Below are 95,950 nucleotides of genomic sequence, written 5' to 3' on the forward strand. Positions count from 1 at the left end.
TGCGGGTTTTGAGAAAACCCTAAACTTGGCTCAGCAATCGCAAATAAACTCATGAATTCACGAGACTACTTGTGACGCTGATAATCTTGCGACCATCAGTCTTATCTCACAAGCACCCACACGAATTGCTTGATTCAACTTGTTAAAGAGCGTTTCGATCAAGTCTTTCGTCTCAACCGAGGCCGCGAATTCTACAGCAGCCTTGCAACCTGTCAAGCGTTTTTCGAAATTTTCTTTTCTACTCAACCACTTGCGTAACTCTTCCGCTGAGACAACCCGGGGGCCGCTGCAGCGAGGAGGCGAATAATACAGCCTGGAAAAATGCTGTCAACACCTCTTTGCAGCATTTTCCAAGTAGCTTAGCTCTCCCCCTCGAACCACGCCAGCTTCTCGCGGAGCCGCACCACCTCCCCCACGATCACCAACGTCGGCGCATGCACCTCATGTCGCGCCACCAACTGCGGCAGATCGGCCAGGGTGCCAGTAAACACGCGCTGGTGGCGCGTGGTGCCCTGCTGCACCAAGGCAGCGGGAGTCTCTGCGGCGCGACCGTGACTGATCAGTTGCTCGCAGATCAGCGGCAAGCCAACCAGGCCCATGTAGAACACCAGCGTCTGTCCCGGCGCAACCAAGTCACCCCATGGCAGGTCGCAGCTGTGGTCCTTCAGATGCCCGGTGACAAAGCGCACCGACTGCGCGTAATCGCGGTGGGTCAGCGGAATACCCGCATAGGCAGAGCAACCGGATGCGGCCGTAATACCCGGCACTACCTGGAAGGGAATGCCCTCGGCGGCCAACTCCTCGATCTCCTCGCCACCGCGACCGAAGATGAACGGATCGCCCCCCTTCAGGCGCAGCACGCGCTTGCCCTGCCTGGCCAGCGCCACCAACTGGCGATTAATCTGCTCTTGCGGCAGCGCGTGCTCGCTGCGACGCTTGCCAACATAGATGCGCTCTGCATCGCGCCGACACATATCGACGATCGCTGGGGCAACCAGGCGATCATAAAGCACCACATCAGCCTGCTGCATCAGACGCAGGGCACGGAAGGTCAACAGGTCCGGATCACCGGGACCAGCGCCAACCAGATACACCTCGCCCAGCTCGCGTTCGGCGCTGCCGGCCAGCTTGTCAACCAGCAGGCGCTCGGCCTCCGCCTCGCGGCCAGCCAGGACCTGCTCAGCGATCGAGCCCTGGAATACCTCCTCCCAGAACACCCGACGCTGCTGCACATCGATGAAACGCTGCTTCACCACACCGCGAAACTTCTGTGCCAGCCCGGCGAGACGACCGTAGGCGGCCGGGATCAGCGTCTCCAGGCGGGCACGCATCAGCCGGGTGAGTACCGGGGCGTCACCGCCACTGGAAACTGCCACCATGAGCGGCGAGCGATCGACGATGGCCGGGAAGATCACGCTGCACAGCGCCGGCGCATCGACCACGTTGACCGGCAGGCTGCGCGCGCCGGCTTCGCGGGACACCCGGGCATTGAGCGGCTCGTCGTCGGTGGCGGCGATAACCAGCACGCAGCCATCGAGGTCGCGCTCCTGGTAACCACGCTCGCACAGCTCACCAGCACCCTGCTCGACCAAAGCGCGCAGGGCATCCTCGATCAGCGGCGCGACCACTCGCAAGCGGGCTCCGGCCCCAGCCAGCAGACGCGCCTTGCGCAGGGCGATCTCGCCACCACCGACCACCAATACCTGGCGGCCGCGCAGATTGTGAAACAGAGGAAGAAAGTCCATGGACAGCCTCGCGGCAGATGCCGGCCTAATGGAGAAAGCCGGTGACGGGAGTCACCGGCCAGTCTTGCGTCCGCCCTGAATCGCTGCGGACTAATCAGGAGCTTGCGGGAAGCGCCTGAAGGCTTTCAGGAAGTGATCAGCCAATCACCTCAAGACCACCCATATACGGCTTGAGCACTTCCGGTACGCGGACAGAGCCGTCAGCCTGTTGGTAGTTCTCCAGCACGGCGACCAGGGTGCGGCCGACGGCCAGACCGGAACCGTTGAGGGTGTGCACCAACTCGGGCTTGCCGGTTTCCGGATTGCGCCAGCGCGCTTGCATGCGGCGCGCCTGGAAGTCACCACAGTTGGAACAGGAGGAAATTTCCCGGTACTTGCCCTGGCTGGGCACCCAGACCTCAAGGTCATAGGTCTTGGTGGCACCGAACCCCATGTCGCCGGTGCACAGCGCCAGCTTGCGATAGGGCAGCTCCAGCAACTGCAGAACCTTCTCGGCATGGCCGGTCAACGCCTCAAGCGCCTCGAAAGACTTGGCTGGTTCGACTACCTGAACCAACTCGACCTTGTCGAACTGATGCTGGCGGATCATGCCACGGGTGTCACGGCCGGAGGCACCGGCCTCACTGCGAAAGCATGGGGTGTGAGCGACCAACTTCAGCGGCAGCTGCTTGGCGTCGAGGATTTCACCGGAAACGATGTTGGTCAGCGACACCTCGGCGGTTGGGATCAGGTAGAGGTCGGCCTCGCCTTCACGAGTGATTTTGAACAGGTCCTCCTCGAACTTCGGCAGCTGGCCAGTCCCCTGCAGGGCCGGAGCCTGGACAAGGTAGGGAGTGTAGGCCTCTTCGTAGCCGTGCTCGCCGGTGTGCAAGTTGAGCATGAACTGCGCCAGCGCACGGTGCAGCCGCGCAATCGGCCCGCGCATCAGTGCGAAACGCGCGCCGGAGAGCTTGGCTGCGGCCTCGAAGTCGAGCCAGCCATGTTGCTCGCCGAGAGCGACGTGATCCTTGACCTCGAAACCGAACTCGCTCGGGGCACCCCAGCGACTCACCTCGACGTTATCCTCCTCGCTGGCACCGACCGGAACCGACTCGTGCGGCAGGTTGGGGATGGTCAGCAACAGCGCATCCAGCTCGGCCTGAATCGCGTCCAGCTCCTGCTTGGCGGCTGCCAGCTCGCCCCCCATGCGCTCGACGTCGGCCATCAGCGGGACAATGTCCTCGCCGCGTTGCTTGGCCTGGCCGATACCCTTGGAGCGGGCGTTGCGCTCGGCCTGCAGCTGTTCGGTGCGGGTCTGGGTTTCCTTGCGCCGGCTTTCCAGCGCCTCGAGGCGCGCCACATCCAGTTGAAAGCCGCGGGTCGCCAGACGCTGGGCCACTTCCTGCGGTTGGCCACGAACCAGTTTGGAGTCGAGCATGCAGAGTTCTCTTCAGTCGAGACAGTAGAAATAAGGGTTGCCGGACAACAGCCTGCGCCAGCCGCAAGTGCCCGGGGCATCCCGTCGCGCTGCCTGTCGTGACGGGACACACATGATCAGGGGCAAGAGTTTACCCGGAGCCACGTCGAAACGGGCAGTCGCCCGCCGTTTTTGCCGCGCCTGAGTCACACCCGAGCCAGGACTAGCCCCACCCATGTCGCCAGCAGACCAGCGCATACGCTCAGCCCGGCATAGCCCAGCGCCGTAACTGGCTGGCCGCTTTCCAGGAGACGAAGGGTGTCCAGGGAAAAGGACGAGAAGGTCGTCAGCCCACCGAGGAAACCGACGACCAGGCCCGCGCGCAGAGCCAACGACACCTCGGGGCGCAGCAGGAACACCCCATAGAGATAGCCGATCAGCAGGCAGCCGGCGAGATTCACCGCCAAGGTGGCCCAGTAGAAATGCTGCGGCCAGTGAGCACCGACCCAGTTGGCGACGGCAAAGCGCAGCAGGCTACCGGCAGCACCACCGGCAGCCACGGCAAGAATCACGCCGATCACGGTTTTTTCCGTCGCCGCGGACTGTTGCGATCCAGCTCGGCCAGATGCGCCAGCTTCTCGCGGATCTTCAACTCCAGGCCACGCGGCACCGGCTGGTAGTAGGACTGAGGTTGCAGGGACTCCGGGAAGTAATCCTCGCCTGCGGCGTAGGCTTCCGGTTCGTCATGGGCATAGCGGTACTCGTCGCCGTAGCCGAGACTCTTCATCAGCTTGGTCGGCGCGTTGCGAAGGTGCAGCGGCACCTCCAGCGAACCGTAGGCCGCCGCATCACGCATCGCTGCCTTGAAGCCCATATACACCGCATTGCTCTTCGGCGCGCAGGCCAGATAGACGATGGCCTGCGCGATGGCCAGTTCGCCCTCCGGGCTGCCAAGGCGCTCTTGCACCTCCCAGGCGGCCAGACACAGGTTGAGTGCGCGCGGGTCGGCATTGCCGATGTCCTCGCTGGCCATGCGCACCACCCGGCGCGCCAGATACAGTGGATCGCAGCCGCCATCGAGCATGCGCGCAAACCAGTACAGCGCGGCATCCGGATTGGAGCCGCGCACCGATTTGTGCAGCGCGCTGATCTGGTCGTAGAAGGCCTCGCCGCCCTTGTCGAAGCGCCGGCGGCTGTCGCCCAGCAGGTTCTCCAGCAGCTCGGTGCCGATTTCCTCGCCATCCTCGACCAGGTCAGCCGCGTTCTCCAGAAAATTGAGCAGGCGCCGGCCATCGCCATCAGCCGCCGCCAGCAGCAGGCTGGTTGCCTCCTCACTGATGCGCAGCTGCCGCTTGCCCAAGCCACGCTCCTCGCTCAGCGCCCGCGCCAGCAGTTGGCGCAGGGCTGCCTCGTCAAGGCTTTTCAGCACGTAGACCCGCGCCCGCGACAGCAGCGCGTTGTTCAACTCGAAGGAAGGATTCTCGGTGGTAGCCCCGATGAAGATCAGCGTGCCGTCCTCGACATAGGGCAGGAAGGCATCCTGCTGCGCCTTGTTGAAGCGGTGCACCTCATCGACGAACAGGATGGTGCGCCGCCCGTACTGTGCGGCCTGCTGCTTGGCCACCTCGACGGCCTGCCTGATCTCCTTGACCCCCGCCAGCACTGCGGAAATGGTCTCGAAGTGGGCATCGCCAATCTCAGCCAGCAGCCGCGCCAGCGTGGTCTTGCCCACCCCCGGCGGCCCCCAGAAGATCATCGAATGCAGGGCTCCCTGTTCCAGCGCCTCACGTAGGGGCTTGCCGTGTCCGAGCACATGCTCCTGGCCGACATAATCATCCAGCCGGGTCGGTCGCAGGCGTGCGGCCAGCGGCTGAGCAACGGGAGCGCGGTCGAACAGGTCCATGAGCGGGGCTTACTGCTCTTCGATCACGTCGACGCCTGCCGGCGCCTTGAAGGTGAACTGGCTGCTGTCCAGCGGCTGATTCATCTTCACCCCGAGAAACAGGATATTGGTGCGCTGACCGATGCTGTCGATCAGCTGCATGTCATTGATGACGCCATTGCGGAAGGACAGACGCAGGGTGTCGAACAGCGTGTCCTTGGCCTTCGGCTTGAGGATGAAGTCCACCACACTGCCGCCTTCCTTGTGGGTGATGGTGAAGTTCTCGCGAATCTTCGACACGTCACCGGACAGCAGCAGCGCCGGGGTGTGACTCATGCGCTGGTCCAACGCCTGAATGGTCACCTGCTCGAGGTCAGGGTCGTACAGCCAGACCTTCTCGCCATTGGATACCAGCAGTTGCTCCATGGGCGCATCGGTGTGCCAGCGCAGCAGCCCCGGACGCTTGAGCGCCATCTCGCCGCTGGCCTCCTGCAACTGGGTGCCGGAGCCATCCAGGGTCAGCTGCGAGAATCGCCCGCTCAGGGTCTGCGCCTGGCCCAGCAGCTCGGTCAGGCGCTGCACGGACCGCTCATCCCCGGCGGCATGGGCAGTCAGCCCGGTCACGGCCAGAGCAGCCAGCAACAACACACGAATCAGACGCATAGAACCTCGCTCAGTCTCGAACCGGCGTCGGCGCGATCACTTCGCGCGAGCCATTGGTATTCATGGGGGTGACGACGCCAGCCATTTCCATGGCCTCGATCATCCGCGCAGCGCGGTTGTAACCAATCTTCAGCTTGCGCTGCACCGCGGAAATCGATGCCCGGCGGCTTTCGGTGACGAAGCGCACCGCCTCGTCGTACAGCGGATCTTCCTCGCTACCTTCACCACTGTCGCCACCGGTCGAATCATAGGATGCCCCGCCGCCCTCTTCGGCTCCCGCGAGGATGTCCTCGATGTAATCCGGCGCGCCGCGCTGCTTCCAGGCATCCACCGTACGATGCACCTCGTCGTCGGAAACGAAGGCACCGTGCACCCGGATCGGCAGGCCGGTGCCCGGCGGCATGTAGAGCATGTCGCCGTGGCCGAGCAGCTGCTCGGCACCGCCCTGGTCGAGGATGGTCCGCGAGTCGATCTTGCTCGACACCTGGAAAGCGATCCGCGTCGGGATATTCGCCTTGATCAGGCCGGTAATCACATCCACCGACGGGCGCTGGGTGGCGAGAATCAGGTGGATGCCGGCGGCCCGCGCCTTCTGCGCAATCCGCGCGATCAGCTCCTCGACCTTCTTGCCGACGATCATCATCATGTCGGCGAACTCGTCGACCACCACCACGATGGTCGGCAGGCTCTTCAGCAGCGGCACCACGTCGTCCGGGCTCTCGCGGCGGAACAGCGGATCGGTCAGCGGCGTGCCAGCCTCCTCGGCATCCTTGATCTTGCGATTGAAGCCCGCCAGGTTGCGCACCCCCATGGCCGCCATCAGGCGGTAGCGGCGATCCATCTCGGCCACGCTCCAGCGCAGAGCGTTGGCGGCCTCCTTCATGTCGGTGACCACCGGACAGAGCAGGTGCGGAATGCCCTCGTAGATCGACAGCTCGAGCATCTTCGGGTCGATCATGATCAGGCGCACCTGCTCGGGCGTCGACTTGTACAGCAGCGACAGCAGCATGGCGTTGACCCCAACCGACTTGCCCGAGCCGGTGGTGCCAGCCACCAGCAGGTGCGGCATCTTCGCCAGATCGGCGGTCACCGGCCGGCCGCCGATGTCGTGACCGAGGGCGATGGTCACCGGCGACTTCGCCTCCTCGTACTCCGGCGTCGACAGCACCTCGGAGAAACGCACGATCTGCCGATCCTCGTTGGGCACCTCGATGCCCACGGTGGTCTTGCCCGGAATCACTTCGACCACCCGCACGCTGATCACCGCCAGCGAACGCGCCAGATCCTTGGCCAGGTTGGTGATACGACTGACCTTGATGCCGGCCGCCGGCTGGATCTCGAAGCGGGTGATCACCGGACCGGGATGGGCCGCGACCACCTGCACCTCGACCCCGAACTCCTTGAGCTTGATCTCCAGCAGGCGCGACATGGACTCCAGCGACTCTGGCGAGAAGCTGTTGGGCCTCTTCTGCGCCGGATCGAGCAGCGACAGCGGCGGCAGAGTGCCCGCCACCGCATCATCGACATAGTGCACCACCGGCTTCGCTGGCTCGAGCGGACGGCGAACTTCCGCAGGCCGCGACGCGCTGACCTGGACTTCGGCAATCCTCGGCTCGGCCGCCTTCGGCTCTTGAGCATCTCGACCCGCCCGTAGCGCCGCCGCAGCCCCCAGGACGTCGGTCACGGCACTGGCAAGACTCGCCATCACCGGCGTGGCCGGCCGGTCAGCCACGGGCTTGGCTGGCGACTGCAGATCCAGCTCCATGTCGAACTCGTCGTCGACTGCCGTCAAGCCCAGAACAGGCTCGATGCGCTCACCCGGACTCGAACCGGTGACCGCGCGTACCGGCGGCGCTGCCACTACCGGTACGGGCTTGGCGGGAGAGGCAACCGGCGGACTGCTTGCCGGCCGGGCAGGCGGGACTGGCTGCGCGGCGGATTCGCGGTCGCCATCGGCCTCGCGCAACTTCAGCCGCAGCTGACGATCCGCCCGGCGGGCATTCCACCAGCGACTGCCCGCCGTCTGGATCAGCTCGCACAGGTCGAGGGTGATCTTGCCGGTCAGGTCCATGACCCGGAACCACGACAGATCGGTGAACACCGTGAGACCAAAGAGAAACAGCGCGATGAACAGCAACGTGCTGCCCTGAACATTCAGCGCATCCTCGCCCCACTCGCCCAGACTCTTGCCGAAAACCCCACCGGCAGGCTCTCCGGTGCTATCGCCCATGACCCCGAACTGGATTTGCGCCAGCGCTGCCGTTGACACCAGCAACAGGGAAAAGCCGATAAGCCGGGAGGAGAACAGCCAACCATTCCACTGCAGCGGCTGATGACGCGCAAGGAACAGGTCAAGCACCTTGATGGCAGCCAGAACCGGCAGCAGATAGGCGGCATAGCCCAGGCCGAAACGGAAAAAGCTGGCGATCCAGGCGCCCACTCGGCCGGCCGCATTCTGCACCTGCATCGAGCCGGTCGATACATTGACCCCAGGATCCAGGGGGGAATAGGTCAGCAGGGCCATGAAGAAGAAGACGCACAACACAATCAGCCCAATCATTGCCGCCTCTTTCAGGCGATAGTGCAACTGCTGGCGCCACGCACCTGAAGAGGCGTCGCCCCTTGCAGTGCTGGCGCCTCTGGCCCTGACTTTGGTGGTATTTGCGGAACTCTTCAAAACGTGTTTCTTCCTGCACACAGCCAGCGTTCGAAATCGGTAGACAGTCAAGACACTGCCTATTGTAAGACTTTACCTGGAGGATGCCATTCAGGCCGCCCCAACCACACGGGCAAAAGCGCCGCCCGCCGACATCCAGCTGAGACACCCGGATTTTGCCGACCCCACCTGCCCGGTGTAGCATGCTTGGCATCAGTTTCAAGGCGGCTCAATTGGAGCACGCATTATCTTTTGTGACAAAGACTTATGGGGTGTTTTATGAGTGAAGCCAAACATTCGCGCCTGGTCATCCTCGGCTCCGGCCCCGCCGGCTACACGGCCGCCGTGTATGCCGCCCGCGCCAACCTCAAGCCGCTGCTGATCACCGGCCTGCAGGCCGGCGGCCAGCTGACCACCACCACCGAAGTCGACAACTGGCCTGGCGATGTCGAAGGCCTGACCGGTCCGGCCCTGATGGAGCGCATGCAGAAACACGCCGAGCGCTTTGCCACCGAGATCGTCTATGACCACATCCACACCGCCGAGTTGCAGCAGCGCCCGTTCGTCCTCAAGGGCGACAGCGGCACCTATACCTGCGACGCGCTGATCATCGCCACCGGCGCCTCCGCCCAGTACCTCGGCCTGCCTTCCGAGGAAGCCTTCATGGGCAAGGGCGTATCCGCCTGCGCCACTTGCGACGGCTTCTTCTATCGCAACCAGGTGGTCTGCGTGATCGGTGGGGGCAACACCGCCGTCGAAGAGGCACTGTACCTGTCCAACATCGCCAAGGAAGTCCACCTGATCCATCGCCGCGACAAGCTGCGCGCCGAGAAGATCCTCCAGGACAAGCTGCTGGAGAAGGCCGCGAACGGCAACATCCGCCTGCACTGGAACCAGACCCTGGATGAGGTACTGGGCGATGCCAGCGGCGTGACCGGGGTGCGCATCAAGGACATGCACAGCGGCGCCACTGCCGAACTGTCACTGACCGGCGTGTTCATCGCCATCGGCCACAAGCCCAACACCGACCTGTTCGAAGGTCAGCTGGCCATGCGTGACGGCTACCTGCAGGTCAAGGGCGGCAGCGAAGGCAATGCCACTGCCACCAGCATCGACGGCGTGTTCGCCGCCGGTGACGTGGCCGACCACGTCTACCGTCAGGCGATCACCTCGGCCGGGGCGGGCTGCATGGCCGCGCTCGACGCCGAACGCCATCTCGACCAGTAAGGTAACGCGGGCTCTCGGGCCCGCGCCTCTCCATCACCATGGTCGACTGGCTGCCAGCTCACTCACTGGACTTTCCCCCTCTGGCGCGCGCCCTGCGCGAACCGGACGGCCTGCTTGCGGCCGGCGGCGACCTCAGCCCGGAACGACTGGTCAGCGCCTACCGGCACGGTTGCTTCCCCTGGTTCCAGGCCGGACAACCGATCCTGTGGTGGTCACCCGACCCGCGCATGGTGCTCTTCCCGAGCGAGTTGCACGTCTCGCGCAGCCTGCGCAAGGTCATCCGCCAGGGGCGCTTCGAGGTCACTTTCGATCACGACTTTGCCGCCGTGATCCACGCCTGCGCCGAGCCGCGCGCCTACGCCGTCGGCACCTGGATCACCCCGGCGATGCAGGCTTCCTATCTCCAGCTGCATCGCCGCGGCATCGCCCATTCGGTAGAAGTCTGGCTGGACGGCCAACTGGTCGGCGGCCTCTACGGCCTGGCCATCGGCCGCCTGTTCTTCGGCGAGTCGATGTTCAGTCGCGCCACCGATGCCTCGAAGATCGGCTTTGTCACCTTGGTCGAGCACCTGCGCGACTGCGGCTTCGTGCTGATCGACTGCCAGATGCACACCAGCCACCTGGCCAGCTTCGGCGCAAGACCGATCCCCCGCAGCGAGTTCGCCGCCTATCTGGCCCGCCATCTCGACCAGCCAGGCCCGACACCCTGGGCGAAGAACGAGCCGTGACATACACTGGTGGTGAACTTCTCGCACAGCCCGCTTCGGCGAGGATTGCGCCATGACCGAATTTGCCGAACTGAAGTTCTATGCCACCCAGGCACACGACTGCAGCTACCTGCCGACCCGCAAGGCAACCACCCTGTTCCTCGACCCGCAACAGGCGATCGATGCGCAGACCTATGCCGACTTGTCGGAAATGGGCTTTCGCCGCAGCGGCGAGCACCTGTATCGACCGCACTGCCAACACTGCCAGGCCTGCATTCCGGCACGCATCCCGACGGCCCGCTTCCGCGCCAATCGCCAGCAGAAGCGCATCCTCAAGCGCAACCTCGACCTTCGGGTACGCGCCGTACGTCCGGTGGCCAGCGAGGAATACTACGACCTCTACGCGCGCTACATCACGCACCGCCATGCCGATGGCGACATGTATCCGCCCAGCCGCGAGCAGTTCGCCAGCTTCCTGCTGCGTGACCTGCCGTTCTGCGTATTCTTCGAGTTCCGCCTCGGTGAGCGGCTGCTGGCCGTCGCGGTGACCGACGTCCTACCCAACGGTCTGTCGGCGGTCTATACCTTCTTCGATCCGCTCGAGGACAAGCGCAGCCTCGGTCGCCTGGCGATTCTCTGGCAGATAGCGGAAGCGGCGCGACGCGGACTTCCAGCCGTCTACCTTGGCTACTGGATCCGCGACTGCCGCAAGATGCGCTACAAGAGCGAGTACCGCCCCCTGGAGCTCTACGTGAACCAGCACTGGGTGACGCTCGAGTGAGGCCACTTGGCGCCAGAGGGGATTTTCGGGCACAATGCCTGCCGCTTTTGCCCGACCACGTCAACCGGGCCATCCTAAGGTAATTGAGGGTTTTACTGCATGTCGAAAGAAGACAGCTTCGAAATGGAAGGCACTGTCGTCGACACCCTGCCCAACACCATGTTCCGTGTGGAGTTGGAAAACGGGCACGTCGTCACCGCGCACATCTCCGGCAAGATGCGCAAGAACTACATCCGTATCCTGACCGGCGACAAGGTGCGTGTCGAACTGACGCCCTACGACCTGAGCAAGGGTCGCATCACCTACCGCGCCCGTTGATCGGCGCCAGGTCATGAACGAAAACGCCCGGCTTGGCCGGGCGTTTTCGTTTGTGCGCCAGCAACACCTCAGGCCGGCAAGGCCAGCGTTTCGTATTCGAAGACCAGCTCGCCATCGCGCGCATCTATGTGCACGGTGCCGCCATGCTCGGCCAACTCGCCAAACAGGATCTGCTCGGCCAGTGGCCGCTTGACCTTCTCCTGAATCAACCGCGCCATCGGTCGCGCGCCCATCTGCGCATCGTAGCCGCGCTCGGCCAGCCAGCCACGCGCCGCCTCGCTGACATCCAGCAGCACCCGCTTGTCTTCCAGTTGCGCCTGCAGCTCGGTGAGGAACTTGTCGACCACGCTCTTGATGATCGCGTGATCGAGACGGCCGAACTGGATGATGGTGTCCAGGCGGTTGCGGAACTCCGGAGTGAAGCTCTTGCGGATCACTTCCATCGCATCGCTGGAGTGGTCCTGCTGAGTGAAGCCGATCGATGCGCGCGCGGCGGTTTCCGCCCCCGCATTGGTGGTCATGATCACGATCACGTTGCGGAAATCCGCCTTGCGACCGTTGTTGTCGGTCAGGGTGCCGTGATCCATCACCTGCAGCAGCAGGTTGAACACCTCCGGATGCGCCTTCTCGATCTCGTCGAGCAACAGCACGCAATGCGGGGTCTTGGTAATCGCCTCGGTCAGCAAACCACCCTGATCGAAACCGACATAGCCGGGCGGAGCACCGATCAGGCGCGACACGGTGTGCCGCTCCATGTACTCGGACATGTCGAAGCGCACCAACTCCACCCCCATGGCCTTCGCCAACTGGCGTGCCACCTCGGTCTTACCCACCCCGGTTGGACCGGCGAAGAGGAACGAGCCGACCGGCTTGTCCGGCGCCTTGAGACCGGCGCGCGACAGCTTGATGGCGGTCGACAGCGCATCGATCGCGGCGTCCTGACCGAACACCGTCAGCTTCAGGTCCCGCTCGAGGTTGCGCAACAACTCCTTGTCCGAACTGGTGACGTGCTTGGGCGGAATCCGCGCGATCTTCGCCACCACATCCTCGACCTGAGCCACATCGATGCACGACGCACGGCGCTCCTCGGGCAGCAGGCGCTGGTAGGCCCCCGCCTCGTCGATCACGTCGATGGCCTTGTCCGGCATATGCCGGTCGTTAATGTAGCGCGCCGCCAACTCCGCCGCCGCACGTAGCGCCTCGTCGGTGTAGCTGATCTTGTGGTGCTGCTCGAAACGGCTCTTCAGCCCCTTGAGAATACCGATGGTGTCATCCACCGAAGGCTCGAGCACGTCGACCTTCTGGAAGCGCCGCGCCAGCGCACGGTCCTTCTCGAAGATGCCGCGAAACTCCTGGAAGGTGGTCGAGCCGATGCAGCGCATCTCGCCCGAGGACAGCAACGGCTTGAGCAGGTTGGAGGCATCCATCACCCCGCCGGACGCCGCACCGGCACCGATGATGGTGTGTATCTCGTCGATGAACAGGATCGCGTGCGGCCGTCGGCGCAGCTCGTTGAGCAGCGCCTTGAAGCGCTTCTCGAAGTCGCCGCGGTATTTGGTACCCGCCAGCAGGGCACCCAGATCGAGCGAGTAGACCACGCTGTTCGCCAGCAGGTCAGGCACCTGACCATCGACGATGCGCTTGGCCAGACCCTCGGCAATCGCCGTCTTGCCCACCCCGGCCTCACCGACCAGCAGCGGGTTGTTCTTGCGCCGACGGGCAAGAATCTGCGCGACGCGCTCGACCTCATGCTCGCGACCGACCAGCGGATCGATGCGCCCCTGGCGCGCCAGCTCGTTGAGGTTGCTGGCGTAGGCATCCAGCGGATTGCCGGACACCGGGTTCTCGCCGCCTTCCTCGTCCTGGGATTCCTGCTCCTGCTCGTGCGACTCGCTCTCGCCGGGCACCTTGGAGATGCCGTGGGCGATGTAGTTGACCACATCGATGCGCGCGACGCTCTGCTGCTTGAGCAGGAATACCGCCTGGCTTTCCTGCTCGCTGAAGATCGCCACCAGCACGTTGGCGCCGGTCACTTCGCGCTTGCCGGAGCTCTGCACATGAAAGACCGCGCGCTGCAGGACGCGCTGGAAACCGAGGGTCGGCTGGGTTTCGCGCTCTTCCTCATGCACCGGAATCAGCGGCGTGGTCGAGTCGATGAATTCACGCAGATCATGCCGCAGCTTGTCCATGTTGGCCCCGCAGGCACGCAGGACGGTAGCAGCGGCACCGTTGTCCAGAAGGGCCAGCAAGAGGTGCTCGACAGTCATGAATTCATGACGTTTGACCCGAGCATCCTTGAAGGCGAGATTGAGGGTGACTTCAAGTTCGCGGTTCAACATACTTCACCTCACTTCACCTCATGCCCAAGGGCTCACGATCAGTCGTCTTTCTCGATCTCGCAGAGCAGCGGGTGTTGACACTCCCGCGCGTACTGGTTGACCTGCATCGCCTTGGTCTCGGCGATATCGCGGGTAAACACCCCGCATACCGCCTGTCCTTCGGTATGTACCGCCAGCATGACCCTGGTGGCCGTCTCCCGGTCCATACTGAAGAACCCCTCCAGCACCTCCACCACGAAATCCATCGGCGTGTAATCGTCGTTGAGCAGGATCACCTTGTACATCGCCGGCGGCTTGAGTGCCGGCTTGGCCTCCTGGACCGCGACACCCGCATCTTCATCCGCGAACGGATCGGGCGAGTCCTGATTGAATGTTAGTCGAATCTGGCGGCTTGCATGCATGCTGGAATGGACAACACTGGCAGTAGGGATGGGATGGCAAGGTCGAGTTTGAACTGTTCGGCAACCGAATGCCGCCTTGCCTTGACTATCGGAAAAACGATGTTACAAACACAACACCATACCCGCATAAGGTAGATGGGCATCACGGCGCGGATCAGGCTCTGCGCCCCAAGATCTTCAATGGATGATACTCCAGCAATGGAGTCCTTTGCAGAGGGAAGTCAGCATGCTGAGCGGCAAGGTCAAATGGTTCAACAACGCCAAAGGTTACGGCTTCATCGTCGCCGACGACCAGGCTGAAGACCTGTTCGTGCACTACTCGGCCATCCAGGGCGATGGCTACAAGACACTCAAGGCTGGCCAGGCGGTCAACTTCGAAATACTGCAGGGTCCCAAGGGGCTGCATGCCATCAACATCCGGCCGTTCAGCAGTCCGCAGCACCAGCGCATGCCCGACGACTGACGCCGCCACCCGGCAGCGACCACAAACGAAAAGGCCGACCCATGGGGCCGGCCTTTTCTGCATGACGCCCGCGGCTTACATGTGGGAAATCATCGCATCGCCGAACTGCGAGCAGGACAGCAGCTTGGCATCGTCCATCAGCCGCTCGAAGTCATAGGTCACGGTCTTGGCGGCGATCGCACCGTCCATGCCCTTGATGATCAGGTCGGCGGCCTCGCTCCAGCCCATGTGGCGCAGCATCATCTCGGCGGAGAGGATGACCGAGCCCGGATTGACCTTGTCCTGGCCCGCGTACTTCGGCGCGGTGCCGTGGGTCGCCTCGAACATGGCCACGGTATCGGACAGGTTGGCACCCGGCGCGATGCCGATCCCCCCCACTTCGGCCGCCAGGGCGTCGGACAGGTAGTCGCCATTGAGGTTCAGGGTGGCGATCACGTCGTACTCGGCCGGACGCAGCAGGATCTGCTGCAGCATGGCATCGGCGATGGCGTCCTTGACCACGACATTCTTGCCGGTACGCGGGTTCTTGAACTGCATCCACGGCCCGCCGTCGAGCAGCTCGGCGCCGAACTCGTCACGGGCGATCTCGTAGCCCCAGTCCTTGAAGGCACCCTCGGTGAACTTCATGATGTTGCCCTTGTGCACGATGGTCAGCGACTCGCGGTCGTTGTCCACCACGTACTGCAGGGCCTTGCGGACCAGGCGCTGGGTACCCTCCTTGGATACCGGCTTGATGCCGATGCCGCAGTTTTCGGTGAAGCGGATCTTGGTGACGCCCATTTCCTCGGTGAGGAACTTGATGACCTTGTCCGCTTCCGGAGTACCTGCCTTCCACTCGACGCCGGCATAGATGTCCTCCGAGTTCTCACGGAAGATCACCATGTCCACGTCCTGCGGCCGCTTCACCGGGCTCGGCACGCCTTCGAACCAGCGCACCGGGCGCAGGCAGACGTACAGGTCCAGCTGCTGGCGCAGAGCCACGTTCAGCGAGCGGATACCGCCACCGACCGGCGTGGTCAGCGGCCCCTTGATGGACACGACGTAGTCACGCACGGCGTCCAGGGTTTCCTGGGGCAGCCAGGTATCCTGGTCGTACACCTGGGTAGCCTTTTCGCCGGCGTAGACCTCCATCCAGGCGATCTTGCGCTCGCCGCCGTAGGCCTTCCGAACGGCGGCATCGACCACCTTGATCATCACCGGACTGACATCGACACCGATGCCGTCGCCTTCGATGAACGGGATGACCGGGTTGTTCGGCACGTTCAGGGACATGTCGGCATTGACAGTGATCTTGTCACCGCCCGCAGGCACCTGGATCTTCTGATATCCCATGCTGGACTCCGTTGCTTTTGTGGACTGGCATCTTGCTGACACCTGAGCTTAGCCAACGGGCCACGGACTGGAAAGGCGCGGCATTTCTGCCGTCTGCGCGCCCTGAGGGGCCGCCCGAGCCCGTGAAATCAGGGCTCGCGACGACCTCAGCCGCGGCATCACATTCGCGCCACGCCACCAAGGTACAAGGCAGGCGATGCTAAAGAAGGAAGCGGATCATGCTATAGTCCGCCCCCGACAGCGGGGGCATAGCAACTGAGCCAGTCTGCAGTGCGATTCCTGTCCCAATGTACCGCCCCCGCGCAATGGCCACCTACCGGCCAAGCGTCCGATGCGCTCGGAGTCGCCTCAAAAAGCATCCTCTGCGCACATCACGACTTTGTGTAACCACAGCCACACAGAGGGTTAGATTAAAATATGTCCACACGCTCAAAGATCATTTACACCTTCACCGACGAAGCACCTGCGCTGGCAACCTACTCCCTGCTTCCGATCATCAAAGCCTTTACTGCCTCCTCCGGCATCGCTGTGGAAACACGGGACATCTCCCTCGCAGGCCGCATCCTGGCAAGCTTCCCCGAGTACTTGAGCGAGGACCAGAAGATCGGCGACCACCTCGCCGAGCTGGGCAAACTGGCCACCACGCCAGAAGCCAACATCATCAAGCTGCCCAACATCAGCGCCTCGGTTCCGCAGCTCAAGGCCGCGATCAAGGAACTGCAGCAGCAGGGCTACAAGCTGCCGGACTACCCCGAAGCTCCCGCCAGCGACACCGAAAAAGACGTCCGCAGCCGCTACGACAAGATCAAGGGCAGCGCCGTGAACCCGGTCCTGCGTGAAGGCAACTCCGATCGTCGCGCCCCGCTGTCCGTCAAGAACTACGCCCGCAAGCACCCCCACAAGATGGGTGCCTGGAGTGCCGACTCCAAGTCGCACGTTGCCCACATGGACAACGGCGACTTCTACGGCAGCGAAAAAGGTGCCCTGATCAATGCCGCCGGCAGCGTGAAGATCGAGCTGATCGCCGCTGACGGCAGCAGCAAGGTCCTCAAGGAAAAGACCACCGTTCTCGCCGGTGAAATCATCGACGCCTCGGTGATGAGCCAGAAGGCCCTGCGCAGCTTCGTTGCCGCCCAGATCGAGGACGCCAAGCAGCAGGGCGTGCTGCTGTCGGCCCACCTGAAAGCCACCATGATGAAGGTTTCCGACCCGATCATGTTCGGCTACATCGTCGCCGAGTACTACAAGGACGCCCTCGAGAAGCATGCCGACGTCCTCAAGGAAGTCGGCTTCAACCTCAACAACGGCATCGGCGACCTGTACGCGCGCATCAAGTCCCTGCCCGCCGAGAAGCAGGCCGAGATCGAGGCCGACATCCAGGCGGTCTATGCCCAGCGTCCGCCGCTGGCCATGGTGAACTCCGACAAGGGCATCACCAACCTGCACGTGCCGAGCGACGTCATCGTCGACGCCTCCATGCCGGCCATGATCCGCGACTCCGGCAAGATGTGGGGCGCCGACGGCCAGCTGCACGACACCAAGGCGCTGATCCCCGACCGCTGCTACGCCGGCGTCTACCAGGTCGTCATCGACGACTGCAAGAAGCACGGTGCCTTCAACCCGGTGACCATGGGCAGCGTGCCGAACGTCGGCCTGATGGCCCAGCAGGCCGAAGAGTACGGCTCGCACGACAAGACCTTCCAGATCCCGACTGACGGCGTGGTTCGCGTGACTGACGACAAGGGCCAGGTTCTGCTCGAGCATGCCGTCGAAACCGGCGACATCTGGCGCATGTGCCAGGTCAAGGACGCCCCGATCCAGGACTGGGTCAAACTGGCCGTCAACCGTGCCCGCGCCAGCAACACCCCCGCCGTGTTCTGGCTGGACCCGGCGCGCGCCCACGACGCCCTGGTGATCGAAAAGGTCCAGCAGTACCTGCAGGATCATGACACCAGCGGCCTGGACATCCAGATCATGTCGCCGGTCGAAGCCACCCAGTTCTCCATCGACCGCATCCGCGCCGGCCTGGACACCATCTCGGTGACCGGCAACGTGCTGCGCGACTACCTGACCGACCTGTTCCCGATCATGGAGCTGGGCACCAGCGCCAAGATGCTGTCGATCGTCCCGCTGATGAACGGTGGCGGCCTGTTCGAGACCGGCGCCGGCGGTTCGGCTCCCAAGCACGTCCAGCAGTTCCTGGAAGAAGGCCACCTGCGCTGGGACTCGCTCGGCGAGTTCCTCGCCCTGGCTGCCTCCCTCGAGCACCTGGGCAACACCTACGACAACGCCAAGGCGAAGGTGCTGGCCAAGACCCTGGACCAGGCCAACGGCCAGTTCCTCGACAGCAACAAGTCGCCGTCGCGCAAGGTCGGCCAGCTCGACAACCGCGGCAGTCACTTCTACCTGGCGCTGTACTGGGCCCAGGCCCTGGCCGCACAGAGCGAGGACCTGGAGCTGCAGGCCCAGTTCACCAACCTGGCCAAGGTGCTGGCCGACAACGAGGAAAAGATCGTTGCCGAGCTGAACGGCGCCCAGGGCAAGCCGGTGGACATCGGCGGCTACTACCATGCCGATCCGGAGCTGACCAGCCAGGCCATGCGTCCGAGCGCCACGCTCAACGCCGCTCTGGCGGCACTGGCGTAAGCGCCACGACGCCGTGACAGGCGACCCCGTCGCCTTTAGCCTTACAAGAGCCCCGGCCCCGCGCCGGGGTTTTTGTATCCGCAAGACCGAAACCGGAGCCCCTGCATGAAACGCTTCATTCCGCACGTCACCGTGGCCACCGTGGTCGAGGATCAGGGCCGCTTCCTCCTCGTCGAGGAACACGCCGAAGGCCGCGTAGTGCTCAACCAGCCCGCCGGCCACCTGGAAGCCGACGAAAGCCTGCTCCAGGCCGCCCTGCGCGAAACCCTCGAGGAAACCGGCTGGGAGGTCGAACTGACCGGTGTTACCGGCATCTACCTATACACCGCGCCGGCCAACGGCGTGACCTACCAGCGCGTGTGCTTTGCCGCCCGCCCGCTGCGCCACCACCCCGAACTGGCGCTCGACCACGGCATCATCGGCCCGCGCTGGCTGACCCGCGACGAGCTCGAGACCCGTTCGGCCCAGTGGCGCAGCGTGCTGGTGGCCCGCTGCATCGACGACTACCTGGCCGGCCCTCCGTACCCGCTGGAGCTGATCCGCGAACCGACCTGGCTGACCTGAGCACGCCGCGGCAGTTTTCTCAGCGACAGCACAGCCTGATAGAATCTGCCCTTTGCACACCTGCAACGGTTTTCCCGGATGACTATGCGTGACCCAGCCAATACCCGCGTGATCGTCGGCATGTCCGGCGGCGTGGACTCCTCCGTCTCGGCCCTGCTCCTAATGCAGCAGGGCTACCAGGTCGAAGGCCTGTTCATGAAGAACTGGGAGGAGGACGACGGCACCGAGTACTGCACCGCCAGGGAAGACCTGGCCGACGCCCAGGCCGTGTGCGACAAGCTGGGCATCCAGCTGCACACCGCCAACTTCGCCGCCGAGTACTGGGACAACGTGTTCGAGCACTTCCTCGCCGAATACAAGGCCGGGCGCACGCCCAATCCGGACATCCTGTGCAACCGGGAAATCAAGTTCAAGGCGTTCCTCGACTACGCCCTGATGCTCGGCGCCGACCTGATCGCCACCGGTCACTACGTGCGCCGCCGCGACGTCGACGGGCGCAGCGAGCTGCTCAAGGGCCTCGATCCGAACAAGGACCAGAGCTACTTCCTGCACGCCGTCGGCGGCGAGCAGATCGGCAGGACCCTGTTCCCGGTCGGCGAGCTGGAGAAGCCGGCGGTACGCGCCATCGCCGAGCAGTACGGCCTGGCCACCGCGAAGAAGAAGGACTCCACCGGCATCTGCTTCATCGGCGAGCGGCGCTTCAGCGACTTCCTCAAGCAGTACCTGCCGGCCCAGCCGGGTGACATCGAGACCACCGACGGCCAGGTGATCGGCCGCCACCACGGACTGATGTACCACACCATCGGCCAGCGCCAGGGCCTCGGCATCGGCGGCATGAAGGATGCCGGCGACGACGCCTGGTACGTGCTGGCCAAGGACATGGCGCGCAACGTGCTGGTGGTCGGCCAGGGCAACGAGCACCCCTGGCTGTTCTCGCGCAGCCTGGAAGCCTCGCAGATCTTCTGGGTCAATCCTATCGACCTCGACCGGCCGCGCCAGCTCACCGCCAAGGTGCGCTACCGGCAGCAGGACCAGGCCTGCACCCTGGAGCGCACCGCCAGCGGCTACCGCGCGGTCTTCGACCAGCCGCAGCGCGCCGTGACCCCGGGCCAGTCGGTGGTGTTCTACGACGGCGAAATCTGCCTGGGCGGCGGCGTGATCGAGACCGCCACCCCCTGGGATGCGGAGATCCAGCGCCCATGACCCGCGAACAGGAACGCCTGATCGCCCTGGCCGGCGTCTTCGAAGCCGCCGCGCTGGTCGATCGCCTGGCCAAGACCGGCCAGGTCCAGGAGGGCCCGCTCGCCTGCCTGCTCGGCAGCCTGCTGGTGCGCGACCCCAAGGACACCCTCGAGGTCTACGGCGGCGACCACCTCAACCTGCGCGACGGCCTGCGCGCCCTGGCCGGGGCGCTGGAGCGCAACCCGGGCACCCTGCCGCGCGAATCGCTGCGCTACGCCCTGGCCCTGCTCACCCTGCAGCGCCAGCTGGACAAGCGCAGCGACATGCTCCAGGTGATCGGCAACCGCCTGCAACAGATCGACAGCCAGAGCCAGATGTTCGGCGTCACCCACGACAACGTGATCTCCGCCTGCGCCGCGCTGTATCAGGACACCCTCAGCACCTTCCGCCAGCGCATCCAGGTGCACGGCGAGATGCAGCATCTGCAGAACAGCCGCAACGCCGAGAAGATCCGCGCCCTGCTGCTCGCCGGCATCCGCAGCGCCATGCTCTGGCGCCAGCTCGGCGGCCATCGCTGGCAGCTGTTGTTCAGCCGCCGCAAGCTGCTCGACCAGCTGTATCCGCTGCTGCGCGGCTGAGCACACGATGCCCTCTTCACCGGCCCCGTCCCGGCATTCCCTGCCGGGACGGGGCGCCGCGCTGCTGGCGCTGTCGGCGCTGTTCTTCGCCCTGATGGGCGTGTTCATCCGCGAGGCCACCCTCAGCAACGTCAACAACGAGATGGTGGTGTTCTTCCGCAATGCCGTGGGCGTGCTGTTCTTTCTGCCCCTGGCGCTGACCCGCGGTCTGGCGCCGCTGCGCACCGCCCGCCCCTTGGCCCACCTCAAGCGCACCTTGTGCGGCCTGGCGGCGATGTACTGCTACTTCTACGCCCTCGCCCACTTGCCGCTCACCGACGCCATGCTGTTCAGCTACGCCGCGCCGGTGTTCACCCCGCTGATCGCCTGGCGCTGGCTGCAGGAGCCGCTGACCCGGCGCATGCTGCTGGCCACCGCCATCGGCTTTGCCGGCGTGCTGCTGGTCGCCAAGCCCAGCGGCGCCCTGGTTTCCGGCATTTCGCTGGTCGGCATCCTCGCCAGTGTGATGGCCGCCTGCGCCTTCGTGTCGATCCGCGAGATGAGCAACACCGAGCCGGCCTACCGCATCGTCTTCTACTTCGCCCTGTTCAGTGCGCTGATCTCGGCCGTGCCGCTGCTCTGGGCCTGGCAGCCACTGGAGCGCGACCAGCTGCTCTTACTGCTCGCCGCCGGGCTGATGGCCAGCCTCGGCCAGCTGAGCATGTCGCAGGCCTACGCCTGCGCCCCGCCCGGCCTGATCGGCCCGGTCGCCTACCTGGCCATCGTGTTTGGCGGGATCATCGCCTGGCTGCGCTGGGACGAGCTGCCCAGCAGCGCCTCGCTGCTCGGCGCCGGGCTGATCTTCGCCGCCAGCCTGACCCCGCTGCTGCGCCGCTCGCCCTGAGCGCCGACCGAGCGCCTTCTTTCCGTGTATAATTCCGCCCCTTTCCAGTAGCCCGACTGTCCGAGAACGTCCCCATGCAGCTCTCCTCGCTCACTGCGGTATCCCCCGTTGATGGCCGCTACGCCAGCAAAACCAGCGCCCTGCGCCCGATCTTCAGCGAATTCGGCCTGATCCGTTGCCGCGTGCAGGTGGAAGTGCGCTGGCTGCAGCGCCTGGCCGCTCATACCGGCATCCCGGAAGTGGCACCGTTCTCCGCCGAAGCCAACGCCCTGCTCAACGAGCTGGCGGAAAACTTCCAGCTCGAGCACGCCCAGCGCATCAAGGAGATCGAGCGCACCACCAACCACGACGTCAAGGCCGTGGAGTACCTGCTCAAGGAGCAGGCCGCCAAGCTGCCGGAGCTGGCCAAGGTCAGCGAGTTCATCCACTTCGCCTGCACCAGCGAGGACATCAACAACCTGTCCCACGCGCTGATGCTGCGCGAAGGCCGCGACGACGTGCTGCTGCCGCTGATGCGTCAGGTGGCCGAGGCCATCCGCGCGCTGGCCGTGCAGTTCGCTGACGTGCCGATGCTGTCGCGCACCCACGGTCAGCCGGCGTCGCCGACCACCATGGGCAAGGAACTGGCCAACGTGGTCTACCGCCTCGAGCGGCAGATCGCCCAGGTCGCCGCCGTGCCGCTGCTCGGCAAGATCAACGGCGCCGTGGGCAACTACAACGCCCACCTGTCGGCCTACCCGGAGATCGACTGGGAAGCCAACGCCCGCGAATTCATCGAAGGCGACCTCGGCCTGGCGTTCAACCCCTACACCACCCAGATCGAGCCGCACGACTACATCGCCGAGCTGTTCGACGCCATCGCGCGCTTCAACACCATCCTCATCGACTTCGATCGCGACATCTGGGGCTACATCTCCCTCGGCTACTTCAAGCAGAAGACCGTGGCCGGCGAGATCGGCTCCTCGACCATGCCGCACAAGGTCAACCCGATCGACTTCGAGAACTCCGAAGGCAACCTCGGCATCGCCAACGCCCTGCTCCAGCACCTGGCCAGCAAGCTGCCGGTGTCCCGCTGGCAGCGCGACCTGACCGACTCCACCGTGCTGCGCAACCTCGGCGTCGGCCTGGCCCACAGCCTGATCGCCTACGAGGCCAGCCTCAAGGGCATCGGCAAGCTGGAGCTGAACGCCCAGCGCCTGGCCGCCGACCTCGACGCCTGCTGGGAAGTGCTCGCCGAGCCGGTACAGACCGTGATGCGCCGCTACGCCGTGGAGAACGCCTACGAGAAGCTCAAGGAGCTGACCCGCGGCAAGGGCATCAGCGCCGAGGCGCTGCGCGAGTTCATCGACGGCCTGGCGATCCCCGAGCAGGCCAAGGCCGAACTGCGCACCATGACTCCCGCCAGCTACATCGGCAACGCGGTGGCCCAGGCCAAACGCATCTGATCCCAGCCTGAACGGCCCTTCGCCCGACCGTCCAGACTGGCAGCCACCAAGCCGGTCTCGAGGTCGGGCGTTTTCATTGTTGAAGAGTTGGATATGGCACCCGATACCCCGCTGCAACTGCTGGGCGGCCTTACGCCCCGCGAATTTCTCCGCGACTACTGGCAGCAGAAGCCGCTGCTGATCCGTCAGGCCATCCCCGGCTACCAGAGCCCGATCTCCCCGGACGAGCTGGCCGGCCTGTCGCTGGAGGAGGAAGTCGAGTCGCGCATCGTCCTCGAGCACGGCAACAGCCCCTGGGAGCTGCGCCGCGGCCCGTTCGCCGAGGACGCCTACCAGAGCCTGCCGGAGCGCGACTGGACCCTGCTGGTGCAGGCCGTCGACCAGTTCGTCCCGGAAACCCGCGAGCTGATGGAGCAGTTCCTGTTCCTGCCCAGCTGGCGCATCGACGACCTGATGATCAGCTATGCAGCACCGGGCGGCGGCGTCGGCCCGCACTACGACAACTACGACGTGTTCCTGCTGCAGGCCCACGGCCGGCGGCGCTGGAAGCTCGGCCAGCTGTGCGACAGCGACAGCCCGCTGCTCGAGCATCCCGACCTGCGCATCCTCGCCGACTTCGCGCAGACCGACGAGTGGGTACTCGAGCCCGGCGACATGCTCTACCTGCCGCCGCGCCTGGCCCACTACGGCATCGCCGAGGACGAGTGCATGACCTTCTCGGTCGGCTTCCGCGCCCCCAGCGCCAGCGAAGTGCTGACCCACTTCACCGATTTTCTCGGCCAGTTCCTCCCCGACGAGGAGCGCTACAGCGATGCCGGCTGCACGCCGGCCGACGACCCGCACCAGATCCAGCGCGACGCCCTCGAGCGCCTGCGTGGCCTGATCGACCGCCACATGAGCGACGAGAAGCTGCTGCTGACCTGGTTCGGCCAGTTCATGACCGAGCCGCGCTACCCGGAACTGGTGGCCGGCGACGATATCGCCGAGGCCGAGTTCTTCGCCGCCCTCGGCGACGGCGCGCTGCTGGTGCGCAATCCCAGCGCGCGCATGGCCTGGAGCGAAGTCGGCGACTACCTGGTGCTGTTCGCCAGCGGCCACAGCCGGCGCCTCGACGCCTCGCTGCGCGAGCTGCTCAAGCTGGTGTGCAGCGCCGACGCCCTGCACCTGGAAAACCTCGAGCCCTGGCTGGAAAGCGACGAGGCGCTGACCCTGATCCACGAACTTGTGAAGCAGGGCAGCCTGGAGTTTGCCGGCGATGAATAAGATCAGCGTACGAATTGCCGACTGGCACGCCGACAATGCCGACCTGCGCCGCATCCGCGAAGCGGTGTTCATCGTCGAACAGGGTGTACCGCCGGAACTGGAATGGGACGCCGACGACACCGATGCCGTGCACTTCCTCGCCTTCGAAGGCGACTTCGCCGTCGGTGCCAGCCGCCTGCTGCCGGACGGCCAGATCGGCCGGGTCTCGGTGCTCAAGGACTGGCGCGGCCTGCACATCGGTGAACTGCTGATGCAGGCGACCATCGCCGAGGCCGAGCGCCGCGATCTCAAGCAGCAGCGGCTCACCGCCCAGGCCCACGCCATACGCTTCTACGAGCGGCTAGGCTTTCGGGTGGCCAGCGAGGAATTCCTCGAAGCCGGCATCCCCCACGTCGACATGGTGCGCGACAGCGCCTGAGAGGCTTCCCATGAGCAACGCCCCGGAGCATTGCAACGACAACGGCAATGACTTGCCCGCCCTCGACTTCCACTCTCCGGGGCGTTTTGCCATCCACAATCCGCCCACCGAGGGCGGCGAGCCGGCCGTCCGCCCGGAGCCGGCGCCCTTCATCCTCGGCCAGCATGAGCCCATGGAGGCGGCCAGCGCCCCCGAGCTGCTGCGCAGCCATGCCCTCGCCCTGATCGGCCAGGCCCGTCGCAGCCTGTGCCTGTACACCCCGGATCTGGAAGCCTGGCTGTACGACCAGCGCGCCGTCGGCGACGCCTGCAGCCGCTTTCTGCGCGCGCATCCGCGCAACCACCTGCGCATCCTGCTGCGCGACAGCAGCCTGGCGGTACGCAACGGTCACCGCCTGCTCCGCCTGGCCCACCAGCTGCCGAGCAACTGCCAGATCCGCAAACTGCACCCGGACTACCCCGCCGACGACCTCGCCTATCTGCTGGTGGACGACTGCGGCCTGCTGCTGCGCCCGGCACCCCTGCTGCCCGCAGCGCAGATCCACTACCAAAACCGCGCCCGCGTGCGCCAGTTGCAGCGCCAGTTCGACCAGGCCTGGAACACCAGTCTGAGCGATCCCAACCTGCGGAGCTTCCTGCTGTGAACATGCGCCTGTTGCCGGTGATCCTTGGCCTTCTCTGCACTGTTGCCGCCCAGGCTGCGCCGCGTACCGAGGTCCTGCCGCTGCACTACCGCAGCGCCGACGAGCTGCTGCCCCTGGTCCAGACGGCGCTCGGCGCCGAGGGTCGCGTCAGCGCCTACGGCAACCAACTAATCGTCAATGCCGAGCCGGACAAGCTGGCCGAACTGCAGGAACTCCTGCAGCAGCTCGACACCCGCCCGCGCCGCCTGCTGATCAGCGTGGACAGCCAGCAGGAGCACAGCGCCAGCCGCCAGGGCTACCGGGTCGATGGCAGCATCGACGCCGGCAACGTCGAGATCATCGGCGGCCGCGGCGAGCGCCATGGGCGCGACGAGGTACGCATCATCAACCGCAGCAGCCGCGGCACCGACAGCTCGCTGCAGCAGGTCCAGGCCACCGAGGGCTATCCGGCGCAGATCATGGTCGGCCAGAGCGTGCCGCTGACCAGCTACGGCCGCGACGCCTACGGCTACCCACGCGAATACACCGAGTACCGCGACGTCAACCGCGGCTTCGAGGTGGTCGCCAGCGTGCAGGGCGACAGCGTCCAGCTGAGCATCCGCAGCCAGCAGGATCGCCTCGGCAACCACGCCGGGGTGATCGACACGCAGGGCACCGATACCCGCGTCAGTGGTCGCCTCGGCGAATGGATCGACCTCGGCGCGATCCGCGAAAGCGCCAGCGACCGCCGCTCCGCCATCCTCGCCCGGCAAGCCGGCGGGTCCCTGCAAAGCCAGGCGCTGCGGCTCAAAGTCGAGCTTCTCGAGTGATCTAGAACTTTTGTAGTAGCTCTTAAAAAAAACTACAAAACCGATTGACGCCCCGTCTCTCTCCTAGCATGATGGCCTCGCTCCCGCTGACCAGAGGCCCGAAACGGCCCCCGGATCGCAGTCCAGAACACCCCTGGAATCGGTTCGTGTCAGTACCACCCACACGGCGGTGCGACAAGGTTGCGACTGGAACGAAGTTGTCCTGAGGGACGGGGAAGCACTGTTGCAACCGGCACGACAGACACGGCCCACCCAGCTGTTGTAGTCACCCCACCGGTCGTCACTACATCCCCTCCTCCGGCCTCCTGCCGAACCAGTCAGTACCTCGACGCTCTGCGGTGAGCTCTTGCAACAATACCTTCAGCACTCAGGTGTTGAATGGGAATGTCGGCGCTCAACGAACACATACATTGAAGGATTGACCATGTCCGCTTACCAAAACGACATCAAGGCCATTGCCGCCCTGAAAGAACAATTCGGCAGCAGCTGGAGCGCTATCAACCCTGAGTCCGTCGCTCGCATGCGCGCTCAGAACCGCTTCAAGACCGGTCTGGAAATCGCCCAGTACACCGCCGACATCATGCGCAAGGACATGGCCGAGTACGACGCCGACTCGTCCGTCTACACCCAGTCGCTGGGCTGCTGGCACGGCTTCATCGGTCAGCAGAAGCTGATCTCGATCAAGAAGCACCTGAAGACCACCAACAAGAAGTACCTGTACCTGTCCGGCTGGATGGTTGCCGCCCTGCGCTCCGACTTCGGCCCGCTGCCGGACCAGTCGATGCACGAGAAGACCGCAGTCTCCGACCTGATCGAAGAGCTGTACACCTTCCTGCGTCAGGCCGACTCCCGCGAACTGGACCTGCTGTTCACCGCCCTGGACGCCGCCCGCGAAGCTGGCGACACCGCCAAGGCCGCTGACATCCAGAACCAGATCGACAACTACGAAACCCACATCGTACCGATCATCGCCGACATCGACGCTGGCTTCGGTAACCCGGAAGCCACCTACCTGCTGGCCAAGCGCATGATCGAAGCAGGCGCTTGCTGCATCCAGATCGAGAACCAGGTTTCCGACGAGAAGCAGTGCGGTCACCAGGATGGCAAGGTCACCGTTCCGCACGTTGACTTCCTCGCCAAGATCGCTGCCGTTCGCTACGCCTTCCTCGAGCTGGGCATCGACAACGGCGTGATCGTTGCACGTACCGACTCCCTGGGTGCCGGACTGACCAAGCAGATCGCTGTGACCCACCAGCCGGGCGACCTGGGCGACCAGTACAACTCCTTCCTGGATTGCGAAGAAATCTCCGAAGCCGACCTGGGCAACGGCGACGTCGTGATCAAGCGCGAAGGCAAGCTGCTGCGTCCGAAGCGCCTGCCGAGCAACCTGTTCCAGTTCCGCAAGGGCACCGGCGAAGCGCGCTGCGTCCTGGACAGCATCACCTCGCTGCAGAACGGCGCCGACCTGCTGTGGATCGAGACCGAGAAGCCGCACGTTGGCCAGATCGCCGAGATGATGGACGAAGTCCGCAAGGTCATCCCGAACGCCAAGCTGGTGTACAACAACAGCCCGTCGTTCAACTGGACCCTGAACTTCCGTCAGCAGGCCTTCGACGCCATGGTTGCCGAAGGCAAGGACGTCTCCGCCTACGACCGCGCCAAGCTGATGAGCGCCGAGTACGACGAGACCGAACTGGCTCAGGTTGCCGACGAGATGATCCGCACCTTCCAGCGTGACGGCTCCGCCCGCGCCGGCATCTTCCACCACCTGATCACCCTGCCGACCTACCACACCGCCGCGCTGTCCACCGACAACCTGGCCAAGGGCTACTTCGCCGACCAGGGCATGCTGGCCTACGTGAAGGGCGTGCAGCGTCAGGAAATCCGTCAGGGCATCGCCTGCGTCAAGCACCAGAACATGGCTGGCTCCGACATCGGCGACAACCACAAGGAATACTTCGCTGGTGAAGCGGCCCTGAAGGCCGGCGGTAAAGACAACACCATGAACCAGTTCTAAGGAACCGGCTCACTCGACCGGCCCCCAGGCCAGGTCGAGGCAGCAACAAAAAACCCCAGTCGCAAGACTGGGGTTTTTCTATTTGCGTCCCGGCAAGACCCGCGCCGACCTCACCACTGGGCCAGGGCATCCTTCGCCGCCTGATTCTGCGGCTCGGCCAGCAAGCCGGTACTGGTCAGGCGCACCGCGTATTGCGCACCATCGGCCAGCGGCAGGAAGGTCACCCGTGTTCCCCGGGCATCGAACAGGAACAGGTCATGCTGCCCCTCGCGCAACCAGCGCCACAGGTCGATGCCATAGGGACTGCTCGCCAGCACCACGCGACTCGGCTCGGCCCTGGCCTGCTGCTCTGCAGCGAGATAGCGTCCGCTCAACAGCTCCAGGCGATAGCCTGGCTGCAGGCCGATCAGCGTAGCCAGCTGCTGCCAGCCGAACACCCGGGCATCCAGCTGCCACAGGTCGCCATTGAGGATCACATTGCGCTCGCGCGCGCCCTCGCGCAGGGTCACGCGATAACGTTGATCGCCTTCGGCCTTGAAGCTCAGGGTCAGCAACGTTTCGCCCGAGGGCGGCAGTGGCGCATAACTGCGCAGATCGTAGGCCACGACTGCGACCAGCACCGCCAGGGCAAGAATCGCCAGGCCGCCGCTGCCGCGCAGCCAGCCCAGCAACCAGCTGCGATCAAGCAGTATGCGCCCGGCGATCACCAGTACCAGAAGCGCCAGCAAGGCGGCCGCCCAGGCCAGTCCGTTGTATTGCATGGTGGGAATTCCCTGTTGCAGAAAATGCCGGCATTATGCGGACGCTCCTGCTCCAGCGGCCAGCGCGAGCGCCGCACAACCTCTATCAGATCAAGGTTTGCATGCCTTTCGAATTCGCCCTGGACCCTGCCACCCTGCTGATCCTCGCCGGCGTGGCCTTCATCGCCGGCTTCATCGATGCGATTGCCGGCGGCGGCGGCCTGCTGACCATTCCCGCCCTGCTCACCGCCGGCCTGCCGCCCCATCTGGTGCTGGGCACCAACAAGCTGTGTGCCACCTTCGGCTCGGCGACCGCCGCCTGGACCTTCTACCGGCGCCAACTGTTCCACCCCGGACAATGGCGCAGAGCGCTGCTCGCCACCGCCGGCGGCGCCCTGCTCGGCGCCTGGGGCGCGCACCTGCTGCCAGCCAGCTGGCTGAACCAGATGCTGCCGGGCGTGGTATTCGCCTGCGGCCTCTACCTGCTGTTCAACCCGACGCCGGCGGCGAACCGTGCGCCGACACCGCTCGCCCGGCACCGACAGTGGCCGCAAGGCTTCGCGCTGGGCTTCTACGACGGAATTGCCGGACCGGGTACCGGGGCCTTCTGGACGGTCTCCACGCTGCTGCTCTACCCGCTCGACCTGCTGCGCGCCAGCGGCGTGGCGCGCAGCATGAACTTCATCAGCAACGGCATGGCGCTGGCGGTATTCGTGGTTGCGGGCCAGGTCGCCTGGGTACTGGGCATCTGCATGGGCCTGGCCCTGATGCTCGGCGCCTTCTTCGGCGCGCGCACCGCCATCAGCGGCGGCTCGCGCCTGATCCGCCCGGTGTTCATCCTGATGGTGCTGGCGTTGACGGCGCGGTTAGCCTGGCAGCACTGGTTCGGCGGCGCCTGAACGACGCGCCAGATAGAGTTCGATCAGATAACGGGCAATCGAGCCGTGCGCCGGCAGCGGCGGCAGCTGGTCGGGGGTGAACCAGCGCGCATCCTCGATTTCCTCCGGCTGCGGCACGATCTCGCCAGCCAGGTAGTCGGCATGGAAGCCGAGCATCAGCGAATGGGGAAACGGCCAGCTCTGGCTGGCGATGTAGCGCAGATTGCCGACCTCCAGGGCGACCTCTTCGCGCACCTCGCGGCGCACGCACTCCTCGATCGACTCGCCCGGCTCGACGAAGCCGGCCAGGGTGCTGTACACCCCGGCGGCAAAGCGCGGCGAACGCGCCAGCAGCAGCTGGTCGCCACGGCTGATCAGCACGATGATGCTTGGCGACAGGCGCGGGTAGTGGTGGAGTTCGCAGCGCGGGCAGGCCATCGCCCGTTCGCTGGACAGCGCTTGCAGCGGCCCGCCGCAGCTGCCGCAGAAGCGGTGCTGGCGTGCCCAGGTCGCGACCTGGGCGGCGTAGCCGAGCATGCGGAAGGTCGTCAGATCGCCTTCATGCATGAACTGGCGCAAGCCCTTCCAGAAACCACCGGGCAGCAGAGCCTCGGCGTGATCCGCCAGCTCGAGCACGAAGACCGGCTGGCCATTGAAATGGCCGACGCCGTGCTCGGCCAGCACCTGGGGCTGGGGCAGCTGCGCCTTCAGCCAGGCGCGGGGGAAAAGGACACCACGTGCGTCACACAGGAATTGTTGCCGGCAGTGCGCCAGCGCCCAACCCCCGGCCTGGCCGGCGTCGATGACGGCCGGCTGCCAGAGGTTGCTGTCGGCCATCAGGCAGCGACCTGCATACCCAGCGCACGTACGCTGTCGGCGGCGAGATCGAGCACGTCCTGGCGCCCTTCCGGTCGCAGGCTGGCGCCGCCTTCCAGGAAGAACTCAAGGCTGGTCAGCGCATCGGCCAGGGTCTCGAGCATCTGCTCGGAGGGGATCTGGGCATTCTCGATCATGTGCGTCTGGATGTAGGCGGCGCAGGCGCCCACCAGCTCGGCCGCGCGCTCCAGACCGAGGAACCACAGACCGCCACGCACGGCCTGCAGGCTGGTCGGCACATTGGCCAGATTCAGCTTGTCGCCGCTGGATTCGAGATAGGCGGTGATCGCACGCTTGGCCAGGGCCAGACCGGCCTGCGCCTCGTCGATGACCACGATGCGCGCCTCGTCCAGCTGGTGCGTGGCGTAGGACTCGCCCTCGCCCCGCCCGCCCGCCTGGGAACTGGCGGCCCGCTGGCGCGGCTCGCTCTGCTCGAGCGTCGCCACCATGCTTTCCACATACAGCAGGGCATCGGCCAGACGCAGCAGCTCGTCCGCCGGCGGATTGTCGCTGCGCTCGCTCCAGGTGCCGACCATCGCCACCAGGTTCTGCAGGGCGTTGCCGGCCGAGCTCAAGCCGATCATGTCGAGCGTCTTGGCCAGCTTGCCGATCTGGGCATGCAGGGCCTGCTTGCCCTCGACCTGCGCCGTACCCCGCTCGATCAGGTCGAGCATGTCCTTGACGCCGACCAGTTCGTCGCGGATCGCCAGCGACAGCGAGCGCATGACCTCCTGCCCCGGGCCGCCCAGACGTCGCGACTCCTCTTCCAGCAGGTGATCGGTGAACGGCAGCGACGCCAGGCCGAACACCCGGCGCATCTCGCTGGCGCGCTCGCCCTGGGTGCCGGCCAGCGCGACCAGATAGAGCATTTCCTTGAGCAGGCTGCGCGGCGCCTCGAACTGCGGGTTGGCCAGCAGCTGGCGCAGGTCGCGGTCGATGCGCGCCAGCAGCTGCTTGCGGGCCTTGCTCGGGCGCATGCGCGCCTCGGCCATGGCCTCCAGTGCCGCGGCACCGATCCAGCACAGACGCGAACGATCACGACCGCCCAGCAGATCGTCCAGCCGTCCCAGCGCCCGCGACATCAGCTTGAGGGCTGCGCTCTGATTCTGCTCGCGCAGCACGTTCATCAAGCCCAGCTGGTACATCTGCCGCAGACGGGCACCGTCGCGGTTCGCCGCACCGGGCTGGATCTCCACGTTGCGCCGCTGCGGACGCGGCTGATCCAGGCGGACACTGAAGAAGTAGCTTTCCGGCAGGCTCGGCTGGCCCGTGGACTGGCGCAGCTCGTTGATGATCGGCAGCAGCAGCTCGGGAATTTCCTGGCGATGGACGTCGATGCCTTCCAGGTAGCGGCGCAGCACGAACAGCGCCTTGCCCAGCGCGGCCAATTGACCGTCGCGCTCCTGCCCGGCACCGGCCGGGATATCGGTGGCCAGCAGGAGAATCTCCTGGGCCAGCAGTTCGGCACCGGCCAGCTCGATCAGCTTGAGGATGCCGCGGATCTGCTGCAGGTATTCGACCGCCTGCTGCAGCAGACTGACATTGAGTCGATCGGCGATGAACTGTTCAAGGCTCTGCTCGGCCTGTTCGATGGTCGCGAACAGTTCGCTGCGCACCAAACCAAGGGATGTGGCTCCGGTCACCATGCGCTTAGTCCGCCTCCAACGCGGTACGAATCCAGCACCCAGACTACGTCCTGTGGCCTCGCGCTGTACAAGCGGTAATCGTCCTGAATACTGCTGTGAACTCTCGTCTCAAGCCATCGCGACACGGGGGCGCCTCCTGGCTGTTATTCGACTGAGCGCAGCTGACCGCTGCCCTCTTTTGGTCGGGCACTATAGCAAGCCTCAGCGCAAAGGCGTATCCGACCTAAGTGACCCAGGTCACGACACCCCTCACTTCACGGGCAGACGCAATCCACGCGGTAGTGCTGCACGGCAGCGTCGGGGCCATGCTGCAGCCCGTGCACCCCGGACTCGAAGCCGGGAAACGCCTGTTCGAAATGCCGAGTGAACTTCAGGTAGTCGATGATCGGCCGGCTGGCCGCGCTGAAGCGCTCGCCGGGCATGATCAGGGGAATGCCCGGCGGATAGGGCACCAGCATCACCGCCGCGACACGCCCCTCCAGCGCATCCAGCGGCACCGCCTCGACCGCGCCGCGGACCAGCCGATCGTAGGCTTCGGCCGGCTTCAGCGCCAGCTCCGGCAGCTGCCGGTACATCCGGCTCAACGCCCGCGGCACCTGGTTGTCGCGGTAGCAGGCGTGCAACTGTACGCACAGATCGCGCAGGCCCATGCCGGCATAGCGCGCGGCATCGGCCCGCGCCACCGATGGCAACGCCTCGAGCAGCGGCGTATTGGCATCATGCAGGCGCTTGAACTCCAGCAACTCGGTGACCAGCGTGCTCCACTTGCCCTTGGTGATGCTCATCGAGAACAGCACCAGCAGCGAATACAGGCCGGTCTTCTCCACCACCACCCCGCGCTCCCAGAGGAACTTGCCGACCACCGCCGCCGGGATGCCCTGCTCCTCCAGGCTGCCGCCGGCACTCAGGCCGGGCATCACCAGGGTGACCTTGAGCGGGTCGAGCAGCACATAGTCCTCGGCCACCTCACCGAAACCATGCCAGGGCGCCTGCGGTGCCAATAGCCACTCGGCAGTCTGCACCTGCAGCGCCGACTCGACGCCTTCGGGTTGCCAGATCGCGAACCACCAGTCGCCGTCCGGCAGGTGATGGCGCAGGTTGGCCATGGCGCGGCGAAAGGCCAGTGCCTCATCGAAGCTCTCCTGGATCAGCGAGCGCCCGGCGCTACCCTCCATCATCGCCGAGGCCACGTCCAGCGAGGCGAGGATGCCGTACTGGGGCGAGGTCGAGGTGTGCATCATGAAGGCTTCGTTGAAGCGCGCCACGTCCAGCCGCCGCTGGCCGCCATCCTGCACATGGATCATCGAGGCCTGGCTGAAGGCGGCCAGCAGTTTGTGGGTGGAGTGGGTGCTGAACACCAGCGGCCCGCGCCCGCCATCGCCGCGCGAGGTGCCCATGGCGTAGCGCCCGAGATAGAACTCGTGGAAGGCGGCATAGGCATACCAGGCCTCGTCGAAGTGCAGCACCTCGACGCTGTCGCCCAGTGCCCGCTTGATCAGTTCGGCGTTGTAGCACAGGCCGTCGTAGGTCGAGTTGGTCACCACGGCCAGCTTGACCCGCGGCTCACGTCCCTGCGCCAGCGGACAGGCGGCGATCTTCGCGGCGATCGACTCGCGACTGAACTCCTCGAGGGGGATCGGCCCGATGATACCCAGCTCGTTGCGTGCCGGATTGAGGTACAGCGGGATGGCGCCGGTCATGATCAGCGCGTGCACCACCGACTTGTGGCAGTTGCGATCCACCAGCACCAGATCGTCGCGACCGACCATCGCCTGCCAGACGATCTTGTTCGCCGTCGAGGTGCCATTGATCACGAAGAAGGTGTGGTCGGCGCCGAAGTTGCGCGCGGCGCGCTGCTCGGCCTCGGCCAGCGGGCCGGTGTGATCGAGCAGCGAGCCGAGCTCGGGCACCGATACCGACAGATCGGAGCGCAGGGTGTTCTCGCCGAAGAACTGGTGGAACGCCTGCCCCACCGGGCTCTTGCGGTGCGCCACGCCACCGCCGTGCCCCGGGGTATGCCAGGAGTAGTGGGAATCGGCGGTGTGCTGCACCAGCGCCCGGAAGAACGGCGGCAGCAGGGCATCGAGATAGCTGCGCGCCGCCCGCGCCACCTGGCGGGCGAGAAAGGGCACGGTGTCCTCGAACAGGTAGAGGATGCCGCGCAACTGGTTGAGTTCGGCCATCGCCTCGGCGGGCGCGTTCTCGATGGTGACCTGCTCGCCGAGGGCGAAGATCGGCAGCTGCGGGGCGCGCACCCGCGCCGCGCGGATCAGCTCGACCATGTCCTGCAGCAGACGCGGATTCTCGCCGGCGCCTTCGGCGGCGACCAGAATGCAGGCCAGCCCGTGCTGCGAGGAGGCGACGATGCGTCCCTCGCGGGCGCTGGCGGTGACCAGGAGCGGGAAGCCGTCCTGCTCCAGTTCGGCCATGATGCCGCGCACCCGCTCGCCGGCCACGCTGTCGGCCTTGACGTCGCGGTGGACGATGAGTACCGGAAACTTCAGATCCTTGTACATGCTCCAGCCCCCGCAGCAGGCAGGCGCCGCCTGCCGATGCCTTCAGGGTAGTAGCTGCAGCAGGCCGGCGAAACCCGGCGCCAGCGGCACTCAGTGCAGGATCGGCGCCTCGCCTTCGTCGGCCTGCTCGAGTTGCTGCCAGAGCGCCGGCGCGCCGCTGGACTTGGCCACCGCGGCCAGACGTGCCGCGTGCAGCTCCAGCTCGGCCTGGCTGGCGCGGATCACCGGGGTACGCGGACGACTGGCCGGCAGGCGGCGGATCTCCGAGACCTGCGGGCCGTTGCCGCCCTCGCCGTCGCTGTTCTGCCCGGCCAGGGACAGGCTGGTCTGCCCACCGGTCATCGCCAGGTAGACGTCGGCGAGAATCTCGGCATCGAGCAGCGCGCCGTGCAGGTCGCGCCCGGAGTTGTCGACCCCGTAGCGCTTGCACAGGGCGTCGAGGTTGTTGCGCTGGCCCGGATGGCGCTCGCGCGCCATCAGCAGGGTATCCAGCACGCTGCAGTGGTCGAGCACCTCGCCCAGCTGCGGACGGTCCTTCAGGCGGGCGAACTCGTGATTGATGAAGCCGATGTCGAACGCCGCGTTGTGGATGATCAGCTCGGCGCCCTTGATGAACTCGAAGAACTCGTCGACCACCTCGCGAAAGCGCGGCTTGTCGGCGAGGAACTCGTTGCTGATGCCGTGCACCGCCATCGCCCCCTCGTCGACCTCGCGCTCGGGGTTGATGTAGACGTGGAAATGCCGCCCGGTCAGACGCCGGCCGATCAGCTCGACGCAGCCGATCTCGATGATGCGGTGCCCTTCGCGGACCTCAAGGCCGGTAGTCTCGGTGTCGAGGACGACGTATCTCATGGGGAATGACCTGCTTGCCGATGGAGGGTTGAAGAAGGGGCGCGGCCATCACGCGCCCTGGCGGGCGCCGTTGACCTCGAGCACGCCGCGATTGGCCAGCTGGTCAGCCCGCTCGTTGCCCGGGTGGCCGTTATGCCCGCGTACCCAGTGCCAGTGCACCTCGTGGCGGCTGACCTGGTTGTCCAGCTCCTGCCAGAGGTCGGCGTTCTTCACCGGCTGACGGCTGGCGGTCTTCCAGCCACGCTTCTTCCAGTTCGGTAGCCACTCCTTGATGCCCTTCATGACATATTCGGAGTCGGTGGTCAGCTGCACCCGGCAATGCCGGTTGAGGGTTGCCAGGGCGCGGATGGCCGCGGTCAGCTCCATGCGATTGTTGGTGGTCGGCGACTCGCCGCCCCACAGCTCGCGCTCGACGCCCTTGTAGATCAGCAGCGCGCCCCAGCCGCCGGGGCCGGGATTGCCCTTGCAGGCACCATCGGTATAGATCTCGACACTGTCAGTCATGACTCTTTCTTGCCTGGATGACGGCCGACCTTGGCCACGGAAACCGGACGCAGCGGCGCGACTGTGGCACGCCGGGATTGCGGCAGCGGGCGCAGGCCAGCCATCAGCTTGCGGGCGGCCAGCAGGTAGACGCCGCCGCCGGGCAGCTGCAGGCTCTCGGCCCACGACTCGACGCCGCGCAAGCGCGCCTGCCAGCGCGCTGAAGAAAGCGGCGGACAATAGCATCCGAACCGGCGTTTCTCCAGCGCAAAGCCGAGCAGGTGCAGCCAGTCGGCCAGACGGTTCGGCGCAATGCAGCGCGCGCCGGCCAGGGCATCGCCGGGCAGCAACTGGCGCAGCCCCCACAGACTCCACGGGTGGATGCCCACCACCAGCAGATGCCCGCCGGGGCGCACGCAGCGGGCCGCCTCGCGCAGCAGCTGGTGCGGCGAGACGGCGAAGTCCAGGGCATGCTGCAGCACCACCACGTCCGCGGCATGCTCGAGCACCGGCCAGGCGCCCTCCTCGCAGACGATCTCCACGCCCGGCAGCGGCGGACCGAGACGGATGTAGTGGGTGATCTGGCGCTGCGGCGGCAGCTCACCGGCCGAAAAGCCGTAGTGCAGCAGAAAGCTGCCGAAGTGGCTGCCGAGCTGTTGCTCGAGCAGGGACTGCTGGCTGTCCAGCAGCAATCTGCCCAGCGGGCCGGCGAACCATGCCTCGGCCTCTCGCTGCAGGGTCAGCCAGTCGCTGGCGACGGTAGCGCAGGGCGGCTCGTTCATGCTTCCTCCCGTCTGGCGCCAGACCCACCTGGCGACCTAAGATGCCGGATCGACTCAGCATAACGGCTTGCCTGCTCATGATACAGATCACCGCCCTGCCCGCCTTCTCCGACAATTATATCTGGCTGCTGCAGGATGCCACGCATCGACGCTGCGCGGTGGTCGATCCCGGCGACAGCGCTCCGGTACTGGCCTGGCTGGCCGCGCACCCCGACTGGCAGCTCACCGACATCCTGGTCACCCACCACCACAACGACCATACCGGCGGCGTCCTCGCCCTCAAGGCGCACAGCGGCGCGCGGGTGCTCGGCCCGGCGCTGGAGGCGATTGCCGGACGCGATGTCGCCCTCGAGGATGGCCAGCGGGTGCGCATCCTCGACCTCGACTGGCAGGTGCTGCACGTTCCCGGCCACACCGCCGGGCATATCGCCCTGTTCGCCGCCGACGGCGAGCAGCCGCTGCTGTTCTGCGGCGACACCCTGTTCTCCGCCGGCTGCGGCCGCCTGTTCGAGGGCACCGCCGCGCAGCTGCACGCCTCGCTGCAACGGCTGGCCAGCCTGCCCGCAGCGACCCGCGTCTACTGCACCCACGAATATACCCAGAGCAACCTGCGCTTCGCCCTGGCCGTGGAGCCGGACAATCCGGCCCTGCAACGGCGCGCTGTCGAAGTGGCGGCGCTGCGTGAACGGCAGTTGCCGACCCTGCCCTCGACCCTCGCGCTGGAGCTGGCGACCAACCCCTTCCTGCGCGTGACCGAGCCCACAGTCCGGGCAAAAAGTGACGCCCATGCGCAACGCCATCTGGCCTCGCCAAGCGAGGTGTTTGCTGTGCTGCGCGACTGGAAGGACAATTTCCGGTAACAATCGACCACTGGCGAAAACTTGACCACCTCCGGGGCGGTTCCTAGAATCGCCCGACTTTTTATCTGGGAAAGTCCCTCGCCGATGCCACCGCCAACGCTTCCGAGCCACGTTCCAGATGTTCTGACCCGCGCCTTGCGCCTGGTGCTGGTCAGCCTCCTGCTGATCGTGGCCGGCTGCCAGAGCCGGGGCGACAAGGCGCTCGACAGCGACACCGAGCGCGCCGTCAGCGTCGGCAAGCAGATCGAGTGGAGCAAGGATCTGCGCCAGGCCGAGGAAGAGGAGCAGCACGAGGACATCTGGGAGCGCATCCGTGCCGGCTACCAGCTGCAGGACCAGATCGGCACCAACCCGCGCATCGAGCGCCAGCGCTTCGGCTTCGCCAGCCGACCGGCCTCGATCCAGCAGATCGCCGAGCGCAGTGGTCCGTACATCCACTACATCGTCGAGCGCCTCGAAGAAAACAACATGCCCCTGGAGCTGGCCCTGCTGCCGATGATCGAAAGCTCCTACAACCCGCTGGCCTACTCCCACGCCAACGCCGCCGGCCTCTGGCAGTTCATTCCCTCCACCGGCCGCCACTTCAACCTGCGCCAGACCAACTGGTACGACGGTCGCCGCGACATCATGGCTTCGACCGGCGCGGCGATCAGCTACCTCAAGCGCCTGCACGACATGTTCAACGGCGACTGGCTGCTCGCCCTGGCCTCCTACAATGCCGGCGAGGGCACCGTCAGCCGGGCCATCGAACGCAACCAGCGCCAGGGCCTGCCGACCGACTACTGGAACCTGCCGCTGCCCAAGGAAACCCAGGACTACGTGCCCAAGCTGCTGGCCGTGTCGCAGATCATCCTCACCCCCGCCAGCTACGGCGTGAGTCTGGCGCCGATCGCCAACGAGCCCTATTTCGAGAAGGTCGCCATCCGCCACCAGCTCGACCTGGCGCGAGTCGCCGCCCTCAGCGATGTCGACGAGGACGAGCTGTACCAGCTCAACCCGGCCTTCAAGCGCGGCATCACCCTCGATGGCCCGCGCCATCTGCTGGTGCCGGCGGACAAGGCCGAGGGGCTGAGCGCAAGCCTTGCCCGCCTGGCGCCGGACAGCCTGGTGCAATGGCAGCGCTACCAGGTGCGCAGCGGCGACAGCCTGCACGGCATCGCCAACCGCCACCACGTCACGGTCAACACCCTGCGCGACATCAACCGCATGTCCGGCAATCGCGTGCGCGTCGGGCAGACCCTGCTGATCCCGCAGACGCCGGGCGGCGTCACGCCGCCGGGACCGCTGTATGAGCGCAGCCAACCGGTAGTGGCCGCCAAGGCCAGCCCCCCCGCAGCGAAAACGCGCAGCTACCGGGTGCGCAGCGGTGACACCCTGTGGGCGATCGCCAAGCGCCACGACGTCACCCTCGCCGACCTGCAACGCTGGAACGGCCTCAAGGGCAAGTCGCTGCGGGCCGGACAGGTGCTGACCCTGCGCAGCGCCGGCAGCTCCCAGGCCCAGACGAAGGCCGGCCAGCGCTCGTCGGTCACCTACTACAAGGTGCGCCGTGGCGACTCGCTGTCCGCCATTGCCCAGCGCTTTGCGGTGCGCACCCAGCACCTGAAGCAGTGGAACCCTTCCCTTGGCCGCACGCTCAAGACCGGCCAGACGCTGACCCTCTACCTCCCGCGCCGCTGAGGGCTCGCCGGGGCGGCCCGGAGCCACCCTTTTTCCAGCCGATACAAGCTGTTACTGTAGCTTTCTCAACCTACAACACTGCCACGGACCGGACCCTCGCCTGATGAGTCGTCTCCTCGCCCTGCTGCTCGGTCTGGCTGCCTGCCTGCCCGCTGGCGCCGCCATCACGGAACGCCACGGTTACGCCCAGTTCGGTTCGCTCAAGTACCCGGCCAACTTCAGCCATTTCGACTGGGTGAACCCCGACGCGCCCAAGGGCGGCAGTGTCCGGCTGATGGCCTCCGGCACCTTCGACACCCTCAACCCCTATACCCTCAAGGGCACCAGCCCGGCCGGCACCGCCAACTTCCTGCAGTACGGCGTCTCCGAGCTGAATGCCCCGCTGATGGCCGGCACCGGCGCCTACGATCCGTCGGGCGACGAGCCGACCTCCAGCTACGGCCTGATCGCCTCCTCGGTGGAGTACAGCAAGGACCGCAGCTGGGTGGTGTTCAACCTGCGTCCCGAGGCGCGCTTCCACGACGACAAGCCGATCACCGCCTACGACGTGGCGTTCTCCTACCGGCTGCTCAGCCGCAACGGCCATCCGCACTACCGTACCGCCCTGCAGGAAGTGCAGCGAGTCGACATCCTCAACCGCCACCGGGTGCGCTTCGTGTTCAAGCGCAGCGGCAATCCGTTGCTGATCCTGCGCCTCGGCGAGCTGCCGGTGCTGCCGCAGCACTACTGGAGCAAGCGCGACTTCAAGGCCACCAGCTACGAGCCGCCGCTGGGCAGCGGCCCCTACCGCATCACCCAGGTGGTGCCGGGCCGGCGCGTGGTGTTCGAACGGGTGAAGAACTGGTGGGGCAAGGACCTGCCAGTCAACCGCGGCAAGTACAACTTCAACCGTGTCGAAGTGGAGTTCTACCGCGACAACCATGTCGCCTTCGAGGCGTTCAAGGCCGGCGAATTCGACTTCTACATCGAGAACCAGGCGAAGAACTGGGCCAACGGCTACAACATCCCGGCCGTGGAGCGCGGCGACATCGTCAAGGCGGAGATCCCCCATCAGATCCCGACCCAGACCCAGGCGCTGTTCATGAACAGCCGCCGCACCCACTTCGCCGATGCCCGGGTGCGCGAGGCCATGGGCCTGCTGTTCGATTTCGAATGGAGCAACCGCACGCTGTTCAACAATGCCTACAGCCGGGCGACCAGCTACTACCCCAACAGCGAGTTCTCCGCCCGCGGCATCCCGCAGGGCGAGGAGTGGCTGCTGCTCTCGCCCTTCCGCGAGCAGCTGCCGAGCGAACTGTTCAGCCAAGCGCCGCAGATGCCGCAGACCGACGGCAGCGGCCTGCCGCGCGAAACGCTGCGCCGCGCCCTCGACCTGCTGACCCAGGCCGGCTGGAAATCCTCCGGCGCTCGTCTGCTCAACAGCCGCGGCCAGCCGCTGCGCTTCGAGATCCTGCTGGTCAACCCGAGCCTGGAGCGCATCCTCCAGCCCTACCGCGACAACCTCGCGCGCATTGGCGTCGAGGCCAGCCTGCGTACCGTCGATCGCGCCCAGTACAAGCAGCGCATCGACGGCTTCGACTACGACATGGTGCTGATGACCTTGCCGCAGACGCTCAGCCCCGGCCTTGAGCAGTGGCAATACTTCCACTCCAGCCAGGTCCACGTGCGCGGCAGCAAGAACTACGCCGGGATCAACCACCCGGTGGTCGACGCGCTGCTCGACAAGCTACTCGCCGCGCAGACCCGCAACCAGCAGGTGGCCGCCACCCGCGCCCTCGATCGCGTACTGCTGTCGCAGCACTACAGCATCCCCAACTGGTACAGCGACCACCACCGGGTCGCCTGGCGCAACCGTTTCGACCACCTCAGCACGCCGCCCTACACCCTCGGCCTGCGCGCCTGGTGGCTCAAGACCCCGGAGGCATCCCGATGACCGTCTTCCTGCGCCGCACCCGCCTGCTCGCCGGCTGCGCCCTGCTGTTCGGGGTGGCCCTGAATGCCGCCGCAGCCGCCAGACATGCGCTGACCCTGTACGACGAGGCGCCGAAATACCCGGCCAACTTCCAGCACTTCGCCTACGTCAATCCGGATGCCCCCAAGGGCGGCACCCTGCGCCAGGCCGGTTTCGGCGGCTTCGACAGCCTCAATCCGTTCATCAACAAGGGCGTCGCCGCCGACGAGATCGGCCTGATCTACGACACCCTGACCCGACGCAGTCTCGACGAACCGTTCACCGAGTACGGCCTGCTGGCCGAGAAGATCGAGAAGGCCCCGGACAACCGCTGGGTGCGCTTCACCCTGCGCCGCGAAGCACGCTTCCACGACGGCCAGCCGGTCACCGCCGCCGACGTGGTATTCACCTTCGATACCCTGATGAAGGATGGCGCGCCGCAGTACCGCGCCTACTACGCCGACGTCGAGAAGGCGGTGGCCGAAGGCGAACGCCAGGTGCGCTTCGACTTCCGCCAGGCGGGCAACCGCGAGCTGCCGCTGATCGTCGGCCAGCTGCCGGTATTGCCCAGGCACGCCTGGGAGGGCCGCGAGTTCGCCCGCACCAGCCTGGAGCCGCCGCTGGGCAGCGGCCCCTACCGGGTCGCCGAAGTGCAGGCCGGCCGCAGCATCCGCTATGCGCGGGTCGCGGACTGGTGGGGCAAGGACCTGCCGGTCAACCGCGGCCAGTACAACTTCGACAGCCTGGTGATCGACTACTACCGCGACAACACCGTGGCGCTGGAGGCGCTCAAGGCCGGGCAGTTCGACTTCTGGGTGGAAAGCAGCGCGAAGAACTGGGCCACCGCCTACGACTCCCCGGCGGTACACGAGGGGCGTCTGATCAAGGAGGAGATCGCCAACCACAATCCGGCCGGCATGCAGGGCTTCATCTTCAACCTGCGCCGCCCGCAGTTCCAGGATGCCCGGGTGCGCGAGGCGCTGGGCCTGCTGTTCGACTTCGAGTGGACCAACCGCCAGCTGTTCCACGGTGCCTACGTGCGCACCGGCAGCTACTTCGAGAACTCCGAGCTGGCCGCCAGCGGCCTGCCCTCGCCCGCCGAACTGAAACTGCTCGAACCCTGGCGCGCGCAGCTGCCACCACAGGTGTTCAGCGAGCAATACCGGCCGCCACAGAGCGACGGCAGCGGGGTGATCCGCGAGCAGCGTCGGCGTGCCTTCGAGCTGCTGCAGCAGGCTGGCTGGCGCCTGGAGCAGGACCGCATGCTGGATGCCGAAGGCAAGCCGGTGGTGATCGAGTTCCTGCTCGCGCAGATCGAGTTCGAGCGCGTGCTGCTGCCGTTCAAGCGCAACCTGGCCAGTCTCGGCATCGAGCTGCAGATCCGCCGCGCCGACGTCTCGCAGTACATCAACCGCCTGCGCTCGCGCGACTTCGACCTGATCGTCGGCGGCTTCAGCCAGTCCAGCTCGCCCGGCAACGAGCAGCGCGAGTACTGGCACTCCAGCAGCGCCGACAATCCCGGCAGCCGCAACCTGATCGGCCTCAAGGATCCGGTCATCGACGCCCTGGTCGAAGGCCTGATCAAGGCCGACAGCCGGCAGAGCCTGATCGCCCATACCCGCGCGCTGGATCGCGTGCTGCTGTGGGGTCACTACGTGATCCCCAACTGGCACATCAAGACCTGGCGGGTCGCGCGCTGGGACCGCTTCGAGCACCCGCCGGTGGCGCCGCTGTACGACATCGGCCTGTACACCTGGTGGGCCAAGCCGGATGCCGGCGCGCCGGTCAGCGCCGGGGAGTCACGCTGAATGCTGGCCTACATCTTCCGTCGCCTGCTGCTGATCGTGCCGACCCTGTTCGGCATCCTGCTGATCAACTTCATCATCATCCAGGCCGCCCCCGGCGGCCCGGTGGAACAGATGATCGCCAAGCTCGAGGGCTTCGACGCCGCCGCCGGCGGCGCCACCGGGCGCATCGCCGGCGGCGGGGCCGAGGTCGCCGCGGCCGGCAATGCCTATCGCGGCGCCCAGGGTCTGGATCCCGAACTGGTCAAGGAGATCGAGCGCATGTACGGCTTCGACAAGCCGGCCAGCGAGCGCTTCTGGATCATGATCAAGAACTACCTGCACTTCGACTTCGGGCAGAGCTTCTTCCGCGACGCCACGGTCACCGAGCTGATCATCGAGAAGATGCCGGTATCGATCTCGCTGGGGCTGTGGAGCACCCTGATCATGTACCTGGTATCGATCCCGCTGGGCATCGCCAAGGCCATGCGTCACGGCAGCACCTTCGACGTGTGGACTAGCACGGCGATCATCGTCGGCTACGCCATCCCGGCGTTCCTGTTCGCCATCCTGCTGATCGTGCTGTTCGCCGGCGGCAGCTACTTCGACTGGTTCCCGCTGCGCGGCCTGACCTCGAACAACTTCGACGAGCTGAGCCTGTGGGGCAAGATCGCCGACTACTTCTGGCACCTGGCGCTGCCGGTGACCGCCCTGGTGATCGGCAACTTCGCCACCCTGACCCTGCTGACCAAGAACAGCTTCCTCGACGAGATCGGCAAGCAATACGTGGTCACCGCGCGAGCCAAGGGCCTGTCGGAAAACCGCGTGCTCTACGGCCACGTGTTCCGCAACGCCATGCTGATCATCATCGCCGGCTTCCCCTCGGCGTTCATCGGCCTGTTCTTCACCGGCTCCCTGCTGATCGAGGTGATCTTCTCCCTCGACGGCCTCGGCCTGATGAGCTTCGAGTCGGCGATCAACCGCGACTATCCGGTGGTGTTCGGCACCCTGTTCATCTTCACCCTGCTGGGACTGATCGTGAAACTGATCGGCGATCTCACCTACACCCTGGTCGATCCACGCATCGACTTTGAAAGCCGGGAGGGTTGAACATGGCCCTCTCGCCCATCAACCAGCGGCGCTTCGCGCTGTTCAAGGCGCACAAGCGCGGCTGGTACGCGCTGTGGCTGTTTCTCGGCCTGTTCGTGCTCAGCCTCGGCGCCGAGCTGATCGCCAACGACAAGCCGCTGCTGGTCAGTTTCGACGGCCAGTGGTACGTGCCGGTGGTCAAGCGCTATCCGGAAACCGCCTTCGGCGGCGAATTCCCCCTGGAGGCCGACTACAAGAGCCCGTACATGCGCGAGCTGATCGACTCGAAGGGCGGCTGGATGCTCTGGCCGCCGATCCCCTACAGCTACGACAGCATCAACTACGAACTCAAGGTGCCGGCCCCCGCGCCGCCCTCGGCGGACAACTGGCTGGGTACCGACGACCAGGGCCGCGACGTGCTGGCGCGGGTGATCTACGGCTTTCGCATCTCGGTGCTGTTCGCCCTGACCCTGACCCTGCTCAGCTCGATCATCGGCGTCGCCGCCGGCGCCCTGCAGGGCTTCTACGGCGGCTGGGTCGACCTGGTCGGCCAGCGCTTCCTGGAGATCTGGTCGGGTCTACCGGTGCTCTATCTGCTGATCATCCTCGCCAGCTTCGTCGAGCCGAATTTCTGGTGGCTGCTGGGCATCATGCTGCTGTTCTCCTGGATGAGTCTGGTCGACGTGGTGCGTGCCGAATTCCTGCGCGGGCGCAACCTCGAGTACGTGCGCGCCGCCCGCGCCCTGGGCATGGGCAACGGCGCGATCATGTACCGGCACATCCTGCCCAACGCCATGGTCTCGACCATGACCTTCCTGCCCTTCATCCTCACCGGCGCCATCGGCACCCTGACCGCGCTGGACTTCCTCGGCTTCGGCCTGCCGCCCGGCTCGCCGTCGCTGGGCGAACTGGTCGCCCAGGGCAAGTCCAACCTGCAGGCGCCGTGGCTGGGCATCAGCGCCTTCGCCGTGCTGGCGCTGATGCTGACCCTGCTGGTGTTCATCGGCGAGGCCGCGCGCGATGCCTTCGACCCGAGGAAGTGAGGCCATGAGCAAACCCCTGATCGAGATCCGCGACCTGCAGGTAGCCTTCAGCCATGGCGGCGCGCCGCAGACCGTGGTGCATGGTGTCAGCTTCGACATCCATCCGGGCGAAACCCTGGCGCTGGTCGGCGAGAGCGGCTCGGGCAAGTCGGTGACCGCCCACTCCATCCTGCGCCTGCTGCCCTACCCGCAGGCCAGCCACCCGCAGGGCAGCATCCATTACGGCGGCGAGGACCTGCTCAAGCTGCCGGAGCGGCGCCTGCGCGGCATCCGCGGCAACCGCATCGCCATGGTCTTCCAGGAGCCGATGACCTCGCTCAACCCGCTGCATCCGGTGGAGAAGCAGATCGCCGAGGTGCTGGCCCTGCACAAGGGCCTGACCGGCGCCGCGGCGCGGGCCCGGGTGCTGGAGCTGCTCGAGCTGGTCGGCATCCCCGAGCCGGCCAAGCGTCTGAAGGCCTATCCCCACGAGCTGTCCGGCGGCCAGCGCCAGCGGGTGATGATCGCCATGGCCCTGGCCAACGAGCCGGAAATCCTCATCGCCGACGAGCCGACCACCGCACTGGACGTCACCGTGCAGCTGAAGATCCTCGAGCTACTCAAGGAGCTGCAGGCGCGCCTGGGCATGGCCCTGCTGCTGATCACCCACGACCTCAACCTGGTGCGGCGCATCGCCCATCGCGTGTGTGTCATGCAGCGCGGCCGTATCGTCGAACAGGCCGAGTGCGCAAAGCTGTTCGCGGCCCCCCAGCATCCCTATACCCAGGAACTGCTCAGCGCCGACCCCAGCGGCGGTCCGGCGGACAATCCGCCCGGCAAGCCGCTGCTCGAGGTCGACGACCTGCGCGTGTGGTTCCCGATCAAGAAGGGCCTGCTGCGCCGTACCGTCGATCACGTCAAGGCGGTCGACGGGGTCAACTTCCGCCTGGCGCAGGGACAGACCCTGGGCATCGTCGGCGAGAGCGGCTCAGGCAAGTCCACCCTGGGCCTGGCGATCCTGCGTCTGATCGGCAGTCGCGGCGGGATCCGTTTCGACGGCCAGGGCCTCGACGGCCTCGACCAGCAGGCGGTGCGCCCGCTGCGCCGGCAGATGCAGGTGGTATTCCAGGACCCGTTCGGCAGCCTGAGCCCACGCATGTCGGTGAGCCAGATCATCGGCGAGGGCCTGGAAATCCATGCCATCGGTACGCCTGCCGAGCGCGAACGGGCCATTATTGACGTGTTGGGTGAGGTAGGCCTGGATCCAGACACCCGCCACCGCTACCCTCACGAGTTTTCCGGCGGCCAGCGTCAGCGCATCGCCATCGCCCGCGCCCTGGTACTGCGCCCGCAGCTGATCCTGCTCGACGAGCCGACCTCGGCCCTCGACCGCACGGTACAGCGCCAGGTGGTGGAGCTGCTGCGCAGCCTGCAGCACAAGTACAATCTGACCTATCTGTTCATCAGCCATGACCTGGCGGTGGTCCGCGCCCTGAGTCACCAGTTGATGGTGATCAGGCACGGCAAGGTGGTCGAACAGGGTGAGGCTCGCACGGTTTTCCACGCGCCGCAGCACCCCTATACCCAGCAGCTGCTCGAAGCCGCCTTCATGGCTCCGGGCGCTGCCGATTAACCAGAAAGAGGAAGTACACAATGGGTTTTCTCACCGGTAAGCGCGTGCTGATCGTCGGCGTCGCCAGCAAGCTGTCCATCGCCTCCGGCATCGCCGCCGCGATGCACCGCGAGGGTGCGGAACTGGCCTTCACCTACCAGAACGACAAGCTCAAGGGCCGCGTCGAAGAGTTCGCCGCAGGCTGGGGCTCCAGCGCCGACCTGTGCTTCCCCTGCGACGTGGCCAGCGATGACGACATCGCCCGCGTGTTCGAGGAACTGGGCAAGAAGTGGGATGGCCTGGACTGCATCGTCCACTCGGTCGGCTTCGCCCCGGGCGACCAGCTGAACGGCGACTTCACCGAAGTCACCACCCGCGAAGGCTTCAAGATCGCCCACGACATCAGCGCCTACAGCTTCATTGCCCTGGCCAAGGCCGGTCGCGAAATGATGAAGGGCCGCAATGGCAGCCTGCTGACCCTGTCCTACCTGGGTGCCGAGCGCACCATGCCCAACTACAACGTGATGGGCATGGCCAAGGCCAGCCTGGAAGCCGGCGTGCGCTACCTGGCCGGCAGCCTCGGCCCGGAAGGCACCCGCGTCAACTGCATCTCCGCCGGCCCGATCCGCACCCTGGCAGCAAGCGGCATCGCCAGCTTCCGCAAGATGCTGGCAGCCAACGAGCGCCAGACTCCGCTGCGCCGCAACGTGACCATCGACGAAGTCGGCAATGCCGGCGCCTTCCTGTGCTCCGACCTAGCTTCGGGCATCAGTGGTGAAATCATGTACGTCGACGGTGGCTTCAACACCACCGCCATGGGCTCGCTGGAAGACTAAGCGATCCACACCGACCCGCCTGCGTGCGGGTCGGCCTTCTCCCGGCCATCCGGCCACGCCCGCGCTTCACCCCTCCCCCCTCTTCTCTCGCCGTAGCGCACCTGCGCCAACCGCGCCGTAAAGCTACGCGCCGCAAAGCACAACGCCCCCTTGCGGAGGCGTTGGCGGTGTCACTGCGGACCAGGTGCGTGCGGATCAGAACCGCTCGATCTTCGCCTCGGTCTGCAGCTGGCGCTGGAAGGCCAGGAAGTCCTGCTGGCCGCTGCGCGAGGCCAGGAAGCGGCGGTACATCACCAGCTCTTCCGCCGACAACTCGGCCTCGCTGCTGCTCACGCCGTTCAGACGCAGGACCAGGTAGTCGCCATTGCCCAGCGACAGCCCGGCGAAGCCCGGCTTGTCGGCAGCGGCCGGCCGCGGCATGCGGAACAGCGCCTGCAGCACCTGCGGATCGACATTTTCCTGGCTGCGCGAGGCCGCCTCGGTCACCTGCCAGGCTTCACCCGACTCGGCCTGGATCACTGGGGTCTTGCCCGCACGCAGGTCAGCCAGCAGGGCCTCGCCACGCGCCTTCGCCGCCGCGGCGGCCTGCTCCTGGCGGATACGCTCACGCAGGCGATCGCGCAACGACTCCAGCGCCATCTGCTCGGGCTTGCGATGCTCCTTGACGCGCAAGACCACCACGGTATCCGGATCCAGCTCGAGGATGCTGCTGTTGGCACCTTCGGTCAGCACTTCGGGACTGAAGGCGGCCTGCAGCACCTGACGATTGGCGGCGATGCCTTCGCCGCCCTCGCGGCCGAACGGCGCGGCCTGCTTGACCTCGAGACCGAGCTCCTGGGCCGGTTGGGCCAGGTCGGCGGACTCGAAGGCGGCATCCTCAAGCTGCTTGCTCACTTCGACGAAGCGCTGTTCGACCTGCTGGGCCTTGAGGTCGTGCTCGAGCTGCGGCCGCAGGCTCGCCAGCGTCGGCACTTCGGCTGCCTGCACGTCGTCTAGGCGGATCAGGTGCCAGCCGAACTCGCTCTTCACCGGAGCCGACAGCTCGCCGACCTTGAGGGCGAACAGAGCCGCCTCGAACGCCGGGTCGTAGACGCCCGCCGCGGCGAAACCGAGGTCGCCGCCATTTGCGGACGAGCCCAGGTCGCTGGAGAACTCCTTGGCCAGGGCGGCGAAGTCCTCGCCCTGCTCGATGCGCTGGCGCAGCTCTTCGAGCTTGGCCTTCGCCTGCTCGTCGCTTAGCTTGTCGCTGGTTTCCAGGAGGATGTGCGAGGCGCGACGCTGCTCGCCGAGATTGGCAATTTCCTTCTCGTACTCGGCCTGGATCGCCTCGTCGGAGACTTCGACCTGATCGAAGAAGGCCTCCTTCTTCAGCTCGATGTACTCGATCAGCACCTGCTCGGAGGTCATGAACTCGCCGGCATGCTCGTCGTAGTAGGCCTTGACCTGCTGGTCGGAGACCTCGACCTGCTCCGGTCGCGCCTTGATCGCCAGGGTAGCGAAATCGCGGGTCTGCCGTTCGAGGGCGGCAAAGCTGCGGACTTCCTGGTCGGTGACAAAACCGCTGCCTGCCATACCGGCACGTAGCTGGCCGATGAGCATTTCCTGCGCCAGCAGGGTGCGGAACTGCTGGCGGCTGTAACCCATCTGCCGGATCACCTGGTCGAAGCGGTCGGGATCGAACTTGCCATCCATCTGGAATTCGGGGGTGAGCAGGATCAGCTGGTCGAGCGCCTGCTGGGAAAAGCCGAAACCGGCCTCGCCGGCGCTCTGCAGCAGCAGTTTGCGATCGATCAGCGCCTTCAGCGCACTTTCGCGCAGCAGCTTGTCGTCCAGCAGCGACGCATCGAACTGGCTGCCCAGTTGCTGGGCCAGCTGGCGGCGCTGCATGTCCACGGCGCGGCTCAACTCATCCTTGCTGACGCTCTCGCCGTTGACTTCGGCGGCATCCTGGTTGTTGTTCGCGGCGCTCATGATCGCATCGAAGCCGGTCAACGCCATGAGCACGATGATCACGCCAATGATGGTCTTGGCGATCCAGCCCTGCGAGTTGTCCCTGATATTTTGAAGCATGCAGCCCCCAAACGCGGCCGGCACCCTGCCCAGGCAAGCATCCGGCGTGGGTTATGGCAGTGAAGATAAAAGAAAGGCGCATCCGAGGATGCGCCTTCTCGATAACTGGCGGAGCGGACGGGACTCGAACCCGCGACCCCCGGCGTGACAGGCCGGTATTCTAACCGACTGAACTACCGCTCCGCTGCCGGGCTACCCATGGCAGCCCGGGGAAACTTGCCAGAAAGACGCTTAGTTGACGGCATCCTTGAGGGCTTTACCAGCCTTGAAGCCGGGGATCTTGGCCGCTTCGATCTCGATCGGCTTGCCAGTCTGCGGGTTGCGACCGGTACGGGCAGCACGCTCTTTGACGGCGAAGGTGCCAAAACCAACCAGCACGACCGAGTCGCCATCTTTCAGGGCACCGGTGATGGAGTCGATTACAGCATCCAGCGCTCGGCCGGCAACAGCTTTCGGGATATCAGCAGATGCGGCGATGGCATCGATCAGTTCCGACTTGTTCACTCTAAGTCCCCTTTATTCCTGTTGAGTTCGATTTTCGTATCTGGATTTGGTGCAGCAAATATCAGGTCTGCTGTTGGGCTTGCCGACATGCGAGGAGGCGCTTTATATCAAGCGCCCGAAAAGAGTGTCAAGGAAGCCCTCTGGCTAGTGCGTGCTGATTCGCTCGTTGGCTTCGGCATCGCGCTTGTCATCTGCCCCTGCGCGCTCGGGAGCCGCGTCAGGCAAGGGCTCAGGCTTGTATTGCAACGCAATCTGCAGGACCTCGTCAATCCATTTGACCGGTTTGATCTGCAGATCTTGTTTGATGTTCTCCGGAATTTCCTTGAGATCCCGCACATTTTCCTCGGGAATGATCACGGTGGTAATACCGCCGCGGTGAGCCGCCAACAGTTTCTCCTTGAGACCACCGATGGCCAGCACCTGCCCGCGCAGGGTGATTTCCCCGGTCATCGCCACATCGGCCCGCACCGGAATGCCGGTCACTGCGGAAACCAGCGCGGTGCACATGCCGATGCCAGCGCTCGGACCGTCCTTGGGCGTGGCGCCTTCCGGCACGTGGATGTGGATGTCGCGCTTTTCGTGGAAGTCCGGCGCAATTCCCAGACTCTTGGCCCGGCTGCGCACCACGGTCAGCGCCGCAGTGATCGACTCGCCCATCACGTCGCCGAGCGAGCCGGTCTTGATCAGCAGGCCCTTGCCGGGCACCACCGCGGCCTCGATGGTCAGCAGTTCGCCGCCTACCTGGGTCCACGCCAAGCCGGTCACCTGGCCGACCTGATCCTGCTGCTCGGCCTGGCCGTAGCGGAACTTCTTCACGCCCAGGTAATGCTCGAGGCTGTCGCTGGTGACGGTGATCTGGATGCGCTTCGCAGCGGCGCCGTCCTTGACCGCCTTGCGGCAGACCTTGGCGATCTGTCGCTCCAGGTTACGCACCCCGGCCTCGCGGGTGTAGAAACGGATGATGTCGCGCAGGGCCTCTTCCTCGAAGCTCAGCTCGCCCTTCTTCAGGCCGTTCGCCTCGGCCTGCTTGGTCACCAGGTATTTGGTGGCGATGTTGATCTTTTCCGCCTCGGTGTAGCCCGGCAGACGGATGACCTCCATGCGGTCGAGCAGCGGCGCCGGGATGTTCATCGAGTTGGCCGTGCACAGGAACATCACGTTGGACAGATCGTAATCCACTTCCAGATAGTGATCGTTGAAGTTGTGGTTCTGCTCCGGATCGAGCACCTCGAGCAGCGCCGAGGCGGGATCGCCACGCATGTCGCTGCCCAGCTTGTCGATCTCGTCGAGCAGGAACAGCGGGTTGCGCACGCCGACCTTGGTCATCTTCTGGATCAGGCGACCGGGCATGGAGCCGATGTAGGTACGGCGGTGACCGCGAATCTCGGCTTCGTCACGCACACCACCGAGCGCCATGCGCACGTACTTGCGATTGGTCGCACGGGCGATCGACTCGGCCAGCGAGGTCTTGCCCACCCCCGGCGGACCAACCAGGCACAGCACCGGCCCCTTGAGCTTCTTCACGCGCTTCTGCACGGCGAGGAACTCGAGGATCCGCTCCTTGACCTCTTCCAGACCGTAGTGGTCAGCGTCGAGGATCTCTTCGGCACGCTTGAGGTCGAGACGCACCTTGCTCTCGGCCTGCCACGGCACGTTGGTCAGCCACTCGATGTAGGAGCGCACCACGGTGGCCTCGGCCGACATCGGCGACATCTGCTTGAGCTTGTTCAGCTCGGCATTGGCCTTCTGCAGGGCTTCCTTGCTCATGCCGGCGTTGTCGATGCGCTTCTTCAGCTCGTCGACCTCGCTGTGGCCTTCCTCGCCCTCGCCGAGTTCTTTCTGAATGGCCTTCATCTGCTCGTTCAGGTAGTACTCGCGCTGGCTGCGCTCCATCTGCTTCTTGACCCGACCGCGGATGCGCTTCTCGACCTGCAACAGGTCGATCTCGGCATCCAGCAGACCGAGCACATGCTCGATACGGCTGGTCAGGTCGGTAATCTCGAGGATTTCCTGCTTCTGCTCGATACGCAGCGCCATGTGCGCCGCCATGGTATCGACCAGGCGCGCCGGATCGTCGATACCGCTCAGCGAGCTCAGCACCTCGGCGGGCACCTTCTTGCCCAGCTGCACGTACTGCTCGAACTGACTCAGCAGGCTGCGGCAGAAGACCTCCGACTCACGCTCGGCAATCTCGCCTTCCTCGACCAGGCGCACCTCTGCGCGCGCATGGGTGTCGCCATCGACGAAGCGCTCGACCGCACCACGCTGGCCGCCCTCGACCAGCACCTTGACCGTACCATCCGGCAGTTTCAGCAACTGCAGCACGCTGGCCACGGTGCCTACCTGGTACAGCGCTTCCGGGGCTGGGTCATCATCCGCCGGATTCTTCTGGGCCAGCAGCAGAATCTGCTTGTCTGCGCTCATCGCCGCCTCAAGCGCCTCGATGGACTTTTCACGCCCGACGAACAGCGGGATGACCATGTGCGGATAAACCACCACATCACGCAGCGGCAGAAGGGGCAACTCGATGATTGCGTTCATGCTTTCAACTCTTGGTAGGCCCGACAACAGAGACACACGGGCGTTGGACATGGATCCAAGATGGGGGGCTAGTGCGGAAAAAACAAGCTTTTGCACTGCACAGGAACAACAAAGGGGCCCGCAGGCCCCTTTGGATGGTCACGCCTCTGGCGCGGCCTTGGCAGGCTGCTCGCTGCTCTCGTAGATCAGCAGCGGCTTGGAGGTGCCTTCGATCACGCTCTCGTCGATCACCACCTTGCTGACCTCGGTGGCCGAGGGGATCTCGTACATGGTGTCGAGCAGGATCCCTTCGAGGATCGAACGCAGACCACGGGCACCGGTCTTGCGCTCCAGGGCCTTGCGCGCCACGGCATGCAGGGCATCGGTGCGGAACTCCAGCTCGACGCCCTCCATCTCGAACAGGCGCGCGTACTGCTTGGTCAGCGCGTTCTTCGGCTCGGTGAGGATCTCCATCAGGGCCTTTTCGTCCAGCTCCTCGAGCGTGGCGATGACCGGCAGGCGACCGACGAACTCGGGAATCAGGCCGAACTTGACCAGATCATCCGGCTCCACCTCGCGCAGCGCTTCACCGACCTTCTTGCCGGTATCCTTGCTGCGCACCTCGGCGTTGAAACCGATGCCACCCTTGGTCGAACGACTCTGGATGACCTTCTCGAGCCCGGCAAAGGCGCCGCCGCAGATGAACAGGATGTTGCGCGTGTCGACCTGCAGGAACTCCTGCTGGGGATGCTTGCGTCCGCCCTGCGGCGGCACCGAGGCAACGGTGCCCTCGATCAGCTTGAGCAGAGCCTGCTGCACACCCTCACCCGAGACGTCGCGGGTGATCGAGGGGTTGTCCGACTTGCGCGAGATCTTGTCGATCTCGTCGATGTAGACGATACCCATCTGGGCCTTCTCGACATCGTAGTCGCACTTCTGCAGCAGCTTCTGGATGATGTTCTCCACGTCCTCGCCGACATAGCCGGCTTCGGTCAGCGTGGTCGCATCGGCAATGGTAAAGGGCACATTGAGCAGCCGCGCGAGAGTCTCGGCGAGCAGGGTCTTGCCCGAACCGGTCGGCCCGATCAGCAGGATGTTGCTCTTGCCCAGCTCGACATCGTCCTTCTTCTCTTTCTGGCTGAGACGCTTGTAGTGGTTGTACACCGCAACCGCCAGAACCTTCTTCGCACGCTCCTGACCGATCACATACTGATCGAGGATGCTGCTGATTTCCTTGGGCGCAGGCAACTTGTTGGCGCTGCTCTCAGCCTGGGCCTCCTGCACCTCCTCGCGGATGATGTCGTTGCACAGGTCGACGCACTCGTCGCAGATAAAGACCGAGGGACCAGCGATCAGCTTGCGTACTTCGTGCTGGCTCTTGCCGCAGAAGGAACAGTAAAGCAGTTTGCCGGTGTCCTCGCCGTTGCGGGTGTCTGTCATTCGATCAATCCAATCCGGTAGGCATGAACACAAGATGGAGACAATCGCAGGCTTTTTCAAGCCCGCGAAACGGCCGGTAACATCCCGGCCAGGGGCATGCAGAGGTTGTCAGACGGGCAGCTGGCGCTTGTTCAGCACCTGATCGATCAAGCCGTACTTGACCGCCTCTTCGCCACTCATGAAGTTGTCGCGATCGGTATCGCGGGCAATAACGTCCAGCGGCTGACCGGTGTGCGTCGACAGGATGCGATTCAGTCGATCACGAATGGTGAGAATCTCGCGCGCATGGATCTCGATATCCGAGGCCTGGCCCTGGAAACCACCCAGCGGCTGGTGGATCATCACTCGCGAGTGCGGCAGGCAGTAGCGCTTGCCGGCGGCACCCGCCGTCAGCAGCAGGGAGCCCATGCTGCAGGCCTGGCCGACGCAGATGGTCGACACATCGGGCTTGATGAACTGCATGGTGTCGTAGATCGACATGCCCGCAGTCACCGAGCCGCCCGGCGAGTTGATATAGAGGTGGATATCCTTGTCCGGATTCTCTGCCTCGAGGAACAGCAGCTGGGCCACCACCAGGTTGGCCATGTAGTCCTCGACCGGGCCGACCAGAAAGATCACCCGCTCCTTGAGCAGGCGCGAGTAGATGTCGTAGGCACGCTCGCCGCGCGCCGACTGCTCGATCACCATGGGTACCAGGCCGCCGGCGGCCTGCACATCGAACTGCGACTCAAAAGAATTGCGGAACATTCTGGCTCACTCCCTATATCAATCATGTCCTAGAGACGCATAAGCCAGCACTGAGGCTGGCTTATGGAGGACTCTAACAAGTGCCGTGGGCTTTACTCGGCTTTCGGAGCTTCCGCCGGCTTGACCGCATCCTCGTAGGAGACCTGCTTGTCGGTGACATTGGCCTTTTGCAGGACAGTATCCACGACTTGTTCTTCCAGAACAACCGAGCGAACCTCGTCCAGCTGCTGGGCGTTCTTGTAGTACCAGGCGATGACCTGCTCCGGCTCCTGGTAGGCGGAAGCCATTTCCTCGATCAGCTCGCGCACGCGAGCTTCGTCCGGTTTGATCTCGAACTGCTTGACCACTTCGGCGACAATCAGGCCCAGCACCACGCGACGCTTGGCCTGCTCTTCGAACAGCTCGGCCGGCAGTTGCTCGGGGTTGATGTTGCCACCGAACTGCTGGACGGCCTGCACGCGCAGACGGTTGACTTCGTTGCCGATCAGCGCCTTCGGCACCTCGACCGCGTTGGCCGCCAGCAGGCCTTCCATCACCTGGTTCTTGACCTTGGACTTGATGGCCTGGCGCAGCTCGCGCTCCATGTTCTTGCGCACTTCGGCACGGAAGCCGTCGACGCCGCCTTCCTTGACACCGAACTGGGCGAAGAACTCCTCGTTCAGCTCCGGCAGTTTCGGCTCGGCAACCGCATTGACGGTCACGGCGAACTCGGCGGCCTTGCCGGCCAGATCCAGGTTCTGGTAGTCCTCGGGGAAGGTCACGTTCAGCACGCGCTCCTCACCGGCCTTGGCACCGACCAGACCTGCTTCAAAGCCCGGGATCATGCGGCCGGAACCCAGCACCAACAGGGTGCCCTGGGCGCTGCCGCCGGCGAAGGCCTCGCCGTCGATCTTGCCAACGAAGTCGAGGTTCAGCTGATCGCCATCCTGCGCGGCGCGCTCGACAGCCTCGAAACGAGTGTTCTGCTTGCGCAGGATCTCGAGCATGTTGTCGACGTCGGCATCGGTCACGTCAGCCTGCAGACGCTCGACAGCGATGGACTCGAAACCGGCAACCTGGAATTCGGGAAACACCTCGAAGGTGGCGACATACTCGAGCGCCTGACCTTTCTCGAAGGCCTTCGGCTCGACGGACGGCGCACCGGCCGGGTTCAGCTTCTCCTGCACCACGGCTTCATAGAAGGTGGCCTGGATCAGGTCGCCCAGAGCCTCCTGGCGAGCGGAGTCCTCGTAGCGCTGGCGGATGATGCTCATCGGCACCTTGCCGGGACGGAAACCTGCGATCTTGGCACGACGGGCGGTCTGCTGCAGACGCTTGTTGACTTCGGTCTCGATGCGCTCGACGGGCACGCCAACGGTCATGCGACGCTCGAGAGCGGAGGTGGCTTCAACAGAAACTTGCATGGATGATCCTCGTTGCACAGACAAAGCCGGCCCTGCCGGCCCCATAAATAGGGCATGCATTCTAGTAGGTGATTTCGCAGAAGTCACCCGGCGGGCAACAGAAAAGGCACAGGCCAGGGAACGACTGAGAGGCGACATCCCGAGGGCGCTACGCAGGAACCCCGACGATGCTGGCCCAGACACCCGAACACGGATGCAGCGACCGAATGATGGTGCGGACGGAGAGACTCGAACTCTCACACCTTGCGGCACTGGAACCTAAATCCAGCGTGTCTACCAATTCCACCACGTCCGCGCGAGTGAAGCAGAAACGAAAACGCCAGGCTAGGCCTGGCGTTTCGGAATATGGGGTGGACGATGGGAATCGAACCCACGACACCAGGAGCCACAATCCTGTGCTCTACCAACTGAGCTACGCCCACCATATTGCATTGCTTGTGCCAAGCAGCCTCATTGGCGCGCCCGGCAGGACTCGAACCTGCGACCATCCGCTTAGAAGGCGGATGCTCTATCCAGCTGAGCTACGGGCGCGTTTGTGGCTGCAACCCACTAGCCGGATTCAAGGAGCCTTATCTCTCCTCGAGGTGGCTAATCACCGAGCCAGCCTTTGCTTTCGTTTGGGGCTTTGCTCGTCAAGCGGGGCACATGTTATCCATGAGCACTTCCCTCGTCAACGATTTTTTTGAAAATTTTCAAGCACATAGCAAGCACGCAGGTAGAGCCGCCGGATTTGCGCGCGAGCTGCCTTTGCCCCACCGCCGCCCCGTGCGAGAATGCCCTACCTTTTTAACTGACTCTCACGGTTCTCCAAGCGTCATGACCGCACAACTGATCGACGGCAAAGCCATCGCCGCCCGCCTCCGCCAACAGATCGCCCAGCGCGTAGCCGAGCGCCGCCAGCAAGGCCTGCGCACCCCCGGGCTGGCCGTCATTCTGGTCGGCAGCGATCCAGCCTCCCAGGTTTACGTTGCCCACAAGCGCAAGGACTGCGAAGAAGTCGGCTTCATCTCCCAGGCCCACGACCTCGACAGCAACACCTCGCAGGAAGAACTGCTCAGCCTGATCGACCGCCTCAACGCCGACCCGGCCATTGACGGCATCCTGGTGCAACTGCCGCTGCCCGCCCACCTGGACGCCTCGCAACTGCTCGAGCGCATCCAGCCGGACAAGGATGTCGACGGCTTCCACCCGTTCAACATCGGCCGCCTGGCCCAGCGCATGCCGGTACTGCAGCCCTGCACGCCGAAGGGCATCATGACCCTGCTGCACAGCACCGGGGTCGACCTGCACGGCCTGCATGCCGTGGTCGTCGGCGCCTCCAACATCGTCGGCCGCCCGATGGCGCTCGAACTGCTGCTGGCCGGCTGCACCACCACCGTAACCCACCGCTTCACCCGCGATCTGCCCAACCACCTGAGCCAGGCCGACATCGTGGTGGTGGCCGTTGGCAAGCCCGGACTGGTCAAGGGCGAATGGATCAAGGAAGGCGCCATTGTCATTGACGTCGGCATCAACCGCCAGGCCGATGGCCGCCTGGTCGGCGACGTCGAATTTACCCCCGCCGCCGAGCGCGCCAGCTGGATCACCCCGGTACCGGGCGGCGTCGGCCCGATGACCCGCGCCTGCCTGCTGGAAAACACCCTGTACGCCGCAGAGCAGCTGCACGACTGACATCTCTACGCTCGGCCGGCGTCCGCGCAACGGAGCGCCAGCCAGAGCAGAAATAAAAAAACCCGGCCGAAGCCGGGTTTTTTTATTCGAAGCCAATCAAGCCGATTATTGCTGGACCTGAGCTTCCACTTCCGCTTCCACGCGACGGTTCACAGCGCGACCAGCTTCGGTAGCGTTGTCAGCCACCGGACGGGACTCACCGTAACCCACCGAGCTGACACGAGCATCGGCAACACCATACTGGTTGACCAGCACGTCACGCACGGCCGCAGCGCGACGCTCGGACAGCTTCTGGTTGTAGGCATCGGTGCCGACGGAGTCGGTGTGCCCCTCAACAGTGGTGGAGGTCTGCGGGTACTGGTTCATGAAGTCCGCCAGGCTCTGGATGTCGGCGAAGCTTTCCGACTTCACCTGGGCCTTGTCGAAATCAAACTTCACATCCAGCTCGACGCGCACGACTTCCGGTACCGGCTCGGCAACCGGAGCCGGCTCTTCGACCGGAGCAGCAGCGACCACCGGAGCCGGGGCCGGAGCCTGGCCACCGCCGAAGTTCAGACCAACACCCACGCCGGCCATCCACTCGGAATCGCCCTGATCGATGTTGTGCATGCCATCGACACCGGCCTTGGCGAAGACATTCTCGGTGAAGTAGTACTTCACACCAGCGCCAAGGTTGGCGAAGGTGCTGTTGTTGCGACCGCTGCGATCAGGCTGACCGATGCTCTGGTGAGCAGCACCAGCGGAAAGGTAGGGACGCAAGCCCACACCCGGAGTGCCGAAATGATAGACCGCATCGAGGGAGGTCAGGCTGCCCTTGATGTCCTTGTGGCCACCACCAGCAAGCGGATCATCGGAGGTCACGTCGCTGTAGACACCATGCGACAGATTGAGGGAAACGTCATCGGTCAGGAAGTAACCGATACCGGCGCCGTAGAGCTCGCCTTCGTCTTCGAAGCCGCGCTGGCTATCGCTCAGATAGTGCTTGCCGAAAGCCTCCACCTCAACTGCGCCTTGGCCTTGGGCCAACGCACCAATGGAAGAAGCGGCAACCAGAGAGCCAATGACTACACTCAAGGTGTTTTTCAGTTTCATCCGTTAAATCCCCAGCAAGAAAATTTGTTAGCTGCACTGTTATGACACGCAGCTAGGCCATAAGTTTAACACGCACGCGCCAAACCATAGAATTTTCTCCGCGACTCACTCCACACTTGCGTCTGCAAACTTCTCACGCAGCCGATCGAGGGCACGCTTGTAGCGCATCTTGGTGGCGCTCAAACCCATGTGCATGATATCGGCGATCTCCTGGAATTCGAGCTCAGCCACAAAGCGCAACACCAGGATCTCCCGGTCAATCGGATTGACATGCACCAGCCAGCGATCAAGACCGCCGCGCTCCTCCGGCTTCGGCGTCTTCTCTTCCGAGGCTTCCTCCTGGGGATCGAGACTGAGCGCGTCCAGCAGGCGCCGCTTGCGCCGCTCCTTGCGGTACTGGGTGATGCATTCGTTGTAGGTGATGCTGTACAGCCAGGTCTTGAACTTCGACTTGCCCTCAAAGTTCTTCAGCCCATAGAGAACCTTGAGCATGACTTCCTGACACACGTCATCGGCATCCCGGTCATTGCCGAGATAGCGCGCACACACATTGAACAATGTGCGCTGGTAACGGCGCATGAGTTCTTCGTAGGCGCGAGTAACATGAAACAGCTCCACGCGCGCATGCTGCACGAGCTCCTCATCGGTGAGTTCGCGGGCATCGTAGCGCTGATACTGGGAGTGGGGCTTGTTCAAGCGAGGCAGACCGGCTGCGGATCGGATAGGGACAACCTGCGCCTGGCGCAGGTGCCGGGATGACCGCTTAATTTAGCAGAAAAGGATGGCAAAAGCCCCGTTTCAGCGACTGACGACCCGTCGCGCCAGCAGCAGGCGATTGCACAGCGTGACCAGCTCGCCATCGTCGGTCAGCAGGATGGTCTTGACCGTACCGATCTCCTCGATCACCCCCTCGACGTCGCCAACACGGATCTGCTGGCCGACCTCGTACAGTTCGCGCAGGTAGATGCCGGCAATGATCTGCCCGACCACCTCGCGACTGCCCAGCCCCAGCGCCAGAGCCAGCGCCAGGCCGACCGAAGCCAGCACGATGGCGATCACGATATTGAGCAGGTCGGTCTTCACCTCCAGCTGGCCGATGGCGACCGAGATGCTGATGATGATCACCAGCCCCTGGGCGATCCGCCCGAGACTGCTGCCGTACTCCAATCCAACCCCATCCGCCGCGCCGCGCACCAGCCGACCAGCCAGTTGCGCCAACAGCACGCCCGCCAGCAGGACCAGCGCAGCACCGAACACCTTGGGCAGATAGAGCGCAAACAGGTCGAGGGTCGCCGAAACCCGCTGCAAACCGAGCGACTCGGCGGCCGACACCAGAAATACCAGCAGCACGAACCAATAGATGATCTTGCCGACCAGCGTGGACACGGGCGCATGGACCCCTGCACGCTCGAGCAGCTTGGTCAGCCCCGCCCCGGCCATCAGCCGGTCCAGGCCGATCTTGGCCAGCAGCTTGGAAAACAGCGCGTCGAGCAGCTTGGCGACGATGAAGCCGAGCAGCGCCACCACCAGCGCGCCGAGCAGGTTGGGGATGAAACCGGCCAGCTTGCTCCACAGGGTGCTCATGGCGCTCAGCAGGCTTTGCGTCCAGATATCGAATTCCATTCTTCATTCAGCCTTATGCGCGTGCCGCGCAGCGGGATGCAGTCGACGGGTGGCCGGCAGCTTGCGTGCAGTGCCGCTATCAAGGCCGATCATCAGCGCCTCGAACCAGCGCCCCAACAGAGCGAACAGATCGCCGGCGCCGGTCTGGCGATTGGCGGCCTTGAGTACGCGGTCCAGCCGGGCGCTGTCGGCCGACTCGGCCGGGGCACCCCTGAGCAGATCGCGCAGGGATTCTTCGAAGGGATCGTGCATATCCACCTCTGCGGTATGTCAGTTCAAGACGCCACGGCCGCCGGATGGGTCACATCACAGCCAGCGCAGTCGACGGAACAGCCACCACTGGAATACCGCCATACCTGCGATCAGCACACAGATGATCACGAAGCCATGCGGATGTTCGGCACCCGGAATGCCGCCGACATTGATGCCGAGCAAACCGGTCACGAAGCTCATCGGTATGAAGAAGCCGGTGACGATGCCGAGCATGTACATGGTGCGATTCATCCGCTCGGTGACCCGGCGATGCTCGGCCTCCTGCAGCAAACTGACCCGCTCGCGGACCAGATCGAGCTCCTCGAGATGACGGGTCAGCCGATTGTGCAGCTCGTTCCAGTAGTCGGTGTCATCGGCGACGAACCAGGGCAGCGGGGCGCGCACCAGTTGCGCGTAGATCTCCCGCTGCGGGGCCAGGTAGCGGCGCACACTGGCCGCCCGGCGACGCAAGGTCAGCAGCAACTGGCGGTCGGGCATCTTCCTTTCATTCTGCTCGAGCGCATCCTCGAGTTCGTCGAGCTGCTCGGCAACGCCTGAGACCAGCAGATCCACGCCGTCGGTCATGGCCTCGGCGAGAAACAGCATCACTTCCGAGGCGCTCTTCGGCCCTTCGCCACTCTCGAAGGCGTCGCACAAGGCCCCCGCCGCCTTGACCGGACGCATGCGCAGGGAGATCACCTGGCGGGCATCGGCATAGATGCGCAGCGCCACCATGTCTTCCGGGGCAGCCCCGGGATTCAGGTTGACCCCGCGCAGAAACAGCAACAGCGATTCCCGGCCCAGCGGCACGAGTCGCGGCCGGGTCGCTTCTTCCAGCAGCAGATCGCAGGCGAACGCGTGCAAACCGCTGGTTTCGCGCAACCACTGCTGCGCCTGCGGCACGCTGCGATCCCAGTGCAGCCAGAGGCTTTCCTGCGGACGCAGGTCGAGCACCTCCAGCTCGTTGCGCTGAATCCTGCGCGCCCCGCCCTCGCCGTCCAGCACGAAACCGTAGACCAGCCCGCGCTCGTTGCTTCCCTCGTAGGACTGCATGGCCTCTCCAGCCGCAACGGTTTCCTTCGACCCGCGCATTGCAGGCCGAGGAAACAGCACCCGCTTACTCGGGCATCTTCAGCTCTTCGTGGGCCACGATGATGCCGTTGTTGTCGGCGTAGACGTAGTGGCCCGGGGTGAAGGTGACGCCCGCGAAGGTGACTTCCACGTTCAGGTCGCCGATACCGCGCTTCTCGGTCTTCATCGGGTGGGCAGCCAGCGCCTGCACGCCGACATCGGTCTGCGCGAGCACATCCACATCACGGACGCAGCCGTACACCACGATGCCTTCCCAACCGTTCTTGGCCGCCTTCTCGGCCAGCATGTCGCCGAGCAGGGCACGCCGTAGCGAGCCGCCGCCATCGACCACCAGCACCTTGCCACGACCATCCAGCTCGACCTGATCCTTGACCAGCGAGTTGTCCTCGAAGCACTTGATGGTGACGATCTGGCCACCGAAGGAGTCGCGACCGCCGAAGTTGCTGAACATCGGCTCGACAACATCGACATAGGGGTAGGCATCGCACAGATCGGGGGTCACGTATTGCATGTCAGATTCCTTGCGTTAGAGATCGACGCTGCTATTCTCGCCGCCACAGGGCGGCCCAGCCGCAGCAGCGGCGAACAGACAGCATTGATGGCACAACCGCTCACCCGCCCGAAGGCGATGCCGTGACGCGGCGCCCCTAGCGCAAGCGAGCAGACCATCACCCTGTCGATCCTAGCCAGATCTGCGCGGAGTGGAAACTAGGCAAACGTATCGGTTGGCCTGCTCAGCGTCGCTCCGGCAACCGCTGATGGCGCAACCAGTACTCAAGCAGCGGCCATACCTCGCAGCGGGCGTTGCTGCCCAGCAACATGGCGACCTGCCCGTAATCCTCGGCAAAGCCTTCGACGCGCCCCAGACAGAGAGACTCGCGCAGCGGCGAACCGAAGCGCTCGAGCAACTGCCGACATGCCGCAGCCGGCGCGGCGCGATCCCCCGCGCCGGCCAACGCCAGCACGGGCACCGTCACCTCGGCCAGCCCCGCCGCCCAATCCTGACGTCCTTCGCCGAAGCGCCCGAACAGGCCGAACCAACGCAGGCTTTCACGCACCACCCCCGCCGGCTCATCCTCGTAGCCTTCCCCCAGCCCCAGCCAGCCCGCAGCCACCTGCTCGCGCCGACGCAGCAGCAAGCGCGCCACCCAACCCAGCGGTGGCAGCCCGAGCACCCCGTGTCGGCAACTGATCTGGCTGCCGCACAGGGTCAGCGAGGCCAGCTGCGCCGCATCCAGATACCCGCCACCCAGCGTCGCGGCCAGGGCCAGCCCGCCCTGCGCGTGTCCCAGCCAGTGCGCCGGAGCGGCACACTGCTCGCCGACGAAGGCGGCAATCGCCGGCAGGTCGTAACGCGCATAGTCGGCCACGCGGTTGTCGCGGTAGCTCAGGTTGCGCGGCGACAGACCATGACCGCGCATCTCCGCCAGCCAGACGTCGAAGCCGGCGTGCGCCAACCAGGCACCCAGGCCCTGCCCGCCCGTGGTGTACCAGATGCGCCGATTGGCGAAACTGCCATGCAGCAGCACCAGCGGCGCACCGCGCGCACCGTCACGCCCGGCCCGCCCGAGGCGGGTCAGGGCCAGCTCGACCGAGGGGTCGGGGCTGTTGTTGGGCTTGAGGAGATAGACGTCTTCGGTCAGATCGCCGCGCAGTTCGGCGCTGACCAGCGCGACGGGAAAGAGTTTGCTGCTGCTTTGCATGCTGTTCTTTTTTCTATTGCACAAAAAAGGGCGGGATTGCCCCGCCCTCTTGTCACCTGCTCAGAACCGCTGTCAGGCCTGACCTTCCGCCAGGAAGAACCAGGTGTCGAGCACCGAGTCCGGGTTCAGTGACACGCTGTCGATGCCCTGCTCCATCAGCCACTTGGCCAGATCCGGATGGTCGGACGGCCCCTGGCCGCAGATGCCGATGTACTTGTCGGCCTTGCGGCACGCCTGGATGGCGCTGGACAGCAGCTTCTTGACCGCCGGGTTCCGCTCGTCGAACAGGTGGGCGATGATCCCGGAGTCGCGATCCAGGCCCAGGGTCAGCTGGGTCAGGTCGTTGGAGCCGATCGAGAAACCGTCGAAGAACTCGAGGAACTCCTCGGCCAGCAGCGCGTTGGACGGCAGCTCGCACATCATGATCACGCGCAGGCCGTTCTCGCCGCGCTTGAGGCCGTGGCTGGCGAGCAGGTCGATGACCTGCGAGGCCTCGCCGAGGGTGCGCACGAACGGGATCATGATCTCGACGTTGGTCAGACCCATCTCGTTGCGGACCTTCTTCATCGCCCGGCACTCGAGCTCGAAGCAGTCGCGGAACGACTCGCTGATGTAGCGCGAGGCGCCGCGGAAGCCGAGCATCGGGTTCTCTTCTTCCGGCTCGTAGAGCTTGCCGCCGATCAGGTTGGCGTATTCGTTGGACTTGAAGTCCGACATGCGCACGATGACCTTCTTCGGCCAGAAGGCCGCGGCCAGGGTGCTGATGCCTTCGACCAGCTTCTCGACGTAGAAGCCGACCGGATCGTTGTAGCCGGCGATGCGCTTCTCGACGCTGTCCTTGAGCTCCGCCGGCAGGCTGGCGAAGTTGAGCAGCGCCTTGGGATGCACGCCGATCATGCGGTTGATGATGAACTCCAGTCGCGCCAGGCCCACACCCTCGTTGGGCAGCTGGGCGAAGTCGAAGGCACGGTCAGGATTGCCAACGTTCATCATGATCTTGAACGGCAGATCGGGCATGGCGTCCACCGAGTTCTGCCGGATGTCGAAGCCCAGCGCGCCCTCGTAGATCAGACCGGTGTCGCCTTCAGCGCAGGACACGGTGACCTGCTGGCCGTCCTTGAGCACATGGGTGGCGTTGCCGCAGCCAACCACCGCCGGGATGCCCAGCTCGCGGGCGATGATCGCCGCATGGCAGGTACGCCCGCCACGGTTGGTGACGATGGCGCTGGCGCGCTTCATGATCGGTTCCCAGTCCGGGTCGGTCATGTCGGAAACCAGCACGTCGCCCGGCTGCACCTTGTCCATCTCGGCGATGTCGTGGATCACCTTGACCGGGCCGGCGCCGATGCGCTGGCCGATGGCGCGACCTTCCACCAGCACCTTGCCCTTCTCCTTGAGCAGGTAGCGTTCCATGACATTGACGTTGGAGCGGCTCTTCACGGTTTCCGGACGGGCCTGGACCACGTACAGCTGGCCGTCGTCGCCATCCTTCGCCCACTCGATGTCCATCGGACGACCGTAGTGCTTCTCGATGATCAGCGCCTGCTTGGCCAGCTCGGTGACTTCGGCGTCGCTCAGCGAGAAACGGGCGCGATCGGCGCGCTCGACGTCGACCACCTTGACCGACTTGCCGGCCTTGGCCTCGTCGCCGTAGACCATCTTGATCGCCTTGCTGCCCAGGTTGCGGCGCAGGATGGCGGGACGGCCGGCTTCCAGGGTCGGCTTGTGGACATAGAATTCGTCGGGGTTCACCGCGCCCTGCACCACGGTCTCGCCGAGACCGTAGGCACCGGTGATGAACACCACGTCACGGAAGCCGGACTCGGTATCCAGGGTGAACATCACCCCGGCGGTACCGGTTTCCGAACGCACCATGCGCTGCACGCCGGCGGACAGGGCGACCAGCTTGTGGTCGAAGCCCTGGTGCACGCGGTAGGCGATGGCACGGTCGTTGAACAGGGAGGCGAACACTTCCTTGGCCGCGCGGATCACGTTGTCCACGCCGCGGATGTTGAGGAAGGTTTCCTGCTGGCCGGCAAAGGAGGCGTCCGGCAGGTCTTCGGCGGTCGCCGAGGAGCGCACGGCCACCGCCATGTTGTCGTTGCCCTGGGCCATTTCGGCGAAGGCCTTGCGGATTTCGGCATCCAGGCGGGCCGGGAACTCGGCCTCCATCACCCACTGACGGATCTGCGCGCCGGTCTTGGCCAGGGCATTGACGTCGTCCACGTCCAACGCGTCGAGCGCGGCATGGATACGGTCGTTGAGGCCGCTCTGATCGAGGAAGTCACGGTAGGCTTGGGCCGTAGTGGCGAAACCGCCAGGTACGGAGACACCCGCGCCGGCGAGGTTGCTGATCATCTCGCCCAGCGAGGCATTCTTGCCCCCTACGTGCTCGACGTCATGGTTGCCGAGCTTATCGAGGGAAACTACGTACTCTGCCAAGGTGACTTCTCCCCTAAGGTGTGTGCAGAAACCGCTGTTCATTCGAACCCTTGCTTGTGGCCGGGCCCGGGAAAATAAGTAAAAATGCCGTCAAGACGGCGGAGGGCTGAACTCAGCCACTCCATAATTGTCGGGAATGATTCCCATCCTTCAGGCCAGGGCGCACATGAAACGCACCGCTTTCTTCATTTCCGACGGTACCGGCATCACTGCCGAGACGCTTGGCCAGAGTCTGCTGGCACAGTTTGAAAACATCAACTTCCACAAACTGACCCGACCATACATCGATACGGCGGAAAAAGCGCAGGCAATGGTACAACAAATCAATGCAGCTGCCGAGGCAGACGGGGTGCGCCCGATCATCTTCGACACCATCGTCAACCGCGACATCCGCGAGGTGCTGTCGCACTGCAACGGCTTCATGGTCGACATCTTCTCGACCTTCCTCTCGCCGCTGGAGCAGGAACTGGCCTCGCACTCCTCCTACACCGTAGGCAAGTCGCACTCGATCGCCCACAACCCCAACTACATGGAGCGCATCGACTCCGTGCACTTCGCCCTCGACAACGACGACGGCGCGCGCACCCACTACTACGGCAAGGCCGACCTGATCCTGGTCGGCGTGTCGCGCTGCGGCAAGACCCCGACCTGCCTGTACATGGCCCTGCAGTACGGCATCCGCGCCGCCAACTATCCGCTGACCGAAGACGACATGGAGCGCCTGCAGCTGTCTGCCGCCCTCAAGGAACACAAGAACAAGCTGTTCGGCCTGACCATCGACCCCGACCGCCTGGCCGCGATCCGCAACGAGCGCAAACCCAACAGCCGCTACGCCAGCTACGCCCAGTGCGAGTTCGAGGTACGCGAGGTGGAAAACCTGTTCCGCCGCGAGAACATCCCCTTCATCAACTCCACACACTTCTCCGTGGAAGAGATCGCCGCCAAGATCCTGGTGGAAAAGGGCGTCGAGCGGCGCCTCAAGTAACCTCCCCGTTCGCGCCATCCGTCACAAGACCCCGGAAACCCGGGGCTGTCTTTGTCCGGCCAGTTCAGATCACCCACAGATCCATGAAGCGGTTGACCGCAGTGGCCTCGAGGGCAACCTGGTCCTTGCACAGCGCGAAGATCCGCGCACAACGCGGCGCCGGGAAACGGGTCGCCAGGTTGGTCTTGAACTTCTCCTCCAGCAGCGGGATGCCCTCCGCACGGCGGCGGCGGTGGCCGATCGGGTACTCGACCGCCACCTGCTCGGTGCTCGAACCATCCGCGAAGAACACCTGCACGGCGTTGGCGATGGAGCGCTTGTCGGCCTCCAGGTACTCGCGGGTGTAGCGCTCGTGCTCGACGATCACCATCTTGTCGCGCAACTCGTCGATGATCGGATGGGCGACATGGAAGTCATCCTCGTAGTGCTCGGCGACCAGATTGCCGAAGGCCAGCGGCACGGCGGTCATGTACTGGATGCAGTGGTCGCGGTCGGCCGGGTTGGCCAGCTGGCCAACCTTGGAGATGATGCGGATCGCCGACTCGTGGGTGGTGATGACGATCCGGTCGATCTCGTGCAGACGATCCTTGACCTGCGGATGCAACCTGACCGCCGCTTCGCAGGCGGTCTGCGCATGGAACTCGGCCGGGAAGCTGATCTTGAACAGCACGTTCTCCATCACGTAGGTGCCGAAGCCCTGCGGGAAGCTGAACTGGCGCTGGTCCGCCGGCTTGGTCGCCAGGTCCTTGTTGGTGTGACTGAACAGCACGTCGTAGAAGCCCCACTGCGGCGCGCTCAGCACGCCCGGGATGCCCATCTCGCCGCGCATGGCGATGTCGGCCAGGCGTACGCCGCGACTGGAGGCATCGCCGGCAGCCCAGGACTTGCGCGAACCGGCGTTCGGCGCGTGACGGTAGGTGCGCAGCGCCTGACCGTCGACGAAGGCATGCGACAGCGCGGACAGCAGCTGCTCGCGGCTGGCGCCCATCAGCTTGGCGCAGACGGCGGTGGAAGCCACCTTGACCAGCAGCACGTGATCGAGGCCCACGCGGTTGAAGGAGTTCTCCAGGGCGAACACGCCCTGGATCTCGTGGGCCATGATCATCGCTTCCAGCACGGCACGCATGGTCAGCGGGGCATCGCCCTGCGACACGCGCTGCTGCGCGAGATGGTCGGCCACGGCGAGAATGCCACCGAGGTTGTCGGACGGGTGGCCCCACTCGGCGGCCAGCCAGGTGTCGTTGTAGTCCAGCCAGCGCACGCTGGCGCCGATATCCCAGGCCGCCTTGACCGGATCCAGGCGAAAGCTGGTGCCCGGCACGCGCGCGCCGTTCGGTACCACCGTGCCCTCGACGAGCGGGCCGAGGTGCTTGGTGCATTCGGGAAAGCGCAGGGCCAGCAGACCGCAGCCCAAGGTATCCATCAGGCAGTTGCGGGCGGTATCCAGCGCCTCGGCGGAGTCGATCCGGTAGCTCAGAACGTAGTCGGCAATGTCCTGCAGGACCTGGTCGTAGTCGGGGCGGATGTTCAGATCAAAGGTGGCGGACATCGTGGTGCTCCCTCCGGTGGCAAGTAGGAGAAAGCTTAGCCACCAGAACAGAAACGCCCCTACCTGCTCCGCAGAGCAGGTAGGGGCGCTAACGCGCGCTAGAACGTATCGCCGGGTACCCGCACCCAGCCTTCCATCAGCACGCGGGCGCTGCGGCTCATCACCGCCTTGGTGGCGGTCCACTCGCCGTCGACTTCGGCCGCCGATGCGCCGACGCGCAGGGTGCCGGACGGATGACCGAAGGTCACCGCTTCACGCAGGCCACCACCAGCGGCCAGGTTGACCAGGGTGCCCGGCACCGCCGCCGCGGTCGCGATGGCCACCGAGGCGGTGCCCATCATGGCGTGGTGCAGCTTGCCCATCGACAGCGCGCGCACGCAGACGTCGATATCGCCGGCCGCCACGGTCTTGCCACTGGAGGACACGTAGTCGGTAGCCGGGGCGACGAAGGCGATCTTCGGCGTGTGCTGGCGGGCGGCAGCTTCGGCGACGTCCGCGATCAGTCCCATCTTCAGCGCGCCGTAGGCGCGCATGGTCTCGAAACGCGCCAGGGCCTCGGCGTCCGCGTTGATATCCTTCTGCAGCTCGGTACCGGTGTAGCCGATGTCGGCGGCATTGACGAAGATGGTCGGGATGCCGGAGTTGATCATGGTGGCCTTGAAGGTGCCGATGCCCGGCACTTCCAGATCGTCGACCACGTTGCCGGTGGGGAACATCGAGCCTTCGCCGTCGGCCGGATCCATGAACTCGATGACCACCTCGGCGGCCGGGAAGGTCACGCCGTCCAGCTCGAAATCGCCGGTTTCCTGCACTGCGCCGTTGGTGATCGGCACATGGGCGATGATGGTCTTGCCGATGTTCTTCTGCCAGATGCGCACGGTGCAGATGCCGTTGTGCGGAATGCGCGAGGCATCGACCAGACCACCGGCGATGGCGAAGGCACCGACCGCGGCGGTCAGGTTGCCGCAATTGCCGGACCAGTCGACGAACGCCTTGTTGATCGCCACCTGACCGAACAGGTAGTCGACGTCATGCTCCGGCTGCTCGCTCTTGGCGACGATCACGGTCTTGGAGGTACTGGAGGTCGCACCACCCATGCCGTCGATCTGCTGGCCGTACGGATCGGGGCTGCCGATCACGCGCAGCAGCAGCTGGTCACGCGCCGCGCCCGGCACCTGGCAGGCTTGCGGCAGATCCTGCAGACGGAAGAACACACCCTTGCTGGTGCCGCCACGGATATAGGTGGCCGGAACACGGATCTGGGGTACATGAGCCATGGGAATCTTGTCCTCATGAAACTGTGCCGCCGGACGGCAGCACAGGAAGGAAAATGCGCGGGGACCGCCCGCCGCCCTGCACTACAGCACAGAGCGGGGGCAGCCGCGGGATCAGGCCTGGCCGAGGAAGTCCTTGGCGAAGCGCTGCAGCACGCCGCCGGCCTCGTAGACCGACACTTCTTCGGCGGTGTCGAGGCGGCAGGTGACCGGCACTTCGACGCTTTCGCCGTTCTTGCGCTGGATGACCAGGGTCAGGTCGCAGCGCGGCGAGATGTCGCCCTTGACGTCGAAGGTCTCGGTGCCGTCGATGTTCAGGGTCAGGCGGTTGACGCCCGGCTTGAACTCCAGCGGCAGCACGCCCATGCCGACCAGGTTGGTGCGGTGGATGCGCTCGAAGCCTTCGGCGACGATGGCCTCGACGCCAGCCAGACGCACGCCCTTGGCCGCCCAGTCACGCGAGGAGCCCTGACCGTAGTCGGCACCGGCGATGATGATCAGCGGCTGCTTGCGCTCCATGTAGGTTTCGATGGCTTCCCACATGCGCACCACCTGTCCTTCCGGCTCGATGCGCGCCAGCGAACCCTTCTTGACCTTGCCGTCGACCACGGCCATCTCGTTCACCAGCTGCGGGTTGGCGAAGGTGGCGCGCTGGGCGGTCAGGTGGTCGCCACGGTGGGTGGCGTAGGAGTTGAAGTCCTCCTCCGGCAGGCCCATCTTGGCCAGGTACTCGCCAGCGGCGCTGTCGAGCAGGATGGCGTTGGACGGCGACAGGTGGTCGGTGGTGATGTTGTCCGGCAGCACGGCCAGCGGACGCATGCCCTTGAGGCTACGCTCGCCGGCCAGCGCGCCTTCCCAGTACGGCGGACGACGGATGTAGGTGGACATCGGACGCCAGTCGTACAGCGGGCTCTTGGCCTCTTCCACCGCGCCCAGATCGAACATCGGAATGTAGACCTGCTTGAACTGCTCCGGCTTCACCGAGGCGGCGACGATGGCGTCGATTTCCTCGTCGCTCGGCCACAGGTCCTTCAGGGTGATCGGCTTGCCGTTCTGGTCGGTGCCCAGCGCGTCCTTCTCGATGTCGAAGCGCACGGTACCGGCGATGGCGTAGGCGACCACCAGCGGCGGCGAGGCGAGGAAGGCCTGCTTGGCGTACGGGTGGATGCGGCCGTCGAAGTTGCGGTTGCCGGACAGCACGGCGGTGGCGTACAGGTCGCGGTCGATGATTTCCTGCTGGATCTGCGGATCCAAGGCGCCGGACATGCCGTTGCAGGTGGTGCAGGCGTAGCCGACGATGCCGAAGCCGAGCTTTTCCAGTTCCGGCAGCAGGCCGGCGTCTTCCAGGTACAGCTTGGCGACCTTGGAGCCCGGAGCGAAGGAGGTCTTCACCCACGGCTTGCGCAGCAGGCCCAGTTCGTTGGCCTTCTTGGCCAGCAGACCGGCGGCGACCACGTTGCGCGGGTTGGAGGTGTTGGTGCAGCTGGTGATGGCGGCGATGATCACCGCGCCGTCCGGCAGCAGGCCTTCGGCTTCTTCGGCGCGGGCGGCAGCCAGCTTGGCTTCGTCGGCGATGCCGCGCTCGTGCAGGGCCGAGGTCGGCAGGCGCTTGTGCGGGTTGGACGGGCCGGCCATGTTGCGCACGACGGTGGACAGGTCGAATTCGAGCACGCGCTCGTAGTCGGCATCCACCAGGGCATCGGCCCACAGGCCGGTGGTCTTGGCGTAGTTCTCGACCAGCGCCACCTGCTCCGGCTCGCGACCGGTCAGCTTGAGGTAGTCGATGGTCTGCTGGTCGATGTAGAACATCGCCGCCGTGGCGCCGTATTCCGGGCACATGTTGGAGATGGTCGCGCGGTCGCCGATCGACAGGCTGGCCGCACCTTCACCGAAGAACTCGACGTAGGCACCGACCACGCGCTCCTTGCGCAGGAATTCGGTCAGCGCCAGCACGATGTCGGTGCAGGTGATGCCGGGCTGATGCTTGCCGGTCAGCTTGACGCCGACGATGTCGGGCAGGCGCATCATCGAGGCGCGGCCGAGCATCACGGTTTCGGCTTCCAGGCCGCCGACGCCGATGGCGATCACGCCGAGGGCATCGACGTGCGGGGTGTGGCTGTCGGTACCGACGCAGGTATCCGGGAAGGCGACGCCTTCGCGGGCCTGGATCACCGGCGACATCTTCTCCAGGTTGATCTGGTGCATGATGCCGTTGCCGGCCGGGATCACGTCGACGTTCTTGAACGCGGTCTTGGTCCACTCGATGAAGTGGAAGCGGTCCTCGTTGCGACGGTCTTCGATGGCGCGGTTCTTCTCGAACGCCTCCGGGTCGAAGCCCGGAGCTTCCACGGCCAGCGAATGGTCGACGATCAGCTGGGTCGGCACCACCGGGTTGACCTTGGCCGGGTCGCCGCCCTGTTCGGCAATCGCATCGCGCAGGCCGGCCAGGTCGACCAGCGCGGTCTGACCGAGGATGTCGTGGCAGACCACGCGGGCCGGGTACCAGGGGAAGTCCAGGTCGCGCTTGCGCTCGATCAGCTGCTTCAGCGAGTCGGTCAGCATGGCCGGATCGCAGCGGCGCACCAGCTGCTCGGCCAGCACGCGGGAGGTGTACGGCAGCTTGTCGTAGGCACCGGGCTGGATGGCTTCGACCGCCGCACGGGTGTCGAAATAGTCCAGCTGGGTACCGGCCAGGGCTTTGCGATATTCAGTATTCATAGGGGCGGAGACTCACGCGGATAACGATCGTTGAAGGAACCGGCAGGAGAGCCCCTTGTAGGGGCCCTCCCGTTCCCGATCAGCGCTGCGCCAGCGACGGCACGGCGCGCGGCTCGACGCCGATGTACTCGGCGCTCGGGCGGATGATGCGGTTGTTGGCACGCTGCTCGAACACGTGGGCGGCCCAGCCGGTGACCCGCGAGCAGACGAAGATCGGGGTGAACAGCTTGGTCGGGATGCCCATGAAGCGGTAGGCCGAGGCGTGGTAGAAGTCGGCGTTGGGGAACAGCTTCTTCTGCTCCCACATGACCTGGTCGATGGCCTCGGACACCGGGAAGATCACGGTATCGCCCACTTCATCGGCGAGCTGCTTCGACCAGACCTTGATCACCTCGTTGCGCGGATCGGACACGCTGTAGATCGCGTGGCCGAAGCCCATGATCTTGTCCTTGCGGGCGAGCATGGCCAGGGTGCCGGCAGTGGCCTCTTCCGGCGAGGCGAACTTCTCGATCATCTCCATGGCCGCCTCGTTGGCACCGCCGTGCAGCGGGCCGCGCAGCGAGCCGATGGCGCCGGTGACGCAGGAGTACAGGTCGGACAGGGTCGAGGCACACACGCGGCCGGTGAAGGTCGAGGCGTTGAACTCGTGCTCGGCGTAGAGGATCAGCGACACGTTCATCACCTTGCGGTGCAGCTCGCTGGGCTTCTTGTCGTGCAGCAGGGCCAGGAAGTGGCCGCCGAGGTCGGCTTCGCCGGTGACGCAGTCGATGCGCACGCCCTGGTGGCTGAAGCGGTACCAGTAGCACATGATCGCCGGGAAGGCGGCCAGCAGACGGTCGGCGATGTCGCGCTGCTCGTCGAAGCTGTGCTCCGGCTCCAGGGTGCCGAGCATCGAGCAGCCGGTGCGCATCACGTCCATCGGATGGGCGTCGGCCGGGATGCGCTCGAGCACTTCCTTGAGCGCCTGGGGCAGATCGCGCAGGCCCTGCAGGCGCTGCAGGTAGGCATCCAGCTGGGCAGCCGTCGGCAGTTCGCCGTAGAGCAGCAGGTAGGCGACCTCCTCGAACAGACAGTCCTTGGCGAGCTCGCGGACATCGTAGCCGCGATAGGTCAGACCGGCGCCTTCCTTGCCTACGGTGGACAGGGCAGTCTGTCCGGCAATCTGGCCACGCAGGCCGGCACCACTCAGAACTTTTGCTTCAGCCATTGCTTTGTTCCTCTATTGAATTTCTTGTTGGATACAGCAGCTTCAAACGCGAGCCTCACCCTTGAGGCTCAATTTCCCGACGCTCTCAGCAGTCGCGCTTCGGGCCCAGCTTGCCCTGGCCCTTCTGGGCGAACAGCTGGTCGAGCTTCTGCTCGTAGTCGTGGTAGCCGAGGAAGTCGTACAGCTCGGCACGGGTCTGCATGATCGGCACCACGTTCTTCTGGGTGCCCTGCTCGCGGATGGCCTGATAGACCTTGAGCGCGGCGGCGTTCATCGCCCGGTAGGCGCCGCAGCAGTACAGGATCATGTCCACGTCCACCGAGGCCAGCTCGTCGCGGGTGAACAGCGGGGTGTGGCCGAATTCGGTGATGTTGGCGAGGATCGGCACGCCGACGGCCTTGCGGAACTCCTTGTACATCGACAGCTCGGTCATCGCCTCGGGGAAGATCATGTCGGCACCTGCCTCGACGTAGGCGCAGGCGCGGTCGATGGCCGCCTGCAGGCCCTCGCCAGCCAGGGCGTCGGTACGCGCCATGATCACGAAGCTGTCGTCGCGACGGGCATCGACGGCGGCCTTGATGCGGTCGACCATCTCCTCGGTGCTGACCACTTCCTTGCCCGGACGATGACCACAGCGCTTGGTGCCGACCTGGTCCTCGATGTGCACGGCAGCGACGCCGGCCTTCTCGAACGAGCGGATGGTACGGGCGATGTTGAAGGCGCCGCCCCAGCCGGTGTCGATGTCGACCAGCAGCGGCAGGGTGGTGGCGTCGGTGATGCGGCGGGCATCGATCAGCACGTCTTCCATGGTGCTGATGCCCAGATCCGGGATGCCCAGCGAGTTGGCCGCCACGCCGCCGCCGGAGATGTACAGCGCCTTGAAGCCGGTGGCTTCGGCCATGCGCGCAGCATAGGCGGTGATGGCACCCGCGATCTGCAGCGGAGACTCGCTGGCGACGGCTTCACGGAATTTCTGGCCGGGGGTCTTGTGGCTCATGACTTACCTCGTTGCGTGGTGTTCTTGTGGGCGGCGTCCTGGAAGTGACGCGCGACGTTGCGCTTGGAGGCCGCGATATGGCGGCGCATCAGCAGCTCGGCCAGTTCGCCGTCACGGTCGGCGATGGCATCGAGAATGCGGTGGTGCTCGACGAAGGCCTGGCGCGGCCGGTTCGGGGTGGTCGAGAACTGGATGCGGTACATGCGCACCAGTTGATACAGCTCGTTGCACAGCAGGTTGCTGAGCGTCTGGTTGCCGCTGCCCTGGATGATCCGATAGTGGAAGTCGAAGTCGCCTTCCTGCTGGTAGTAGCCAATGCCGGCGCGGAACGCCTCGTCGCGCTGGTGGGTCTCCAACACCTGGCGCAGCTCGTTGATCTCCTCCAAGGACATGCGTTCGGCGGCCAGCCGACAGGCCATGCCTTCCAGCGACTCGCGAATCTCGTACAGCTCGATCAGTTCGGCCTCGCTGAGGGACACCACGCGCGCGCCGGCATGCGGCACCCTGACCAGCAGACGCTGCCCTTCCAGACGGCGAATCGCCTCGCGCAGCGGGCCGCGACTGATGCCGTAGGCACGCGCCAGCTCGGGTTCGGAGATCTTGCTGCCCGGGGCGATGTCGCCGCGCACGATGGCCGACTGGATGCGCCGGAACACATGATCCGAAAGGGTTCCGGCTTCGTCGTCCACAATGGGGGCTTCTGCTAGCGCGTCCATCATATTGTCGACACATCTCTGAGGCTGATGGACAAAAGCTAGGGCAACACCCGATTAATGTCAAACATCCTTAGACGATTGTCGACAATCGACCTGACAAGCGTCTTTCGGGCACCGTTCTTGCCACGCCCCGCCGCGCACCCCCAGCATCCCGCTCCACGCTCCCGCTGCGACTGTCGCCGGGCTATCCGCTGCATGCTAGAATGGCCGCCGTTTGCGCGGCAGCCAACCCCCTGCCCTCACCTTCCCGGCCCCCTCACGCTTCATCACTCAGGACCTATGAGACTCAAGCCCCTTGTCTTGCTACTCAGCCTGCTGATGCCCTGCGGCCTTAGCCTTGCTGCCGAAAAAACCGTTTACGGTCTCAACGAATATGTCGGCCTTCAGGAACTCGACAGCGTTCTGGCTGCCAAACTCGACACCGGCGCCAAGACCGCCTCGCTCGGCGCGCGCAACATCAAGCGCTTCAAGCGCAATGGTGAAGCCTGGGTGCGCTTCGAGATCGGCAGCGACGAAGACGCGACGACGATCGAGAAACCGCTGGCCCGCATCAGCAAGATCAAGCGGCGCGCCGGTGACTTCGACCCCGACGAAGGGAAAACCTATACTGCCAGGCCGGTGATCGAGCTCGATGTCTGCATGGGCGACACGCTGCGCACCATCGAAGTGAACCTGACCGACCGCAGTGCGTTCCAATACCCGCTGCTGATCGGCGCCGAGGCTCTCAAACGCTTCGGCGCCCTGGTAGACCCCAGTCTCAAATACGCCGCCGGCAAACCCGGCTGCTCCAACGTTGCACTCTCGGACGAGTAACCTCGATGCGCTCCCTCACTTTGCACCTGAAAGTCCTCATCGCCATATTGGTGAGCCTGGGCGTGGCGATCACCGCCTACCAGATTTTCGTCCTCGGCATCCCGGTCACCGAGGCGGAAACGGATAACGTCTGGAACATCGACGCCAAGGTCGAGTTCCAGGCCAACCCGCGCGACCCGGTCAAGGTGCAGATGTTCGTGCCGCCGCTGGTCCAGGACTTCGTCAGTCTCAACGAGAGCTTCATCTCCAACAACTACGGCGTCAGTGTCAACAATGTCGACGGCAACCGCCGGGTGACCTGGTCCGCCCGCCGCGCCAACGGTCCGCAGACCCTCTACTACCGCATGGTCCTGACCCAGCGCTTCGCCACGGAAAAGCCTGCGGAAAAAGGGCCGATCTATCGTGAGAGCCTGCCGATCGCCGGCCCCGAGCAGATCGCCGCCGAGGCCCTGCTGGCGCCCATCCGCCAGCATTCGGCCGACGTCGAGACCTTCATCAGCGAGACCATCAAGCGCGTCAACAACCTCAATGACGACAACGTCAAGCTGCTGCTCGCCGGCGACACCTCGGTCAACAATCGCGCGCGGGTCATCGACCTGCTGCTGTCCATCGCCCATGTGCCGCTGGAACGGGTCAACACCATCCGCCTGATCGAAAACCAGGTGCAGACCCCCGAGCTGTGGCTGCGCAGCTTCAACGGCCAGAACTGGCTGTACTTCAACCCCGAGAATGGCCAGCAGGGCCTGCCGCGCGACCGCCTGATCTGGTGGCTGGGTGACGGCGAACTGGTCAAGGTCGATGGCGGCAAGCAGCCGCAGGTCAGCTTCACCCTCAACACCAGCGAGCTGAACGCCATCCGCCTGGCCAAGCAGTCCGACGCCTCGGCCGATTCGGGCTTCCTCGAGTACTCGCTGTACGGCCTGCCGCTGCAGACCCAGCAGACCTACCAGATCATGATCATGATCCCGATCGGCGTGCTGGTGATCCTGATCCTGCGCAACCTCGGCGGCCTGCAGACCCTCGGCACCTTCACCCCGGTACTGATCGCCCTGGCCTTCCGCGAGACCCAGCTGGGCTTCGGCATCATGCTGTTCACCATCATCACCGCGCTGGGCCTGTCGCTGCGCTCCTACCTCGAGCACCTCAAGCTGCAGATGCTGCCACGCCTGTCGGTGGTGCTGACCTTCGTGGTGGTGCTGATCGCGGTGATCAGCCTGTTCAGCCACAAGCTCGGCCTCGAGCGCGGCCTGTCGGTGGCGCTGTTCCCGATGGTGATCCTGACCATGACCATCGAACGCCTGTCGATCACCTGGGAAGAACGTGGCGGCAGCCATGCCTTCAAGGTCGCCGTCGGCACCCTGATCGCCGCCACCCTGGCGCACCTGCTGATGAGCATTCCGGAGCTGACCTACTTCATCTTCACCTTCCCGGCCGTGCTGCTGATTCTGGTGGGCTTCATGCTGGCGATGGGTCGCTACCGCGGCTACCGCCTGACCGAGCTGTTCCGCTTCAAAGCCTTCCTCAAGGACTGATGCCATGTTCGGTCTGATCAAAACCTGGAAGGCCCTGCATGCCAAGGGCATCATGGGCATCAACCGGCGCAACGCGGACTACGTGCTGAAGTACAACAAGCGCAGTCTGTATCCGGTGGTGGACGACAAGATCCTCACCAAGGAGCGCGCCATCACCGCTGGCATCCACGTGCCGGAGATGTACGGCATCATCTCCACCGAGAAGGAAATCGAGAAGTTCGACGAGATCATCGCCGGACACAACGATTTCGTGATCAAGCCGGCGCAGGGCGCCGGCGGCGATGGCATCCTGGTGATCGCCGACCGCTTCGAGGGCCGCTTCAAGACCGTCTCCGGCAAGATCGTCAGCCGCGACGAGATCGAGCAGCAGCTCTCCAGCATCCTCTCCGGCCTGTATTCGCTGGGTGGCGGTCGCGACCGCGCGCTGATCGAATACCGGGTCACCCCGGATCCGATCTTCAAGAGCATCAGCTACGAGGGGGTGCCGGACATCCGCATCATCGTGCTGATGGGCTACCCGGTGATGGCCATGCTGCGCCTGCCGACCCGCCAGTCCAACGGCAAGGCCAACCTGCACCAGGGCGCCATCGGCGTCGGTGTCGACCTGGCCACCGGCATCACCCTGCGCGGCACCTGGCTGAACAACAAGATCACCAAGCACCCGGACACCACCAACGCGGTGGATGGCGTGCAGCTGCCCAATTGGGACGGCTTCATGAAGCTGGCCGCGGGTTGCTACGAGCTGTGCGGCCTGGGCTACATCGGCGTCGACATGGTGCTCGACCAGGAGAAGGGACCGCTGATCCTGGAGCTCAACGCCCGTCCGGGCCTGAACATCCAGATCGCCAACGACTGTGGCCTGACCCATCGCGCCCACGCCGTGGAGGAACGCCTGGCCGAACTGAAGGCCAAGGGCATCGAGGAAACCCCGGAGCAGCGCGTGCGCTTCTCCCAGGAGCTGTTCGGCCACATCAAGCCGGTCGAGCTCTAAACCAGTCGAGCTCTGGCCCTCTGCGGGCGCCTGCCAGCCAGGCGCCCGCTTCTCCCCACAACCCCACCCATCCTGCCGCGCCCCTGCGTTAGAATTCCGGCTTGCGATCGTTCGAGCCTAGCCATGCCCACCTGCTGCGTTCACCCCCTGCCCTACCACGCCGATCCCCGCGAGCGTTTCGCCCTCGTGCGCGCCGCTCCCGGCGCCTGCCTGCTGGACGGCGGCCGGCCGGGTGCCGATCGCGGCCGCTTCGATCTGTTCAGCGCCTGGCCCGAGCAGCGCCTCTCGCCCGAATCCGGCGAGGACGGCCGCGCCTTCCTCGCCCGTTGCCGGGCCGCCCTCGCCAGCCTGGGCCGCGCCGAAGCGCCGGATGGCTGCGAGCTGCCGTTCACCGGCGGCCTGCTCGGCTACCTCGGCTACGACTTCGGCCGCCGCCTGGAGCGCCTGCCCGCGCAGGCCGCCGACGACCTGCAACTGCCCGACGCGGCCTTCGGCCTGCATGCCTGGGCGCTGGTCAGCGACCACCAGCGGCAGACCTCGCAGCTGGTGTTCCACCCGAGCCTGGCCGCCCAGCGCCGTGATGCGCTGATCGCCCTGTTCGAGGCGCCCGCCACGCCCGCCCCACCCGGCGAGTTCCGCCTGCTCGCGCCGTTTGCCGCCGACATCGACGCCGGCCAGTACCAGGCCGCCATCGAGCGAATCCAGGCCTATATCCGCGCCGGCGACTGCTATCAGGTCAACTTCGCCCAGCGCTTCCAGGCCCCCTGGCAGGGCGACCCCTGGGCGGCCTACGGCGCGCTGCGCGACGCCTGTCCGACGCCCTTCGCCGGCTACCTCGCGCTGGACGACGGCGCGATCCTCAGCCTGTCGCCGGAGCGTTTCCTCAGTGTGCGCCAGGGCCAGGTCGAGACCCGGCCGATCAAGGGCACCCGCCCGCGCGGCCGCGATGCCGGCGAAGACCGTGCCCTGGCCGCCGAGCTGCTGGCCAGCCGCAAGGATCGCGCCGAGAACCTGATGATCGTCGACCTGCTGCGCAACGACCTCGGCCGCAGCTGCCGTACCGGTTCGGTGCGCGTGCCGGAACTGTTCGCCCTGGAAAGCTATCCCAACGTGCACCACCTGGTCAGCTCGGTGACCGGCGAGCTGGCCGCGGGCCTGGACGCCTTCGACCTGCTGGCCGGCAGCTTCCCCGGCGGCTCGATCACCGGCGCGCCGAAGATCCGCGCCATGCAGATCATCGACGAACTGGAGCCGAGCCGCCGCTCGATCTACTGCGGCTCGCTGCTGTTCATCGACAGCCGCGGCGAGATGGACAGCTCGATCTGCATCCGCACCGTCCTCCTGCAGGCCGGCCAGGCCAGTTGCTGGGGCGGCGGCGGCATCGTCATGGACTCCGAGTGGCAGTCCGAGTACGAGGAGTCGAAGACCAAGGTGCGCGTGCTGCTGCAGACCCTGGAAGCCACCCTCGACTGATATTTACCCGCGACCGGAAAGGCGACCGGGGCGACACTTCCGCGCGCGCCGCCTGTCTACACTGCGCCCCGGCCCGCTTCGTTGCACAGAAAGGATCCCCATGCCCAGTCTGAACCGTATCATCCTGATCAACACCCACCTGCAGGGCGTGGTGGAGCTGGTCGTCGATGACCACACCAACATCTGCGGCACCAACGCCTCCGGCAAGACCACCCTGCAGCGCTTGGTGCCGGTGTTCTACGGCGAATACCCCAGCCGCGTGGTGCCGGCCACCCGCGACAGCTTCGAGCGCTGGTACCTGCCCACCGAGCAGAGCTTCATCATCTACGAATACCGGCGCATGGATGACCAGCTGTGCCAGGTCGTCCTGGCCGCCGCCAGCGGCGGCAAGGGCGTGGCCTACCGCCTGGTGCACAAGGGCTTCGAGCTGGACGACTACGTGAAGAGTCGCCAGGGCGACGCCATCACCTGCCTGAGCATGGAAGAGCTCGGCCGGCGCCTCAAGCAGGCCGGCGTATTCACCACCCGCCTGCTCAATACCCGCCAGTTCCGCGCCATCATCCAGAACGACCGCAGTCTACTCGCCGGCGACAGCGACCGGGTCGAACTGCGCAGCTGGGCGCGGCAGTTCTCGCTGTGCGAGCCCGAGCACTCGCTGCGCCATATCGAGAAGCTGGCCCGCGCCGTGCACTCGCGCGAAGGCAAGATGGAGACCGTCAAGTCGATGGTCGCCGCGATCCTCGAGGAGGACGGCGTCAGCCCGCCGGCCACCCACCTCAACCTGCAGCGCGTCGAGGACTGGATCCGCGACAGCCGGCTGATCCAGGGCTTCAACGCGATCCGCCCGGAGTTCGACAAGCTGGAGCGCGAATACCAGGAGCTGCTGGCCAACGAGTCGCGCCTGGGCGGCCTGCTGCTCGGCTACAAGGCCGACGAGCCGCGCCTGTACCAGCGCCAGGAGGAGACCGCCGCGCTGATCGAGCAGAGCGGCTTCCAGCTCAAGCAACTGGAGGAGCGCTGGAAGGAGCAGCGCGACAGCCTCAACCAGGACCTGTCGGCCGCCCGCGGCGATATCAGCCGCGCCGAGGACGAGCTGAACCAGATCGAAAGCCAGTACCAGGCCTTCCTCGACGCCGACATCGACCAGGCCAGGGCCGACCTCGAGCAGGTCGGCGCCTGGCGCGACGAGCTGGGCAACCTGGAAGCCCGCCACCGCCTGCTCACCGAACAGCACCAGGACGTCGAGCGCGCCTACCTGGAGCGCCAGCAGGCGATCAAGGACCAGCTCGGCACGGCACTCGAGCAACTGCACGAGCAGCAGGAAGCGCTGCGCGAGGAGCGCGACACCCAGAAGGCCCAGCAGGACGAAGCGCTGAACGCACTGGAAAAGCACTTCGCCGCCCGCCGCCAGCAGGGCCTGGAGGACTTCACCCAGCGCGAATACGCGCTGAAGCTGGAGCGCGGCCGCCTCGAGCAGCAGATCGCCAGCGTCGGCTACAGCGAAGAGGAAAACCTCGCCCTGGCGATCCTCGACCGCCGCCTCGAGGAGACCGACGAAAAGGTCGACGCCAGCGAAACCAGGGTTCGCCAGCTGGAGGGCCAGGAGCGCCAGCTGCGCAGCCGCCGCGACGAGGCCAACAGCGCGCTGGGCCTGTGCGCCCGCCGGGCGGTCGAGCGCCAGGAGCAGCTCGACGATCTCGAGCGCATGCTCTACCCCGGCCAGCACACCCTGCTGGAGTTCCTGCGCCGCGAGCAGCCCGGCTGGGAGGCGCACCTCGGCAAGGTGATCCATCCGGCGCTGCTGCAGCGTGCCGACCTCAAGCCGGCGCTGGTCGACGGCGCGGCGGACAGCCTGTTCGGCCTGCAGCTGGACCTCACCGCCCTCGACACCCCCGAGTACGCCGCCAGCGAACAGGAACTGCGCCAGCGCCTGCAGCTCGCCAAGGACGCCCTGCAGGACGCGCAGAACCAGCAGCAGGACGCGGAGGCGCGCCTGGTCGAGGCCAGCGCCGCCCTCGACGAACTGCAGCGCCAGCTGATCGTCGCGCGTAGCGAGGCGCAGGGCCGCCGCGACGACCGCCAGCGCCTCAAGGAGGAGCGCCGCAGCCAGAAGGACAAGCTGGACGCCGCCGTGCAGGAGCGTCGCTCCCAGGCCCGCAAGCAGCAGGTCGAGCACGACGCCGCCCTCAAGGTGCTGACCGCCGAGCGTGACGGCTGGCTGAGCGAGCTGAAGGCCCAGCACAGCGAGGAGCGCCTGGAAGCCTCCGCCCACTGGCAGCAGGTGCTCGGCAGCCTCGACGGCCAGATCCGCCAGCTCAAGGCCGGCGCCGACGAGCGCCGCGCCAAGGCGAAGAGCGAACTGGCCGAGTGCGAACGCTGGTACCAGGCCGAGCTGAGGTCGCGCGGCGTCGACGAAAGCGTGATCGTCGGCCTCAAGCGGCAGATCAAGACCCTCGCCGAACGTATCCAGCACACCGAGCAGCGGCGTCCCGAGGTGCTGCGCTATGACGACTGGTACCGGCACACCTGGCTGCAGCGCAAGCCGAAGCTGCAGGGCGAGCTGGGCGAAAGCCGCAGCCGCGCCAGCAGCCTGGACCAGCAGCTGAAGAGCGCCACGGCCGACTACAAGAGCGAACGCAGCACCCTGGAGGAGCGCCGCGTGCAGGCCCTGCAGGACAAGGGCCGCCTCGACGACGCCCTGAGTCGCCTGAAGACGCTGCTGCGCCGCCTCGGCGAGCTGAAGCTGCCCCGCGACGGCGAGATCGCCGCCGGCGAACTGGACGAGCGCCTGCGCCTGGGCGAGGAGCTGCTGCACGGCCGCGAGCAGATGCTCGCCGCCATCAAGACCCACGTCGAGCGCTTCGACAGCCTGATCGTCAGCCAGTCCGGCTCCAGCCTGGCGGAAACCTGGGAGCGCAGCCGCGAGGAGTGCACCCTGGTCAACGAGCGCGGCATTCCCGGCCTCGACTACCGCAAGCTGGTGCCGCACCTGGCGCAACTGCTCAACGTGATGGTCCCGCAGAGCCTCACCGCCCTGCGCGAACAGGGCAAGATCTTCGGCATCGACCTGCACGGCTACTACGAGGTGCTCGCCGACATCGACCGGCGCATCGCCACGCAGAGCGCCCGGATCACCCGCGAGGTCAGCGAGGAGCTGTTCCTCGACGGCGTATCGGAGTCGGCGGTACGCATCCGCTCGCGGATCAGCGAGCTGGAATTCTGGCCGGAGCTCAAGGCCTTCATCCAGGCGTTCCGCGAGTGGCGCGAGAGCGGCTTCAGCGAGCTGCCCGGCGAGGACTACACCAGCAGCATGCGCCGCGCGCTGGACATCATCGGCCGCTCGGCGCTGGGCGGTGGCATCGCTGCCCTGCTGGAGATCGAACTGCGCCTGCGCGAGGGCAACAGCGACCTGGTGATCCGCACCGACCGCCAGCTCAACGAGTCGTCCAGCCACGGCATGGCCTACCTGATCCTCTGCAAGTTCCTGCTCGCCTTCACCCGCCTGCTGCGCGGCAACGCGCCGGCCACCATCCACTGGCCGATCGACGAGCTGGGCACCCTGCACCACAACAACGTGAAGAAGATCTTCGACGCCTGCTCGAGCAACAACATCCGCATCCTCGGCGCCTTCCCCAACCCGGACTCCGAGGTGCTGGCACTGTTCGCCAACCGCTACATCGTCAACAAGCAGACCCGCCAGCTGCAGGTGGTCAAGCCGCAGCTGGATGTCATCGCCGAACGCCTGAAGGGCCGGAAAACCGGGGAGGTTGCCTGAATGCTCTCGACCAAGGGACAAGTGATCGAGCGCCTACTCAAGGGCGACTTCATCTGCCGCACCAGCGACGAGGACGGCTGGCGCTTCCTGAAGACGCCGGCCAACCGCGAGCAGGTGGACGACTACCTGGCCACCCTCAACCGCGCGGTGGCCACCGTCGGCGGTAGCAGCGAGGGCGAGGTGTTCTTCTGTGCCTACCGCCAGCTCGGCGATGACCAGCGCCGGGTGATCGGCCAGCAGTTCCGCGATGTCTGCAACGCCCTGACGCCGCTGGTGGAATGGCTGGTGCTGGTGCAGGAAGCCGGCGCCCAGGACGCGCCGCTCAGCGAAGGCAGCGCCCTGCGCCTCAACGAGCTGCAGAGCGTCGTCGAGGACACCCCGGCGTTCCGTGAACAGCTGGCGCGCATCAGCCACTACCGGCTGTTCGGCTCCACCAGCAGCAACGTCGACGGCCAGATCAAGCAGGTGTTCAAGCGCCTGTGCGAACTGGGCTACCTGCTGCGCCCCAACCCCGAGAAGCAGATCTACCTCGGCACCGGCAAGCTGGAGTACCTGTACGAGGTGATCCGTTTCATCGACGAGACCGAGGGCCTGACGCTGGAAGAGCGCGCCGAAAGCGCCAGCCAGGGCAGCCTGCTATGAGCGGCAACCTGCATCAGGCCGGGGTGCGCTTCCTGCGCCAGCTGGGCCGGCATGCCGAACCGATCATGGACGCCTACCTGGCCGGCTCCCTGCCCGACCAGGCGCTGGAGCCGGCGGTGCAGGAACGGCTGGTCAAGGACGGCATCCTCTACCGCCCCGAACCCGGCGCCGACCTGCACCTGCGCCGGGTGGTGCGCGCCCTGCTCGAGGAAGCCCTGCGCGACGACCGCAACCGGCAGATCGACGCCAATACTGGCAGTGCGCTGGCCACCTTCAAGACCCTCGCCGCGCACTACCGGGAAGCCCGCCACCAGGGCGACTACGCCGCGGCCGACGCCTACCTGGCGGACCTCAAGGAGCGCGTCTACGCCTTCGGCGAAACCCTCAGCCACGGTATCCGCGTGCTGTGGAGCCGGATCAACAACGAGTTCGGCTACGTCGGCACCCTCAACGCCAAGATCCGCGAGAACGAACTGGCCCAGGCGCAGGTCAGCGAGCTGCTCGCCGGCCTGGAGATGATCAGCTTCGAGGAGTTGGCCGACAGCGCCGGCGACCTGCGCGAACTGCGCCGCCTGCTGGTCGCCAGCCTGCAGCGCACGGTCAGCGCCTGCACCCAGGAGCTGAGCATCGTCCAGGGTCGCCTGCTCGAGCTGCTCGGCCGCTTCCGGCAGATCCGCGGGCGCACCCGCCTGCTCAAGGGCTGGCTGCTGCACCTGGAGCAGCAGCCGGACTACCAGGTGGGCAACCATGCCGCCCACCAGACGGTGCCGCAGCTGTTCAACCAGGCGCCCGCCATCCTCGCTCCGGCCGCCGTGGACATCCACAACCCGCTGCATGAGGACGAACTGCTCGGCCTGGTGGCGCAGATCCGCGCCCTGCAACCCCAGGACCGCTTCGCCCCCGCGCCGGCCGAGGCCGGCGAGTTCGTGCTCGGCGAGGTGGAAGCCTTCGAGATCGCCCACAACCCGATCCGCGAGGCGGTGTCGGCCTACTTCTGCCAGGTGATCGACAGCGGCCAGCCGGTGTCGGCACTGGAGTGGCGAGCGCAGCAGGAGCTGCCCTGGGATGCCGAAAGCTGGCTGTACCAGGTGATCGGCGGCTACGAGGGCCTGCCGGAGGAGCAGAAGCGCCACTTCGAGCTGGACCCCATCGGCGCGGCGCATCCGCTGTACAGCGGCAACTTCATCGTGCGCGACGTGCGGCTGTGGCTGGCCTGAGCGCGCGACTGCGGATGGTGCCGCGCCAGCCCCGGTGATTTCCCACCGCCCATAAACACCGAGGCCCGCACAGTGGCGGGCCTCGGTCTTGCTACGGCAGCGCTACCCTTACAGGCTGAGCTCGCGCACCGAAGCCTTGAGGAACTCCTGCTTGAGGTCCTCGTAGGTGTGCACCGCCGGGAACTGCGGGAACTCGCGGATCACGTTGTCCGGCGCATGGAACAGGATGCCGGAGTGAGCTTCGCTGAGCATGGTGGTGTCGTTGTACGAGTCGCCGGCGGCGATCACCCGGTAGTACAGGCTCTTCAGGGCGATGACCGACTGACGCTTGGGATCCTTCTGGCGCAGCTGGTAGTCCACCACGCGATCGGTCTCGTCGGTGATCAGCTTGTGGCACAGCAGGGTCGGGAAGCCGAGCTGGCGCATCAGCGGCTGGGAGAACTCGTAGAAGGTGTCGGAGAGGATCACCACCTGGAAGCGCTCGCGCAGCCAGTCGACGAACTCCACCGCGCCTTCCAGCGGCTGCAGGGTGGCAATCACTTCCTGGATGTCGCGCAGCTTCAGGCCGTGCTCGTCGAGAATGCGCAGACGCTGCTTCATCAGCACGTCGTAGTCGGGAATGTCGCGGGTAGTCGCCTTGAGCGCGTCGATTCCGGTTTTTTCGGCGAAGGCGATCCAGATTTCCGGGACCAGTACACCCTCGAGATCAAGGCAGGCGATTTCCACAGGGCATTCCTCATTTATCAGCCAGTGACGGAGGCGGCACTCTAGCGACTTGCCTGCCGGGGTGCAACGCAGCGCGCGCCGGCGCGCCGAAAAAGCCGGGCACCAGCGACGAGCCGCGCCGACTACATATTCCTTATGGTTAGTAGTGCAGCATTATTTGGTTATTTCAAAGCATAAACGCCTTGCTGTTACCATCGCGGCTACGCATTAGCCACGAATCAACCGGACACCCCGATGAGCCAGACCTTCGATGTTGCCGCCCTGGCGGCTGCCTACGCCGACAAATCCCCGCAGGAGGTGCTCAAGCTTGCCTTCGAGCATTTCGGCGACGAGCTGTGGATCTCCTTCAGCGGCGCCGAGGACGTGGTGCTGGTGGACATGGCCTGGAAGCTGAACAAGAACGTCAAGGTGTTCAGCCTGGACACCGGCCGCCTGCACGCGCAGACCTACCGCTTCATCGAGCAGGTGCGCGAGCACTACGGCATCCAGATCGAGGTGCTCTCCCCGGATCCGCGCCTGCTCGAGCCGCTGGTGCGCGAAAAGGGCCTGTTCAGCTTCTACAAGGACGGCCACGGCGAATGCTGCGGCATCCGCAAGATCGAGCCGCTCAAGCGCAAGCTGGCCAGCGTCAAGGCCTGGGCCACCGGCCAGCGCCGCGACCAGAGCCCCGGCACCCGCAGCCAGGTGGCGGTGCTCGAAGTGGACGGCGCCTTCTCCACGCCTGAGCAGCCGCTGTACAAGTTCAACCCGCTGGCCAACATGAGCAGCGAGGAAGTCTGGGGCTACATCCGCATGCTGGAGATCCCCTACAACCCGCTGCACGAGCAGGGCTTCATCAGCATCGGCTGCGAGCCCTGCACCCGCCCGGTGCTGCCCAACCAGCACGAGCGCGAAGGCCGCTGGTGGTGGGAAGAGGCCACCCACAAGGAGTGCGGCCTGCACGCCGGCAACCTGATCGCCAAGAACTAGTTGCCGCCAGGCTCCAGGCGCAGGGTCTGACGGGATCCTGCGTCAAGACGCCACAGGCGGGCTGTCATCCGGACTTCATCTGGCGGAACTAGACTGCCCCTCATCGGCAGAATAAGGAGAGACCGCCATGCACCGCGAACAGCAACAGCCCAGTCGCCAGCACACCGTGCGCCAGCTTCGCCACCAGCAGCTGGGCGCGATCATCGATGCCCAGGGCCGGGAAATTCCGATCACCGAGCGGATGATCCTGCAGGCCTGCCGCCAGCTGGAACAGGACGCCAAGTCGTTCCGCCGCCGGCTGCGCTGATCAGCCCAGCCGGACCCCCAGCGCCGCCAACTGGCGGCGCAGTTGTTGCGCCTCCCCCAGCACCCGCACCGTCAGTTCCGGCAGCTCGCGACGCATCGGATAGTGCTTGCGCAGCGCATCGAAGCCGGCGCGGCGCGCCTCGGCGTCGCCGACCAGGCTGCGCCGGAAGGCGGCATCGTCCAGGCGCGGGTCGTACACCGCCCGGCAGACCGTGGCCAGCGCCCAGCTCGGCTCGGCCTGCTCGTGCAGCACCAGCTCGCTGAGCCAGGCCGGCGGCAGCAACTGCTGCAGGCCGACCGGCGCCGCCTCGCCGCGCCAGCTACAGAACGCCTGATAGATCTGCTCGGTGCCGCGCAGCTTGCCGTCCAGGCTGTAGCCGGCGATATGCGGGGTGGCCAGGCGGCACAGCGCGGCCAGCTCGGCATCCACCTGCGGCTCGCCCTCCCAGACATCCAGCACCGCCTCGAGATCGGCGCCGCCCTGCAGGTGCGCCTTGAGCGCCGCATTGTCGACCACCGCGCCGCGGCTGGCGTTGATCAGCCAGCTGCCGGGCTTGAGCTGCGCCAGCCGCCCGGCGTCCAGCAGGTGCCAGGTGGCGTCGCCGCCGTCGCGGGTCAGCGGCGTGTGCAGGCTGATCACGTCGCAGCGCCGCACGATCTCCTCGAGAGTGACGAAGTCGCCCCCTTCGCGCGCCTGGCGCGGCGGATCGCAGACCAGCACGCTCCAGCCCAGAGCGCGCAACACCTCGACCAGGCGACCACCGACCTGACCGGCGCCGACCACCCCGTAGGTGCGCGTGGCCAGCTCGACACCGTGGCGCTCGGCCAGGGCCAGCAGCGCACCGAGCACGTACTCGACCACGCCGCGGGCGTTGCAGCCCGGCGCGCTGGACCAGGCGATGCCGGCCTCGGCGAAGTACGCCAGATCCAGGTGGTCGGTGCCGATGGTGCAGGTACCGACGAACTTCACCGCACTGCCTTCCAGCAACGCCCGGTCGACGCGGGTCACCGAGCGCACCAGCAGCACGTCGGCGTCGGCCACGGCGGCGCGGTCGATGGCCCGACCGGGCATGCGGCGGATCTCGCCGAAGGAGGCGAAGAAGGGATCGAGCAGCGGGATGTTTTCGTCGGCCAGCAGGCGCATGGGCGGTATCCGTCGGAAAGTCGGGAGTTGCCGCCACTTTACCTGATCGGCCGATCAGGCGCGGCACTGCGCTGGCTCCATTCTGGTGCGCGGCGTAGACTTACCGGCTGTTTTTCGAGGCCCGCCATGTCCCCCCTGCCCCCGTCATCCGCCGTCTCCCGCGCCCGCCGCAGCCTTAACGAAGTCCAAGCCCTGCTCGCCCTCGCCGGTCCGATCATCGTCGCCCAGCTGGCCAACACCGCCATGGGCTTCGTCGATACCGTGATGGCCGGCCGGGTCGGCGCGCGCGACCTGGCCGCCGTGGCGCTGGGCAACTCGATCTGGGTACCGCTGCTGCTGCTGATGGGCGGCATCCTGCTGGCCACCACCGCCAAGGTGTCGCGCAAGGTCGGCGCCGGCAGCTACGCGCTGATCGGCCCGCTGGTGCGCCAGGCGCTGTGGCTGGCACTGGCCATCGGTCTGAGCGCCGCCCTGCTGCTGTTCTCGGCGCGCCCGCTGCTGCTGCTCATGCAGGTCGAGGCGGCGCTGGCCGATACCGCCATGGGCTACCTGCAGGCCGTGGCGCTCGGCTTCCCGGCCCTCGCGCTGTTCCAGGTGCTGCGCGGCTTCAGCGACGGTCTGGGCAGCACCCGACCGACCATGGTGATCGGCCTGCTGGGTCTGCTACTGAACATCCCGCTCAACTACATCTTCATCTACGGCAAGCTCGGCCTGCCGGCCATGGGCGGCGTCGGCTGCGGCTGGGCCACCGCGCTGGTGCTGTGGTTCATGCTCGGTGCCATGCTGTGGTGGGTGCACTGGGCGCCGCTGTACAAGTCGAGCCGGCTGTTCGAGCACCTGGAAGGGCCGCAGTGGCCGGCGATCCGCGCGCTGCTGAGCCTCGGCCTGCCGATCGGCATCGCCATCTTCGCCGAGGCCAGCATCTTCTCGGTGATCGCCCTGCTGATCGGCAGCCTGGGCGCCAGCGTGGTCGCCGGGCATCAGGTGGCGCTGAATTTTTCCTCGATGGTGTTCATGATCCCCTACTCGCTGGCCATGGCCACCACGGTACGGGTCGGCCAGGCACTGGGCCGCGGGGCGCCGCGTGATGCGCGCTTTTCCGCCGGGGTCGCGATGGCTACCGCGCTGGTCTACGCCTGTTGCTCGGCCAGTCTGATGCTGTGGCTGCGCGGCGACATCGCCCGCCTCTACACGCCGAATGCCGAGGTACTCGCCGTGGCCGGCGCGCTGCTGATGTACTCGGCGCTGTTCCAGTTCTCCGACGCCATCCAGGTCACCGCCGCCGGCGCCCTGCGAGGCTACCACGACACCCGTGCGACCATGCTGATCACCTTGCTGGCCTACTGGGGCATCGGCCTGCCGATCGGCTACAGCCTGGGCCTCAGCGAGCTGCTCGGCCCGCCCAGCGGCCCGGCGGGGCTGTGGCAGGGCCTGGTGATCGGCCTGACCTGCGCCGCCGTGCTGCTCGGCGTGCGTCTGCAGCGCATCGCGCGGCGCCAGATCCGCGCTCCCGCGTAGGCTGGGAAACCGCCGCAGGCATTGCCCAGCAAAGCAGCACTGGGTGGAAAACGCTGCGCGGTTCTCCACCCTGCCGCAGGCCACGCTCAGTCGAGCTTCTTGCGGATCCAGTACAGGTAGGTGCCCGCCTCTTCTTGCTGCTCGAGCAGTTCGTGGCCGAGGAACAGGCAGAACTTGGGAATGTCGCGGCGGGTCGACGGGTCGGTGGCGATCACCTTGAGCAGGCCGCCAGCCGGCAGGTCGCGCACCTTGTTGTGCAGCATCATCACCGGCTCGGGGCAGTTGAGGCCGGTGGCATCGAGAATGGCGTCGGGTTGCTGGGACATGGGGGAACTCCGCGTGACAGGCCGGCATTGTCGCGCAAAGCGCTGGCGCGGCCAACCGCGCGGCAGCCGGCCACAGGACGGACTAGGCTTGAGAATCAGCCCCGCGCCGTCCGCCGCGCATCCCGACTGGAGGACACCGCCATGTCCCACCCGGACAGCTTCAACTGCCGCCGCAGCCTCGAGGTCGACGGCCGCACCTACCAGTACTTCAGCCTGCCCGACGCCGCACGCAGCCTCGGCGACATCAAGCAACTGCCCGTCTCGCTCAAGCTGCTGCTGGAGAACCTGCTGCGCTGCGAGGACGGCCGCAGCGTGACCGCCGCCGACTGCCGGGCGGTGGTGGCGTGGCTGCACAAGCGCAGCTCGGAGCAGGAAATCCAGTTCCGCCCGGCACGGGTGCTGATGCAGGACTTCACCGGCGTGCCCGGGGTGGTCGATCTGGCCGCCATGCGCGATGCCATGGCCCGCGCCGGCGGCGATCCGCAAAGGATCAACCCGCTGTCGCCGGTGGACCTGGTGATCGACCACTCGGTGATGGTCGACCGCTTCGCCGACCCCAGCGCCTTCGCCGACAACGTGGCCATCGAGATGCAGCGCAACCACGAGCGCTACGCCTTCCTGCGCTGGGGCCAGCAGGCCTTCGCCAACTTCCGCGTGGTGCCGCCGGGCACCGGCATCTGCCACCAGGTCAATCTGGAGTACCTGGGCCAGGTGGTGTGGAGCCGCGACGACGACGGCGCCACCCTCGCCTACCCGGACACCCTGGTCGGTACCGACTCGCACACCACCATGATCAACGGCCTGGGCGTGCTCGGCTGGGGCGTGGGCGGCATCGAGGCCGAGGCGGTGATGCTCGGCCAACCGCTGTCGATGCTGATTCCCGAGGTGGTCGGCGTGCGCCTGGCCGGCAAGCTGCGCGAAGGGGTGACCGCCACCGACCTGGTGCTGACCGTCACCGAGCTGCTGCGCAAGCGCGGGGTGGTGGGCAAGTTCGTCGAATTCTTCGGTCCCGGCCTCGATCACCTGCCGCTGGCCGATCGCGCCACCATCGCCAACATGGCCCCGGAATACGGCGCCACCTGCGGCTTCTTCCCGGTCGACGCGATCACCCTCGACTACCTGCGCCTGTCCGGCCGCGATCCGGCGCGCATCGCCCTGGTCGAGGCCTACTGCAAGGCCCAGGGTCTGTGGCGCGCGGCGGGCGACGAGCCGACCTTCAGCGACAGCCTGACCCTGGACCTGACCAGCGTGCAGCCCTCCCTGGCCGGCCCGAAACGCCCGCAGGACCGCGTCGCCCTGGAGGACATCCGCGCCCAGTTCGACCTGCTGCTGGAGCTGTCCGGACGCAAGGCCGAGCTGGATACCGACTTTCTGGTCGCCGGCGCCCACTACGGCCTGCACCATGGCGACGTGGTGATCGCCGCCATCACCTCCTGCACCAACACCTCCAACCCCAGCGTGCTGATGGCCGCCGGCCTGCTGGCCAGGAAGGCCGTGGAGCGCGGCCTGAGCCGCAAGCCCTGGGTCAAGTCGTCGCTGGCGCCCGGCTCCAAGGTGGTCACCGACTACCTGGCCAAGGCCGGCCTCACCCCGTTCCTGGACCAGCTCGGCTTCAATCTGGTCGGCTACGGCTGCACCACCTGCATCGGCAACTCCGGGCCGCTGCCGCCGCCGATCGCGGAGTGCGTCAACGCCAACGACCTGATCGTCAGCTCGGTGCTGTCCGGCAACCGCAACTTCGAGGGTCGCGTGCATCCGCAGGTCAAGGCCAACTGGCTGGCCTCGCCGCCGCTGGTGGTGGCCTTCGCCCTGGCCGGCACCACGCGCATCGACCTGACCCGCGAGCCGCTGGGCACCGGCAGCGACGGCCAGCCGGTGTATCTCAAGGACATCTGGCCAAGCGACGCCGAGGTGGCCGCGGCGGTCGGCGCGGTGGAAGAGGACATGTTCCGCCACCATTATGCCGACGTGTTCAGCGGCGATGCCGCCTGGCGGGCGATCGCCGTCAGTCCCGGCGCCACCTACCCATGGGATCCACGCTCCACCTACATCAAGCACCCGCCGTTCTTCCAGCACATCGACCAGCCAGCGGCCGCGCTGGCCGATGTCGAGGGGGCGCGCATCCTTGCCCTGTTCGGCGACTCGATCACCACCGACCACATCTCCCCGGCCGGCAGCATCAAGCCCAGCTCCCCGGCCGGCCTGTACCTGCAGGGCCTCGGCGTGGCGCCGGAGGACTTCAACTCCTACGGGGCGCGGCGCGGCAACCATGAGGTGATGATGCGCGGCACCTTCGCCAACATCCGCATCAAGAACGAGATGCTCGGCGGCGAGGAGGGCGGCAACACCCTGCACCAGCCCTCCGGTGACAAGCTGTCGATCTACGACGCCGCCATGCGCTATCAGGCCGAGGGCGTGCCGCTGCTGGTGATCGCCGGCAAGGAGTACGGCACCGGCTCATCGCGCGACTGGGCCGCCAAGGGCACCAACCTGCTCGGGGTCAAGGCGGTGATCGCCGAGAGTTTCGAGCGCATCCACCGCTCCAACCTGGTCGGCATGGGTGTGCTGCCCCTGCAGTTCGTCGCCGGGCAGAACCGCCAGAGCCTGGCGCTCAACGGCAGCGAACGGCTGAGCATCCACGGCCTGGCCGCCGGACTCCAGCCACGGCAGAAGCTGATCGTCGAGCTGCAGCGCGCCGACGGCACCGAAGAGCGCTTCGAGGTGCTGTGCCGCATCGATACGGCCATCGAACTCGACTATTTCAAGGCCGGCGGCATCCTCCACCATGTGCTGCGCCAGCTGCTGGCCGGCTGAGCGCGCGCAACGCGGGGTGGGAAAACTCGCCCAGCGAGTTCCACTCCACCCTGCGCATCACTGAATAGTGGAAAAGGCCTGCGTCCGGTTTCCTACAAGGGCCAGGAGGCGGACCCGCCGAGAAAACCGGCGATCGCCTCGGCCGTGCGCTGCAGATGTTGGGCATGGCTGAAGCCGGAAACCTTGAGCGGCTTGAGATCGTGGTCGGCCGCCTCCAGCCACAGCAGGCGGATCGCCGGCGACAGGCTATAACCCGCCACCCGTTCGCGGTTGCCCAGCGCGTCGCGCTCGCCCTGCACGATCAGGGTCGGCGTGCGCAAGGCAGCCAGATGCTCGACCCGCGGCTTCTCCGGCTTGCCGGCGGCATGGAACGGATAGCCGAGGCAGACCAGTGCCGCCGGCTGCAGCTCGTCGGCCAGCAGGCTGGCCATCCGCCCGCCCATCGACTTGCCACCAATGGCCCAGGCGCCCGGCTCGCGGGCATTCACCTCGCGCCAGACCTCGCGCCAGCACTCGAGCAGGCGAGCCTGTGGATTGGGCGGCCGCTTGCCGCCATTCCGGCGCCGCTCGGCCATGTAGGGGAACTCGAAACGCACCACGCGCACGCCACACTCGCCCAGGCGCTCGGCCATTGCGCTCATGAACGGACTGTCCATCGGCGCGCCGGCGCCGTGGGCCAGAATCAGCCGGCCGCGCACCTCACCGACCGGACCGGACCATAAAAGTTCGGGAAAACTCACGCAAAAAACCTCACACGCCATAGGGCCTTGATTTGTATCAACATCTGACAGGAGCGGTTTATCCATGCTCACGCTGATCTTTTTCCGATCCAAGCCCATTAGTCGTGGAACCTCGAAAATGAGCACAGAAAACCTAGGGACTGCTTATAACTACAAGGTGGTCCGCCAGTTCGCCGTCATGACGGTGATCTGGGGGATCGTTGGTATGGGAATCGGCGTGCTGATCGCCGCCCAACTGGTCTGGCCGAACTTGAACTTCGACCTGCCATGGACCAGCTTCGGTCGCTTGCGACCGCTGCACACCAACGCGGTAATCTTCGCCTTCGGCGGCTGCGCCCTGTTCGCCACCTCCTTCTACTCGGTGCAGCGCACCTGCCAGACCCGCCTGTTCGGCGGTCCGCTGGCCAGCTTCGTGTTCTGGGGCTGGCAGTTGGTGATCCTGCTCGCGGCCATCACCCTGCCGCTCGGCTTCACCTCCTCCAAGGAGTACGCCGAGCTGGAGTGGCCGATCGACATCCTGATCACCGTCGTCTGGGTCGCCTACGCGGTGGTGTTCTTCGGCACCGTGATGAAGCGCCAGACCAAGCATATCTACGTCGGCAACTGGTTCTTCGGTGCCTTCATCCTGGTCACGGCGATGCTGCACATCGTCAACAACCTGGAAATCCCGGTCACCCTCCTCAAGTCCTACTCGATCTACTCCGGTGCCACCGACGCCATGGTGCAGTGGTGGTACGGCCACAACGCCGTGGGCTTCTTCCTGACCACCGGCTTCCTCGGCATGATGTACTACTTCGTGCCCAAGCAGGCCGAGCGCCCGGTGTACTCCTACCGCCTGTCCATCGTCCACTTCTGGGCGCTGATCACCCTGTACATCTGGGCCGGCCCGCACCACCTGCACTACACCGCCCTGCCGGACTGGGCTCAGTCCCTC

79 protein-coding genes and 4 tRNA genes are annotated in these 95,950 nt (G+C 65.6%); 39 read left to right on the forward strand and 44 right to left on the reverse strand.

The window, feature by feature from the left end; translation table 11 throughout:
• Positions 1 to 359: 359 nt before the first annotated feature.
• The 6 genes from cysG to BM297_RS18040 all read right to left on the reverse strand — a co-directional run bounded on the left by cysG (position 360) and on the right by BM297_RS18040 (position 8,273).
• Positions 360 to 1,745, reverse strand: coding sequence for a siroheme synthase CysG (gene cysG / locus BM297_RS18015; protein WP_092434140.1), 1,386 nt, complete (start codon positions 1,743 to 1,745; stop codon positions 360 to 362).
• A gap of 136 nt (positions 1,746 to 1,881) precedes the next feature.
• Positions 1,882 to 3,162 carry a serine--tRNA ligase gene (gene serS, locus BM297_RS18020; RefSeq protein WP_092434143.1) on the reverse strand — a complete coding sequence of 427 codons (1,281 nt, stop codon included), beginning with the start codon at positions 3,160 to 3,162 and terminating at the stop codon, positions 1,882 to 1,884.
• A 185-nt stretch (positions 3,163 to 3,347) separates the two neighbouring features.
• Entirely contained in the window at positions 3,348 to 3,722 is a 375-nt protein-coding gene (gene crcB, locus BM297_RS18025; protein WP_092434146.1) for a fluoride efflux transporter CrcB, read from the reverse strand.
• Entirely contained in the window at positions 3,719 to 5,044 is a 1,326-nt protein-coding gene (locus BM297_RS18030) for a replication-associated recombination protein A (protein WP_092434149.1), read from the reverse strand. The genes crcB and BM297_RS18030 overlap by 4 nt, the downstream gene beginning before the upstream one ends.
• Positions 5,045 to 5,053: 9 nt before the next feature.
• Positions 5,054 to 5,686, reverse strand: coding sequence for an outer membrane lipoprotein periplasmic chaperone LolA (lolA, locus tag BM297_RS18035; protein WP_092434152.1), 633 nt, complete (start codon positions 5,684 to 5,686; stop codon positions 5,054 to 5,056).
• Positions 5,687 to 5,696: 10 nt separating this feature from the next.
• On the reverse strand, positions 5,697 to 8,273 hold the full coding sequence (locus tag BM297_RS18040; RefSeq protein WP_281250265.1) for a DNA translocase FtsK: 2,577 nt from the start codon (positions 8,271 to 8,273) through the stop codon (positions 5,697 to 5,699).
• 348 nt (positions 8,274 to 8,621) lie between these two features.
• Between BM297_RS18040 and trxB the strand changes: the two genes are divergently transcribed.
• From trxB to infA, 4 genes are all read left to right on the forward strand, one after another.
• Positions 8,622 to 9,569 (forward strand): thioredoxin-disulfide reductase, encoded by a 948-nt coding sequence (gene trxB, locus BM297_RS18045; protein WP_092434156.1) that lies wholly within the window; start codon positions 8,622 to 8,624, stop codon positions 9,567 to 9,569.
• Between the two features lie 38 nt (positions 9,570 to 9,607).
• Complete coding sequence (aat, locus tag BM297_RS18050; protein ID WP_092434160.1) at positions 9,608 to 10,297, forward strand: leucyl/phenylalanyl-tRNA--protein transferase; 690 nt, start codon at positions 9,608 to 9,610, stop codon at positions 10,295 to 10,297.
• 52 nt (positions 10,298 to 10,349) lie between these two features.
• Positions 10,350 to 11,057 carry an arginyltransferase gene (locus BM297_RS18055; protein ID WP_092434163.1) on the forward strand — a complete coding sequence of 236 codons (708 nt, stop codon included), beginning with the start codon at positions 10,350 to 10,352 and terminating at the stop codon, positions 11,055 to 11,057.
• A 99-nt stretch (positions 11,058 to 11,156) separates the two neighbouring features.
• Positions 11,157 to 11,375 (forward strand): translation initiation factor IF-1, encoded by a 219-nt coding sequence (gene infA / locus BM297_RS18060; RefSeq protein WP_002553999.1) that lies wholly within the window; start codon positions 11,157 to 11,159, stop codon positions 11,373 to 11,375.
• Between the two features lie 68 nt (positions 11,376 to 11,443).
• On the opposite strand, the gene clpA is transcribed toward infA, so the two are convergent.
• Positions 11,444 to 13,714, reverse strand: a complete 2,271-nt coding sequence (clpA, locus tag BM297_RS18065) for an ATP-dependent Clp protease ATP-binding subunit ClpA (RefSeq protein WP_092434166.1) — start codon at positions 13,712 to 13,714, stop codon at positions 11,444 to 11,446.
• A 38-nt stretch (positions 13,715 to 13,752) separates the two neighbouring features.
• Entirely contained in the window at positions 13,753 to 14,115 is a 363-nt protein-coding gene (gene clpS / locus BM297_RS18070; protein WP_092434169.1) for an ATP-dependent Clp protease adapter ClpS, read from the reverse strand.
• A gap of 226 nt (positions 14,116 to 14,341) precedes the next feature.
• Here clpS and cspD point away from each other — a divergent pair, with 226 nt between their 5' ends.
• A complete protein-coding gene (gene cspD, locus BM297_RS18075) occupies positions 14,342 to 14,578 on the forward strand; it encodes a cold shock domain-containing protein CspD (protein WP_092434172.1) in 237 nt (78 codons plus the stop codon).
• 75 nt (positions 14,579 to 14,653) lie between these two features.
• On the opposite strand, the gene icd is transcribed toward cspD, so the two are convergent.
• Positions 14,654 to 15,910, reverse strand: coding sequence for an NADP-dependent isocitrate dehydrogenase (gene icd, locus BM297_RS18080; RefSeq protein WP_092434175.1), 1,257 nt, complete (start codon positions 15,908 to 15,910; stop codon positions 14,654 to 14,656).
• Positions 15,911 to 16,327: 417 nt separating this feature from the next.
• Between icd and BM297_RS18085 the strand changes: the two genes are divergently transcribed.
• The 11 genes from BM297_RS18085 (at position 16,328) to BM297_RS18135 (ending at position 28,418) form a co-directional block, all read left to right on the forward strand.
• Positions 16,328 to 18,556 carry an NADP-dependent isocitrate dehydrogenase gene (locus BM297_RS18085; RefSeq protein WP_092434178.1) on the forward strand — a complete coding sequence of 743 codons (2,229 nt, stop codon included), beginning with the start codon at positions 16,328 to 16,330 and terminating at the stop codon, positions 18,554 to 18,556.
• Between the two features lie 105 nt (positions 18,557 to 18,661).
• Complete coding sequence (locus tag BM297_RS18090; RefSeq protein ID WP_092434181.1) at positions 18,662 to 19,120, forward strand: NUDIX hydrolase; 459 nt, start codon at positions 18,662 to 18,664, stop codon at positions 19,118 to 19,120.
• Between the two features lie 78 nt (positions 19,121 to 19,198).
• Positions 19,199 to 20,323 (forward strand): tRNA 2-thiouridine(34) synthase MnmA, encoded by a 1,125-nt coding sequence (gene mnmA, locus BM297_RS18095; protein WP_281250264.1) that lies wholly within the window; start codon positions 19,199 to 19,201, stop codon positions 20,321 to 20,323.
• A complete protein-coding gene (gene hflD, locus BM297_RS18100) occupies positions 20,320 to 20,940 on the forward strand; it encodes a high frequency lysogenization protein HflD (RefSeq protein ID WP_092434185.1) in 621 nt (206 codons plus the stop codon). The genes mnmA and hflD overlap by 4 nt, the downstream gene beginning before the upstream one ends.
• Before the next feature lie 7 nt (positions 20,941 to 20,947).
• A complete protein-coding gene (locus BM297_RS18105; RefSeq protein ID WP_092434188.1) occupies positions 20,948 to 21,823 on the forward strand; it encodes a DMT family transporter in 876 nt (291 codons plus the stop codon).
• 74 nt (positions 21,824 to 21,897) lie between these two features.
• Entirely contained in the window at positions 21,898 to 23,268 is a 1,371-nt protein-coding gene (purB, locus tag BM297_RS18110) for an adenylosuccinate lyase (RefSeq protein WP_092434191.1), read from the forward strand.
• A 93-nt stretch (positions 23,269 to 23,361) separates the two neighbouring features.
• Positions 23,362 to 24,531: a ribosomal protein uL16 3-hydroxylase gene (locus BM297_RS18115; RefSeq protein WP_092434193.1), complete on the forward strand. Its 1,170-nt coding sequence runs from the start codon at positions 23,362 to 23,364 to the stop codon at positions 24,529 to 24,531.
• Complete coding sequence (locus tag BM297_RS18120) at positions 24,524 to 24,949, forward strand: GNAT family N-acetyltransferase (protein WP_092434196.1); 426 nt, start codon at positions 24,524 to 24,526, stop codon at positions 24,947 to 24,949. The genes BM297_RS18115 and BM297_RS18120 overlap by 8 nt, the downstream gene beginning before the upstream one ends.
• 10 nt (positions 24,950 to 24,959) lie before the next feature.
• On the forward strand, positions 24,960 to 25,592 hold the full coding sequence (locus BM297_RS18125) for a DUF7931 domain-containing protein (RefSeq protein WP_092434198.1): 633 nt from the start codon (positions 24,960 to 24,962) through the stop codon (positions 25,590 to 25,592).
• Between the two features lie 2 nt (positions 25,593 to 25,594).
• Positions 25,595 to 26,401: a secretin N-terminal domain-containing protein gene (locus BM297_RS18130; protein WP_092434201.1), complete on the forward strand. Its 807-nt coding sequence runs from the start codon at positions 25,595 to 25,597 to the stop codon at positions 26,399 to 26,401.
• Positions 26,402 to 26,825: 424 nt separating this feature from the next.
• Positions 26,826 to 28,418 carry an isocitrate lyase gene (locus tag BM297_RS18135; protein ID WP_092434204.1) on the forward strand — a complete coding sequence of 531 codons (1,593 nt, stop codon included), beginning with the start codon at positions 26,826 to 26,828 and terminating at the stop codon, positions 28,416 to 28,418.
• Positions 28,419 to 28,528: 110 nt separating this feature from the next.
• Here BM297_RS18135 and BM297_RS18140 read toward each other — a convergent pair whose 3' ends face one another.
• The gene (locus BM297_RS18140; protein ID WP_092434207.1) at positions 28,529 to 29,179 is read right to left on the reverse strand and encodes a hypothetical protein; all 651 of its coding nucleotides are present in this window, start codon (positions 29,177 to 29,179) and stop codon (positions 28,529 to 28,531) included.
• Between the two features lie 101 nt (positions 29,180 to 29,280).
• On the opposite strand from BM297_RS18140, the gene BM297_RS18145 reads away from it, so the two are divergent.
• Positions 29,281 to 30,057: a TSUP family transporter gene (locus tag BM297_RS18145; RefSeq protein WP_092434210.1), complete on the forward strand. Its 777-nt coding sequence runs from the start codon at positions 29,281 to 29,283 to the stop codon at positions 30,055 to 30,057.
• Here BM297_RS18145 and nudC read toward each other — a convergent pair.
• From nudC to BM297_RS18175, 6 genes are all read right to left on the reverse strand, one after another.
• Positions 30,025 to 30,873 carry an NAD(+) diphosphatase gene (gene nudC / locus BM297_RS18150; RefSeq protein ID WP_092434213.1) on the reverse strand — a complete coding sequence of 283 codons (849 nt, stop codon included), beginning with the start codon at positions 30,871 to 30,873 and terminating at the stop codon, positions 30,025 to 30,027. The two genes, BM297_RS18145 and nudC, sit on opposite strands and share 33 nt — an antisense overlap.
• The gene (locus BM297_RS18155) at positions 30,873 to 32,558 is read right to left on the reverse strand and encodes a FimL-related protein (protein ID WP_092434216.1); all 1,686 of its coding nucleotides are present in this window, start codon (positions 32,556 to 32,558) and stop codon (positions 30,873 to 30,875) included. The genes nudC and BM297_RS18155 overlap by 1 nt, the downstream gene beginning before the upstream one ends.
• A gap of 254 nt (positions 32,559 to 32,812) precedes the next feature.
• Positions 32,813 to 35,074, reverse strand: a complete 2,262-nt coding sequence (locus BM297_RS18160) for an Orn/Lys/Arg family decarboxylase (RefSeq protein ID WP_092434219.1) — start codon at positions 35,072 to 35,074, stop codon at positions 32,813 to 32,815.
• A gap of 90 nt (positions 35,075 to 35,164) precedes the next feature.
• Entirely contained in the window at positions 35,165 to 35,926 is a 762-nt protein-coding gene (gene dnaQ / locus BM297_RS18165; RefSeq protein ID WP_092434222.1) for a DNA polymerase III subunit epsilon, read from the reverse strand.
• A 48-nt stretch (positions 35,927 to 35,974) separates the two neighbouring features.
• A complete protein-coding gene (rnhA, locus tag BM297_RS18170) occupies positions 35,975 to 36,430 on the reverse strand; it encodes a ribonuclease HI (RefSeq protein WP_092434225.1) in 456 nt (151 codons plus the stop codon).
• Positions 36,427 to 37,191: a class I SAM-dependent methyltransferase gene (locus BM297_RS18175; RefSeq protein ID WP_092434228.1), complete on the reverse strand. Its 765-nt coding sequence runs from the start codon at positions 37,189 to 37,191 to the stop codon at positions 36,427 to 36,429. Before BM297_RS18175 ends, rnhA begins: the two co-directional genes overlap by 4 nt.
• A 77-nt stretch (positions 37,192 to 37,268) precedes the next feature.
• Here BM297_RS18175 and gloB point away from each other — a divergent pair, with 77 nt between their 5' ends.
• From gloB to fabI, 8 genes are all read left to right on the forward strand, one after another.
• Positions 37,269 to 38,051, forward strand: a complete 783-nt coding sequence (gene gloB / locus BM297_RS18180) for a hydroxyacylglutathione hydrolase (protein ID WP_092434231.1) — start codon at positions 37,269 to 37,271, stop codon at positions 38,049 to 38,051.
• Positions 38,052 to 38,135: 84 nt separating this feature from the next.
• Positions 38,136 to 39,731, forward strand: coding sequence for a LysM peptidoglycan-binding domain-containing protein (locus tag BM297_RS18185; RefSeq protein WP_092434234.1), 1,596 nt, complete (start codon positions 38,136 to 38,138; stop codon positions 39,729 to 39,731).
• Between the two features lie 103 nt (positions 39,732 to 39,834).
• The gene (locus tag BM297_RS18190) at positions 39,835 to 41,664 is read left to right on the forward strand and encodes an extracellular solute-binding protein (protein ID WP_092434237.1); all 1,830 of its coding nucleotides are present in this window, start codon (positions 39,835 to 39,837) and stop codon (positions 41,662 to 41,664) included.
• Complete coding sequence (locus tag BM297_RS18195; RefSeq protein ID WP_092434239.1) at positions 41,661 to 43,490, forward strand: extracellular solute-binding protein; 1,830 nt, start codon at positions 41,661 to 41,663, stop codon at positions 43,488 to 43,490. Before BM297_RS18190 ends, BM297_RS18195 begins: the two co-directional genes overlap by 4 nt.
• The gene (locus tag BM297_RS18200) at positions 43,491 to 44,576 is read left to right on the forward strand and encodes a microcin C ABC transporter permease YejB (RefSeq protein ID WP_092434242.1); all 1,086 of its coding nucleotides are present in this window, start codon (positions 43,491 to 43,493) and stop codon (positions 44,574 to 44,576) included.
• A 2-nt stretch (positions 44,577 to 44,578) separates the two neighbouring features.
• Entirely contained in the window at positions 44,579 to 45,598 is a 1,020-nt protein-coding gene (locus tag BM297_RS18205; RefSeq protein WP_092434245.1) for an ABC transporter permease, read from the forward strand.
• Positions 45,599 to 45,602: 4 nt separating this feature from the next.
• Positions 45,603 to 47,210, forward strand: coding sequence for an ABC transporter ATP-binding protein (locus tag BM297_RS18210; protein ID WP_092434248.1), 1,608 nt, complete (start codon positions 45,603 to 45,605; stop codon positions 47,208 to 47,210).
• Positions 47,211 to 47,230: 20 nt separating this feature from the next.
• Positions 47,231 to 48,025 carry an enoyl-ACP reductase FabI gene (gene fabI / locus BM297_RS18215; protein WP_092434250.1) on the forward strand — a complete coding sequence of 265 codons (795 nt, stop codon included), beginning with the start codon at positions 47,231 to 47,233 and terminating at the stop codon, positions 48,023 to 48,025.
• Positions 48,026 to 48,220: 195 nt separating this feature from the next.
• On the opposite strand, the gene BM297_RS18220 is transcribed toward fabI, so the two are convergent.
• From BM297_RS18220 to BM297_RS18265, 10 genes are all read right to left on the reverse strand, one after another.
• A complete protein-coding gene (locus BM297_RS18220; protein WP_092434253.1) occupies positions 48,221 to 50,095 on the reverse strand; it encodes a SurA N-terminal domain-containing protein in 1,875 nt (624 codons plus the stop codon).
• 106 nt (positions 50,096 to 50,201) lie between these two features.
• A tRNA-Asp gene (locus tag BM297_RS18225) sits at positions 50,202 to 50,278 on the reverse strand.
• A 48-nt stretch (positions 50,279 to 50,326) separates the two neighbouring features.
• Positions 50,327 to 50,599, reverse strand: a complete 273-nt coding sequence (locus BM297_RS18230) for an HU family DNA-binding protein (RefSeq protein WP_090347470.1) — start codon at positions 50,597 to 50,599, stop codon at positions 50,327 to 50,329.
• 144 nt (positions 50,600 to 50,743) lie between these two features.
• Complete coding sequence (gene lon, locus BM297_RS18235; protein ID WP_092434257.1) at positions 50,744 to 53,140, reverse strand: endopeptidase La; 2,397 nt, start codon at positions 53,138 to 53,140, stop codon at positions 50,744 to 50,746.
• 138 nt (positions 53,141 to 53,278) lie between these two features.
• Positions 53,279 to 54,559, reverse strand: coding sequence for an ATP-dependent Clp protease ATP-binding subunit ClpX (gene clpX / locus BM297_RS18240; RefSeq protein WP_092434260.1), 1,281 nt, complete (start codon positions 54,557 to 54,559; stop codon positions 53,279 to 53,281).
• Positions 54,560 to 54,667: 108 nt separating this feature from the next.
• Positions 54,668 to 55,306 (reverse strand): ATP-dependent Clp endopeptidase proteolytic subunit ClpP, encoded by a 639-nt coding sequence (clpP, locus tag BM297_RS18245; RefSeq protein ID WP_092434264.1) that lies wholly within the window; start codon positions 55,304 to 55,306, stop codon positions 54,668 to 54,670.
• A 92-nt stretch (positions 55,307 to 55,398) separates the two neighbouring features.
• The gene (gene tig, locus BM297_RS18250) at positions 55,399 to 56,709 is read right to left on the reverse strand and encodes a trigger factor (RefSeq protein ID WP_092434267.1); all 1,311 of its coding nucleotides are present in this window, start codon (positions 56,707 to 56,709) and stop codon (positions 55,399 to 55,401) included.
• Positions 56,710 to 56,919: 210 nt separating this feature from the next.
• Positions 56,920 to 57,004: transfer RNA gene (locus BM297_RS18255), tRNA-Leu, on the reverse strand.
• Positions 57,005 to 57,055: 51 nt separating this feature from the next.
• Positions 57,056 to 57,131 (reverse strand) — tRNA-His (locus BM297_RS18260).
• Between the two features lie 32 nt (positions 57,132 to 57,163).
• Positions 57,164 to 57,240 (reverse strand) — tRNA-Arg (locus BM297_RS18265).
• Positions 57,241 to 57,525: 285 nt separating this feature from the next.
• Between BM297_RS18265 and folD the strand changes: the two genes are divergently transcribed.
• Positions 57,526 to 58,380: a bifunctional methylenetetrahydrofolate dehydrogenase/methenyltetrahydrofolate cyclohydrolase FolD gene (gene folD, locus BM297_RS18270; protein ID WP_175526687.1), complete on the forward strand. Its 855-nt coding sequence runs from the start codon at positions 57,526 to 57,528 to the stop codon at positions 58,378 to 58,380.
• 105 nt (positions 58,381 to 58,485) lie between these two features.
• Here the strand turns inward: folD and BM297_RS18275 are convergent, their stop codons facing one another.
• From BM297_RS18275 to ppsA, 8 genes are all read right to left on the reverse strand, one after another.
• Positions 58,486 to 59,472 carry an OmpA family protein gene (locus tag BM297_RS18275; protein ID WP_092434273.1) on the reverse strand — a complete coding sequence of 329 codons (987 nt, stop codon included), beginning with the start codon at positions 59,470 to 59,472 and terminating at the stop codon, positions 58,486 to 58,488.
• A gap of 105 nt (positions 59,473 to 59,577) precedes the next feature.
• Positions 59,578 to 60,168, reverse strand: a complete 591-nt coding sequence (gene sigX, locus BM297_RS18280; RefSeq protein ID WP_092434276.1) for an RNA polymerase sigma factor SigX — start codon at positions 60,166 to 60,168, stop codon at positions 59,578 to 59,580.
• Between the two features lie 102 nt (positions 60,169 to 60,270).
• Positions 60,271 to 61,095, reverse strand: coding sequence for a mechanosensitive ion channel family protein (locus BM297_RS18285; protein ID WP_092434279.1), 825 nt, complete (start codon positions 61,093 to 61,095; stop codon positions 60,271 to 60,273).
• Between the two features lie 3 nt (positions 61,096 to 61,098).
• Positions 61,099 to 61,347: a CrfX protein gene (locus tag BM297_RS18290; RefSeq protein ID WP_092434281.1), complete on the reverse strand. Its 249-nt coding sequence runs from the start codon at positions 61,345 to 61,347 to the stop codon at positions 61,099 to 61,101.
• A 54-nt stretch (positions 61,348 to 61,401) separates the two neighbouring features.
• A complete protein-coding gene (locus BM297_RS18295; protein ID WP_092434284.1) occupies positions 61,402 to 62,400 on the reverse strand; it encodes a zinc transporter ZntB in 999 nt (332 codons plus the stop codon).
• A gap of 64 nt (positions 62,401 to 62,464) precedes the next feature.
• Positions 62,465 to 62,950, reverse strand: a complete 486-nt coding sequence (gene rraA / locus BM297_RS18300; protein WP_092434287.1) for a ribonuclease E activity regulator RraA — start codon at positions 62,948 to 62,950, stop codon at positions 62,465 to 62,467.
• Positions 62,951 to 63,173: 223 nt separating this feature from the next.
• Positions 63,174 to 64,142, reverse strand: a complete 969-nt coding sequence (locus tag BM297_RS18305) for an alpha/beta fold hydrolase (RefSeq protein ID WP_092434290.1) — start codon at positions 64,140 to 64,142, stop codon at positions 63,174 to 63,176.
• Between the two features lie 72 nt (positions 64,143 to 64,214).
• Entirely contained in the window at positions 64,215 to 66,584 is a 2,370-nt protein-coding gene (gene ppsA, locus BM297_RS18310) for a phosphoenolpyruvate synthase (protein WP_092434293.1), read from the reverse strand.
• A 166-nt stretch (positions 66,585 to 66,750) separates the two neighbouring features.
• Between ppsA and ppsR the strand changes: the two genes are divergently transcribed.
• Complete coding sequence (gene ppsR / locus BM297_RS18315) at positions 66,751 to 67,569, forward strand: posphoenolpyruvate synthetase regulatory kinase/phosphorylase PpsR (RefSeq protein ID WP_092434296.1); 819 nt, start codon at positions 66,751 to 66,753, stop codon at positions 67,567 to 67,569.
• A gap of 64 nt (positions 67,570 to 67,633) precedes the next feature.
• On the opposite strand, the gene prpD is transcribed toward ppsR, so the two are convergent.
• The 6 genes from prpD to BM297_RS18345 all read right to left on the reverse strand — a co-directional run bounded on the left by prpD (position 67,634) and on the right by BM297_RS18345 (position 76,033).
• Positions 67,634 to 69,118: a 2-methylcitrate dehydratase gene (gene prpD, locus BM297_RS18320; RefSeq protein ID WP_092434299.1), complete on the reverse strand. Its 1,485-nt coding sequence runs from the start codon at positions 69,116 to 69,118 to the stop codon at positions 67,634 to 67,636.
• A gap of 98 nt (positions 69,119 to 69,216) precedes the next feature.
• Positions 69,217 to 70,395 carry a 2-methylaconitate cis-trans isomerase PrpF gene (gene prpF, locus BM297_RS18325; protein ID WP_092434302.1) on the reverse strand — a complete coding sequence of 393 codons (1,179 nt, stop codon included), beginning with the start codon at positions 70,393 to 70,395 and terminating at the stop codon, positions 69,217 to 69,219.
• A 111-nt stretch (positions 70,396 to 70,506) separates the two neighbouring features.
• Complete coding sequence (acnD, locus tag BM297_RS18330; RefSeq protein ID WP_092434305.1) at positions 70,507 to 73,110, reverse strand: Fe/S-dependent 2-methylisocitrate dehydratase AcnD; 2,604 nt, start codon at positions 73,108 to 73,110, stop codon at positions 70,507 to 70,509.
• 79 nt (positions 73,111 to 73,189) lie between these two features.
• Complete coding sequence (gene prpC, locus BM297_RS18335; RefSeq protein WP_092434308.1) at positions 73,190 to 74,317, reverse strand: bifunctional 2-methylcitrate synthase/citrate synthase; 1,128 nt, start codon at positions 74,315 to 74,317, stop codon at positions 73,190 to 73,192.
• A gap of 85 nt (positions 74,318 to 74,402) precedes the next feature.
• A complete protein-coding gene (gene prpB / locus BM297_RS18340; protein WP_092434311.1) occupies positions 74,403 to 75,314 on the reverse strand; it encodes a methylisocitrate lyase in 912 nt (303 codons plus the stop codon).
• A complete protein-coding gene (locus tag BM297_RS18345) occupies positions 75,311 to 76,033 on the reverse strand; it encodes a GntR family transcriptional regulator (protein ID WP_092434314.1) in 723 nt (240 codons plus the stop codon). Before BM297_RS18345 ends, prpB begins: the two co-directional genes overlap by 4 nt.
• A gap of 276 nt (positions 76,034 to 76,309) precedes the next feature.
• Between BM297_RS18345 and rloA the strand changes: the two genes are divergently transcribed.
• From rloA to BM297_RS18380, 7 genes are all read left to right on the forward strand, one after another.
• Positions 76,310 to 76,843, forward strand: a complete 534-nt coding sequence (gene rloA / locus BM297_RS18350) for a retropepsin-like aspartic peptidase RloA (RefSeq protein WP_092434317.1) — start codon at positions 76,310 to 76,312, stop codon at positions 76,841 to 76,843.
• A 5-nt stretch (positions 76,844 to 76,848) separates the two neighbouring features.
• Positions 76,849 to 78,375 carry an osmotic stress tolerance membrane protein RloB gene (rloB, locus tag BM297_RS18355; protein WP_092434320.1) on the forward strand — a complete coding sequence of 509 codons (1,527 nt, stop codon included), beginning with the start codon at positions 76,849 to 76,851 and terminating at the stop codon, positions 78,373 to 78,375.
• A 4-nt stretch (positions 78,376 to 78,379) separates the two neighbouring features.
• Positions 78,380 to 79,366: an alpha-L-glutamate ligase-like protein gene (locus tag BM297_RS18360; RefSeq protein WP_090310295.1), complete on the forward strand. Its 987-nt coding sequence runs from the start codon at positions 78,380 to 78,382 to the stop codon at positions 79,364 to 79,366.
• A gap of 123 nt (positions 79,367 to 79,489) precedes the next feature.
• Positions 79,490 to 80,839 carry an aminodeoxychorismate synthase component I gene (gene pabB, locus BM297_RS18365; RefSeq protein ID WP_092434323.1) on the forward strand — a complete coding sequence of 450 codons (1,350 nt, stop codon included), beginning with the start codon at positions 79,490 to 79,492 and terminating at the stop codon, positions 80,837 to 80,839.
• Between the two features lie 100 nt (positions 80,840 to 80,939).
• The gene (locus tag BM297_RS18370) at positions 80,940 to 84,614 is read left to right on the forward strand and encodes an ATP-binding protein (RefSeq protein ID WP_092434326.1); all 3,675 of its coding nucleotides are present in this window, start codon (positions 80,940 to 80,942) and stop codon (positions 84,612 to 84,614) included.
• Positions 84,615 to 85,256, forward strand: coding sequence for a hypothetical protein (locus tag BM297_RS18375; RefSeq protein WP_092434330.1), 642 nt, complete (start codon positions 84,615 to 84,617; stop codon positions 85,254 to 85,256).
• Entirely contained in the window at positions 85,253 to 86,473 is a 1,221-nt protein-coding gene (locus BM297_RS18380) for a phosphoenolpyruvate carboxylase (RefSeq protein ID WP_092434334.1), read from the forward strand. The genes BM297_RS18375 and BM297_RS18380 overlap by 4 nt, the downstream gene beginning before the upstream one ends.
• A gap of 108 nt (positions 86,474 to 86,581) precedes the next feature.
• Here BM297_RS18380 and thrH read toward each other — a convergent pair whose 3' ends face one another.
• Positions 86,582 to 87,199 carry a bifunctional phosphoserine phosphatase/homoserine phosphotransferase ThrH gene (gene thrH / locus BM297_RS18385; protein ID WP_092434337.1) on the reverse strand — a complete coding sequence of 206 codons (618 nt, stop codon included), beginning with the start codon at positions 87,197 to 87,199 and terminating at the stop codon, positions 86,582 to 86,584.
• Positions 87,200 to 87,433: 234 nt separating this feature from the next.
• Between thrH and BM297_RS18390 the strand changes: the two genes are divergently transcribed.
• Together BM297_RS18390 and BM297_RS18395 are read left to right on the forward strand one after the other, a co-directional pair.
• Positions 87,434 to 88,168: a phosphoadenylyl-sulfate reductase gene (locus BM297_RS18390; RefSeq protein ID WP_092434340.1), complete on the forward strand. Its 735-nt coding sequence runs from the start codon at positions 87,434 to 87,436 to the stop codon at positions 88,166 to 88,168.
• Positions 88,169 to 88,295: 127 nt separating this feature from the next.
• On the forward strand, positions 88,296 to 88,475 hold the full coding sequence (locus BM297_RS18395) for a PA1571 family protein (RefSeq protein ID WP_092434343.1): 180 nt from the start codon (positions 88,296 to 88,298) through the stop codon (positions 88,473 to 88,475).
• On the opposite strand, the gene pdxB is transcribed toward BM297_RS18395, so the two are convergent.
• The gene (gene pdxB / locus BM297_RS18400; RefSeq protein WP_092434346.1) at positions 88,476 to 89,618 is read right to left on the reverse strand and encodes a 4-phosphoerythronate dehydrogenase PdxB; all 1,143 of its coding nucleotides are present in this window, start codon (positions 89,616 to 89,618) and stop codon (positions 88,476 to 88,478) included.
• A 126-nt stretch (positions 89,619 to 89,744) separates the two neighbouring features.
• Between pdxB and BM297_RS18405 the strand changes: the two genes are divergently transcribed.
• On the forward strand, positions 89,745 to 91,136 hold the full coding sequence (locus BM297_RS18405) for an MATE family efflux transporter (RefSeq protein WP_092434349.1): 1,392 nt from the start codon (positions 89,745 to 89,747) through the stop codon (positions 91,134 to 91,136).
• An 86-nt stretch (positions 91,137 to 91,222) separates the two neighbouring features.
• Here BM297_RS18405 and tusA read toward each other — a convergent pair whose 3' ends face one another.
• Complete coding sequence (gene tusA, locus BM297_RS18410; RefSeq protein ID WP_092434352.1) at positions 91,223 to 91,462, reverse strand: sulfurtransferase TusA; 240 nt, start codon at positions 91,460 to 91,462, stop codon at positions 91,223 to 91,225.
• 141 nt (positions 91,463 to 91,603) lie between these two features.
• Between tusA and acnA the strand changes: the two genes are divergently transcribed.
• Positions 91,604 to 94,276, forward strand: a complete 2,673-nt coding sequence (gene acnA, locus BM297_RS18415; protein ID WP_092434355.1) for an aconitate hydratase AcnA — start codon at positions 91,604 to 91,606, stop codon at positions 94,274 to 94,276.
• Between the two features lie 92 nt (positions 94,277 to 94,368).
• On the opposite strand, the gene BM297_RS18420 is transcribed toward acnA, so the two are convergent.
• Positions 94,369 to 95,082 (reverse strand): alpha/beta family hydrolase, encoded by a 714-nt coding sequence (locus BM297_RS18420; RefSeq protein ID WP_092434358.1) that lies wholly within the window; start codon positions 95,080 to 95,082, stop codon positions 94,369 to 94,371.
• 52 nt (positions 95,083 to 95,134) lie between these two features.
• Here BM297_RS18420 and BM297_RS18425 point away from each other — a divergent pair.
• Positions 95,135 to 95,950 (forward strand): cbb3-type cytochrome c oxidase subunit I (locus BM297_RS18425; protein WP_175526688.1); only part of this gene is annotated, 816 nt, incomplete at its 3' end.

Source organism: Geopseudomonas sagittaria (genome assembly GCF_900115715.1).
Taxonomy (GTDB): Bacteria; Pseudomonadota; Gammaproteobacteria; order Pseudomonadales; family Pseudomonadaceae; genus Geopseudomonas; species Geopseudomonas sagittaria.

Excerpts from the sequence above, each read along its gene's own strand:
- mnmA (WP_281250264.1), top strand. The coding sequence starts at position 19,199 with ATGACTATGCGTGACCCAGCCAATACCCGCGTGATCGTCGGCATGTCC.
- BM297_RS18380 (WP_092434334.1), top strand. The coding sequence starts at position 85,253 with ATGAGCGGCAACCTGCATCAGGCCGGGGTGCGCTTCCTGCGCCAGCTG.
- BM297_RS18220 (WP_092434253.1), bottom strand. The coding sequence starts at position 50,095 with ATGCTTCAAAATATCAGGGACAACTCGCAGGGCTGGATCGCCAAGACC.
- rloA (WP_092434317.1), top strand. The coding sequence starts at position 76,310 with ATGAGACTCAAGCCCCTTGTCTTGCTACTCAGCCTGCTGATGCCCTGC.
- prpF (WP_092434302.1), bottom strand. The coding sequence starts at position 70,395 with ATGGCTCATGTACCCCAGATCCGTGTTCCGGCCACCTATATCCGTGGC.
- BM297_RS18090 (WP_092434181.1), top strand. The coding sequence starts at position 18,662 with ATGAAACGCTTCATTCCGCACGTCACCGTGGCCACCGTGGTCGAGGAT.
- tig (WP_092434267.1), bottom strand. The coding sequence starts at position 56,709 with ATGCAAGTTTCTGTTGAAGCCACCTCCGCTCTCGAGCGTCGCATGACC.
- prpD (WP_092434299.1), bottom strand. The coding sequence starts at position 69,118 with ATGTCCGCCACCTTTGATCTGAACATCCGCCCCGACTACGACCAGGTC.
- pdxB (WP_092434346.1), bottom strand. The coding sequence starts at position 89,618 with ATGCGCCTGCTGGCCGACGAAAACATCCCGCTGCTCGATCCCTTCTTC.
- icd (WP_092434175.1), bottom strand. The coding sequence starts at position 15,910 with ATGGGATATCAGAAGATCCAGGTGCCTGCGGGCGGTGACAAGATCACT.
- ppsR (WP_092434296.1), top strand. The coding sequence starts at position 66,751 with ATGAAACGCACCGCTTTCTTCATTTCCGACGGTACCGGCATCACTGCC.
- clpP (WP_092434264.1), bottom strand. The coding sequence starts at position 55,306 with ATGTTCCGCAATTCTTTTGAGTCGCAGTTCGATGTGCAGGCCGCCGGC.
- BM297_RS18375 (WP_092434330.1), top strand. The coding sequence starts at position 84,615 with ATGCTCTCGACCAAGGGACAAGTGATCGAGCGCCTACTCAAGGGCGAC.
- infA (WP_002553999.1), top strand. The coding sequence starts at position 11,157 with ATGTCGAAAGAAGACAGCTTCGAAATGGAAGGCACTGTCGTCGACACC.
- dnaQ (WP_092434222.1), bottom strand. The coding sequence starts at position 35,926 with ATGAGATACGTCGTCCTCGACACCGAGACTACCGGCCTTGAGGTCCGC.
- pabB (WP_092434323.1), top strand. The coding sequence starts at position 79,490 with ATGCCCACCTGCTGCGTTCACCCCCTGCCCTACCACGCCGATCCCCGC.
- BM297_RS18055 (WP_092434163.1), top strand. The coding sequence starts at position 10,350 with ATGACCGAATTTGCCGAACTGAAGTTCTATGCCACCCAGGCACACGAC.
- BM297_RS18405 (WP_092434349.1), top strand. The coding sequence starts at position 89,745 with ATGTCCCCCCTGCCCCCGTCATCCGCCGTCTCCCGCGCCCGCCGCAGC.
- BM297_RS18140 (WP_092434207.1), bottom strand. The coding sequence starts at position 29,179 with ATGCAATACAACGGACTGGCCTGGGCGGCCGCCTTGCTGGCGCTTCTG.
- rloB (WP_092434320.1), top strand. The coding sequence starts at position 76,849 with ATGCGCTCCCTCACTTTGCACCTGAAAGTCCTCATCGCCATATTGGTG.
- aat (WP_092434160.1), top strand. The coding sequence starts at position 9,608 with ATGGTCGACTGGCTGCCAGCTCACTCACTGGACTTTCCCCCTCTGGCG.
- nudC (WP_092434213.1), bottom strand. The coding sequence starts at position 30,873 with ATGGCCGACAGCAACCTCTGGCAGCCGGCCGTCATCGACGCCGGCCAG.
- hflD (WP_092434185.1), top strand. The coding sequence starts at position 20,320 with ATGACCCGCGAACAGGAACGCCTGATCGCCCTGGCCGGCGTCTTCGAA.
- acnA (WP_092434355.1), top strand. The coding sequence starts at position 91,604 with ATGTCCCACCCGGACAGCTTCAACTGCCGCCGCAGCCTCGAGGTCGAC.
- BM297_RS18160 (WP_092434219.1), bottom strand. The coding sequence starts at position 35,074 with ATGTACAAGGATCTGAAGTTTCCGGTACTCATCGTCCACCGCGACGTC.
- BM297_RS18105 (WP_092434188.1), top strand. The coding sequence starts at position 20,948 with ATGCCCTCTTCACCGGCCCCGTCCCGGCATTCCCTGCCGGGACGGGGC.
- clpX (WP_092434260.1), bottom strand. The coding sequence starts at position 54,559 with ATGACAGACACCCGCAACGGCGAGGACACCGGCAAACTGCTTTACTGT.
- BM297_RS18420 (WP_092434358.1), bottom strand. The coding sequence starts at position 95,082 with ATGGATAAACCGCTCCTGTCAGATGTTGATACAAATCAAGGCCCTATG.
- lolA (WP_092434152.1), bottom strand. The coding sequence starts at position 5,686 with ATGCGTCTGATTCGTGTGTTGTTGCTGGCTGCTCTGGCCGTGACCGGG.
- BM297_RS18155 (WP_092434216.1), bottom strand. The coding sequence starts at position 32,558 with ATGGTGACCGGAGCCACATCCCTTGGTTTGGTGCGCAGCGAACTGTTC.
- BM297_RS18145 (WP_092434210.1), top strand. The coding sequence starts at position 29,281 with ATGCCTTTCGAATTCGCCCTGGACCCTGCCACCCTGCTGATCCTCGCC.
- serS (WP_092434143.1), bottom strand. The coding sequence starts at position 3,162 with ATGCTCGACTCCAAACTGGTTCGTGGCCAACCGCAGGAAGTGGCCCAG.
- purB (WP_092434191.1), top strand. The coding sequence starts at position 21,898 with ATGCAGCTCTCCTCGCTCACTGCGGTATCCCCCGTTGATGGCCGCTAC.
- BM297_RS18360 (WP_090310295.1), top strand. The coding sequence starts at position 78,380 with ATGTTCGGTCTGATCAAAACCTGGAAGGCCCTGCATGCCAAGGGCATC.
- BM297_RS18190 (WP_092434237.1), top strand. The coding sequence starts at position 39,835 with ATGAGTCGTCTCCTCGCCCTGCTGCTCGGTCTGGCTGCCTGCCTGCCC.
- prpB (WP_092434311.1), bottom strand. The coding sequence starts at position 75,314 with ATGAGCCACAAGACCCCCGGCCAGAAATTCCGTGAAGCCGTCGCCAGC.
- BM297_RS18120 (WP_092434196.1), top strand. The coding sequence starts at position 24,524 with ATGAATAAGATCAGCGTACGAATTGCCGACTGGCACGCCGACAATGCC.
- trxB (WP_092434156.1), top strand. The coding sequence starts at position 8,622 with ATGAGTGAAGCCAAACATTCGCGCCTGGTCATCCTCGGCTCCGGCCCC.
- BM297_RS18030 (WP_092434149.1), bottom strand. The coding sequence starts at position 5,044 with ATGGACCTGTTCGACCGCGCTCCCGTTGCTCAGCCGCTGGCCGCACGC.
- tusA (WP_092434352.1), bottom strand. The coding sequence starts at position 91,462 with ATGTCCCAGCAACCCGACGCCATTCTCGATGCCACCGGCCTCAACTGC.
- folD (WP_175526687.1), top strand. The coding sequence starts at position 57,526 with ATGACCGCACAACTGATCGACGGCAAAGCCATCGCCGCCCGCCTCCGC.
- BM297_RS18205 (WP_092434245.1), top strand. The coding sequence starts at position 44,579 with ATGGCCCTCTCGCCCATCAACCAGCGGCGCTTCGCGCTGTTCAAGGCG.
- clpS (WP_092434169.1), bottom strand. The coding sequence starts at position 14,115 with ATGCATGCAAGCCGCCAGATTCGACTAACATTCAATCAGGACTCGCCC.
- BM297_RS18370 (WP_092434326.1), top strand. The coding sequence starts at position 80,940 with ATGCCCAGTCTGAACCGTATCATCCTGATCAACACCCACCTGCAGGGC.
- BM297_RS18390 (WP_092434340.1), top strand. The coding sequence starts at position 87,434 with ATGAGCCAGACCTTCGATGTTGCCGCCCTGGCGGCTGCCTACGCCGAC.
- prpC (WP_092434308.1), bottom strand. The coding sequence starts at position 74,317 with ATGGCTGAAGCAAAAGTTCTGAGTGGTGCCGGCCTGCGTGGCCAGATT.
- BM297_RS18125 (WP_092434198.1), top strand. The coding sequence starts at position 24,960 with ATGAGCAACGCCCCGGAGCATTGCAACGACAACGGCAATGACTTGCCC.
- BM297_RS18085 (WP_092434178.1), top strand. The coding sequence starts at position 16,328 with ATGTCCACACGCTCAAAGATCATTTACACCTTCACCGACGAAGCACCT.
- BM297_RS18285 (WP_092434279.1), bottom strand. The coding sequence starts at position 61,095 with ATGGAATTCGATATCTGGACGCAAAGCCTGCTGAGCGCCATGAGCACC.
- rraA (WP_092434287.1), bottom strand. The coding sequence starts at position 62,950 with ATGCAATACGTGACCCCCGATCTGTGCGATGCCTACCCCTATGTCGAT.
- BM297_RS18290 (WP_092434281.1), bottom strand. The coding sequence starts at position 61,347 with ATGCACGATCCCTTCGAAGAATCCCTGCGCGATCTGCTCAGGGGTGCC.
- BM297_RS18345 (WP_092434314.1), bottom strand. The coding sequence starts at position 76,033 with ATGATGGACGCGCTAGCAGAAGCCCCCATTGTGGACGACGAAGCCGGA.
- BM297_RS18200 (WP_092434242.1), top strand. The coding sequence starts at position 43,491 with ATGCTGGCCTACATCTTCCGTCGCCTGCTGCTGATCGTGCCGACCCTG.
- BM297_RS18210 (WP_092434248.1), top strand. The coding sequence starts at position 45,603 with ATGAGCAAACCCCTGATCGAGATCCGCGACCTGCAGGTAGCCTTCAGC.
- BM297_RS18305 (WP_092434290.1), bottom strand. The coding sequence starts at position 64,142 with ATGCAAAGCAGCAGCAAACTCTTTCCCGTCGCGCTGGTCAGCGCCGAA.
- BM297_RS18130 (WP_092434201.1), top strand. The coding sequence starts at position 25,595 with ATGCGCCTGTTGCCGGTGATCCTTGGCCTTCTCTGCACTGTTGCCGCC.
- BM297_RS18295 (WP_092434284.1), bottom strand. The coding sequence starts at position 62,400 with ATGCAGTCCTACGAGGGAAGCAACGAGCGCGGGCTGGTCTACGGTTTC.
- BM297_RS18135 (WP_092434204.1), top strand. The coding sequence starts at position 26,826 with ATGTCCGCTTACCAAAACGACATCAAGGCCATTGCCGCCCTGAAAGAA.
- acnD (WP_092434305.1), bottom strand. The coding sequence starts at position 73,110 with ATGAATACTGAATATCGCAAAGCCCTGGCCGGTACCCAGCTGGACTAT.
- gloB (WP_092434231.1), top strand. The coding sequence starts at position 37,269 with ATGATACAGATCACCGCCCTGCCCGCCTTCTCCGACAATTATATCTGG.
- BM297_RS18395 (WP_092434343.1), top strand. The coding sequence starts at position 88,296 with ATGCACCGCGAACAGCAACAGCCCAGTCGCCAGCACACCGTGCGCCAG.
- cspD (WP_092434172.1), top strand. The coding sequence starts at position 14,342 with ATGCTGAGCGGCAAGGTCAAATGGTTCAACAACGCCAAAGGTTACGGC.
- lon (WP_092434257.1), bottom strand. The coding sequence starts at position 53,140 with ATGAACGCAATCATCGAGTTGCCCCTTCTGCCGCTGCGTGATGTGGTG.
- BM297_RS18195 (WP_092434239.1), top strand. The coding sequence starts at position 41,661 with ATGACCGTCTTCCTGCGCCGCACCCGCCTGCTCGCCGGCTGCGCCCTG.
- BM297_RS18175 (WP_092434228.1), bottom strand. The coding sequence starts at position 37,191 with ATGAACGAGCCGCCCTGCGCTACCGTCGCCAGCGACTGGCTGACCCTG.
- fabI (WP_092434250.1), top strand. The coding sequence starts at position 47,231 with ATGGGTTTTCTCACCGGTAAGCGCGTGCTGATCGTCGGCGTCGCCAGC.
- BM297_RS18185 (WP_092434234.1), top strand. The coding sequence starts at position 38,136 with ATGCCACCGCCAACGCTTCCGAGCCACGTTCCAGATGTTCTGACCCGC.
- cysG (WP_092434140.1), bottom strand. The coding sequence starts at position 1,745 with ATGGACTTTCTTCCTCTGTTTCACAATCTGCGCGGCCGCCAGGTATTG.
- BM297_RS18115 (WP_092434193.1), top strand. The coding sequence starts at position 23,362 with ATGGCACCCGATACCCCGCTGCAACTGCTGGGCGGCCTTACGCCCCGC.
- rnhA (WP_092434225.1), bottom strand. The coding sequence starts at position 36,430 with ATGACTGACAGTGTCGAGATCTATACCGATGGTGCCTGCAAGGGCAAT.
- BM297_RS18275 (WP_092434273.1), bottom strand. The coding sequence starts at position 59,472 with ATGAAACTGAAAAACACCTTGAGTGTAGTCATTGGCTCTCTGGTTGCC.
- clpA (WP_092434166.1), bottom strand. The coding sequence starts at position 13,714 with ATGTTGAACCGCGAACTTGAAGTCACCCTCAATCTCGCCTTCAAGGAT.